The sequence below is a fragment of the Chitinophaga pollutisoli genome, from assembly GCF_038396755.1.
Lineage (GTDB): Bacteria > Bacteroidota > Bacteroidia > Chitinophagales > Chitinophagaceae > Chitinophaga > Chitinophaga pollutisoli.
In genome coordinates this window covers 5,558,736-5,674,078 of sequence record NZ_CP149822.1, presented here as the reverse complement: position 1 = coordinate 5,674,078, position 115,343 = coordinate 5,558,736, and the positions used below count along the sequence as shown (strand labels likewise).

Sequence of the window (115,343 nt, the reverse complement as noted above, 5' to 3'; positions counted from 1 at the left end):
ATCAGACCGGCGCCGCATGCATACAAAAAGCCGATCATGGACCGGCTTACAAAACTGCGATTCGATTTTTGTACCATAGTTGCCCAAAATAACTATTGTTTCGATCCCCGAAACCGAAATTCCACAGATGGTAAAGCGTGCCGGGTACCCTTGCCCTAACGCCCGGCTATATCGTTTTAGCATGAAAACGATTGCTATGCAGGAAATTGGGGCGGTTGGCGTGGCAAAACCCGGTAGCTAAACGGTTTTGCAAAGCATTCCGGCACTTAGTGTATTCCTTACATGAACGGAGGGAAAGCAGGGCGGGCGGTAAAACAATGGGCAGCGGCGGACGAGTACGGCGCGGGCGGATTTCGGATAGTGGATGGCTGGCAAATAGGCTGGCTAGCAGGGATGGTGCAGCCAGAACTTAGCCCGGATGCAGTAGGGATACAATAGGGATACCGTACTGGAACCGTACTAGCTGAGTAATTGAACGAATATCTTAGTTGCAGCGTTATCGGATACTAAAAAACCGGCAGGCATACGCCCGCCGGCCTGGATCTCTCCGCACACATGCCTGGGTGCAGATCGTTTACGCCCGTGCCAGCCGGGCAGCTTTTTGGAGGAAAACAAACAATACCGTTCCCGTCACGAATAAAAAGGTCTCCGTCATCAGCCACTGCGTCCCGAAATCGCCCAGGGGCCCCTCCATACCAAGGGTCATCAACCGCGACAACGCATAAAAACCCCACAACATCACCAGGAACAATACACCCTGCCGCTCGTCCCGGAATGCCCAGCGGCATAACATCACCACAATCGTCAACCCTACACCGCCATACACGCCGCGGATAGAACTGTACGAATCGGGGTTCGGCAATTTCACCTGCACCAGGTCCATTACCGCCTGCGGACTGGCAAATGCCATGAGGCTTACATACAACAGGCTGGCGGCGGAAAAGAGAATATAAATGCGGGAAAGGATGCGTAGTGTCTTTTGTTGTTTCATGTTTAGATCTGAATTTTGATTACCCCACAAAAATGCCCGTTCCGTCAAAATAAAATCTTGGCGGCTGCCAAGATTTTCCGGTTACCGCAGGCAGTGCGCTCCATCCCGTTAAAATTTCACCGGCAACGATTGCCTCCAAAGGCCCTGTTCCTCAAAAAAAGCCCATTACTGCCCTACCTGCACCCAATCCGCCCACATCAACATCGCCCGAGAACGAATATCATTGTTTTACATATGATTTATCGTAATTCAAACCATTCCCGGGAATGCATGTTATAACTGTAAAAAACAGCAAGTAAATGGCCCAAACCGTTGCAGAACAGATCGTTCAATTGTTACGCGCCGCGGGCGTGGAAAGGATTTACGCCGTTACCGGCGATAGCCTCAACCATCTCAACGACGCCATCCGCCGCGACGGCCATATTCAATGGATACACGTGCGCCACGAAGAAACCGCCGCCTACGCCGCTGGCGCCGAAGCACAGCTGACGGGCAAGATCGCCTGCTGCGCGGGGAGCTGCGGGCCCGGGCATGTGCATCTCATCAACGGCCTGTACGACGCCCACCGGTCCGGCGCGCCGGTGCTGGCCATCGCTTCAGCCATCCCTTCCCCCGAATTCGGCTCCGGCTTTTTCCAGGAAACGAACATCTACAAACTGTTCGACGATTGCAGCTACTATTGCGAAATGGCCACCACGCCAGCCCAAGCGCCGCGCATGTTGCAAATGGCCATGCAAACAGCCGTCAGCCGCAAAGGCGTAGCGGTGTTCGGATTGCCGGGTGATGTATCGGAAATGGATGCGGAAAAAGGCGCATCTTCCCACAACGTTTACCTCACCCAATCCGGCATCATCCCTTCCTCCGGCGAACTGGCCCAACTGGCTGAAACGCTCAACAAAAGCGAGAAGGTGACGATCTTTTGCGGCATCGGCGCCGCAGGCGCGCATCCGGAAATCATCGACCTCGCCAACGCCCTACAGGCACCTGTCGGTTATTCGTTCAGGGGCAAGATGGCCGTCCAACACAATAATCCTAACGAAGTGGGCATGACCGGCCTGCTGGGACTGCCCTCGGCCTATCATGCCATGCATCACGCCGATATGCTGCTGTTGCTGGGCACCGATTTCCCCTACACTCCTTTCCTTCCCGACGATACGCGTGTTGTCCAGATCGATGCGCAGGCCGAAAGGCTGGGAAGAAGGGCGGTGCTGCATCAGGGCCTGCACGGCACCATCCGCGAAACCCTTGCGGCGTTGCTTCCTCTCATCCAGCCCAAAACCAAAAACGAATTCCTGGAAAACGAACGGAAACTCTACGCGAAAGTGAATGACCGCCTGCAATCTTATGTTACAGATGCCGGCGGCGAAAATAAAATCCATCCCGAATTCGTGGCCGCCGCCATCGACCAGCTCGCCCCGCCCGACGCCGTTTTCACCGTAGACACCGGCATGACCTGCGTGTGGGCCGCACGTTACATCTCCTCCACCGGCAACCGAGCATTGCTGGGCTCATTCAACCACGGTTCCATGGCAAATGCGTTGCCGCAAGCCATCGGCGCAGCCTTATGCGCGCCAGAACGTGCCGTGGTAGCGCTTTGCGGCGACGGCGGCCTGTCAATGACCACCGGCGATCTCGCCACCATCGCGCAATACAAACTCCCCGTAAAAATCATTGTGTTCAATAACCGCTCGCTGGGCATGGTAAAACTGGAAATGGAAGTTGCAGGCCTGCCCGACTGGCAAACCGATATGCACAATCCGGATTTCGCGATGCTGGCGCAGGCGTACGGCCTTCCCGGCATCACCGTTTCGCAGCCCGACCGTGTGCGTGAAGCCCTCAGCCACGCACTCGGCCAGCCCGGTCCCGTGTTGCTGAACATCATGACGGACCCCAATGCGCTGGCCATGCCGCCGAAGATCAAACTGGCGCAAGTGCGCGGGATGGCGGCCTCCATGACGAAACTAATGCTGAACGGCGAATTTGAAGAAGTATGGGAAACCATTAAAAGCAACATCCGCCACGCAAAGGAACTACTTTGAAAACCCATTACACACGCCGGCTTTACCCCTGGCGCAAAAAAGAAAGCCTGTCCGCGGCTTGCGCCCGATGACAGTCCTCCCTCCTGTTATGCCTTTTGTTTTTTTACTGTCTTACATCGTAAACATGCGTTCCCGGGCCGGCGCTGACAGGCGTCCTGCCGGGGAGTTCCAACGTTGCGGAACTGTTTGGCGGGATAGTCATGGTGTATTGCACTGTGCGGCCTTTGCGCTTCCAGGATGAAATGATACGGCCTGCTGGCCCGTCGTGATGTGCTTCAAAATGATCGAGCCCTTTCACGAAATGCGGTTTCATGCGCACATGCCGGAAGCCTGGCTGCCGCTCGTCGGGGAAGATGCCACCCACTCCTTTGTAAAGCCAGGCGCCGATTTCACCGAACATGATATGGTTGAGGGAAATATCGCTTTTCGCATTGATGGGCCAGTTTTCATACAGCGTGGTTGCGCCATTCTTGATCCACCATCCCCAGCTCGGGTAATCTTCCTGGCTGGCGATCTTCCAGGCGGCGTCGGCGTAACCGTTTTCGCTCAGCGCGTTCAGAATGGCTTTGCTGCCGATAAGGCCAACATCCAGGTGAAAATTATCCGCCTCGACTCTTTTGTAAAGATTGGCGGCCACTTTCGCGCGAAGCGAATCCGGAACCAGGCCCCAATACAAAGCCACGCTCAGTTCCGTTTGAACGCCCTGGCCATAGATCGCGGTTTCGCGGTGCAAATATTTTTCGTTAAAAGCATTGCGGATGTAAGTTGCCAACGCCGCATACCGCTCCGCATCTTTCATTTTGCCCAGCATTTTCGCGGTTTTGGCGAGGATGTTGACATCCGTGTAATAAAACGCGGTGGATGTAAATGGAACGGGAGTTTGGGATTTCACGGGAATCCAGTCGCCGAGGCCCCAGGTTGTAATGCCGGAAGGCGATATCGAAGTGATATAGTCGACGTAGCGGCGCATCGCGTCGTAGGAGCGCGAAAGCAGCGTGGTGTCGCCATAGAAAAGGTAAATATTCCAGGGGATGATGGCGATGGTGCTCGTCCAATCCGGACCATTTCCCCATTCATATCCCCACCCGCCGGTTGGGATAATCGATGGGAAAACGCCATTGGGCTGCTGCTCGTCGAAATGATCGTTCAGCCATTTTTCGTACACGGTGATGCCGTCGAAATTATACAGCGCGGTTTCAATGGCCTGGTGCGCATCGCCCGTCCAGCCGTTCTTTTCACGTTGCGGGCAATCGGTCGGGTAGCCGAAAAGGTTGGACTGGTAGGAATTATTGGTGGCTTCCCAGATTTTATTCATCACGGGATTGGAAGTATGCACATAGCCTTTAGCTTCCACCAGGCTGTGCTGGAATAATCCCGTCAGGCTTTCTTTCTTCAGCTCCACCGGCACACTGCTTACCACTTCCACATACTGGAACCCTTTGTAATTGAAGCGCGGCATAAAAGTTTCCTCCCCTTTTCCGGAAAGGATGAAAATATCGGTCTGGAAAGGATCCTGGTCGCCGGTGGGCCGGTAATGCACATCGATATTGGATTGATCGGTGTGCCCGGCGGAATCCAGCCGTTCGGCGTGCCGGAGGCGCAACACTGCTCCGGCAGGACCATTCACCGTGAGCCTGCTGACGCCGGAAATGTTCTGTCCCAGGTCGTACAGATACCGTGTATCGCTAAACTTCCGGAAACCCTTCGCCGCCAGGGTATCGCCGTCCCCCACGGGCACCATTGCCTGGGCGGCTACGTTCATCGAAGGCGCCGCGCGCAGGAGCACGCTTTTCCATGTTTTGTCGTTGAAACCCGCATTGGCCCAGCCTTCCTGTTCCAGCCGCGCGTCGTAATGCTCCGCGGTATAAATGCTATTGAAGATGACAGGGCCCGTGTGGGTCTTCCAATCTTTACCCGTGGTAATCGTTTCCACGCGGCCGTCATCGTATGTGATGCGGACGTCCATGCAGAAAGCGGGACGCGCACGCCAGGGTGCTTTGTGAAAATCCCACACAGCGGTGGACTGGTGATTGTACCATCCATTCCCCAACATCACGCCCAACACATTTTCGCCGGACTGCAACTGCGGGGTGATATCCCAGGTTACGTAGAGGTTGCGCCGGTCGAAGCGGGTGTACATGGGATCGAGCCGGTGGTGGCCGATGCGCTGGCCGTTTATATACAACTCGTACAACCCGGCCGCGGCAATGTACGCCCTGGCGCTGCGGATCTTCCCCGAAGACAGGAATGCCTTGCGGAAGAGGGCGGCGGGCTTCAAATCCACGTCGTTCACGTCGCTGATCCAGGCGCCCTTCCAGTCGCGCCAGCTCATCATACCGGTTTCAAAACGCGCGGCCGCGCGGTCTGCCGGTTGATCCGCACGGATTACCTCCACTTCCCAGTCATACGCCGTAAAGGACGCCAGGGCCGGACCGGAATAGCGCACCAAAGCCGTGGGGCCAGGCAGCATGCCCGAAGTCCAAACGACCGATCCGTTCTTGCTGACCGTCACCCTGCACGACGATTGCTCCCCTGATTCCAGGCGCCAGGTAAAGCGGGGCCGGGCCGCATCGATCCCGATGGGGTTGGCGAGATGTTCGCACCGGAGCCCGGCGAGCTGGGCGCTGACTTGCTGTGCGGCGAGAAGGCCGAGCAGTAAAAAGAGGCGTTTCATGGTGCGTAATATAAAAAAACAACGGGTTTAACTGTCCCGGTGCGTCCTGCTCCGGCGGCCGCCACGAATTTTCGTGTCATGATATTTCGTGGCGGGCATCGGCATTTCGCGGGAAACGCGGTGGGACCACTTCGGCTTCCATCTCCCCAAACCCTTTACCGCATTCATTTTCGTTTGATTCCACTCAACTGGCACAACAATGGTTTGATATAGGGACAAAACCCAATCCCATGCAAATACAAGACATGCAGACGTTCCGCCTGCAAGCGTTGCCCGCCAGGACCGGGGGCGCTTCCAACGAAATCCAGCTGGTGCACCTGACGCAGGGCGCCTGCCTGCTCGACAATGGCGCTACATCTTCCGAGGGCCTTTACTTCATCCGCAGCGCCGCCTCCGGGCAGGGCGTGTTTTCCCGCGATGCCAAAGGGCATGCTTTCACTTTCACCCACGATTTCATCCATTACATCCCCCTCGTGTACGAACTTTGCCTGCTGGGCGCCGCAGGTAAACCCGTGCTGCGCGTGGAGAATGCGCAGCGCGGAGATACATTCGAGCTGCTGAACCTCATCCGTGCCGAATGGGAATCGGACAGGCCATACCGGCTCGATATGATCCGCGATTACCTTAAAATTCTCCTGCGCCAGATCGCGCGTTGCCTGCCCGCGCCGCGGACGGGTTATTCCGCCGACCGCAAAACGGGGCTCGTTCGGCAGTTCATTTCGCTGCTCGACCAGCAGTTTATCCTGCTGAAAAAAGTGACCGATTATGCGGGGCACCTGCATGTAACCGCCAACCATCTGAACACGACGGTTAAGGAGCTGACCGGCGTAACGGCAAGCGAGCATATCCGGCGGCGTATTTTGTCGGAAGCGCGTATGCTGGCCACGCACAAAGAGAACTATTCGATGAAGGAAATCGCGTACCATCTTGGATTTGAGGACAAATCGCACTTCTCGAAATACTTTAAGAACGCTTCAGGGAAGAATTTCACCAATTACAAGAAAGAGCTGTCGATGGAAGCCTGATTTGGCTTAAATTGCCGCATGCTCACTTTTCAACTGACCCCTGTCCCCGCACTTGTTACCGACAGGCTGATACTGCGCCAGGTGCAGCGCACGGACGCTGATGATATTTTGTATCTGCGCTCGCATCCCCAACTGATGCATTTCATCCCGCGGGTGCGGGCCGTCAACCGCGAAGACGCGATTACGCTGATCGACCGTTTCAATACCTTGTCGCAGGCCAACGAAGCGATCAACTGGGGGATAACATTGAAAGGGGAAGATAAAGTGATCGGGGTGATCGGCTATGTGAAGATGAATCCGGCCTATCATCGTGCAGAGGTGGGATATATGCTGCATGACGGGTATCATTGCAGGGGCATCACCAGTGAAGCCCTCGCCGCGGTATTGCGCCATGGATTCGAGGCGTACCGGCTGCATTCGGTGGAAGCGATCATCGACCCGGCGAATGTAGCGAGCGAAAAAGTGCTGGAGAAATCGGGGTTTGTGAAAGAAGGATTTTTCCGGGAAGCGGAGTATTGGGACGGCCGGTATCTCGACATTGCGGTGTATTCGTTGCTGACGCCTTTGCGCGACGGGCAGGATATCGGCAAATAATGTAATTTCGCTGACACATGAGCAGAACTTTTGCGATCGGCGATATCCATGGAGCCTACAGGGCCTTGCAACAGATGATCGAAAGAATACAGCCTACGGTCAATGACCGGCTGATTTTCCTGGGCGATTACGTTGACGGCTGGTCCGAATCCGCCGAAACCATCGCTTACCTGATGGAACTGGACCGCAGGTATACCTGCGTATTTCTTCGCGGCAACCACGACGCCTGGTGCGAATCCTGGCTGGGCGGGGAGCCACCGCTGGACCTCTGGTTGCAGCATGGTGGCAGGGCCACGGTGGCGAGTTACGAGAAGTTGTCGGCGGAAGCGCGCAAAGAACACCTCGCATTTTTCCACCGCATGCGGCAGTTTTATGTAGACGAGCATAACCGGCTTTACATCCATGCCGGTTTTGCATCGATGCATGGCCCCCAGTTCGAGCGTTACCAATATAACTACATGTGGGACCGCACGCTTTGGGAAATGGCCCTGGCGCTGGATCCCCGGCTCAAGCCCAACGACGCCCGCTATCCTAAGCGGCTGCGGCTGTACGATGAGATTTTCATCGGCCATACCCCTACCATCAATTACGGCGAGTTCGATCCCATGCATGCCGGCAACGTCTGGAACGTAGACACCGGCGCCGGCTTCAACGGCAAGCTCACCGCCCTCGATCTCCGGACGAAGGCGTTTATCCAGAGCGACACCGTTCAATACCTCTATCCCGGCGAAAAAGGGCGGAATACCTGATTTTTCGTAAATTTGCGGCCGCGATGGTCAAACTCGGACATATCACCCTGCCGGAATTCCCCCTGCTCCTGGCGCCCATGGAAGACGTGAGCGATCCCCCGTTCCGGGTGGTTTGCAAAGCCAACGGGGCAGATCTGCTGTATACGGAATTCATTTCCAGCGAAGGACTGGTTGGCGATTCGGCGAAATGCCGCCGCAAACTGGATATTTTCGATGAAGAGCGCCCCGCAGGCGTGCAGATCTTCGGGGGTGACGAAGGCCGTATGGCACAGGCGGCGCAGATCGTAGACCTCACACAGCCGGATTTCCTCGATATCAACTTCGGCTGCCCTGTAAAAGGGATCGTGTCGCAAGGCGCGGGATCGGGTGTTCTGAAGGATATTCAGCTGATGGAAAGGCTCACGACAGCCTGCGTTAAAGCCACCAGCCTTCCCGTTACGGTTAAAACCCGCCTGGGGTGGGACGATGACACCAAAAACATCGAAACCGTCGCCGAAATGCTGCAGGACGCCGGCATCAAAGCCCTCACCATCCACGGCCGCACCCGCTGCCAGATGTACAAAGGCGAAGCCGACTGGTCGCTCATCGCCAAAGTGAAAAACAATCCCCGCATCCAAATTCCCATCTTCGGCAACGGCGATATCGACAGCCCGCAGAAAGCGCTGGAATATAAAAACCGCTATGGTATCGACGGCATTATGATCGGCCGCGCCGCCATCGGTTATCCCTGGATTTTCCGCGAGATCCGCCATTTCCTGCAAACCGGCGAAGAGCTTGCCGCCCCCACCCTGGCCGAGCGCATCACCGTCTGCAAACAACATCTCGATAAATCGCTGCAATGGCGGGGCGGCCACGCCGGCATCTACTCCATGCGCCGCCATTACTTCACCTACCTCAAAGCGCTCCCCGGTATCAAGGAATACCGCAACAAACTCGTTACCCTCACCGATCCGGACGAAATCAAATCCGTGCTGGACGATATCCTCCGGGCGTATGAAGGCTTCGAGATGGAGAAAGCGCCCATCCAACTCATCAACTACCACGAAAATTGCCCGATTTAACCGCTATTTACAATCGGTTTTTGAATAAGGGGAAGGATCGAAGCGAAGACGGGAATCGTCTGTCGCGAAAATGGGTATGCCATTGGCGTCCGCACTGTCTGCCAGGGCTTCATAAAGCTGTTCACCCATCATCTTGAAAATCACCGGCCGGTCGCTGGTGGTGCCTTCGCTTTTGAAATGATAAGTGCCGCGGAAAATATTATCTGACAACGCGCCGCTTACCGTTCCGGAATTCTTGTCTTTTTCATGAAATTTATACTCCAATACGCCTTTCACGTCCGTATCATCCACTACTAACTGCAGCAGGAACGTGTCTTTGCCCGTCACTTTCTGGTAACAATGAGCACTGGCCTGGGTTTCGGCAGATTGCTCGCTGGAAGGGGAAGATTGACAGGCAAGTGCGATGTACGGGATCGTCATCAATAAGGCAGTTCGCATCAGAGAATATTTTTTTAAATCTACACAAAAAAAAGTGAACGCTGCTGACATAAGGTTGTCAAACCCCGGTTCCATCTTTGTATCATCAAACCAAAAAACCAAAAATCATGGCAACTATTCCCGCTTTGTTGAAAGAAATGGCCCGCGAGGCCGAAACCACCCGCAAAATGCTGGGCCGCATTCCGGCCGACAAGCTCGACTGGCGGCCCCATCCCAAAAGCATGGATATGCGCAGCCTGGCCACCCATATCGCGGAACTGCCTGCCTGGGCCAAAATGGCCGTGGAAACCGATGGGATCGACTTCGCCGCGATGGCATACACTCCGCCCGTGGTGAATTCCGCTCAGGACCTGCTGGATATCCACGAAAAATCGCTGAAAGAGGGTTATGAAAGCCTCGAAAAGGCCGACGAATCCACGTTCGGCCAGCCCTGGACCCTCCGCACCGGCGACCAGGTGCATGGCATGTCGCCCAAATCCGAGATCATCCGGATGTCGTATAACCAGATCGTGCATCACAGGGCGCAGCTGGGCGTTTACCTCCGTCTGCTGGATGTGCCCATCCCCGGCAGTTACGGGCCCAGCGCCGACGAACCTTCGATGTAACCAACGGCACATATGCAAAACGAAAAGGGAAGCGAAAACGCCTCCCTTTTTTTGCTTGCCTAAATTATCGTAAAGAAAGATTGAGAATACTACGGACGGTGGATCCATTTTTCGTTCAGGAAAAAGGTTCCGAAAGGCACGATGGATGCGGCCAATGCGATGGCGGTCTTCTTTAAGGACCACTGCATGGCTACTTTCAGCTCGATCACCAGTACCACATACAGAACAAATAACAGTCCGTGCGCCATACCCAGCTGCTTGTTGAGCCAGGGCTCATCGAAGAAATACTTCAGCGGCATGGAAATGAAGATAATAGCCAGGTAGGAAAGCCCTTCCAGCCACGCGATGATACGGAAACGTTTGATGGAGCGGGCGTATTGTTCGCCAGTCTGTTGTTTTTCCATGGCGCAAACCTACGGCGGAAACTGGTTCCGGAAAATGATTATCGTCAGTTTACCGGTAACCGGCCGCCTGGAGCGAGAACAATTCTTCGTACCGCCCTTTTTTGGCGAGCAGCTCTTCGTGCGTCCCGATTTCGAGCAGCTGCCCGCCTTCGAGCACCAAAATCCGGTCGGCCATGCGCACGGTGGAGAAGCGGTGCGAGATGAGTACGGCTGTTTTACCCCGGGTGAGGTCCGCAAAGCGTTGAAACACTTCATATTCTGCGCGCGCGTCCAGTGCGGCGGTAGGCTCGTCGAGGATGAGGAGCTGGGCGTTTTTCATGTATGCCCGCGCCAGTGCGATCTTCTGCCATTCCCCGCCCGAAAGGTCAACACCGTTGCTGAAGCGGCGGCCCAGCCTCTGGTCGAAACCGTTGGGAAGTCGGCCATACAGCAAATCCGCCATGCTCTTTTCCGCCGCCAGCTCGATCCTGGCCGTATTATCGATTTCAGCAATGTTTCCTACGGCGATGTTTTGGGAGAAAGTCATCTGGTAGCGCTGAAAATCCTGGAAAATGACGCCTACCTGCATACGCAGTTCGTTAAGATCGTATTCGCGGAGGTCGTGACCATCGAGCAGGATACGGCCTTCCGAGGGGTCGTAGAGGCGCGCCAGTAGTTTGACCAGCGTGGTTTTACCCGCGCCGTTCTCGCCTACTAAAGCCAGTTTTTCACCGGGATGCAGGGTAAAACTGAGGTGGCGGTTGGCCCAGCGGGTGGCGTTCAGGTATTTGAATCCCACATTTTCAAAAACGAAGCCCTCGCGGATAGGGTTCGGGAAAGGCCGCGCTTTGGAAGGCTGCGTGATCCTCGGCGAAATTTCGAAAAACTCGAAAAGATCGCGCAGGTAAATCGCCCCTTGTGTTACACTGGTGAACCGCATCAGCACGCTTTCCAGCAAACCACGCAACTGCCGGAACGACCCGCCGAGGAACGCCAGGTCGCCGATAGTCAGCTGGCCTTTGACCGTTTGCAGGATGATGATGACATACGCGGCATAGTACCCCGCGCTTCCCACCAGCGAAAACACCACCGCCCAGATATTGTAGCGGACGGACAAAGCTTTCTTGTCATGATAAAACTTATCCGCAAGCGTTTTGAAGCGCTCCACGAGATATTGGCTGAGGTTGAAAATCTTCACTTCTTTCACGGACTCATCGCTCGCGCCCAGGAAGCGGATATAATCCAGTTCGCGCCGGGCGGAGGTTTCGCCCCAGGCCAGGGCGTAGAAACGGTCGTTGAAATGGGTTTCGGAGAAGAAGGATGGCAGCACCGCCACCAGGAGTAACAGGATCAGCCAGGGGCTGAACGTTAGTAAACCCGCTGCCAGGAAGATCATCGTTACCACATCCTGCACCTGCGTGAGCACCTGGCTGAGCAGCTGCGTGCGGCCGGCGGTTTGCTGGCGCGCGCGTTCCAGTTTGTCGTAAAAGGTGGAATCTTCGAACTGGTCGAGGTCGAGCGTGGCGGCATGCTGCATGATGCGTACAGAAGTGTGGTTGGCGACCTGTTCGCCCAGGAGTCCGTCTACCAGCGAAATCGCCCTTCCCAAAGCCCCGGAAATCACGACCAGCGCAAATTCCGCAGCCACCAGCTCCCAAAGGTAAGTGTAACTCACCTCGCCCGATACCTGCGTCAGGCGGACCACCTCATCGATAATCAGTTTGCTGATGTACAGCAATCCCAACGGCGTGGCGGATTGCGCGGCTCTTAACAGGATGTTCCAGGTAGTCATCCACGGACTGGTCTGCCAAACCAGTCTGAAAAAAGCGGGCAGATTTTTCAATGCCGCCATCCGCTGCCTGAAGCTCACATCGGGCTCCCCGGGTTTTCTGCTGGGTCTTCTCATGCGGCACTGAAGTTACGCAATTTGGACTTTCCGTAAAAAACGAACATCCGCAGGCCTACCTGCGGATGTTCAGGTGATGGCGGCATTGAGTGGCAACGTGAGCTGGATGGAGGTCCCATCGGCAGAGGATTCCACGTCCATCGTCCCGCGGAACGCTTCTGCCCGCGATCGGAGGCCGAACATTCCGATGCCCGCGGTTTCGCCGGTGGTGGCGAATCCTTTCCCATCGTCTTCCACCGTTAACGAAAACATTTCTTCCCCGAAATTCAGCTGTACCAAAACGTGGGTGGCTTCGGCATGCTTGATGACGTTGGCGAGCAATTCCTGCAAGGTCCGGTAGATCATCAGTTGGAAATGCGCGTTGAAACGGCGGGGCTCGCCGTAGGAATGATATTCGATCTCCAGGGAATGATGGCGGCCGAGTTTTTCGCAATAGGCATGCGCAGCCACATCGAGGCCTTCTTCGAAAAGCAGCCGCGGCATGAGGTTGTGGGAAGTATCGCGGATTTCGGACACGGCGTCGTTGAGAAGGCTCAGGGTATTACGGTACGGCGCGGATTGGGAAAGCTCCCGGTACTGCGATTCCAGCGAAGCCAGGTATAGCTTCACGCCCGACAGGATGGAGCCCGCGCCGTCGTGGAGGTTCCGGGCAAGGCGGGCGCGCTCTTTCTCCTCCCCTTCCATCGACGCCTGCGCCATCGCCAGTTCAGCTTCCTTTTGAATCAGTTGCAATTGCTGGCGCTGCAGCTGCTGTTGCTGCCGGAAATGAAAATATATGCCGCCGGCGATCGCCAATACCAATAGCAAACCGCCGCCCAATGCTGCCAGCATGCCGCTTTTCTTCCGCAGCTCCAGGTCTTTTTTCGTGATTGCCAATTGTTGGTCTGCCAGCGATTTGTCCTTCTCCAACGTCCGGTATTTCGTTTCCAGTTCATTCACTTTGGTGGCTACGTCCGTCTTCTGTAAACTGTCGCGGTACCTGACATAATCGTCGAACGCTTCCATGGCGGCTGTTTTCTGGCCCAGTCGGATATTCACTTTCGTGAGCAACTGCGAATGCTGCATAAGGGTAGGCACATGCCCGATGCTTTTCAATGCAGGTGCGGCTTTCAGCAAATACTCCCTGGCCATGGCATGGTTACCGGATTCATAAAACGCCAGCCCGAAAGTTTCGTGCATGGAACTGACCAGCAGCGGCGGCAACGTAAACCCGCGGGCAATGCGCTCTGCTTCGTGCAGGTAAATCAATGCGGAATCGGCGTGCAGTTTCTTCGTGGCATACAGGTCCGCAATCCCGACGCGTGCATAAAAGCGCCCCAGCTGGTATTGCGCGAGGTCGCTGATCCGGATGGCTTCCCGGAACGATCTCGCGGCGTCGGAAGGCTGGTTGAGGCGGGTGTATTTGTCACCCATATTGATGAGCACTTTGATATGGTTGCCGGAATCGCGGCGTTGCACATACAAAACCTCCGCTTTCCGGAGATAATGCAGGCTTTTCTGCAACTGTTCCATCTGGCTGAAAATGATCGACAGCCCGTTGTATGCATGCGCCATGCTGACGGTATCCCCCGCCTCGCGGTAAGCTTCAATCCCATGGAAATATGCCTGGGCGGCGGTGTCGAGCCGGCCTGATTGCATCATGGTGTTCCCGATACCGGTCCAGGCTACGCCGGTGTAACGGTAGCTTTTTTCTTTCAGGAGATATTCCAGCGAGCGGCCGTATTCCACCAGGCCGGAATCCAAATGCCCTTTATGCGTAAGAACCTGTGCACGGGCGCAGATGAGCGTGCCGATGCGGCGGTTATTCTCCAGCCGACGGCTAATGGCGAGCGCTTTGTCGATGAGCGCCATGGCGGAATCATCGTCCAGCTCGTGGAGATCGGTGGCGTAGTCGAAAAGACGGTCGGCCAGCACAGTGTCTTCTTTGCCGTATTGCAACAGGGGCTTGTGTTTCCGGTGCACTTCCTCTATCGTTTGCGCGGCAGCGGTGAAGGCATTAAGGCTCAGCGCCATGGAAAAAGCGATGGCAAACAGTTTCCGGATATGGAAAAATCGGTGGTGCATGGTTCGTGGATGGCAATTAAATAATGAATATGTCTTAAGCGGATTGTGAAGTGATGATGGTGTCCGGAACGGGGAACCGGATATGAATGGAAGTTCCTTCGGCCGAGGAATCCACCTCCATGCTGCCATGGAACGCTTCTGCCCGGGTTTTGAGGCTATACAGGCCGATGCCGGCGCCTTCCTTCCCGGAAGCCATCCCCTTGCCGTCGTCTTCCACCGTCATGGCAAATTCCTCTTCCCCGAATTCCAGCTGCACGAGGGCGTGCGTGGCCTGGGCGTGTTTCATGACGTTGCCCATCAGTTCCTGCATCATACGGTAAACCGTCAACTCGAAACCGGGATCGTAGCGCGTGGGGCGCCCCACCGATTCGTAGGCGAACGCCACCGACTGGTTACGGCCCAGTTTCTCGCAATAGTCGGCCGCGGCGGTGTCCAGCCCTTCTTCGAAGAGCAGGCGAGGCATGAGGTTGTGGGAAGTGTCCCGGATTTCGGTAACGGCGTCGTTGAGCAGGCGCAGGGTGTCGTGATAGGAAGGTGAACCGGCGAGCTCGATGTATTGGTTTTCCAGCGACGCGAGGTAAAGCTTGACGCCGGATAAGATAGAGCCCGCCCCGTCGTGAAGGTTCCGGGCGATACGGGCGCGTTCTTTCTCCTCCCCTTCCATCGATGCCTGCCTCATCTTCAGTTCGGATTCCTTTTTCAACAGTAACATCCGTTGCAGCTGCAATTGCTGCCGCGTCCGGAAGCGGTAATACACACCGCCGCCGATAATCAACACCAGTAGCAAGCCCGCGCCCAGCAATGCTGTTTGCAGGTTTTTCTTGCGTATCTCCAGGTCTTTTTTCGTGATGGCGAGTTGCTGTTCGGCCAGCGCCTTGTCTTTTTCCAGCGTCCTGTATTTCGTTTCCAGTTCGTTCACTTTAGTAGCCATTTCTTTGCGCTGCAGGCTGTCGCGGAACTGGACGTAATTTTCCAGCGCTTGCAAAGCGCCTTTCTTATCGCCGCGGTGAATCTGGATTTTTGCCAGCTGCTGATTGAATTCCACCAACGATTCCATCAACCCCAATTCCTCGGAAATATCCAGCGCTTTCCGCGTGTACGTCAACGCCTGGTCGTATTCCCCTTTTGTATAATAGACGCGTGAAGACACGAAGTAGATATGTACTTTATCGAATGGCCCTATTTCAAATTTCTCGGCATATGCTTCTGCCTGCCGGAGCCAATACAGCGCGGAATCCAGTTTTTCGGGATAGCGCCCGTAATGCCCACCAAGGCATAGCCGCCCCATGCACTGGCCTTTCGCGTAGCCGGCATGGTCACTGAGGGCGATCACTTCACGGCAGGCCATGCCCGATTCATGATAGCGGTACAGGTAGCCATTGAAATTGGCGCGGTTGAGGATCATTTTCACCCAACTGGTGGTGTCTCCGCTCATGGCGAAATACTGTTCGCTTTTAAGGACATAATACAGACCTTTTTCGATCTGCGACATATTGGCGAAAGCGAGCGCCAGTCCATTGTATGGGTGCGCTTTCTGCAGGGAATCCCGCGCGGGGATCAAGTCTATCGCCGCGAACAATTCCGCCACCGCGGAATCGAACTTTGCCATGCGGATGTAATTGAACCCGATATAGGTTTGCATGCCCGCCATGGCGGAGCTGTCTTTCAGCTGTTTGAAAATCGCGAATGACGCGCGGCTGGCTTCCTGGCTTGCGCTGAAATTCCCCTGATACAAATAGTATTTGGCGAACACCTCCAACGCCCTTCCCTGCCCGGAAAGCGAGCCGGCCTTACGGCTGAGCGCCATGGCCTCTTCCGCGATTTTATAAGTCGAATCGTTGCTGTAATCGAATACCGCCATGGCGTAATTGATCAGGGCCGTGATTTTCGCGGTATCGCTTTTGGCGGACCCGACGATGGGCCGGTGTTGGCTGGAAAGCTGTTCCGCCTTTTGCGCCGCGGCGGTTTGCGAAAGGAAAAGCAGGATCAGCCCGAAAACGGTCCCGGTGATGTGAATGCGAAGTGGCATGGCTTGGAAATATGGAATGCTGCAAAACGGAATACGGGGAAACCCGCGCCGGGTGGCGACAGGCAATTGCTGCCAGCGGCTGAATGAAGAGAACATACGAAGCATAACTGGTGATCTAAACCGGTTCATAAATACGGCAGCAGGCAGCACACCAGTTTGCTTACCCAGGCCAATGAAGCTGCATGGCACACAGCGGTATTGCCCCGGAAAGGTTCCGGAATGCGCCCGACTGCTCAATAAATTACGAGGAATATGCTGCTAATATGCCCTCATGGCTGTTTTCAGTAGCGCTTACCGACTATTTCAGCAAGCCGCGCGATGAGGAATTGGGTAAATATACTCAATTTTTCTTGTGTGGGACGAAATTCAGGAAGCGAGGATGACTTTCACACCACGGTCCTGCAGCATTTGCACAGTGGCGGAATCTACCTGGTTGTCGGTAAGGATGTAATCCACCTGTTCCAGGCTGCAGATGCGGCCGATGCCGCGGCGGTCGAACTTGGAGCTGTCGGCCATTACAACGACGGTTTGGGCGAGGCCGATCATTTTCATGTTGAGGCTGGCTTCGGCGAGGTTGGTGATGGAAAGGCCGAACTCGGGATCGATGCCGTCGACACCGACGAACAGCACGCCGCAGGAGATATCGTCGAGCAGGCGTTCGGCGAAGGAGCCGGCTGCGGCGGAAGAGCTTTGGTGGATGAGGCCGCCGATCTGGAGCACGTCCACATTTGGTCGGTTGCAGAGTTCGAGGGCTACTTTGAGCGCGGGAGTGATGACGGTGATATGTTTGGACGGGTGGAGGATGCGGGCGAGTTCGAAGACGGTGGTACCAGAGCCGATGATGATGGAATCGTTATGGCCGATCAGTTCCATCGCAGCGCGGGCGATCTTCTTTTTTTCTTCCATCCGGATGAATTCTTTCTCGTTGATCGGGCGCTCGATGGCGTAGGGGTTTTGTGTGGAGCCGCCGCCTTTGGTGCGGAAGAGGAGTTTCTTTTCTTCAAGGAGTTTGAGGTCTTTGCGGATCGTCACGCCGGAAACCTGGAGCATTTCGCTCAGTTCCTGGATATCGACTTTCCCTTTTTCCTGCAGTTCCTGTAAAATGAGCTGGTGCCTTTCCGTGATATTCATAGCGTAGTGGCTTTCTTAATGTTAAATAACCTTTCATCAAATATACATTTCTCTATCGGAATTGTCCAACAACTGATTTTATTTTTATGTTAATGATTGATTTGCAATTCAAATGAAAAATATCTAAAAACTTAACTTTAATTTATTTTTGTTTAATTAAGTTTAATTTTTACTTTTAGGAAGTTTCAATTCCATTCCATTTTATTCCACGAAACCTGATACCATGACTTCTTTAGAAAAAGCAGGCATTCCCCGGCAACTGATCTGGGGCTACCTCGGCGTTATGATCTTTATGATGGGCGACGGCATCGAGCAGGGTTGGCTGAGCCCTTACCTGGTTGATCACGGGATGACCGTTCAGCAGTCCGCCACCCTTTTCACCGTTTACGGCATCACGATCGCGATTTCCGCCTGGTTTTCCGGCGTGCTGGCGGAGGGCTACGGCGTCCGCCGCACGATGGCGCTCGGCCTGCTCCTCTACTGCCTCGGCACCGTGGGTTTCGTGGGCTTCGGCATGCCGAAGCTCAACCAGCCTGTGATGCTCCTCACCTACGCGCTCCGCGGCTTCGGTTATCCTTTATTCGCCTATTCCTTCCTGGTTTGGATCGCGTACAGCAGTCCGCAGCGGCAACTCGGCCGCGCCGTGGGCTGGTTCTGGTTCGTATTTACCGGCGGCCTCAACGTACTGGGCGCATACTATTCCAGCTGGGCCATCACTAAATTCGGGCACCTCAATACCTTATGGACCTCACTTTTCTGGGCGCTCCTAGGCGCGGTGATGGCGCTGTTGCTGAACCGCAGCAAACCGGCGCGGCAGTCTGCCGGCGGATCCAAAGCGGAAGAACTCGTCAAGGGGCTGACGATCGTGAAGGAAGAACCGAAGGTTTTACTGGGCGGGATCGTCCGCATCATCAACACCACGGCGCAATTCGCTTTCCCCGTGTTCCTGCCCATGTACATGGCGCGTCACGGATTCGATACCACGGAATGGCTCACGATCTGGGGCACCATCTTCACGTCCAACATCATTTTCAACCTCATCTTCGGTTTCGTGGGCGACCATTTCGGATGGCGCAACACGATCATGTGGTTTGGCGGCATGGGCTGCGCACTGAGCACGCTCCTGTTTTATTACGCCCCGCAAATCTGGGAAGGCAGTTACTGGGCGGTGATGGCGGCCGGCATTCTCTGGGGCGCTTTACTGGCGGGGTATGTACCGTTGACGGCACTCGTGCCTTCACTCGTGAAAAAAGACAAAGGCGCAGCCATGGCCATTCTAAACCTCGGGGCAGGCCTCCCAGTATTCGTAGGGCCCGCCATCGTAGGGCTTTTCATTGGATCGGCCGGCGAAGAAGGCGTGATCTGGATTTTGGCGGGGCTTTACGTCATCAGCGCCATCATCACCCGTTTCATCACCCTTCCCAACAATGCCAAAACCCTCCATCAAACGCAACCTGCAGAAGCAATACAATCCATATAGCATGCGCATTTTAATTACAGCTCCTTACCATCAGCAAGGCATCCGGGAAATAGACCAGCTTTTCGGAGAATCGGTATACAAGTCGTGGAAACCCAACGGCCGCGCCTGGAACGAATCGGAATTGCTCGGACTCCTGGCGGAAACAAAAGCGGAAGCGCTCATTACCGAACACGACCACGTTACCGCCAAAGTGATCGAATCGTTCCCGCACCTGAAATTTATCGGCGTTTGCCGCGGAACGCCCAGCAATGTAGCGGTCGGCAAAGCCACGGCGCTCGGCATCCCCGTATTTTTCACGCCGGCCCGCAACGCGCAGGCCGTGGCGGAAATGTTCATATCCAACGTGATCATGCTCCTGCGTAATACCATACCGGCCATCGACTGGCTCAAAGGCCGCAACTGGCAAGCCGGCGCACACGATTCCTAACTTCATTTCAAAGGCAACGAACTGGCCGGAAGAACCGTGGGCATGGTGGGCTTCGGCGCCATCGGGCAGCTCATCGCCGGCATGATCCGCAACTATCCCTGCGATATCCGCTTCTTCGATCCATACATAACGGAATATGATCCCGCTTACACCAAATGTACGCTGGAAGAGCTTTTCAGCACCAGCGACGTCGTTTCCATCCACCTCCCGGTGACAGCGGAGACGAAAAACATGATCAACGCCCGCGTATTGACATTGATGAAAAAAGACGCCATTTTTGTAAATACAGCGCGCGCGGCCGTAGTGAACCGGGAAGATCTCCTCGCCGCCCTCGAATCGCGCGCGATCCGCGGCGCGGTGCTCGACGTGTTCGATAACGAGCCGCCCGACGAAACGGATTACCGGATCATCGACCAGCCGCACGTGATCGCCACACCGCATATCGCCGGCGCCACTTTTGAGGTGGAAGACCATCACGTGGCCATCATGAACAAAGCCCTTACCCAATGGTTCGCCAACGGAAACCGCCAGATACGCGAGCTGGCGAACCGTCAAATACTTTCAACAACCGTCAATGGCTAAACAAGACGCATACATCATCGCAGACATCGGCACCGGCAACGTGCGCGTAGCGATCGCAACACCTGGGGGACAAGTGCTCAGCGTTGCGCGGGAAGATATCCGGTACGAAAAGGACCCGCTTTACCCTGACGCCCTGCAATTCGACCCAAGCGCCCTCTGGCAGCAGATCCTCGGCCTCACCTCGCAAGCCCTTGCCGCCGCGCCCGGCGTGGAAATCCGCGCCATCACGGCCACCAGCCAGCGCGAAGGCATCGTACTGCTCGACGCGCAGGGCAATTCCCTTACCGGCCTTCCCAACATCGACCACCGCGGCCGCGAATGGGAATACATGCTGGCGGATAAAAGCCGCGTGTACCAACTAACCGGCCGTTACCCGACTTCCCTTTTCTCCGCTTTCAAACTTGTGGGCATCCGCGAAAGGAAACCGGAGATCTGGTCCCAAACCGCGTTGTTCCTCAGTATTTCCGACTGGGTGGAATATCAGTTTTCAGGCATCGCGAAGTACGAACATTCGCAGGCGTCCGAAACGCTGCTGTTCGACGTGGAGCGCCGGGAATGGAGCGATGAACTATGTACCGCCTTTGGCCTGGAGGCATCTCTTCTTCCTCCTTTGCGCACCTCCGCGTCCGTGCTGGGCGACGTAAAACCGGAAGTCGCGCGGGAACTGGGGATTTCGCAGCTGGCGATCGTTGTAACCGGCGGCGGCGACACGCAGCTGGCCATCAAGAGTACCCGCCCGGCGGTGGATGATATGGTAATCGTCTCCGGCACCACCACGCCCATCGTGAAGCTCACCGGCAATTACACACTGGATGCGGAAGAACGCACCTGGACGAGCCGCGACATCGTGCCGGAGCGCTTCGTATTCGAAGCCAACGCCGGCGTTACGGGATTAAATTATCAACGCCTGAAAGAAATATTCTATCCCAACGAAGGATACGACGTTATCGAAAAAGAGCTGGCGGAAAACCGGCACACCTTCTGCATGGCGAGCCTGGGCTCGTTGCTGGCGGATGAGGAAGTGTCACTCACGAAAGGCGGCTTCATCTTTCCCGCGCCCGTTTCGCACCTGCTCACGCGCGGCAGCTTCGTTTGGGCCACGATGGTAGACATCGCGTGCTCCATCGTCAAAAATTATAAAATCCTCGCGGAAGTGTCCGGCCACCAGCCCGATTACATCTGGGGCTGCGGGGGTGGTTTGCAAAGCCTGACGCTCCGCCAGCTCATCGCCAATCTGACGGGAAAGAAAGTGCAGATGCGCGCGGGGTTCCAGCAATCCTCGGCCGTAGGCGGCGCGCTGATCTGCAACGAAGCGCTGGGGATCGACGGACAGATGGAGAGCACCATCGAAACCGTACACCCGCAGGATGAAGCCCACTACGCCGCTATTTACGCGGACTGGGAGAAAACACGGGATTATTTCCGGAACATGAACTGAGACAAGCAATTAATGGAACATACTTTTATCGGGCTGGACGTAGGCACACAGGGCGCAAGAGCCATTCTCACCGATGAGCGCGGCCTTGTACTGGCTGCTTTCAGCGAGCCATTCCCACTGAGCGCCGCTTCGCGCGAAGAACAATCGCCGGACGAATGGTGGGCTGCCTGCGAGAAATTGCTCGCTTTGCTGCTCCGGCATCCCGAAGCAGCAAAGCTGCGCGCGATCGGCGTCACCAGCACATCCGGCACCGTGATCCCTGTGGACGCCGCCGGCCAGCCGCTCCATCCCGCCATCATGTATAGCGACGGCCGCCAGGCGGAAGAAGGGAAACGCTGCAAAGCCCTCGCGGAACAATTCCACCCCGAAGGCTACACGGCGTTCAATACCACGAGCGGATTGCCGAAAATGGTGTGGTTCGCGGAACATTACCCGGAAAAAGCCCGCCGGATACACAAATTCATCCACGCCGCCGATTTCATCACCGGCAAACTGACCGGCAACTTCGGCATTACCGATTTTACCAATGTGTTAAAATCCGGTTACGACGTAGCAAACGAACGGTGGCCGGAATATATTTGGGGTCATTTACCCCTGCGCCGCGAGTGGCTGCAGGGCGTAGTACCTTCCGGCGCGCCCGTGGGCGAAGTCACCCTCCGCCTGCCCGGCATGCCGCCGAACGTGGTGGCCACCGCCGGGATGACCGACGGCTGCGCTTCGCAGATTGCCTCCGGCGCGGTAACGCCCGGCGCCTGGAACACGACCATCGGCACCACGCTCGTCGTGAAAGGCGTGACACTGCAGCCCCTGCACGACCCGCTCGGGCGGCTGTACAACCACCGGCACCCGCAAGGTTATTGGATGCCGGGGGGCGCCAGCAATACCGGGGCCGACTGGATTTCGAAGCACTTCCCCGGCGACCCCGGCGCGCTCAACGAAGCCGCCGCCCCGTTGATACCCACCGGCAAATTGTACTGGCCGCTGGAGCAACAAGGTGAAAGGTTCCCGTTCGTAGCGCCGCAAGCCAAAGCTTTCCAGGCGCAGGGGCTCGATGGAGCGGAGAAATTTGCCGCCGGGATGGAAGGCGTAGCCTATATCGAAAAGATGGCGTATGAATTGATTGTACAGCTTTCCGGCGAAACCGTGAAAGCCGTGTACACCGCCGGCGGCGCCAGCAACAGCACGCTCTGGTTGAAAATCAGGGCATCCGTGCTGGGCGTGCCGGTACATAAAATGAAAGAAGTGAGCGGAGCCGTGGGCGCCGCCATCCTAGCCGCGTCGCAAACATATTACGGCAGCATCGCGGAAGCCGCCGCCGCCATGGCTCATATCGAAAATACCATGCAACCCGATCCGGCACTGGAGAAAGCCTATCAACATGGCTACCAGCAGTTCCGGGACAAACTGAAAGAAAAAGGATATGCTTAACGTTTATTTGCTCCGGCACGGACAAACCGCCTGGAACGCAGACAACAACCGGTATTGCGGCCGGACCGACATCGCGCTGACCGCCAAAGGCATCGCGCAGGCCGAAGCCGTGCGCCAGCAACTGAAAGGCATCACTTTCGATGGCGTTTATTCCTCTCCGTTGGAACGCGCTTTCATGACCGCCAACATCGCTTCAGGGGCTTATGTCAAAAAAGATGAAAGGCTGATTGAGGCCGACTTCGGGACCTGGGAACAGAAAACGAAAGAAGAATTCATCGCCGAGGCGCCGGAGCACTGGCACCACTGGATGGAAGACCCCTACTCCTTCCGCGCCGGCGGAACGGGCGAAAGCGGCCGGGAAATCGTGGAGCGGGTAGATTCCTTCTTCACCGACATCCACCGCAAACACCCTGCCGGCAACATTCTCGTAGCGGCGCACAACGGCGTCAACCGCCTGTTCCTCGCGTACAAACTCGGCATGCCGCTCCGGAACTACCGGATGCTCGTGCAGGAAAACGCTTCCGTCACTATGTTCACCCTGGACGCAGACGGCGCATTCACTTTACAACACCTCAATGCCAAATTCTGATAGCATGAAACGAATTCTCCTCGGCGGCGCGCTGCTCTGCGCCACCATCACCGGCTTCGCCCAATCGGGCACGCATGTGCTGAAAATCAAAAACGCAAAGCAGCTCCGGGAATTTTTCCGCTATACCGGGAATGACATTCCTTTCGTCAGCGGCCACCGCGGCGGGATTAACAAAGGCTTCCCGGAAAACAGCATCGAAGCCTTCGCCAACACGCTCCGCTTTACCCCTGCCACTTTCGAAATCGATCCGCGGCTTACGAAAGACAGTGCGATCGTGCTCATGCACGACGCCACCCTCAACCGCACCACCAACGGCACCGGAAAAGTAGGCGACTATACGCTCGCCGAGCTTAAAAAGCTCCGCCTTAAAGATTTGGAAGGCAACCTCACCGACTTTCGCATCCCCACGCTGGAAGAAGCCATCATCTGGGCGCGCGGCAAAACCGTGCTGATCCTCGACAAAAAAGACGTGCCCTTCGAAATGACGGCCGCCATCATCAAAAAACATAAAGCCGAGGGGCATGTCATGGTGACCGTACATACCGCCAAAGAAGCCAAATGGTATCATGAGCGCAATCCCGAAATCGTATTCGAAGCGTTCGTAAAAACGCAAAAGGCGCTGGAAGAATATGAACAGGAAAACATTCCCTGGTCGCATATTATGGCGTATGTAGGCCCGGATAACAAACCGGAACTGAAGCCGCTGTACGCCAATCTCAACAAGCGCGGTGTGATGTGCATGATTTCCGCCGCACCTACTTACGATAAACTGCCGGACGCCGCTGATCGCGCCAAAGCATACCGCGCGGTCATCGAAGACGGCGCCAGCCTCATCGAAGCCGATCGCTCGCTGGAAGCCGGCGCAGCCATCCGCCCGCTGGTACCGGCCAAAAGCCCTAAAAAGAAATTCTTCGTAACCCGTAAATAAGACGTGTATTTTTTAACCTGTAACGTATATCGCGCCGGTCCTTTCGTCAGGACCGGCTTTTTTATGCCCTGAGTGAACAATGCGTGTGTAAATTGGGTAAATTGAAGGAAATAAAACCACTGCCCCATGGCCATCATCATCCTCGTAATGATCACTTTGATAGCGATAGAACATTTGTATATCCTCTGGCTGGAAATGTTCGCCTGGACTACCAGGGCGCCTAAAGTATTCCGGCAGATCCCCAAAGAAATGTTCGAGCCCACAAAGGCGCTGGCAGCCAACCAGGGGTTGTATAACGGTTTCCTGGCGGCGGGCCTGATCTGGAGCCTCTGGATAGACAATCCGGCGTGGCAGCAGCATGTAGCGGTGTTCTTCCTGATTTGCGTAGCCGTAGCGGGTATTTACGGCGCACTGACCGCCACGAAGCGCATCTTCTTCCTGCAAGCCCTCCCCGCGCTCATTACTTTATTGCTAATCGCGTTGCTGTAAACCTGCGGTATTTTCGCGGTACTTTTTCCGGAACCAGTACATGGATAACGCGGTGCCCGCCAGGCCCGTGACGCCGGCGATTTTCACCAGGCCTGTATAAAAATCCAGCCAGTTCAATTCCAGCCGGAACACCGTTTTGGCCAGCATGACGCCCACACTGCCGAGGTAGCCGAAAGAATCGGCGATATAGATGAGAAAACCCACATTGCCCGTAAACCGGAAAGCGGCGATGAACCGGTCAAACAACAGGCTGTTGAAAGGAATATAGACCATGTACAAACCCAGTCCCGCCAGCAGCATCCAGGCGTACATCCCGAGCTGGCCCGCGGAAAAAAGCATGGCGCCGGTTAGCGCGAGCGCAAATCCCGCCAGCATGATCCATTGCGTAACGAAGAACGCCCTGAAATTATGCTGCAGCCAGCTCATGGCGGCGATCATAACGAGAATCACCAGCGATATCAGGCTTTCCGTGCCCGCGAAAACGCCCGGTTGGAAATGTTCCCCGGAAGCGCGCCACATATCCGCCATGAAGCTGTCGCGCACTTCGCGCAGGATGGTAACGAGGACATAAATGAGGACGAGTAAGGAGATCCCCGGCCAGAAGCGCACCAGCAGTCCGCGGCGTTCCGCCGCGCTCATCGGCAACCTTTCCATTCGCTGTTCCTTGTCGGCGGGACCGGGTGGAGGGATTTTTTCGAGCAGCAACACAAATACGATCAGTACCGGCATAAACACGCAACCCACCACAAACGGCATACCGTATTCGGTTATGCCCCATCCTTCCATCACCCATTGCGCTACGCTTTTAGCCAACCCGGATGCGAAAATGAAGCTCACCGCCAGCGCGGCGCTGATCATATCCGTCGTCCGCCGGCCTTCGATATACGAAAATACCACGCCCCAAAGCATCCCCAGCGGGAAGCCGTTCAGGAACAGGCACCACCAGTTGTACGGTGGCGGCACCAGCGCAAAGAGCGCCCAGGCCAGCCATGCGGCGCCCGTGAGCCCGAGAATCAGCCAGTGGCGGTTCTTCCGCTGCATGCCGGCGATGAAACGGATACCGTAGAACTTGCTCAGCATGTACCCAAATACCTGCGACACCACCAGCACGATTTTGTAATCCATGCCCCAAAGCGTATGCCCCGCGAAAGCCCCCACATTGAAAGCCTTGCGAAACGAAAAAATAGCGGTGTAGGCGCAAAAGGCGGTAACGGCCGCGAATGCCGCCACGCCCAGTTCCCGGCGGGTAAATTGCATGTACGGAATATACGCTGAATTCACTGAAAAGTAAATAGCGCCGGACATAACAAGGCCGCCCAATGCGGACGGCCCTGTTCTATTCATGTATGGTTCTGGATGAATATACCTTAATGCCCCAGCTTGATCACCTTCAACAGCTGGCGGATATTGGCCTGCGAAATTTCAATGTAATAAATGCCCGGCAGGTAATTGCTTCCCAGCGTAACAGACGAATTAGGCGCTTGTCCCTGGCGGGTTTCCACGAGCGCGCCCGCGCTGTTGTACACGCGGATACCAATCGGCAGCTGGCGCTGGCTCACCAGCATCAGCACAAACTGGTGGAACGTAGGATTGGGCAGCGCCGTAGCGGCCAGGCCCTGGCCATGTGTCCAGGTCTTGTTGCCCGGCACCAGCACGTAAGCCTTTTCCACACTGGAATTACCCGAAGTATCGGTGGCGGTCACCGTTATCGTGTAAACGCGCCCGTTGCCAAGCGGGTTTCTTTGCGCGCGGAGCTTCACGGTATTCGCATCCACCACCTGCCAATCCGCGTTTCCGTTATCCGGCTCGTTGCTGGTCACGGTTACTGTGCGCGTTACCGGACCACAGTCCGTTGCGGTATAGTTAAGCGCCACCGTCACCATCTTGTTGTTCGGCGTATTCAGCAAGCCCGGCGAAGGAATGACTTCCGTGAAAACGGGCGGCAGCGTGTCTTTCAAACCGATCGTCAGCATCGCGGTATCGGATTTTCCGCCGGCGTTGGTGGCGATGAAATACACGTTATCGTGATGCCGCACGCGGCTGCCCGGCACGGGATATTGCGTAACTACGACACCTTCCGGGTTGTCTACCGTTACCGAATCGCGGTAATCCGGCAAAGGAGCGCCACATTCCGCATCCCCGAAGAGCCACTGGTTGCCCGGCCCCTGGATCGTGGGCGCAAGGTTAGCCGCCAGGCCGGAACGCGGACTCTCGTTATGATACCGGTCGAGGGCCGTCACGGCGTAATAGTAAGTTACCCCCGGCAAGGCGGATGTATCCGTATAGCTGACGGAATCCACCGGTGTTACCGCCAGGAACTGGTCCATGGAACTGGTGTCGATCACGGGCGTGGTGGAGCGGTACACGGCAAACTGGCGCGCCCTGTTCAGCTGATCGCCGGGGTCGCCGTTGTGCCACCAGAACAATTGCACATCATCGCCGGCCTGCACGGCATTCAGCCCGAACGGCGCCGCCGGTGCGATGCTGTCGCGCCATTGCATCGCGGGCAGCAACGCCGGCTTCGCGTACATGAACAGCCGCAGCGAATCGCGGAAACCTTTGCGGGTATTGACGCGCATGCTGGTGGTATTGTACACCGACTGCCCGTACACGTTGGCATGGCTGCGGTTCATCCGGATCTGGCGCGGGATCTGGGTGGAATCTGTCCATCCCGCTCCGGCGGCCGCATCACCCATTTTGTAACCGGCGATACCGATGTAAATATGACGGCCGGCAGCCTGATTATTCCACCAGGGTACGATCACGCCGTAGTTAGCGCCCGGCTGCCCGATCCACCAATACACCTGCGGCATAATATAATCGACCCAACCTTCCCGCAGCCAGCGCTTCGTGTCGGCATACAGGGTGGTATAGTGTTCCAGCCCGCCGGTCGGCGAACCGATGTCGGGATTGGTACTGTTGCGGTAGATGCCGGAGGGGCTCACGCCGAATTTCACCCAGGGCTTGATGGTTTTGACACTGTCGTACACCCGCTGGATGAGCAGGTTCACGTTGTCGCGCCGCCAGTCGGCCTTCACGGTAAACCCGCGCGGATAATCGGCGAAAGTGGCCGAATCGTTGTAGGGCGCCGTTCCTGCGGGGGCGTTGGGGGGATAGAAATAGTCGTCGAAATGAATGCCATCCACGTCATAACGGTGCAGGATATCCGCAATCACGGCCGAGATGTGGTCGCGTACGGGCGGCAACCCGGGATCGAGGACGCGGAGGGTACCCTGGCTGAGGAGCCATTCGGGATGCGCCTTGGCCACATGCGAGGCGGCGAAGCCCGGGAGGTTGTTGGCATTGCCCACGGCGCGATAGGGATTGATCCAGGCGTGGAATTCCATGCCGCGTTTATGGCATTCCTCGATGGCGAAGGCCAAAGGGTCCCAGGGCGATGAAGGGGCGTTGCCCTGTGTGCCGGTGAGGTCGGCCGACCAGGGTTCCAGGGTGCTGGCGTACATCGCGTCGCACTGGCTGCGCACCTGTACGTACAGCGCGTTGAGGCCGGTGGCGCGGTGGTGGTCGGCGATGGCGATAAAGGCGGCCCTTTGCTGGGCGGGCGTGTGCGACCGGTTGGGCCAGTCGATATTGAGATAAGTGGCTACCCAGGCGCCGCGGAGTTCACGTTTCGGGGGCGACTGCGCCAGGGTGATGGCCGGGAAAAGGCTGCAAAGCAGCAGGATACGTAAAATTCCAGGCATTGGTAAGGGGTTTGGTTGATGTGATGAAACAGGCTTTCAGTGTATAAGAGCGTTTCATGAGCCGTAACCGTTACGCCTGCCTAAAAATAAAAGGCCGCCCCGGCAAGGGAGCGGCCGCTGCGGCGGTGAGCCTGCAGTGTTTGTGCTCAGTCTGTGATTTTTCACGCGACCTCAGGGCAACTGAGCCACTTTTCCTGCGAGGCCTGCGCTCGGGATATGGCCATTTGTAACCTCCCATATTGCTTCCTGGGCCACGGCAAGGCTATGCACGTCGGCCAGGGATTTACCTTCCAGCGTCATCAGCAACGCCTGCAGGTCGTAATTGCCGGACACGGGGCCGAAGCGGTAAGGCCCTTCGGGACCGGCCTTTGGAATGGACTGGTACAGTCCGAAAAGATCGAGGTGGAATCCGGCGGTGGCGCTGGCGGGTATGTTGAGCTCTACTGGGCGCGCCAGCAGCGCGTCGTTGGAATGGTCGTACCGGTTCTGGAACACGAGCCCGGCGGGCAGGGTTACCCTGACGGCGGCTGCGGTGTGGTTGCGGAGGCGGAAGCGCAGGCGCACGAGGCAGCCGTCGCCGAGGCGTTGTGCCTGGGGAGCCGCATCACAGGAGCAGGCCTGGGCGTTGTGGCCTTTCATGGAGCCGGCCGTCAGTGTGATGCCCGCGGGCAGCCGGAAGGTTTCGCCTTCTATGTGGAATGGCTTCGGGGCCGTACCTGTTGCGGGAGCCTGCGGGGCCGGGTGCTGCTTCGCCCGGGCGGAACGCTTGCCTGCGGCGGTTGCCAGCAGAATGAAAGGGATAATGGAAAGGAATAGCAGGGTTAACTTTTTCATGATCTTGTTTTTGTCGCCGCAAAGATAGACCACCCTCCCATCCCCCCTGCTACGCGAAACGGATACTTTCCTACGACAAACGGATTTCTTCCCATCACTCAGTTATTTTTTCTTTCAATACATTTTGAAAGTTCAAAACTTACTTATACATTTGATTCATCAAACACGGTCACCTATGAACACGACGGCTTACCTCGTTTACGGCTGCATCACAGGCCTGATCACCTTCCGGGTGGGATGGATCTTCTTCCGTAACGGCCGCGCTTTCATCCTCCACCTGTTGCAAGGCAATGCTACCCTCACGGACGCTATCAACCGCATCCTGCTCACCGGGTATTACCTCCTGAACCTCGGCTACGCCGCGCTCATGATCCGCAACTGGGAACGTGTCGACAACTGGACCGGCCTGCTGGCCAGCGTTTCGGAAATGACTGGGCGCATCGTGCTCACGCTCGCCATCATCCATTATTGCAACATGGCAGGCATTTACTTCTTCAGCAAAAAACATCATCCGATACCTCATTCCTAAATCCATTTCATCATGACCACCACTTATCACTTCCTCGCCTATCTCGTATACCTGCCCGCGGTGCTCGTTCTCACCTGGTTCGTGGCCCACACGCTTTTCCGCAACAGCCGCGTGTTCATGCTCGACATTTTCAACGGGAAAACGGACATCGCCCTGGCCACCAACAAATTATTCGAGACCGGTTTTTACCTCCTGAACCTGGGTTGCGCATTTTACATCATGACCATCACGCAGGAGGTGCCCGACCGGCAAACGATGCTCGAAGCCCTGAGCACCAAGCTGGGCGGCTTCTGCATCTACCTGGGCATCATGCTGTTCTTCAACCTGTACCTCTTCTTCCGCGGCCGCCGGATCAGTAAGCAACGGGCACGCCAGGCCCAGCTTTTAGCAAACCTGCGCCAAACGCCGCCCGCACCCTGACCAGCCTTTCATCCCTATTACCCGGCCGGAAGTCCGCCAGCAGCGGCTTCCGGCTTTAGCATGCGGCCAAAAGCGGAATTAGCGCGGATTTAATGGATGAATCGTGCCCGCAGTGCCGGATTTATCCTTATCTTTACATATTACCTATATTTAAAAAAGCATATATACATTGTATTTTCACGAATTTGATTTTGACGATGATCTGTTGGATGGTATAGATGCGATGGGCTATAAAACCGCTACACCGGTTCAGGAACAAGTTATCCCCGTCATTTTATCCGGCCGGGACCTGATCGCCTCCGCACAGACGGGCACCGGTAAAACGGCAGCCTTCCTGCTCCCCACCATTCAGAATATCCTCTCCCATACAAATGACGACCACCAGATCAATTGCATGATCATCGTTCCCACACGGGAACTTGCCGTGCAGATCGCCCAGGCGCTGGAAGGCATGTCGTATTTCACCAACATCAGCTCCATCGCCGTATACGGCGGGGGCGACGGCGCTTCTTTCGCCATCGAAAAGAAAGCCCTGTCCACCGGCGCCGATGTTGTCATCTGCACCCCCGGCCGCATGATCGCCCACCTCAATATGGGCTACGTGAAGCTGCAGGGCCTGAAGTACCTCATCCTCGACGAGGCCGACCGCATGCTCGACATGGGTTTCCACGACGATATCGAGAAGATCATCTCTTTCCTTCCCAAAGACCGCCAGACGCTCCTCTTTTCCGCCACCATGCCGGAAAAAATGCGCAAACTGGCGCTCAAAATCCTCCAGGATCCCATCCAGGTGAACATCGCCATCTCCAAACCGCCAGAACGCATCAAACAGGAAGCGTTTGTGGTGCATGAAGAACAGAAAGTCCCCCTGGTCAAGCATATCCTCAGCAGCCGCCCGACCGAAAGCGTCATCGTTTTCTGCTCCCGCAAGCAAAACGTGAAAACGCTCGCCGCCGTGCTGCGCCGTGGCAAATTCACCGTCGAGGAAATCCACTCGGACCTGGAACAGGACAAACGCGAGCAATCGCTCCTGAACTTCAAAAACGGCAAATCCAAAGTACTCGTGGCTACCGATATCCTCAGCCGCGGCATCGATATCGAAGACATCGACCTGGTGATCAACTACGACGTGCCCAACGACGGCGAGGATTACATCCACCGCATCGGCCGTACCGCCCGCGCCGCTACTGACGGTACCGCATACACGTTCATCAGTCCCAAGGAACAGGGCCGTTTTTCCCGCATCGAAGAGCTGCTGGGCAAACCGGTAGACAAAGCCACCGTGCCCCCTGAACTGGGGCCCGTACCCGAATACACCCCCAAAGTCCGCAGGCCGGGCGGCGGAGGCGGAAACGGTCGCGGAGGCAGCCACCATCGCGGCGGAAGCAGCGGAGGCGGACAAGGGAAGCCACGCAACGGTCAGAAACGAAGAAATAATAATAATCGTCCCAAACAACAAAAAAAGCCATAAGATCAAGTCTTATGGCTTTTTCTTTATTGTCTGATTTCCCCTCGTCTATTCAAATTTCAATTTCACGATCCGGTTGGCAGTACGGCTGTCGAACGTGTCGAAGTTGCCCACCAGGATCACCGCATTTTCTCCCGGAACATTCATCATTTCCATCACCGTACCGTCGTCGGACGCCGTTGCATAGCGCAGGCCGCCGATCGCGTTGTACGTTTGGTGAACAGACCCGTCCGGGTTCAGCGCGATGAAGTTATTGCGCGACAGATTGGCGAATTTCCGGAAAGTACCCGTAAGGAGGATAACACCGTTGGGCAGTACCCCGATCTGGTCGATCTTGGTACCATCGGGCCCCGCTCCTACGCTGAAACCGGGGTCCACCGCGCCATCGGGCAGCAGCCGGGTTACGCGGTTGGCCAGCTGGCCGTTGAACCGGCTGAAGCCGCCCGCCAGGATGATCTTCCCGTCTGTTTGCACGAACAGGTCGTAAATGAGCAGGTCCGCGCCGGAACCGGGCTGGAACGAATTATCCAGGGTACCGTCTGCATTGAGTCGCGCGATACGCGGCGCTGGCTGTCCTTTGTAAGTGGTGAAGTTCCCCGCGATAAGGATTTTACCATCGGGCAGCAGGTGCGATTTGTAAATACGCCCGTTCACCGTCGGCAACCCGCGATGTGCGTTCAGGTCGTAGTTCCAGGAGGTATCCAGCACGCCGTCGGGGTGCAGTTTGATGATATGCTGCACGAAAGTGGAATCCAGGTGCATGGAATCCACGCCGGCGGTGGATGTGAGGTTGAAGTCGGGTTTCACGTAATAACGGAAATCGCCCACCGCCAGGATCTTTTCGTCGGGCAGGATATGCAGGTTATTGATCACGCCGCGCACGCCGCCTGCCAGGGACGAAGTAATCCCCGTGTTCTGGGATGGCAGGATGATGATGCTGGAGTCCATCGTACCATTGAAGTTCAGCTTCGCGATGCTGTACACGTTTTGGGTACGCGCATAACGGTTGAAACTTCCCGCCACCAGGAATTTCTGCTCCTGCGGCAGGTAAATGGAACTGTACACATCGCCCTGGGGGCCGGTTTGCCAGCCATATTCCCAGTTATTATCGATCGTTCCGTTGGCGTTGATGCGGGCCATACGGTTTACCCCCCCGGCCTTTTTGGCATCGTCGTAGTCGTTGAACCGGCCGGAGATGACGTATTTACCATCATTAGCCGCGGTAATGTAGGTGATGAGGCCGTTGGCGCCGCGCTGGCTGTTAAACGTCGTATCTACCTGCAACTTTCCAAACACCCGGAAAAAAGGCCCGAAGTAGAACTCATCGCCTACTTTGGCGTTGATCGCGCCGGAGCTGGCCATTTCTGGGATTTTGATTTTAACCGCGGAGTCGGTGACTTCCAGGATCTCCGCCTTCTCGCCGTTAAACAGGATTTCGAGTTTGTCTTTATGTTTGAGGAATCCAGTCCCGCGCACCAGCACTTCGTCGTTCACGTATCCCTTTGCGGGGTTCACGGAATTTTCGGCGAAGATGATGGAGGCTTCCACGGGGTCGCCGTAAGGGTTTTTCCCGTCGCTGTCCACCGATTCCTTCGTACAGGCTGCAACGCCGGCGATCATCGCCAGCGCCAGCATTCCCTGGTATATTTTGCTTTTCATGAGTTACGTTATTCTTTGGTCCTTAAATAATCGAGTGCCACGCGCCTGAATTCGCCTCCGCGGAAGCCGAGGGTATGCAGGTAGTTAAGTGCGTGGACCACCCCGTTATGCGGCTGGATGTCGGAAGAAGCGACGCGGATGTTGCTGTTATTCCTGAAATCCGTCGGGTCAAACGTGACGTCGGTCAGGTAGAGTATCCTGGGGCCGATGGCTTCCACACCGCGATAGTTCGTGTATTCGAGACCTATATTCAGGATGTAACCGCTCAGCATCACATAGTTGATCCCGGGGAAAGCGCGGATATTCTCGCGGGCCACCCTGGGAAAGGATCCGGCCATACGTTTGCCGCGCAAAATGTACATGCTGATGAATTGCTTCCATACTTCAGGACCAATATCGTCCATCGTAACGGAATCTTCCTGCGCCGCGAAACGATGGGCGTTCACTTCATTCATCGCCGCTTTGATGGCGTCGTCGGTAAATGCGAAAAAAGTGATGGTATCGTTGGTGAACATGTCCTTCATTCCCGCCAGGTCGATAACATGCTTGACGCTGTCGAAGTACATGGTTTTTTCGGTGAGGTAATCGTAAATAGTGCCATTATAGACCGGGTTGGCCAGTCCGCCGTCTTTGTAATACTCCTTCTTGCAGGAGGTAAACAGCAGGCAAGCGGCGGCCAGGATCGGCAGGCAGGCGAGTGTCTTTTTCATACGCTTCATAATTGACGGGTTATTGTGCCCAATAGGCGGTTTGGGTGATCTTCGGATTTTTCCGCATGGCTGCGATGGGAATGGGCCAGGTCCAGGCGCCGCGGTCGAATTCATCCTGCGACAATGCGTTTTCGCATTGCGAGATGTCGGTCACGCGGCCGGTGCGCACCAGGTCGAACCAGCGGTGGCCTTCGCCCCAGAGTTCTCTCACCCTTTCGAGGAAAATAGCGTCTTTCAGCACCTGCCCGTCGATCCCTACAAATTCGCTGGCCTGCGCGCGGCGGCGCACTTCGTTCAGCAGTTCCCTGGCGCCGTCGCTGTCGCCCGTATTCGCCAACGCTTCCGCGCGGAGGAGCAACAGCCCGGAATAGCGGAAAACGATCATGTTGGCATCATACCGGCGGGCGATCGGGTCCGAAACGCTGGAATACTTCAGGAACATCTGCGATTGCGGATTCACGGAATTATACGGATCGTCGAACCACAGTGTGAAGCGGTTGTCGGATTCTCCGGGAGGATACAGGATGTCGAGGTATTCGCGTTTGATCGTGATTTCGCTGCCCAGGCCGCCGTATACGTTGGTGGCGGAAGCGATGATCGGCTGATGCAGCACCCATTGCGAAATGAAGTTGCCGGTGATGTTCCCGTAGTTCACGTCCATCGAAATTTCCCAGATACCCTCCTCCGAACGGCCTTTGAAAATGTTATCGATCAGCTCGTCTTCATACGGCAGCAGTTTATACACTTTCAGGTCCATCACTTCCTTGCAGGCCGCCGCAGCTTTGCGGTTCAGTTCTTCCGCCCGCGGTTTGTCGAACCCTGCCTGCCACATGTACATGTGCGCCATCAGGGTCAGCGCCGCGCCTTTGGTGGCGCGAACGGCGCGGAAAGTAGGGTCGTTGTAAACCACCGGCAGCGCGTCTGCCGCCTTGCGGAGGTCCACGATGCAGGAATCGAGAATGTCGACATGGCTGATCCTGGGTTTCATATCCAGCTCATAAGGCGAAAACTGGAACGGTACATTCCCGTAGTTCTGTACGAGGCAGTAGTACACATAGGAACGCACGAACCGTGCCTCCCCGATCAGCTGCGCCTTCTCGATGTCTCCGATCTGGCTGGCGTTCATCCCGCCGATGCGGGCTACGGCCAGGTTGGCGGCGGCAATGGACTTCCACCAGGTTTCCCAGTTCTCGCGCGGCACGTTGGCGCCGTCGGTCCCGGTAATTGCGGAACTACGGAGATCGTTCTGGGCGATCGCGCGGAAATTGTTCTTGTTCCAGAAATCGTAGTTCCCGGGGCGGAAGTCCGCAAAGTTATATTGAATGCATTTGGTATACTGATCGCGTAACTGCGAGTAAGCCGCATTCACGCCCATGCGGGCGTCGTTGGCGTTCCTCCAGTAATCCGCTCCCGTGAAACGGTCGTTGGGCTTCACGTCCAGGAAGTCTTTGCAGGAACTGAGTCCGGCTCCGGCCATCACTCCCGCTAAACAACATATTGATAACCACCTTTTCATATTCTGTTTTTTACTTCGTTAAAATTCGGCTGTAATACCCGCGGTATAAGTGCGCGCGTTCGGATAGCCATTGATATTGTCGCGGCCCAGCTGGCTCACGCTCTCGGGGTTCGGTCCGGAATAATTGGAGAAGATCGCCACGTTGAACGCCGTTGCATACGCGCGCAGCGAGCGCAGCTTCGCTCTCTTCATGAAATTGAAATCCCGGAACGTATACGCCAGCGTAATCTGGTTGATCTTGAAGTAAGAACCGTCTTCTTCCCACAACGACTGGTCGGCACGGAAAGGACGGATCTGCCCGTTCCTCCACACATAGTAAATGTTGGGGTACTTCGACTGATCACCGGGATTTTTCCAGTAATCGAGCAACTCCAGGTCATAGATATTGATACCGCCGCCGGGCTCGCCGGAATATTCGAGGTTGGCGGGCTGCGTCATTTTCATGAGGCGCGCCGTCATCGCCGTGTTCACGATGGTACGTTTGGCCAGGTATGATGCAAATACATTCAGCGAGAAGTTCTTGTAGCTCCAGGTTGAGCTTACACCACCCGTTACGAGGGGCTCCGGGTTGCCGGAAAGAATGTTGTCGTCGCGGTCGTCCAGGAAATAGTCACCGTTGATGTCGCGCCAAACGGGGTCGCCGGCCTGGAAGTAAGTAACGCCGTTGCCGCGGTTGGTTTTGTAGCGCACGCCGCGTACCGGATCCACCGGCACTTCGGTATCGTATTGGTAAATGCCGTTTGTCTGGAACACATAGTTGCTCATCGGGTTGCGGCCTACCTTGCGCGCCAGGTCGATGTAGAACGGCGCGCCGTCGTTGTAGCGCGACATTTGCATATCCCCGGGCAGCTTGGTGATCACGCTGCGGGCGATGGCGCCGTTTACCGTCACGCTCCACGAAAAGCCGCCGGCTTTAGTGGATACGAAAGGCCGGCCGGTGAGCACCATCTCATGACCATAGTTCACGATGGCGCCGCCGTTCACCTGGATCCTGCCGTAACCGGTTACGTCAGACAATACCTGGTCCTGGAGGATGTTGTAAGTTTCCTTGAAATAGGTATCGTAGTTGAGCGATACCCTTCCTTTGAACATGCTCGTTTCGAAACCGAAGTTGTACTGGTAAGCCTTTTCAGACTGCAGGTTCGGGTTCGGCATGATACCCCAGTCGGGACCGATTGCAGGCATGTTGTTGTAATCGGAATAGATGTTGTAGAAGCCGAGCGAGTTCACGCGGGTGGAAGCCGGACGGCTGTTGATCCCGTAAGAACCGCGGATAGAACCGTAGTCGATGAAGTTCAAATCCCTGAAAATCGACTCCTTGGTAAAGTTGTACCGCAAGCCGATGGAGGGGTTGATGGCATAACGGCTGGAAGTACCGGAATTGGAGTTACCGTCTGCCCGGTACGAGAGGTCGATATTGTATTTCGTGCGGAAGTTGTAGGAAAGCACCCCGGCGAAGGATAGCGCGTGATAGGTGGCGCTTTCGGAAGTGCCGTTCACGTTGTGGCCATCCGGATTATTCCAGGGGTTGCCCGGGTAAAAGCGGGGGCTGTAGCCGCGGGGCCCCCAGTAGAAGTCGCTCGGGCCGTTACGCATGTCGCGGATGTGGTCTTCCCGTTCCTTGATGTTCGCTTCCGTGAAAGCACTCAACAGCACGTTGTGGCCTTTTTCGGTATTCTCTCGGTTCGAGTTGAAGTTATACGCCAGGCCGTTGCGGGTGTTCAGTTCACCCCGGCGGGAAACGTACCCGTACACCATCGTCTGGTTGTTGTTGCTGAACGCCTGGTTGAAGCGGTCGCGGGTGTCGGTATAGTAATCGTAGGAAGTGGCGGACGTGAGGCGGAGGCCTTTGAACAGTTCATAATCCACGCTCAGGTAAGAGCGGATATTCACCGTGTTGTTATCATCCACGTTCTCGATATACGCCCTCAATTCCGGGAACTCCAGGAAGTGAGACGGGCCAGGCAGCAGGGAGCTGGTGAAAGCGTTGCCCGCGCCGTTGCCGGTGAGGCCGCCGCCATTGCCGCGCTGCTTCTGGCCAAGCGCCGCGAAAAGCTGGCCGCTGATGCGGAGGCGGTCGGTGGGCATGAGGTTCAGCTGCATGTTGGCGACGTACTTGTTAAAACCGGTGTTCTTGATGATACCCTGGTTCATCTGGTACGAGAGGTTCGCCTTGTAGTTCATCTTAGTGTTGCCACCGCTGATCTGCAGGTTGTTGTTGGAGTTGATGGTTCGCTGGTAGAAAAGTCCCTGCCAGTCGGTACTGTTATTGTAAAACCCGTTCAAACTGTCGGACAGGAACTGTGCATTCGCGAACTGTTGCTTCGCGAGGAAATCGTATTCGCTGTGGTTGAGGATCGTGTAGGTCCGGAAATCCCTTTCCAGATTGCCGCCTTGCACCGGCCGCAACTGCGGCGGGGTGTTGAGGAAGATGCTGTTGTTCAGGTTGATGATGGGAACGGCCGAGTTCCCACGGCGCGTCGTGATCACGATTACACCGTTGGCCCCGCGGGAACCGTACAGCGAAGCCGCCTGCGCATCCTTGAATACCTCGATCGATTCAATATCCTCCGGAGGCAGCAGCGAAAGCGGGCCGGTGGCCGCGCCGGGCTGAAGCATCGACTGATCGATACCGCCGTCATAATCCACCGGCACGTTGTCGATCACGAGCAGGGGATTGGAACTGGAAAGGAAAGCCTCATCGCCGCCGCCCGAAATGTTCAGCTGGGAAATACCGCGGATGTTGATGGAGCCGCCGAAACCCGGCGCGCCGCTGATATTCTGGATGTTCATCCCGGCTACTTTACCCTGCAGCAATTGCTCCAGGTTGGTTACCGGTACGTCCTGGATATCTTTTCTGTTGATCATCGACACCGCGCCTGTCACCGTTTCCTTGCTGCGCGTCTGGTAACCCACGATCACGGATTCCTTGAGGAATTTCTCCGCGGGCGACAACGACACGTTCAGTTCGGCTTTGCTGGCCTTGAGTACCCTGTCTTCGTACCCTATAAACCGGAACAACAGGTTTTTATTCAATTCAATGGTAACGGTAAAATTACCGTTGGGATCCGTCACGGCAAGACCTTTCTTCAGGTCTGCATCCACGATGCTCACGCCGGGAATCCCCGAATGCGACTGCGCATCCGTGACCCTCCCCTTGATCGTGATCTTCTGCTGCGCCAGGGCTACGCCACACGCAAAAAGCAGGAAGACCGTACAAAGCGCCACCGCTTTTGGGTATATAATTCGCATATCAGTTTCTTTTTTACTTGGTGTTTACGAAATCAGTCGTCTTCGAATTTGGGCGTCTGCCTGAATTTGACGGCAATGGTCCATTCCCCGGGCTCGAGGATGGCGAACTTCAGGGCTACAAAGCCCAGCTCCTGCCGGCCGAAGTTCACGCGCTTGAAATCGAAATAAACCGTAGCCATGTCCAGCCCGCCTGAAACATCCGTCAACACCGGGAAAGGGTTCGGAATGTCGTAGGTAACGATGGTGCTGTCGGTGTCGAACCGGCGGTTAAAACCAAATTCCACCTGCGTGTTGGCCATCGGGCTGTAATAGTACATGCTGTCCCAACGCTGTACGTCGAACACGGTCAGGGGGATAACGGAAGAGTCGCGGTTGAAGAACCGGAAAGAAACCGTATTGGCGGCGTTGCCGGTTTTCACGAAAAATACGTCCACACTGTCTTTGGGCAGTACGCGTTGCATATAGTCGCGCACGTTCCGCGTATCATGTGCCTTCACCACGCCACCGCTTGTCAGCGGCTTCTGGATGCCCGTGATATCGTCGTGGGTGTATGGCTCGAAGGGGTGCGGACGGCGCAGGTCGAGTATCAGGTTAGAGAACAGGCGCTCTCCGCCGTTGTTCTTCACCCGCACATCGAAGTAATACACACCGTATGGCACCGTGAGCGAATCCACGTTCCAAAAGATGATCTCCCCGGAATTCTCGCGGATATCGAGAATGGGACGTTTGGCGGTGAAAGTTTTGTCGTAGATCTCCTGGATAGACTTCTCGTTGCCGGAGTACCAGGTTTTCCATTGCCGCGTATCCACGAGTGCGCGGAGCTGGGGCGCGGGCGATTTATCGCCGCTGCGCACGTTTTCGATCGTGAACGTGAGCGGCTGGGTGGAATAATCGGCGTTGAACACGTTGATGAAAGCATTGTTCTCGCCAAGCGTGGCGACGAATGTTTCCGTCGTGTAGTTCATGTTATTGCTGAGGTGATCCTTTTCATCGGGAATCAAATTCTTGTAACAGCCTGAAACACCCGCCAGCAGGGCCAGCAGCGGTGCGGCAAAGAATAAGCGCCTCAGTTCTCGTGTTGTTCTCTTTTGCATTCGGACTGTTTTTATTGGGCGATGAATTTGATTTGATAGAGGTTGAAACCGGCATCGCCATTCACATACTTCAGAATGTGACGGCCGGCGGTCAGGTGTACCACAGGACCGTTAAAGTCCTTGTATGTGCCATAAGCGCCTGTAACGGGTACGGCTACCGTTCCGGTGATGTCCGTTCCATCCATCTCCAGGCGCAGCTTGCCGGCGGCGCCGGTGCCGCTGGTGCGGAATACGATCTGGTAATCGCCATCTTGTTTCACATCCACCGAATATGTGAGCCATTCGCCTTTTACACCGTGGCTGATCGCATAAGTGCCGGGCATTTCATTTACTTTCTCACAGTCGGGGCCTTCGAACACGCGGTGCTCCGCTTTGCCATTGGCTTTGTTACCTTCATCGGAATCGTAGTAGGATTCGTTCGGGAGCCCAAAGTCGAATTCCGTTGCGAAAATGTTGCCCGGAATGCTGTGTGGCTGGATGTTGTAGGGCACCCGGTCCATGGGTATGAAAGCAAACCTGCCGGCATTGTATCCGCCTGTTTCCAGGTAATGATAGATGGTTTTGGTACCCTCTGTCAGCTGGATATTATCAACCATCAGCGTTCTCCAGTTCTGATATCCGCCGGATTTCGGCACTACCATACTACCGGAAACATTCACATCATCCACTTCGATCCGCAGGCGGCCGTGGTCGTTCGGGGATGCCACCTTGCAATACAGGCGGTAGCGGCCGGCATAGTTCACCTGAACGGTAAACCGCAGCCACTCGCCGATGTTGGTGTAACCCGTGTTATACAAGCCTTCGCTGCAATTGTCCAGGTCCACGCCTTCGTCTTTCCGGAACGAAGATGTCCCTCTTGCCGCGATTTCGTTGTCGTGATAAGCAAGCCCTTCGCCGCCGTGGTCGTAATACCCCAGCTCGATGTGCCCGGGGATGGGCAGCGGGTTGGCGAAATAAGGCCGGCGAACAGGCGGGTAAGACATACGGGAGAAAGAAGAAAACCCGAAGATGTGCTTGGGCTCCAGCATGTGCACGATGCCGCTCGTGGTTTTGAGGTTGGCGGCTTCCGTCGTTGCCATCACCCAGTTTTTCATGATACGGCTTTCGTTCTTATCCGAAAACTGGATCACGGTAGACCCGCCGCCTTCGATGCCCGAAGCCGTGGTGATGATGGCCTTGCCGTTCATCTCATACCCGTAAGGCGTCACCAGGTTCATGCCATCTGCATAACGCAGCGTATCCAGGTCGTAACGGCCTTCGAGCATGTAGCGCGACAACAGCGTGTCCCAGATGCCGATGCGGATGCTGTCCACCGTCCAGTTGCCGGGATCGCCGCGCTTTTCACGCGTAAAATTGACGTCATACATCGCCGCCCTGATGGAAAAATCCTGCGGAACAAAGAAGGTCACATTGCCGGCTTTCAGCTTGTCAGCCAAACCGGTTTTGTCAAGCAGGTAAATAAGTGTATCGTACAAGCCGCCTTTGTTGGCGCTTTTGATAAAGTCGTAAGTCGACATGTTCACTTCCCGGACAGGCTGCATGTCGCGGTATTCGACATTCTTTTTCTCACAGGAAAAAGTAGCGGCCAGCATAGTGGCGGCGAGAAGCGGGATACTGAAGGAAAACTTTTTCATATGTCCGGTTTTTACTTCCAGTAATTGGTTTGGATGAGTTTGGGATTAAGGCTGAGCGCTGCGCGGGAAACAGGCCAGTAGATGGCGCCGTTGTCCACATCCGCCTGCGAGAGGCCGGTGAATTCAGGCACTTTGCCGAAGGTCACCAGGTCGTACCACAGCCATCCTTCGCCGATGAGCTCGCGGCGGCGTTCCTGGAAGATTTCATCCAGCAGCTGCTCTTCCGAAACAGTATTGAGCACCGGCGTGAGGTTGCGGTTGCCGCGGCGGTCGTTCAGCAGGGTGAGCGCGCCGGAGAAGTTACCCGTCCGCAGCTGGCATTCGGCCTGGAGCAGCAACAGTTCTTCGTAACGGAAAACCACGATGGCGGAATTGAAGAACCGCAGCGTGGGGTTCTTCACCGCGTCGTTCAGCATCTTGATCTTGTAGAACATGGGCTGCATGGAACCCATATCGGTGAAGAAGGTCGTCAGGCGAAGGTCTGAAGCCAGCGGGAAGATATTGAGGATACTGTCTTTCGTCACGTAGATCTCCGCTTCCTTCTTGGCTACGTCCGGCGCGCGGAGCGTCCAGTTTTCAATCTGCCCCGTCGTCGAAATCTCCGCGTGGTCGAAGTTCATATCCAGCTGGAAAATGTTTTCGTTCCTGCGGCCGCGGAATGTACCGGCGTTGCTTACCAGGTCGGTAACGCTTACGGTGCCGTAACCGGTTTTGCTGCCGTTGTCGCGGATCACCTGGATGGCGGCCAGCGCGCCTTCATAATCCTTCTGCCATGCCCGGATGTGCGCCTGCAGCGTGAACCCTGCGCCTTTGGTGGCCAGGATGCTGCGCCAGTGGCTGATGCCCTGACCGCGGTAGTTGCCGGTCTGCTCCGGATGGGTACCGTCGAACTGCCAGGGCAGTTTCGCGATGGCGTTCGTGGCTTCGTTGAAAGCGAATTCCAGCACTTCGTTCTGGGGCGTACGTGGAAGGGTGGCAAAATCGCCCTGGCCCACTTCGGTGATCAGAGGCACATCGCCCCAAACGCGCACCATGTAGAAATAAGTGAACGCGCGGATGTAACGCACCTGCGCGAGGTCCAGCTCCATTTCCGTTTTGGAATAACGCTCGTCCTGCGCCGGGATGCCCGGCAGCTTGGCGATGGCCAGGTTGCACTGGGCAATGGTGGCGTAGAACTTGCGCCAGTCGCGCCAGGTATCCATCGTCACATAGTTCGAGGTGAGCCTGTTGTCGCGCACGGCCTGGAGGTCGCCACGCTTGGTAATGGTGAATTGTCCGGCTCGCAGCTCACCGTGCGACCAGTACGCGTTTTCGTTGCACATGGCGGCGCGCAGCAGCCCGTAGCAGGCGAAGCTGCCTGCCCACGCGTCGTTCTTCGTCGCCCACATATTCTCCTCCGTCACAGCACGGGTGCTTTCGATGTCCAGCATGTTTTTGCAGGACGTCCAGCCGGCGGCCATCATTACAACGAGGCCGCCTATCCATATTTTTCGCATGAGATTGCTTTTTTGCATTAGAACTGTAAGTTGAAGCCCATCGTAAAGCTCTTGGGCTGCGCCCAGTTGTATCCGCCCTGGTCGTACCCGAAATAGCTGAATGCTTCGGGATCCCCGCCGCGGTAACGCGTCCAGGTCAGCAGGTTGTTGCCGGTAACATAAAGGCGCAGCATTTGCATCCCGCGGTCTTTCAGCCAGGCGCTGCGGAAGTTATAGGTGAAAGTCACCGAGCGCAGACGCACGTATGATGCATCTTCCAGGAAAAGCGTCTGGTTCGTCTGATAAGGGCTCACGGCGCTCCAGGGATTGTAGCGGGGAATGCGGTCGAGATCGCCTTCCGGCTCCGCCCAATAGAATACTTCCTTCACGGCGCCGATATCGTCCGCACCTTCCCGGTTCGCGAAATCGAAACGCGCGGCGAGGTTTTCATTGATCAGTTTGCGGCCGAAAGCATAGCTGAGCAGGAAGTTCAGCTCCAGGTTGCGGTAACGGATCGTGTTGGCCCATCCGCCCTGTACTTTCGGGTTGTGGGAGCCTTCCATGATGCGGTCGTTATCGTCGATCACGTTATCGCCGTTCTGGTCTACCCAATGCGGATCGCCGCCTTTCATGGCGATACCCTGGTAAGTCATGCCCGCGGGAACGTCCGCATCCGTGGCATAAATGCCTTCGTTTTGCAGCAGCCAGAAGCGGTCCACGGGTTTGCCCACCTCGAACCGGCGGTTGCCGAGCACCACGGATTGCTGCCCGCCGGGGAGCGCCATCAGCTGGCTGCGGTTGAAGGAAGCGTTCAATGCGGAAGACCATCCGAGGTCTTTCTGTTGGATAATATTCGCTTCCAACGTGAGCTCCACACCGGAATTGCGGATATCCATCCCGTTCTGCCACATGCCGGAATACCCGTATTCCTGGGTCACGGGCACTTTCAGCAGCATGTCGCGGTCGGTGCGGGCGTACACGTCCACCGAAGCGCGGACGCGGTCCTTCATGAAACCGAAATCCAGGCCGCCGTTGATCTGGTCGGTATAGGCCCAGCCGATGCCCGGGGCAACGTAGCCCAGTTCATATGCGGCGTTGAGCACGGGGTAAGCGTTGTAGGTCGACAGGTTGGGGGTTCCCTCCCATCCTACTTCCACGTTATATACCGGTCCTCCATTATAATAGTCGAGCGAGAAGAGCTTGCCCATGCGGCCCGCGCTGCCGCGGAGGCGCAAGGTGCTGAGGGTTTTGGAATCCTTCAGGAAGTTTTCTCTTGAAATGTTCCAGGAAGCCGTGGCGGTGGGGAACATCTTCCAGCGGTTCTCTTCAGTTACGTTGGAGCTGCCATCCTGCCGCAGGTACAGGCTTACGCTGTATTTGTCCTTATAATCGTACCCGATGTTCCCGTAAAAGCTGGCCAGCGCCGCGCGGATGCGGTCTTTGAAATTGGCCGTGAGGCGCAGGTTGTGCGAGCCGTTGTTGGGATCGCCGGGGCTACTGGGCTGATAAATCTTGATGTAATCGCTCTTGCCGCGGTAAGCCTTGCCGTACATGTAACGCCAGCGGTCCCACTGGTTATATTGCCCCGCGGTAACCACCAGGCGGTGATGCTTGCCGAGGTAGCGGTTGTATTCCACCGAATTATCCAGCGTCATGCGGGTTTGCAGGCCGTCGAAGTTGTTGGCGAAGTTGTTCCCGTCGTTCACCGTGCTCGGGATAAACAGGTCGCGGAAATTCTGGCCGTAATCGATGGAAAAACGGGAGTTGAATTTGAAGTGCCGGGAGAAGGTGTATGTCAGGTTGTTCAACACGCGTACATTGGTATTGCGGTTGCGGTCCACGCCTTCATCAAGATAATTGTAGTATTCGTCCAGCAGCGATTTGTTCGGGGACGGCGGACGGTCGAGGTTGAGGATGTAATCCTGGTCGCCCATCCGGTCGCGCAGCGACTGGTTGCGCTTGCGGTTGATCATGCCCGCGCTGAGGTAAGTGCTCCAGTCGAGGCGTTTCACCGGGGTGATGTTGATCCCGAAGTTCACGTTGTAGCGGCGCATGAGGGTATTGTCTTGCCCCTGGAGGGTCGACTGCCCTACGCCGAACCGGAAGCTGGCCAGGCGGGTGCCGCCGCTGACGCCGGCGTGCAGGCCAGACATGAACCCGTTGCGGTAATAAGCTTCATCCCAGTCCGCCGCTCCATAATATTGCTTGTTGGTGGAATCGGCGAGGTATGCCGGGAAGCTGCGGTATTGTTCCGCGGTGGCGTATTTGTCGTAGAACGGCAGGCGGAAGTCGCGCTCCCAGCGGCCGTTGATTACTTTGAGGGTAGGTTTGAGGGAAAGGCCCGCATAGCCGTTTACTTCCACGCGGAGCTCGCCGGTGCGGGGCCCGCGGGTGGAGATTTCGATGACCCCTGCGGAAGCGGCAGGACCGTATTTCGCGGTGGCGCCGGCGTCTTTGAGGACGGAAATGCTGCGGATATCGTTCACATCAATGAAAGCGAGGGGATCGATCTCGGAACCGATGCGGTTGAAATCGAAGCGCTGGATGTCGTACGCAAACGCGTGATCGTACTGGAGGGGCATGCCATCCACCACGTAAAGGGGTTGCGCGGCGAAGATGTCGCCGTTCTTCAGGAGCAGGCCGGAGGCGCCGCGGATGAAGAGGGCGTTGCGTTTGCCGGGTTCGGCGCTCGGAATGCGGACGTCCACTCCGGTGGCGCGGCCTGCCAGAACGGAGTTGATCCCGATATAGGGCAGTTTGCGCGCCTGATCGAGATCCGGGGATGAAGTGGCGCCCAGCTGGCGGAGCATCATTTCCGTATTCCGGATATAACCGGCAGAGTCGAGACTGGAAACCGGGAGTTGCTTGAGCCGCTCGGTGGCATCATTGGAGACGGACTTGGTGCTGTCCGACTTGCTGAAGACCTTTTTCTGAGCGGCGGCGCCGGTTCCCATCAGCAACAGCGCGAGCAGGAATGCCTGCTTTTTGCGGGTACATGGGTAGAAATATGTCATATGGAGCAATTGGTTTTTAAAATAGAATTCCCCTGCCCGCCTTTGCGAAGCAATGGCAGGATACGGCAAAGCAATGCCTGGACGGGCTGTTTGGCCGTCATGGGTAATGTATGCCGTCTAGGTTACTGATGATAGATACGAGTGGACCCTCTGGTGCGTACCGGTTAAACCCTCCGGCGTCTCCATCTCCGTAGTGGCAGGCGCGGGTTGGCGCGCATGCGTTGCTGATACATCCTCATTTCGATTTAGGTGCCGGCGGTAAACCGTTCAGGGGGTTATCCGAAGCTGCGGATCAATCTGGCCGCTGGAGTAAAAATGTGCATGTTTTAAACGTGGTTTGAATTATGAAGGGATAATCATCCAATCTTCCGGAAAACGATCTGCGCGATATACAAGTTGGAATGAAGATACATCGGCGAAATATTCCCGTCAAGCATGGAGGGCATTTTGCATACAAATTAAACATCAAATGTTAAAGTTTCTTAAAAATCTGGCAAAATCACATAACACTTGATCAGAATGACAGTTTAAAAGTATTTAAAAGTCTTTATTTTACCTGTATTTTCAGTATTATTTTAATGTTAACGAAAGATTTTTGAACAGGATGAAAGAATAGATAAATTTCACGTCCGTTTTTCAGTCGAAGGAAATCGATTTCATTTTGAAATTTAGTGGGAAAGAAAGAATCGTCAACCGCTGAACCACTATACAGCAAAGGATTTCCACGATTAAAGCATATAATGATCGCATATGAAAGTGGAAAATCGATAAGCGTTATAAATACACCCTACTCTTTGCTAAATCTTACCGGCGGCGGGTTACAGCGAAATCGTATTCATCAAAATAATACCAAGTTTATGCAATCGAGTACCATAAAAATTTTCCGCGGGCTTGTCCGGATTTATTGCGCTGCGGGCACTATATTGAAAAACAATGCAAGCCATGAAAAAATTTATGCTCCTCATCCGGGAAGATTTGTCGCGCCTCGCTGAAATGACCGAAGCCGAGCTTCAGGCCGATATCGCGGAAATGACCGCCTGGGCGGAAGAACTCGCCGCTAAAGGGCACCTCCTGTCCGGCGAACCACTCGAACCGGAAACCCGTTATGTGCGCAAAAATCACATCGCGTCCGACGGGCCTTTCGCCGAAGCCCGCGAATCCATCTCCGGCTACTTCCTTATCGAAGCCGAAGACCTCGACCATGCCGCCCGCATCGCCGCCAGCTGTCCGCCGCTCATGGAAAACAAAATCGCCATAGAAGTCCGACCTTTGATGATCTATGCCTGATGCGGCCGACATATCGCTAAACGCCCTCCTGCAGCGGCTCTACCGCCAATGCTTCGGGAAAATGACCGGTCACCTCCTGTTTATGGACGCCTCATTGACCCTGGCCGACGCGGAAGACATGGTGCAGGAGGCGTTCACATCCGCGGCGGCCACCTGGCCCCGCCAGCTCCCCGATCAGCCGGAAGCCTGGCTGTACGGGGCCGTGCGCAACATGAGCAGGCGGCGCCAGGCCCGGAAGCCGCCCGTCATCCCGCTTACCCACCTCCCCGCCGCCCCCGCGCCGGAAGCTCCTCCGGCCAATGGCGATCTCGAACTGCTCCGGCTCCTCTTCGCCTGCATGCATGCGAAATTCCCGCCCAAAGTGCAGCTCATCACCGCGCTGCGGTATGTTTTCAGCCTGCAGGTGCAACAGATCGGCGAGCTGCTCGGCATGGAGGCGGACAGCATTTCGAAAGTCCTGTACCGCCAACGCCAACAACTACGCGCGGGCGACATTGCCTTCCGGTCGGGTTTTGTGTGGTGGAGCGCCGAAAAAGTGCAGCTGGCCCTGAAAGCGTTGTATATCATTTTCACCGAAGGCTGGAAAATAATGGACGAGCCCCTCTGCGAAGACGCCCTCAGCCTCACCCGCGAAACCATCCGCCGGGCGCGCGTTTGCGTCCACGACGCCAAAGCCCTGTATGCGCTCATGCTCTTCCAGCTTTCGCGGTGGAACACACGCACCGGCCCTGCCGGCGAGCTGCTGGAGTTGGAGCACCAAAACCGCGCCGCCTGGAACCACGACATGATCCGCGTGGGCACCGGCTATCTCAAGCAAGCGGCGGCTACCAGCACCGAAAGCCCTTATCACTTCGAAGCGTCCATCGCGTACTTCCATGCCACGGCCCCTTCGTTCGCCGCCACGCCCTGGCTGCAGATCGCGGGATTGTACCGGCAGCTGGCGGCCCTGGCGCCTTCGCCTTTCGTTACACTCAATCATGCCATTGCATTGCATTTCGCGGGGCAAACGCGCGCCGCTTTGGAAATGCTCGCCCTGCTCGGAATGGACCCGTTCATGCAGCATCATCATTTGCTGCATGCCGCGCTGGCACGGATACACACCGATCTCGGCAACCCGCCTGCCGCACTGCTGCATTATCGCAAGGCTTTGCATGGCAAGCCAACGCCGGGCGAAGCTGCGTTTATCCGCACCCGCATTGCGGCGATCCTCGGTGCGAGCGCATAGGCGCGATGCTCCCGGCATTCCCCGAAACTTCCGCCTGATCGCTCATTACCGCAGCGATGGCATCCGCCAAAGCGGGAAAAAATCTTTTTTTCGCCGCTCTGATCCCCGGAAAAAACACGCGCCCCGCCTCTCATTTAATTGCGCCACTCCGCCAACGCACCGACATTTCGATATACGCGAGTAACCCCGGGCGCGCTCACGAATATGACACTCAAACGCGCCGTGCGCTTGATTCAAGTAAAAGTTGAGGCGCTCATAGCCTTTGCAGATCAGCGTTTTATACTAAATAAAGCCGAAAAACCAATACCCGCGCGGATTTTTATTTATTCACTGTGTCTAACATTTTTTTCTGTTGTGCCGCGGCCCATTATTTTTGCACCATGCAACGCTTCCAGCACCAATCCGTAGTTATCACAGGCGCCACGTCCGGCATCGGCAAGGCGCTCGCCCTCGCTTTCCTCCGTGCAGGCGCAAACGTATCTGTATGCGGCCGTAAGGAGGATACCCTCCGCGCCCTGCAGGCCGAAGCGCCCGCACTGCATGTTTTCAGGGCGGATGTGAGCCGCGAGGAGGATTGCCAGGCTTTTATCGAAAGCGTGCTGGAAAAGTTCGGGAAAATCGATGTGCTCATCAACAACGCAGGCATCAGCATGCGCGCCCTCTTCCGGGACGCTACGCCCGATGTGCTCAAAACGTTGATGGACATTAACTTCTGGGGCACGGTATATTGCACCAAATACGCCCTGCCGTCTATCCTCGCCCAAAAAGGCACCGTGGTAGGCGTGAGCAGCATCGCGGGGTACCGCGGATTGCCGGGCAGAACAGGCTATTCCGCCTCTAAGTTCGCCATGCAGGGGTTCCTCGAAGCACTGCGGACGGAAAATCTCCATACAGGCGTGAACGTGATGTGGGTATGCCCGGGATTTACCGCCTCCAATATCCGGAACACCGCGCTGGACAAAAGCGGCCACTCACAACAGGAAACCCCGCTGGACGAAGGCAGCCTCATGAGCGCAGACACCGTTGCCGCACACACGCTCAACGCTATCGCCAAACGAAAACGGACGCTGGTTTTGACATCGCAGGGAAAGCTCACCGTTTGGCTAAGCAAACTGCTCCCCGGACTGACGGACAAACTGGTCTTCAACCACTTCCGGAAAGAACCCGGTTCGCCCCTCTCCTGACGAGTCTGGCCCCGCTTTTGCACCATTTTACAATTATTCCTTTTTTTAATCATTGCACTGAAATAATGCCTTTCTTTGCAGGGACCAAACCCCCTGTTACAGAAAGAGCTTCGGTTGAACTCATTATGCCCATCGTTACGCTGACATCAGACATTGGATTGCAGGATTACCTGACAGGCGCTATAAAAGGCCTGCTGCTGCAACATTGTCCAAATGCCCAGGTCGTGGACATCTCGCACCACATCTCGCCCTTCAACCTGCCGCAGGCCACCTACATCTGCCGCAGCGCTTTCCGTTACTTCCCGGCAGATACATGCCACCTCGTGCTCAACAACCTGTTCGACCGCAAGACCGACTTCATCTTGCTGGCGCGCCACCAGGGGCAGTACATTTGTAGTGCAGACAACGGCCTGCTCACCATGATCGCCGGCGGCATGCCGGAAGAAGTGCACCGCATTTCCCTCGCTTCGCTGGAAACACGCAATACCCTCGGGATCGTGACCGTTATGGCCCAGTCCCTGGCCCGCCTCTTCGGCGGCGAAACGCCCGCGCAGATCGGAACACCGGCTACGGACATCGTTGTCAAGAACAACCTGCAACCGCTTACCGGGGAAGATTATATCGAAGGGCAGATCCTCCACATCGACAACTTCGAGAACGTGGTGGTCAACATCACACGCGAGCAATTCCATGCCCAGCGCAACGGGCGCCGCTTCGCCATCTTCTTCCGCCGCGACGAGATGATCACCCATCTCAGCGAAACCTACGCCGACGTGGCCGAGGGCCAGAAGCTCGCGCTCTTCAACGCCGCCGGATACCTGGAAATCGCCGTGAACAAGGGCAATGCCGCGGGGCTGTTTGGCCTGCAGGGCTTCAGAAGAGATCAGCTGCAGCAGGGGGCTTACCAACAACTGTCTTTCTACCAGACCGTCAGAATCCTCTTCGAATGATGATCCGAATCGTACAACTCACCTTCGCCGACGCGCATTGCGCCGCGTTCGAAGCCCTTTTCGAAACCCTCCGCAACGATATCCGCCATTTTCCCGGATGCTCCCATCTCGAACTCTGGAAAGACCGCTCCCGGCCCGGCGTTTATTGCACCTACAGCACCTGGTCCGACCCTGACGCCCTCGACGCCTATCGCCACTCCGACTTGTTTGCCAAAACATGGTCTACCATAAAACCGTGGTTCTCAGCTAAACCCGACGCCTGGAGCCTCGACCGCATCGCGTCCGCAAACTTGTGAATATGTTAAAATATTTATAAAAAGTTAAAACTGTACCGGCGGTTACCTTAATTGCTTAGATTTTCTATTTTTGTCGGAATTATCTAAAATCGACTTATGCATTTTAACAGGATTAATAACATTACAGGCTGGATCGTGTGTATTATCGCCTGTATTGTTTATTTAATGACTATGGAAGCCACGGGAAGCCTGTGGGATTGCGGCGAGTTCATTTCCGCGGCCTATAAAGTTCAGGTTCCCCACCCTCCCGGCGCACCCTTGTTCGTGCTGATCGGCAGGATCTTCACCTTGCCCTTCACGCCCGGAACCGCGGGCCTCGGCATCAATATCATGAGCGCCCTCTCCAGCGGATTCACCATCCTGTTCCTTTTCTGGACCATCACCCACTTCGCGCGCCGCATCTATACCCAGAACGGCGCGGAGCTGACCAACACCCAGCTCATCGTGGTAATGGGCGCCGGCGCCGTTGGTGCGCTGGCTTACACATTTTCCGATTCTTTCTGGTTCTCCGCCGTGGAAGGCGAAGTATACGCCATGTCCTCCCTCTTCACCGCCGTGGTTTTCTGGGCGATGCTGAAATGGGAACACGCGGCAGACACCGAAACCGGCGACCGCTGGATCGTGCTTATCGCTTACCTGATGGGGCTTTCCATCGGCGTCCACCTGCTCAACCTGCTGACCATCCCGGCCATGGTGCTGATCTGGTACTTCAAGAAAAGCAAGCAAATCTCCGGCTGGGGTGCTTTCTGGGCTTTCGTGATCGGCTGCCTCATCACCGGCGCCTTGCAGAAGTTCGTGATCCAGGATACCATTAAAGTAGCCGGCATGATGGACGTTTACTTCGTGAACTCCCTCAGCCTGCCCTTCTTCTCCGGTTTCACCTTCTACTTCATCGGCATCCTCGCGCTGCTGGTGATCGGTTACTTCAAACCGAAAGTCGGCATTTACGCCCCCCTCATCCTCATCGCCACCGTACTGCTCATTCCCGCCTTCCCCGAAGGTTCCAGCGGCGCGGCCCGGGTAGCCAGGATCGTTTTCGCCGTAGCCGTACTGGCCATTCCGTACCTCGTACAGGCTTTCGGTTCCAAAATCGACTACAACAAGCTGAAATATCCCGTTCAGCTCGTCAACTCCTGCATCTTCTTCCTTCTCATGGGTTACTCCACCTACATCACCACCATGATCCGCTCTTCGGCCAACCCGACGGTGGACATGTACAATGTAGACAACCCCGTATCCCTCGTGGGTTACCTCGGCCGCGAACAGTACGGCGACTTCCCGCTGATCTACGGCCAGGTGTTCACCGCCCGCCCTACGGAATACAAGGAAACCAATAACGTATACGCCCGTTCCGGCGACAAATACATCGTGGCCGGCAAAAAACAGGTGCCGGTTTACGCACCCGCCGATATGATGCTGTTCCCCCGCGTGTGGGACGCATCCAACGACCAGGGGCATGCCGATTACTACAAGGCGTTCCTCGGCCTGGCGGATGGCGAAAAACCATCCTTCGGCGACAACATCAAGTTCTTCCTCGGTTACCAGGTATGGCACATGTACATCCGCTACTTTGGATGGAACTTCATCGGTAAACAAAACGACACCCAGGGCTTCGGCAACCCGCGCGACGGCAACATGCTCTCCGGCATCACACCGCTGGACAACATCTTCCTCGGCGACCAATCCGCCATGCCCGACAGCCTCAAGAACAACAAAGCCCACAATACCTTCTTCTTCCTGCCTTTCCTCCTCGGCGTGATCGGATTCCTCTTCCATTACAGCCGCCACCGGAAAGACGCGCTGATCGCGGGGCTCCTGTTCTTCTTCACCGGCCTCGCCATCGTGCTTTACCTCAACCAGGCCGGCAACCAGCCGCGTGAACGTGACTACGCCTACGTAGGTTCCTTCTACGCCTTCGCCATCTGGATCGGCCTCGGCGTGATGAGCATCTTCACCTTCTTCGAAAAACGCAAACTGCCCGCCGCCGCGGTACTCGCCGTTGTGATCGGCCTCCTCGCCGCCCCCGTGCTCATGGCGCAGCAAGGCTGGGACGATCACGACCGTTCCAAAAAAGTAATCGCGCGCGACGTCGCCAAAGATTACCTCGAATCCTGCGCGCCCAACGCCATCCTCTTCACCGTGGGCGACAACGATACCTATCCGCTCTGGTATGCCCAGGAAGTGGAAGGCATCCGCACGGATATCCGCGTAATCAACCTGAGCCTGCTCGGCGTGGACTGGTACATCGACCAGGCCCGCAACGCCACCAACCAGAGCCCGGCCATTCCCATGACGCTCAAGCCTGAACAATACCGCGGCGAAAACCGCAACTACCTGATGTTCTACGACAACGGGAAAGTGCCGCAAGACCGCTTCTACAACCTGAAAGAAGTGATCGCGTTCCTCGGCGACGAAAGCCCCGGCGCCAAGGTTCCCCTGCAAACCGGTGAAAGCGTGAACTACCTGCCCACGCAGAAACTGTTCATCCCGGTAGACAAAGCAGCCGTGCTGGCCAACGGAACGGTTGACCCCGACGACAGCGTACGCATCGAAGCGCAGGTTCCCTTCCAGATCAGCAAACAAATGATCTTCAAGAACGACCTCGCCGTGTACGACATCATCGCCACCAACGAATGGAAACGCCCGATCTACTTCACTTCGCCGGTAGACCTAGGTTTCAACGACTTCCTGTCGGTTGAAGGCATGACCTACCGCCTGGTGCCCACCCGCCGCAACACGCCCGACCAGATGCTGCCCGGCCTGAACGACCAGGTAAACACCCGCCGCGCGTTCAACACCATCATGGACAAATTCCAGTATGGCAGCGTAAACGTACCGGGCGTCTACTTCGACGAGCCCAACCGCCGCATGCTCCAAACCCTCCGCAACGCCCACACCAAAGTGGCCGTAGCGCTGGTAAATGAAGGCAAGAAAGATAAAGCCCTCACGATCCTCGACCGTCAGGACACTATGTTCCTCCCCGGCAATATGCCTTACGCGATGACCTCGCCCGGCAATATGCACAACCTCTGGAGCATGGAAATCGTGTACGCCTATTATATGGCAGGCAACGCGAAGAAGGCCCAGGACATCTCCAGCCAGATCATCAAAGACCTGGATCAGCAAATGCGCTACTACCGCGCCCTGCCAGCTTCCAAGTTCACCAACGACCTGCAGGACGACGCCCGCCGCGCTGAACAGTTCAAATCCATGCTGCAGCAATGGCAGCAACAGTTCGGGGCCGACAGCGCCAAACAAATCGAGGGCGGCCAGCAATTCGGCAATCCCCCGCTCCCGCCGCGGATTCGCAACAAGGCAAATAGCTATTTACCCACATAAAAAAGCCGGTTGACATATCGTCAACCGGCTTTTTTATGTGCATGCCGTTTCAGATTAATTCATTTCATCAGCTGCCACCGGGCTGCCATTAACCCTGCGCACGCGGGCAGCAAGTCGTTCAAAAAGTTGAAGGAAAAGAAGCGTTCTATTGGGTAAGGGCATTAAAAAACGCCGGACACATTGCCCGGCGTTCCTGAAACTAACTGAAAATCTTATAATTTCTCGATCATTGCGCGAACGTTTCTCACGCCTTCGGCGATCTCGGGCCAGTTGCGCTCCCAGTGGTATTCATACTCGGCGCTGAAAACGCCTTTGAAGTTTTGCTTCTTCAGTTCCGCCAGCACGCCTTCTACATTGCACACGCCCGTTCCCCAGGGAACATCGTGGCCTTTGGGGCTTTTCTCATGAAGATCTTTAATGTGCAGGCTGAACACTTTGCCGTTCAGCTTCTGAAGGCATTCCACCGGGTCGAGGCCGGAACGCACCCAATGGCCGATGTCCGCGCAGGCGCCCATGTACTTGCTGCGGCCGTTGATAGCGCTCAGTACACTGTCGGGATGCCAGTAGTGGCTCGGTTTGGGGTGGTCGTGGATCGCTACCTTGATTTTGTATTCGTCGGCCAGGCGGCTCACCACGTCCAGGTCCTTTACTTTCGGTTCCGAGGTGATGATCTGGATGCCCATCGCTTTGGCGAATTCGAACATCTGTTTCCACTCTTCCTCACCGTTCGGCGAAACAACGCCGAATGCCACGAGGGTTTTCTTTTTCTGTTTGAAAAGGTCTTTCACCTGCTGGCGTTTGGCCGCATCCATTTTGAAATCCATTTTTCCTTCGATGCCGCCGCCGATGGTTTGTCCGTTGTAGCACTCCACATATTGAAGTTTGGCGGAATCCAGCCTATCGAGGGCTTCGGAAAGGGTAAAAAGCCTGAATGAATACGCCTGGGCGCCGAGCTTCCAGCCGAGTTTGGCTTCCTTCTTCTGTGCCAGGGCCGGCTGGGCGAACAACGCTGCGGCAACTCCCAGCGCCACCAGCGATTTGCGAATTGAGATCATAGACGTGTATTTTAAAATGACCGTTATATGCGTACAAAGTACACGGTATGATCCAGATTTACAAGCGGTTGCGGACAAACGGTTGTATTTCGCCATATGATACCGTCATGACAAACGATTGCGTGTCCTGATTTTCCGTAATTTAGTTGACTATGAGAGGGTTTATATTTACCCGTTTTAACCCGTCAGACGATGGGCAGCCATCCTTCGAGAAGCTGCTGGACGTATTCACCCAGCTGCTGACGTACACCAGCGGCGACGTTTCCGAGGCGCTGCAATGGATGACCGAGCTCGACAAGGAATTCCAGATCACCAGCGAGGAATACGGGCTGGGGGATTTCATACAGGATCTGAAAGACAAGGGTTATATCCGGGACAATGAAGAAGAAGGGACGATCTCCATCACTGCCAAAACGGAGCAAACGATCCGCAAGCGGGCGCTGGAAGAGATTTTCGGGAAACTGAAAAAATCCCGCATCGGGGACCACAATATCCGCAAATCGGGGCAGGGCGACGAACAGAATGCCGAAACACGGCCTTACGCCTTCGGCGACGCGCTCGAACAAATCGATATGACGGCTTCCATCCGTAACGCCCAGATCAATCATGGCATAGAGGTGTTTTCCATGCAGCAGGACGACCTGGAGATCCGGGAAACGGATTTCAAGACACAGACGTCCACCGTGCTCATGATCGACATTTCGCATTCCATGATCCTGTACGGGGAAGACAGGATCACGCCGGCCAAGAAAGTAGCCATGGCACTGAGCGAGCTCATCACCACGCGGTACCCGAAAGACACGCTGGACATTATCGTTTTCGGTAACGACGCCTGGCAGATCGAGATCAAAGACCTGCCCTACCTCCAGGTGGGCCCGTTCCACACCAATACGGTGGCGGGGCTGGAACTGGCGATGGACATCCTGCGGCGCAGGCGCAATCCCAACAAGCAGATCTTCATGATCACCGACGGGAAGCCGACCTGCCTCAAACAGGGGAAACAATATTATAAAAACAGCTTCGGGCTCGACAGGAAGATCCTCAACAGGACCCTCAACCTCGCGGCCCAATGTAAAAAGCTGAAGATTCCCATCACCACATTCATGGTAGCCACGGACCCCTGGCTGCAGCAATTCGTCAACGAATTCACGGAAACCAATAACGGTAAAGCATTTTTTTCCGGGACCGACAACCTGGGACAGTTCCTGTTCCACGATTTCGAAAACGGAAAAAGGAAAAAGTTATAACGACATGGAAAAAATTAAAACGCTCGGAGCGCTGAAGAAAAGCGGACATATTTATAAATCCGTTAAAGAAGAGATCAGACAGAACCTTATCGCCCGGCTCAAAGCCAAAGAAAGCACCTTCCCCGGCATTATCGGGTACGACGATACCGTGATCCCCGACACCGAAAGAGCCCTGCTTTCCCGCCACAATATCCTGTTCCTGGGCTTGCGCGGCCAGGCTAAAACACGCATGGCGCGGCAGATGATCGACCTGCTCGACGAATTCGTGCCCATCGTGGCCGGATCGGAAGTCAACGACCACCCTTACGAGCCGCTTTCCCGCTACGCCCGCGACCTGGTTGCCAAAATGGGCGACGATACGCCCATCGAATGGCTGCCCCGCGAAGCGCGGTACGGCGAAAAACTCGCCACGCCCGACGTATCGGTAGCCGATCTCATCGGCGACGTGGACCCTATCAAGGCGGCGAACGAAAAACTGAGTTATGCCGACGAGCGCGTGATCCATTTCGGGATTATTCCGCGATCGAACCGGGGCATCTTCGTCATCAACGAACTGCCCGACCTGCAGGCGCGCATCCAGGTGGCGCTGTTCAACATCCTCCAGGAAGGCGATATACAGATCCGGGGGTTCAAGGTGCGGATGCCGCTTGATATCCTTTTCGTGTTCACCGCCAACCCGGAAGATTACACCAACCGTGGGTCCATCGTAACGCCGTTGAAAGACCGCATCGAGAGCCAGATCATCACCCACTACCCGAAAACACTGGAAAACAGCCTGCTGATCACCGAACAGGAAGCCGCCGTGCATGCCGAACAGCAGGAGAAAGTAACGATGCCCGACCTCATCAAGCGCCTCATCGAACAGGTGGCTTTTGAAGCCAGGGCGAGTGAATATGTGGACAAGAAAAGCGGGGTTTCCGCCCGTTTGACCATCGCCGCCTTCGAAAACGCCGTGAGCGCGGCGGAAAGGCGGACTTTCCTCCACGGCGAGCCCTCCACCTATGTGCGCGTCAGCGACCTGCAGGGCATCGTGCCGGCCATTACCGGCAAGATCGAGCTGGTGTATGAAGGCGAACAGGAAGGGCCGCTGCAGGTGGCGCTAAACCTGCTCGACAAAAGCCTGCGCACCCTCTTCGCCCAATACTTCCCCAACCCGGAAACTTTCAAAAAACGCAAGGCCGGCGTGCAGGACCTCAATCCCTACCGCCCCGTCATCCAGTGGTTTGATGCGGGCAACGCATTGCAGCTCATGCAGGACGCCTCGGACAAAGAATATGAAACCACGCTGCGGAAAGTAACGGGCCTGCCGGAGCTGGTGGAACAACGCTTCCCGCAAGCCAACCGGCCCGAGCAACTGCTCCTGATGGAAATGGTGCTCCACGGCCTGGCGGCGCATTCGCTGCTCAGCAAAAAGTCGCTGGAGAATGCCACGCGGTTCTCGGACCTGCTGGGCACCATGATGAATTTCAGCACTTCGGAAGATCCGGAAGACGACGAAGAACTATAACGGGAATTTTTTATCTTGTCTGATAAATCGATTATTACTTCCACGTCAAAACATGAAAACATGCACAGAAGGAACTTCCTGTTCAACACTTCCGCGTACCTGGCGGGGTCTGCCCTGCTGCCGTCTTCCCTTCGCGCCCTTTCGCCGAGCGATAAAGTAAACATCGCCGTGATCGGTGTGAACGGAATGGGCTGGAGCAACCTGAACGCCCTCCTCAAACACCCTGAGACCAATTGCGTTGCGTTGTGCGACGTAGATGAAAACGTGCTGAACAGGCGCGCCGGCGAGCTGGAGAAAAAAACCGGCAAGAAGCCCGCCCTGTATGGCGATTACCGCAAGCTGCTGGAAAACAAGGATATCGACGCCGTAGTGATCGGTACGCCCGACCATTGGCATTGCCTGCAGATGACCGACGCCGTATCCGCCGGGAAAGACGTATACGTGGAAAAGCCCATCGGCAATTCCATCGCCGAATGCCGCGCCATGGTGAACGCCCAGGAAAGAACCGGGCGCGTAGTGCAGGTGGGGCAATGGCAACGCAGTATGAACCACTTCAACGACGCCATCGCTTACGTACATTCCGGCCAGCTCGGCAAAGTGAGGCTGGTGAAAGTATGGGCGTATATGGGTTGGATGAAACCGGTGGCCATGGCCGATAACGCCAAACCGCCGGCCGGTGTGGATTATAAAACCTGGCTGGGGCCGGCGCAGATGCGCGATTTCAACGCCAACCGCTTCCACTTCAATTTCCGTTGGTTCTGGGATTACGCCGGCGGGCTGATGACCGACTGGGGCGTGCACCTCATCGATTATGCACTGTACGGGATGAAGGCTTCCAATCCCAAAAGCATCGTAGCCGCGGGCGGCAAATTCGCGTACCCGGACGATGCCGCCGAAACGCCCGATACCCTCACCGCACTTTATGAATTCGACGGGTTCAACATGCAGTGGGAACACGCCACCGGCATCAACGGCGGTCCTTACGGCCGCGACCACGGCATCGCCTTCATCGGCAACAACGGCACCCTGGTGCTCGACCGTGGCGGATGGGAAGTGATCGCGGAAAAAGACAAGATGGAAAACATCGCCCGCAAAAAAGCCAACGACAACGGCCTCGACAAGCATACCAAAAACTGGCTGGAAGTGATCAAATCCCGCAAGCTCGACGATCTCCATTGCGACATCCGCACCGGCGCCAACGTGGCCATCAACGCGCAGATGGGCAACATCGCCTTCCGGACGGGAGAAAGGATTTATTTCCGTCCTTACGAAGGCAAATTCGACAACAAAAAAGCTAACGCGTTTATCACGCCCGAATATCATAATAATTACAAACTTCCCAAATAACCGACATGCAACGGATCACGAAACTCTTTCTCTGCGCAGCATTCGCCGCGCCCGCTTTACACGCTTCCGCACAGGAGGCCAAGCCGCAAGACACAGAAGTGTGGGAACCGCAGCCCGTTAAAGTAACGCCCGGCACCGGTACCAGCGCGCCCTCCGACGCGATCGTGCTGTTCGACGGCAAAAACCTCGACAACTGGGTGTCCGAAAAAGGCGGCGCCGCCCCCTGGACTATCAAAGACGGCGCCATGACCGTGGCGCCCGGCAAAGGCGGCATCAAAACCAAAGCTTCTTTCGGCGACTTCCAGCTGCATATCGAATGGCGCTCCCCTTCCGTAGTGAAAGGCGAAGGCCAGGGCCGCGGCAACAGCGGTATTTTCCTGCAGGAACAATACGAACTGCAGGTGCTCGACAACTATAACAACAAGACCTACGCCAACGGACAGGCAGGCAGTCTTTATAAGCAAGGCATTCCCCTCGTGAACGCCTGCCGCCAGCCCGGCGAATGGCAGGTATACGACGTGATCTACACCGCGCCCCGCTTTAAAGGCGACGGCACCGTGGAATCGCCCGCCCGTGTCACCGTGATCCACAATGGTGTGCTGGTGCAGAACAATTATGAACTGCTCGGCAAAACCCTCTACATCGGCAAACCATTTTACGAAAAGCACGGCGAATTGCCACTTGCTTTGCAGGACCATGGCGACCTGGTGAGCTTCCGGAATATCTGGCTGCGCAAACTCTGATCCGCCGTCCCAAATTTTCAGGGCCCGATGCACCGTGCATCGGGCTTTTTTTATATGTTTACAACCACACAAACCACCCACTGTTGCAAAACCAGGTTGTTGATATCAGTGATAAGCTACAGGAAGTTGCCCGGGGGAACGAAACCGCCTTCCGCGACCTTTTCCTTCAATATGCCGACCATCTGTATGCCTATATCTGGCAACTGACGAAGTCGCGCGAGCTGGCGGAGGAAGTGGTGCAGGATATTTTCCTCCAGATATGGATCAGCCGCGAGGCACTGGCTGAAGTCCGGAATTTCCGTAATTACCTGTTCGTCATCGCCCGGAACCATGCCCTTAACGCCATGAAAAAGATGATGCGGGAAAGGAAGCGCGCGATGGAATGGGAACTGGCCCGGGGGAAGAAGATACGCCCCCGCCCCGCGAGCCCGACCTCGACATCGTGGAAGAAGCCATCCGGCAGCTGCCCGCCCAGCAGCAGAAAGCCTGGCTCCTGAGCAGGCGGCAAGGGAAGAAATACCAGGAAATCGCCCAGGAAATGGAACTTTCCCGCGAAACGGTCAAAAAATACATCCAGTACGCCACGCAATCGATCGTCAGGTATGTGACCAGCCGCATTTCAACTTTGCTGGCGATCTGCATCCTTCAATCTTTCTGAAAAAAATTGTGAAAATTATTCCCGGCCGGTAGCCCCTTTTTATTTTTACCGTTGTCCCTATTATAACCACTATGCAAAAAGATCCCTCCACAATGCAGGAATTACTGGACCGCTGGATGAGCGGCCAGGCCAGCGAGGCCGAGAAAGAAGCGTTTCTCGATCTGCTCGACAGGCAGGGCGTGGATTCCCTTTCCCCCACCTGCGCGACGCCTGGGAGAACCTGCAGCCCCGCGAGGCGATGAGCGAAGCTGCCAAAGCCGCCATCATGGACCGGATCCTTTTTCATCACCAACAAGAACCAACTCCCGTGCGCAGGATGCGCTGGTGGTATGCAGCCGCCGCCGTACTGGCGCTGGCCATCGCCATCCCCTACGGCTGGAAGCTGTGGAAGGGCAAACAACCCGCCGGAACCACCGCCAGCATCACGCACGACGTAGCCCCCGGCAAGGAAGGCGCCATCCTCACCCTCGGCAACGGCGAGGAAATCGTGCTCGACTCCCTCGGCAACGGCCTCGTTGCCAGCCAGCAAGGCACCCGCATCACCCTGCAAAACGGCAGCCTCGCCTACGATGACGCCGCCGCAAAAGATATCACCTTCAATACCATGACCACGCCCCGCGGCCGCAAGTTCCAGCTGGTACTGCCCGATGGCACGAAGGTCTGGATGAACGCCGGTTCCACCCTCCGCTACCCGACCGCCTTCACCGGCGCGGAACGCCGCGTGGAAATGTCTGGCGAAGCCTATTTCATCGTCGCCAAAGACGCGAAGCATCCCTTCTTTGTAAACGTACAGGGTAAAACCGATGTGCAGGCGCTTGGCACCGAATTCAATATCAACGCCTATGCGGACGAGCAACACATCCAGGCCACGCTCCTGGAAGGTTCGGTACGTGTTCGCAACGGCGGCGCCTCGCGGGTGCTCACGCCCGGCCAGCAGGCGCGCATCGCGCAGGCAGACGGAGCCATGACCATCGTGCAACCCGATCTCGACCAGGTAACCGCCTGGAAAGCAGGGTATTTCAAATTCGAAGGCGCGCCGCTGCGCGAAGTAATGCGTCAACTGGCCAGATGGTACGACATCGATATCATCTACGAAGGCAACGTGCCCGACCAGATCTTCGAAGGCGAACTGCCGCAGTCGCTCCAGCTGTCGCAGGTAATCAGGATATTAACCAAAGTCAACATAAAATTCAGGATCGAAGAGAACAAACGGCTCATTGTATTGCCGTAAACAGTGTAACAGTAGCAATTTGTAACAGCAACCAAAAACAGAAAAATATTGCCATGTTAATACGCTCAAAAAGTCACCGGCGACGACGGTGATGGGAAAGTATTATCCTGCAGGAACGAAAAAAGGGAAGTGTTCGTACCACTTCCCTTTGGAAAAGTTCAGGAGGATAACATAATGCCCGTTGGAACAAGCTTCTTATTTACTCCACCTTAAACCTTTACAAAAGTATGAATTTTTGGACTTTTTGTAAGCATGCCTTCTGTTGCCTGAAATGGGAGGCAGACCAAAATCTCTGCAAGGCGGAGCCCGGTTCCGGGAGGTACCGGAGCAGCCGCTTCACCACAATCGTGAATACGATGAAACTAACCGCCGCTTTCCTTTTTGCCGTGTGCATGCACGTAAGCGCGAAAAGCCTGTCGCAAACCATCACATTCTCCGGCCGGGACGTACCGCTGTCGAAGGTTTTTGCTGCCGTGAAGAAGCAAACGGGATTCGTTTTCTTCTATAACAAGAGCCTCGTGCGCGATGGTTCCACCATTAACATCAACGCCACCAACCAACCGCTGGAATCGTTTCTGAAAGAAGCGCTCCGCGGGCAGTTCCTCGAATATTCGATCGAAGACAAGGTGATCGTGATCACGCGCAAGCCCGTGGAAATCCTGCCCGATATGCCGCCGCCCATCAATATTTCCGGCCGCATCACCGACGACCGCGGGGTGCCGCTGCCCGGGGTTTCCATCAAGGTGAAAGGCACCGGCCGCGGCGCCACCACCAATTCCGACGGCGTGTACAGCATTTCCAACATCCCCGACGACGCACACCTCGTCATCTCCTACATCGGCTTCGAAACGCGGGAGATCGCCGTGCAGGGCAAAACTACGGTAGACCTGCAGCTGGTGCCCGCCAGTAAAGACATCGAGGGTGTAACTGTCGTGGGATATTCGTCTAAGAACGTCAAATACCTGTCCAGCGCCGTGAGCACCGTTTCGCGGGAGAAGCTGCGCGACGTGACGAGCAACAATCTGTCCAGCCTCCTCCAGGGCAAAGCGCCCGGCGTGGTGGTGAGCTCCGGTTCCGGCGATCCCGCCGCCGGCAACAGCATCACCATTCGCGGACAGGGCACCCTGGCCGGCAGCCCCAACCCGCTCATCGTGGTCGACGGCAATATCGGCGGATCGTTCAACCCCACCGACGTAGAGTCCGTCACGATTCTGAAAGACGCCGCCGCTACGGGGCTCTACGGTTCCCGCGCCGCCAACGGGGTGATCATCGTTACCACCCGCCAGGGCAAAGCCGGCAAAACCCGCATCGAATTCAACACCGTAGCCGGTTTCAACAAAGCAGACTTCGGGAAATTCGAACTGATGGACAGCCGCGAGCTGTACGATTACCAGAAAACGTTCACCACCCGGTCAGACACCGTGCTCAATACCAATACCGACTGGCTGGACGTCGCCTTCCGCCGCGCCATGACGCAGAGCTATACCCTCTCCGCTTCCGGCGGCAGTGAAAAAACGCAGTTCTATACCGCGGGCACGTACTTCAAAGAAGAAGGCACCCTGCTCACCAACAGCAAATCCGCCTATAACTTCCGCGCCAACATCACCCATAAACTGACCGATAAAATCAAGATGGCCGTACTGCTCAACGGCAGTTACGAAAAAGCCAATAACCACCACAGCAGCACGTTGTACGGCGCATATACCAACCTGCCGTGGGATAAGCCCTACAACGCCGACGGATCTCCCCGCTTCGGCGCAGGCACCGGCTGGCTGGGGCGCGAACAGCATAACTTCATTTATTCGCTGCAGTATAACCAGTCGTTCAACCGCGCCATGACCTTTAACGGCGACCTGAACCTGGATTATGCCATCACCAGGCACCTGACCTTCAGCACCTACAACCGCGTCAACCTCTACAACTTCAAGTCCACCGAGTACTGGGACCAGCGGTCGAAGGAAGGGACCGCGGACAAGGGGTACCTCGCGCACGACATCCGTTACAGCAATACGCTGCTGAGCTCCAACCGCCTGCGGTACGAAAACCATTGGGGCGATCATAACCTGTCGGTACTCGGCGTAGGCGAAGCGGAGAAATACTATTACGACAACAACGGCATCGTGGGCCGCGGGCTGCCCGCGGGAATGACCGCCATGAGCACGGCTACGGAAGCCAAATCCACGCCCACCGGAGGGCGGGATGAGTACAGCTTCCAGAAGTGGCTGGTACAGGGTGATTACAACTGGGATAACCGGTATTTCTTCCTGGCTTCCTTCGTGCGCGACATCAGTTCCAAGTTCGGGAACAACAACCCCGGCGGTAACTTTTACCAGTTGGGCGGTTCCTGGATTTTGAGCAACGAGAATTTCCTTGCGGGGAACAATACATTCACCTTCCTGAAAGTGCGCCTCAGCCATGGTACCGTGGGCAATCCTCCCCTCCAGAACTACCAGGCGCTCGGGTTATACCAGTACGACCAAACGGCCTCCTATGCGGGATTGAACGGTTCTTTCCCCTTCCAGAAAGCTAATCCCGACCTCACATGGGAAAAGATCCGTGTGAACAACTTCGGCATCGAGCTGGGATTGTTTAAAAGGATCGACCTGAATGTGGACCTGTACGACAAACAGGCCAAATCCCTCCTGATGCTGCGCCCGCTGCCGCTTACAACGGGTTATGCCAACATCATGGAAAACATCGGGTCGATGCGCAACCGCGGGTTGGAGATCAACCTGACGACCAAGAACCTCGTGGGGGAATTCAAATGGGAAACCAGCCTGAACTTCGCACTTAACCGCAATAAGGTAACGAAGCTGAACGGGAACGATAAGTTCGCCAACCCCGGCACCAACCAGCCCGTGGGCCTCAACGAGGATATGGACAAATGGTACATGCGCATCTGGGCCGGCGTAGACCCTGCCAACGGAGATCCGCTATGGGAAAGGATCGTAACCGACGCCGACGGCAAAACCTACCTGACTTACACCAACAGCTACAACGCCGCCACGCTGCAATATACGGGCACATCCTCCGCCCCCAAATTCACCGGCGGCATGCTGAATTCGTTCAGCTACAAAGGTTTTTACCTGAACGCGTTCTTCAACTTCATGTACGGCAACCAGGTATTCAACAGCTCGCGCCAGTTCTTTGATTCCGACGGTATCTACGACAGCTACAACCAGATGGTGCTGGCGGAAGGCTGGAGCCGCTGGAGCAAGCCCGGCGACGTGGCCACCCATCCCAAACCCTTGCTGGGCGGCAACAAAGCGTCTAACGAACCTTCGTCGCGCTTCCTGGAAGACGGCAGCTACATCCGCCTGCGCAACGTGCAGATCGGGTACGATGTGCCGCAGGCCTTCCTGCAAAGGCTCAGGATCGGCAGTGCGCGCATCTTCCTGAGCGGCGACAACCTCTGGACCGGCACCAAATTCTCCGGTATGGACCCCGAAGTATCCTTCGTGAATGCAAACGGCTTCACCAAAGGCGTTTCCGGGACCAAATACCCCATCAGCAAGAAAGTATTACTGGGCGTTAACATCGGATTTTAAAAATGAGAACAATGAAATCAACATACCGCTTCCTGTTCCTCGCCGGCGCGCTCGCACTGTCGATGGCTACAGCCTGCAAAAAACCTTCGAGCCGTCGACCGCCAAAAACGAAGACGACGCGCTCAAAAACGAGGCAGACGTAAAATCCGCCACCATCGGCACTTACGCCGTGCTTAAAAATGCGGATTATGTGCGCTCCATCCACTTCCTCACCGAATACCAGGGCGATAACATCGCGCAGGCGCAGACGTCGTCCGACGCGCTGTCTAACGCCTACCGCTACACGCACCTGGTCGACATGTCGCATGTCAACAACGTATGGAAGCAATCTTACGGAGTGGTGAATGCCGCCAACAAAGTGATCGCCTTCACGCCCGACGGCGCTTCGGCCGGTATGCGGCAGCTGAAGGGGGAAAACCTCTATCTCCGCGCCATGATCTACTTCAACCTGGTACGCATTTTCGGCCGGCCGTATACCCAGGGCAACGGTTCCGGCGAAGCGGTGCCCCTCGTTACCGAAGCCACTACCACCGAGCAGCCTTCCCGCAATTCGGTGAAAGAGATCTATGACCAGGTGGTGGCCGACCTGCTGAAAGCAGCGGAGCTCATGAGCGAGAACAAAAACAACAACTTCGCGTCGAAAGAAGTGGCGCGGGCGCTCCTGGCCCGCGTGTACCTCTATATGGGCAACAACGACAAGGCCATCGAATTCGCCAACCTCGTCATCAATTCCGGGCGTTACAACCTGCTCGACAGCGAGGCGTACAAGACGTATTTCCGGAGCGTGCCGGAAGACAACCGCGAGACCATCTTCTGCATCCGCCATACCAAAGCCGAGAACCGCGACTTCAGCGCCATCGGTTCCATGTATTTCAGCGAGGGCGGGCAAGGGCAGACCGGCTGGGGCGAAATTTACGCTTCCGCGGAATACATGGCCCTGCTGGACCAGCATCCCGGCGACCTGCGGCACGCCTTCATTTCCCCGTACACCAACGCCGGCACGGTGCTTTCCTGGCCTTATACCGCGCCGGTGGCGGATATCCGGATGAATACGCGCCTCAACCCGAATACGCCCATGTATTACATCAACAAGTACAATTACCAGGAAGGACTGGTGAACCTCAGTTCGCCCGTGTACATGCGCCTGGCGGAGATGTACCTGATCCGCGCGGAGGCGAACGCCAAACTGGGCGGCGCCAAATTGCAGCTGGCGGTTGATGACCTGAACGTGCTTCGTCAGCGCGCGGGCCTCACCGGAACGGGGCTGCACACGCTCGCGTCGCTGGCCGCCGCCGGCAAATCCGTGATGGACGCGGTGCTGGAAGAACGCCGCCTCGAACTGGCATTCGAAGGGCACAGGGCCTACGACCTTTTCAGGAACAACCGCGCGCTGGAAAGGAATTACCCCGGCACGCATTCCCTGAACAACACGCCCAGCACCAACATCACGCAAACCATCCTGCCCTCCGACAACCGGGTGATCTTCTTCATCCCCAACCGCGAGCGCCTGGTGAACCCGAACCTCACCCAAAATCCGTAACGCATGCAAAAGAACCACCTTTATCTATATCTCCTGGCTTGCTGCATCGCCGCCGCCTGCGGCAAGGCCGACGCCGTTTTCTTTGAAGACAAGTCGACCGTGATGAAAGCCGACCGCACCGGTTGGAGCGCTACCGCTTCCAGCCAGGAAACCACCTGCGAAACCGCCACGGCGGACCTCGTGCTCGACGGCAAAACCGCGACATACTGGAGCTCACAGGGCTGCCCTACGGTACTCCCCTACCCACATTCCATCACGCTGGACATGAAAAAAGCCATCAACCTGGTTTCCGTCGAAATCATCGCGCGGCAGAACGATGCCAACGGGATGACGAAATTCAAGATGGAAGGCAGCAACGATAGCAATACCTGGACCGTTTTGCGCGACAACCTCGCATTTGTGCCCACCACGCGCACGGCCCAGAGTTATCCCGTGCCATCGTCGGCCACCTGGCGCTACCTGCGGGTTACCGCGCTGGAAGGGCCCATTCAGAAAGCGTTTCTTTCCGAAATCGAAGTGTATACGACTAAATAACAATCATATCTGCCAACGGTAGATGCTACTCTCAACCCCGGAAGCCCGTGCGCGAATGCGCATGGGCTTCATTTTTGTACGCATTCAAATGCTTACATTCATTCCGTTGCGAGCATTATAATATTTTGAAATATAAAAGCATATCGTAATAACCAGACAACCATTTGCCACTTGCTGCGTTGATTACTGGGACTGCCAAGGTGAAATCGTATTATTCCGAAAGGATTTTTTCGGAATGTCTTAGCAGGGACTTAGTAGAGATACAGTACTGACACCGTACTAACACTGTATTGAAACCGTACCAGTGAGTCCGAAACAACGCAAATGCAGTGCAGTAGCGGTATAATGACAAATGTAACATCTATGGTGCATGTTTGCAGGGCGCGTGCAATAAGGCTAAATTAACTGCTTCGGCATCCGGTGGGGCGTGGGAAATGTGGAAAAAGAAAAACCCGCCATGAAGGCGGGTTTTAGAAGATTTTCAGAGGTACCGAGCGGATTCGAACCGCTGTACGAGGTTTTGCAGACCTCTGCCTAGCCACTCGGCCACGGTACCTTTTTTTGTGCCATCCGTTTTTGATGGACTGCAAAAGTAGCAAATTTTAGATATTTGCCAAATCTGATTACAAGATATTTCTTTACGGATAAAAAAATACTGACGTATGTCTACAGGAATCGCCGCATCAGAACTGATTCTCAACGCCCGCGGGGCCGTTTACCATCTGGACGTAAGACCGGAAGAAATCGCGCATACCATCATCACCGTCGGTGATCCGGAACGCGTGCAAAACGTGAGCAAACACTTCGACCGGATTGAAGGTAAATACCAGCACCGCGAATTTGTGACACATACGGGTTTTGTGGGGAATACGCGGATCTCCGTGGTGTCTACCGGCATCGGGACCGACAATATCGATATCGTGCTCAACGAGCTGGATGCCCTGGTGAACATCGATTTTGCGACAAGACAGGTGAAAGAAGAGCTGGTGAGCCTGCGCATCGTACGGCTGGGCACCTCCGGCTCCCTGCAGGAAAATATCCCGGTGGATGCTTTTGTGGCATCGTCGCACGCGATCGGGCTGGATAATTTGCTGCCGTATTACACCTGGCACAATACGCCCGAAGAGCTTCAGCTCCTGGAAGCCTTCCGCGGGCAGGTGCGCCTCCAGCCCCATGCGGCCAGGCCTTACCTCTTTGAAGCCGCGCCCGAACTGCTGGAGCGCTTCGGCGAAGGGTTCCATACAGGCATCACCGTTACCTGTCCGGGTTTCTATGCCCCGCAGGGCCGCCTGCTCAGGGGCGCCCTCTCCCACCCGCAGCTGATCGACCAGCTGGGCGCCTTCAGCTTCGAAAACCGCCATATCACCAATTTTGAAATGGAAACTTCCGGGATCTACGGCCTGGGGCGCGTGCTGGGGCACCGCTGCCTGTCGCTCAGCGCCATCGTGGCCAACCGCGTCCGGGGAGAATTCAGCGCGGATGGCAACGCAGCCGTGGAAAAACTTATCGCCACGGCGCTGCCGGTCATCGCCGCTTGATCCAATGCCAGTATTGTGTAACTTTGCACCATCATGCAGATTCATTTCTATAAATACCAGGGTACAGGGAACGATTTCGTGATCCTCGACAACCGTAACGGCGCTTATTCCGGGCTTACCTCCGAACAGATCGAACACCTCTGCGACCGCCGCTTCGGTATCGGGGCCGACGGGCTGATGATGCTCGAAAACCAGGACGGGTACGACTTCCGGATGAAGTATTACAACGCCGACGGACGTGAAGGCAGCATGTGCGGCAACGGCGGCCGGTGCCTCACGGCCTTTGCCCGCCATATGGGCATCACCGGCGAAACCCTGCGGTTTATCGCGACAGACGGCGAGCATGACGCCAAATTCAGGGACAACGGCTGGGTGGAGCTCAAAATGAAAGACGTGGACCAGGTAGAAAACGGCGGTTCCTTCTTCTACCTCAACACCGGCTCCCCGCACTACGTTCAATTCGTGACCGATATCCAGGAAGTGGACGTGTATGAAGACGGCCGGGCCGTCCGCTACAACGACCGCTTCGCCGCCGTAGGCACCAACGTGAACTTTGTACAGGAAATCGATAAAGGCATTTTCGTGCGCACTTACGAGCGCGGCGTGGAAGACGAAACGTATTCCTGCGGCACCGGCGTTACCGCGGCCGCCCTCACAGCCGCTCCCGGGGAAGCCGGCGAGTACGCCATCCCCGTCGAAACCCTGGGCGGGCACCTGGAAGTCCGCTTCCTCCGCACCGGCGAGCAGCAATACGAGGACATCTGGCTCTGCGGCCCCGCCACGCCTGTATTTGAAGGAAATATTAAAATTTAGCCCCCCGGCTTTTGGTACATTAATTCCATTACCTTTGCGCCCGGATGATCCAGTACTTTATAAATATCGATGCCCGTACGGTTGAAATCAAGGAGCCGGACAACGGCGCCTGGGTGAATATCACCCCGCCGCTCAAGCAGTCCGAATTCGAACAACTGTCGGAAAGCCTCGATATCCCGCTGGACTTTTTGACCGATTCGCTCGACATCGACGAAAAAAGCCGTTTCGAACTGGAAGACAATGTAAAGCTCATCGTCATCAAAACCCCGACGGAAAACAATTCCATCAACGAAAGCGATGCCTATTACATTACCATCCCCATCGTGATCATCCTCACCCACAACCAGATCGTGACGGTGAATTCATTCGACAACGCGGCCATCAAAAAATTCCTCAACACCTTCCACAACCGCCATCCCGAAAAGCGGAACATGATGGTTTTGAAGATTTTCGAGAAAGTGGTGATGAACTTCCTCGATTACCTCAAGGAAATCAACCAGCGCCGCAACCTGCTCGAACAAAAATTGTACGATTCCAACCGGAACGAGGAGCTGCTCTACCTCATGCGGATCCAGAAATCCCTCGTATACTTCGTTACCGCCCTGCGCAGCAACGAACTGCTGCTTATGAAGCTGGAACGCACCAATTTCATGGGCCTCAACGAAGACGAAAAGGAGTTTCTCCACGACCTGATCGTCGACACTTCCCAGGCGCTGGAAATGGCCAATATCTACACCAACATCCTCTCCAGCACCATGGATGCCTTCGCCAGCATCATTTCCAACAACCTCAACTTCGTGATGAAACGCCTCACGTCCATCACGATCGTGCTTACCCTTCCCGTTCTCGTGGCCAGCATCTACGGCATGAACGTAGACATTCCCTACGCGCATTCCCCCTTCAGTTTCTACATACCGGTCACCATCGCGATCGTAACCGCGGTAGTGATGAGCTGGTATTTCATGAAGAAAAAGTGGTTCTAATATTTCGCTTTGACGAGATCCGCCAGCACCTTGTCGATCGGCAGGGAAACCGTTGCTGAGGAAAAGTCTTCCCAATCCACCCATCTTAACCCTTCCACCTGGCTTGCCCCCTCCGGGATCTCAAACCCGAACGGCCTTTCCAGCAAAGGCGCCACGAAGGGCGAAACGGCCTTCAGCAAATAATAAATGGAGATGATCTGGTTCACGTTATCGAAAGCGGAGATCTGGAAAAAGTCGGTGGTATAGATATGCTCAACCACTTCCACATCCTGGTTCACCTCTTCCTTCCATTCCCTTACAATGCATTCCAGCGTGCCTTCCCCGAATTCTAGGCCGCCGCCGGGGAATTTGGTGTAATAACCACCGCGGATGTACTCGTCGCTCACGAGCACCTGTTTCTTTTCGTTGAATAAAATGCCGTACACACGGACTGTAAACTGAGACATGTGATAGTAGTATGATTAGCGGTTCATGGCCGCCCGCTTCATTTCCGCCGCCAGATCGTGCCCCAGGTACCGTTCGATGATACCGTGGACCCAATAAATGACCGGCGTGAGCACGATGGCGACCGTGAATTTATAGATGTAATTGATGATGCAGACGCTGATAACCAACCCCAGCGGCCAGGCTTGCCCTTTTTGACCGGTGAGGATGGGGAACAGGTGGAAGGCGCAGAACAGCACCACGAACGAATCGATGAGCTGGGAAACAAGCGTCGAGCCGGTGGCGCGGAGCCAGATCTTGCCTTCGCCGGTCATTTTCTTGATTTTATGGAAAGTGAACACATCCACCAGCTGCCCCAGCAAAAAGGCCGTGAGCGAGGCGATAATGATCATGGAGCCCTGCCCCAGGATCTGCCCGTAAGCCGCATCCATATCCGGGACGCCGGCTTCCGCCTTGCTGGTGACGAAGAATGCGGCCGGTTCGAGGCGGATGGCGATGTAGAAAACGATAAACGCGAAAGCAATCAGGGCAGCGGTGAGGTACGACAGGAAACGGACACCTTTCACCCCGAAATACTCGTTGATGATATCGGTCATGATAAACACAACGGGCCATAACAGCACGCCGGCGGTCATATTGAAGCTGTAGGCGTCACCGAAGATCATGATGTTCACGGGGCTCATGCCGAAGGTGCCTTCCAGGGAGAATATCTTGACCCCGATAATTTCGGCGATGAGGGCGTTGGCCACGAAAATGCCGGCCAGTATGATGAATACCCGGGTAGGTTTATCTTTTAAAATATTGGTAATCATATAGGTGATGCGAGTTGGATGAGCAAGATAAGCACATTCAGCACAAAAATATATGGATGGATGTCTGCAAAACGCACCTTTTTCAACAGTAGCATTACCACGGCGATGAGGACGGTGAGGATGTTGAGCGGGGCTGCCACGAGCCAGCCGAGGATGGTGACGTGTTTGGTGAGGAAGCTCCAGGCCTCGGGATCGCCCATCATCCGGACGAAGTACCCGAGCAGAAAGCAGATATTACAGATAAAGCTCAATTTTATGAGAAAGCGGACGAGCCTCATATTGAAATTTCGGATAAAATACAGTTATTTTGGATTCTTTTAAAAACTAAACCGGAAAAACCCGATGCAACAAAACTGGCAAAAAGGCCTTCTGAAACATGTGTATGCCATCCTGATCTTCCTGGGATTAGCTTTCCTGTTCTGCTCACCTGTGTTGAACGACATGGAACTGCGGCAGACGGATAACGTATCCTGGAAAGGCATGTCGCAGGAAGCGCGCGCTTACCACGACAGTACGGGTATCCAACCCATCTGGACCAACGCCATGTTCGGCGGTATGCCTACCTACCAGATTTATATGGCGCAGGATAACTACACGTATAATCTGCACACGATCCTGACTTTGGGTTTGCCGAAGCCGGTGAATTTTTATTTCCTCGCGATGATCGGGTTTTACTTCCTGCTATGCGTGATGCACTTTCGCTGGTGGGTGGCGGTATTGGGCGCCATTGCCTTCGGGTTTGGTTCCTATAACGCAATGATCATTGCGGCGGGGCACGACACAAAAATGTTCACCATCGCGTATATGGCGCCCCTGCTCGCGGGCATCCTCCTCGCCTACCGCGGTAAATATTTCATCGGCGGGATCATCACCTGCATCACGCTGTGCCTCATGATCACGTCAGGCCACTACCAGATGGTATATTATATGCTGCTGGTTTGCCTTTGCATAGGTGTCGCCTATCTCGTTCACGCCATCCGCAACAAGGAGCTCCCGCGCTTCGCCAAAGCCACGGGCACGCTGGTGGCCTTCGGTATATTGTCCGTGCTCCCGAGCACTGTTACCCTTTGGACCACCACCGAATTCGCGCAATACACCATGCGCGGCGGCCACAGCGAGCTAACGCCGGAAGCGGGCACCGAAAGCGATAAAACGAAAGGCGGTCTCGATAAATCCTACGCTTTCAACTGGAGCGAAGGCATCCTGGAAACGCTCACCATCGTGGCGCCCAACCTGTACGGCGGCCCTTCTACCGGCCCGCTGCCCGGTAACGGCGAAATGCACAAGCAACTCCTGAATATGGGGGTACCCCAGGCGCAGGCCGACCAGCTCGTGCAGCAGATGCCCCGGTACTGGGGCAGCCAGCCCATGACCGACGGCGGTGTGTACTGGGGCGCTATCATCCTGTTCTTCTTCGTGCTCGCACTGTTTACAGTGAAGGATTTCAACCGCGGCTGGATCATCGCCGCCTGCGTGATCGGCGTAGTACTGGCGTGGGGCAGCAACCTTTCCTTCATCAACTATTTCCTGTTCGACCACTTACCTTACTACAATAAATTCCGTGCACCCGCGCAAGCGCTCGTCATCCCCCAATTGCTGGTACCCTTCTTCGCATGCTGGGGCCTCAACCAGCTGATCACCGACGCGCAGGACAAAGCCCTGGCGATGAAGAACCTGAAAAAAGCGCTCTATGTTACCGGCGGCCTCGCGCTGCTGCTCGTCATCGCTTCTTTCGGCATGCTTTCGTTCACGCATAAAGACGATTTCGCGTACCAGTTCTTCAGCCAGTTCGTGGGCGGCAACCAGGAAATGCTCGACCAGCTGGTCAACGCCCTGAAATCCGACCGCGCCTCCCTCTTGCGGGTCGATGCCTTCCGGAGCCTCTTCTTCATCGTGGCGGCCTTCGCCCTTGGCTGGGCCTGGCTGAAAGGCAAACTGGCGGCAACGCCGGTACTGGCCATCCTCGCAGGCCTCGTTGCCCTCGATCAGATCTGGATCTCCAACCGCTATCTCGGCAAAGAGCATTACGTGACGCCCACCGAATACAGCGCCATCTTCGCACCGTCTCCGGTAGACGTTGAGATCCGTAAAGATCCCGATCCTTACTACCGCGTACTCAACACCACCCGCTTCGAAGACGCCATCAGCTCGTACCACCACAAGAGCGTGGGCGGCTACAGCCCCGTGAAACTCGCCCGTTACCAGGACCTCATCCAGCATCAGCTGTCCAAAGGCAACCAGGGCGTGCTAAACATGCTCAATACGAAATACATCATCTTCCAGAACCAGCAGGGACAGCTGTCGTACCAGCAAAACCCCGGCGCCCTTGGCAACGCCTGGTTCGTCGACAGCCTGGTGTGGGCTAAAAATGCGGACGATGAGATGAAAGCGCTGGACAGCCTGCCCTTCGAACATGCGGCAGTAGTAGACGAGCGCTTCCGCGCCGCGCTCAACGGTTTCACGCCCGGGAGAGATTCCTCCAGCCAGATCCGGCTTACCAGGTACGGCCTCAACGAGCTGCAATACAAAAGCAACAACAGCCGGGCCGGCCTCGCTGTGTTCTCCGATATCTATTATCCAGCAGGCTGGAAACTGTTCATCGACGGCCAGGAAGCGGAGATCATCCGCGCCAATTACCTCCTGCGCGCAGCGAAGATCCCCGCCGGCCAGCACGACATCGTGATGAAATTCGAGCCGCGTTCCTACTATCTCGGCAACAAGATCACCGGCATCTCGTCCATCGGCATGCTGGTGCTCCTCGCGCTGGCGATCGCTTTCGAGATCATGCGGCAGCGGAAGGCCAACGCCGCCAAAGCACAATAAGATAGTATTACAAATAACAACGGCCCGGTAGTTGAAAAACTGCCGGGCCGTTGCGCTTTCAAGCCATATTTTTATCAATACCACAGGCGCGCTTCCGTTTTGCGGAGGTATGCGCGGGCGGAAGGTCCGATGGGCGTTCGTTTTTCCTTTTTGGGAATGGCGAAGATGGACGACCAGCCGCTGGCCCAGGCTTTCCAGTTCCATTTGGTTTTCTGCAAAAACTCCAGCGACCACATTGCCGCCGTCGTATAGTAGCAATATTTGGGAAGATAACGGTAAGCTACCTTCGCCTTGTTCACCCAGAGCATCCGCATCTTCTCCGCATGCGGCGTGCGGCCCAGCGGCGATTCGTTGTGCATTACCACGATATCCGACAAATATGCGATGCTGTAACCTTTATCCATCACGCGGTACGACAGGTCGTACTCCTCCATCCCGTAGAAAAAATCTTCAGGGTACAGCCCGGCTTTATCGTACGCTTCCTTCAGGATGGCATGCCCGCAGCCGATGAAATACGGCGCAAGGAAATACGGTTTGCTGCGGTACTTTTCGAATTGCTTGTGCGGGAAGGCGTTGACCTGCATTTGCCCCGTGCTGGCGTAGAGCACCTTGAAGCAAAGGATCCCCGCCTGGTTGTCGCGCAGGTACGATCCCGCGAAGGCATCGGTGATGGATTGGAGCGCCGTGGCATCGCGGAACCAGGCGTCGTCGTCGATCGTGACGAGGACGGGCGCTTTGGCCAGGGATATGCCGAGATTGCGGCCCCTGGCTACGCCGAGGTTTTCCGGCGAGTCCACGTAGCGGAAATAAGGACGTTCGGCCATGAAGGCCTTCACTTCGCTGTAATCCGCCGTGGACGCGTTATTGATGACGATCACCTCTTCCAGCAACGCATCCGCGTTTTGTTGCGCGGCCAGGTTGCGGACGAGCATTCCGAGGTCGTCAGGACGGTTATAAGTGATGATGATGACGGATAATGGCTTCATATCAATTCTGCAAAAGGCTGCGGTAAGCGGCAGCAAACGCTTCCAGGCTGAAATGTTCGCGGGCGTATGCTATGTTGCGTTCACGCATGGCGGTCAATGTTTCGGGCGTAGCTTCGCGGAGCCATTTCGCGCCTTCCGAAACGATGCCCGCTTCCGGCTGGCCGTGTTTTATCAGCCATCCGTTTACGCCATGCTGCACATGATACGGAATATCTCCCACATCGGTCGATAATACGGCCAGCCCGCGCGCCATCGCTTCCATGATCACCATGGGGAAGCCCTCGCGCGTGGAAGTGATCGTGATGATGCGGTGTTCGCGGTAGATGCGGTCGATCAGCGCCGCGTCCGACTGTTCGCCGTAGAACGTGCAATGCACCTGCACCGCGGCAGGAATAGCATTTTTCAGCGGCCCCAGCATACCGGCCCGCATGCCCGCCTCATGGGCGATGGCAGCCACCAGCCAGGGGCGCTTTTCCTCCGTTCCCCGGCCCACATACAGCAGCGTGGCCGCTTCCGGCAAGGGCGAGGTATCGGATGGGATGGGAATGCCGTTCATGATCAGGCGGATGCGTTCCCCCAAAGCCGCCGGGATGGCGTATTGGCGGTAGAGCTCCAGGTGCTGGCGGATGCTGTCGCGGCTGATCATCACCGTGGTTTCGTAAAACGGGATGAAAGGAATGCGGATGTAGGAAAAACTGCAAAAGGAATGGATCAGCTCGATCTGGCGGACTTCCGCCGGTACATGCGGCGACAGCTTATAGGCGAAATTGCATTGCCCGTTGAATACCACCGGCGCCCTTCGCTGCCGGCGGATGTAACCGGCCACGATCCCGCGCCAGATGAGGTTGTTCCAGTACATGAATTTATTATCGGTATACCGGGAGATGTCGCGGATTACTATGTTGGGCGCCCTGAAATCGTTCAGCAGCGCGCTGCCCTGGGATTTTTTGGTGAAGAAGACGATGATCTTCTTTTCCGGGAACAGCTGCGTGATCTGCGCATGTACTTTCTCGGCTCCGCCAACGTGGTAAAAGGGGAAGAACAGGAACAGGTCGAACTCTCTTTGCAGGGGGCGCAGCTTCGCGATCAGCCTGCCCAGGAGGGCAAACGGAAAGATGGCGATGGCTTCCAGGCGCCGTTTCAGCAGGAGGAGTTTATACATGCGCGTTGCGTTGTTTGATGGATTTACCGAAAGCGACCATGGCATCGCGGCACATGCCGGCCAGCACCCGGAAATCGAATCCGTTCCATTTCCTTTCCCGGATGCGCCCCGCCAGGTAGCGGCGCTTGCAATGGAAGTGGCGCAGGAAAATATTGTTCTTTTTGATGACAGACACGGTCACCGAGCCAGTATGCACGCGGTACAACAGCAAAGGCTGGGGCAATTTCACGATCACCTTATCATCGCCTGCGAGGCGCAGCCAGAGGTCGTAATCCTCGATATGTTGCTGGGAAGCGCGGTAAGGATACTGCCGGAAAATCTCCGTTCTCCCCATCACGCCCGGATGCGCGATGCAGTTGAAATGCGGCAGCGCCTGCCGGATCTGTTCGTTGGAGACGCAGGCGCGGTCTTCGGGCCAGATGCCCGTTTCTTTCCCGTTTTCGTCGATAAAGATGATAAAACATCCTACCACCGCCACTTCCGGACGATCGTTCAGCAATGCCGCCTGCTGTTCGAAACGGAGTGGCAGGCACACATCGTCGGCATCGATGCGGGCGATGTATTTCCCCCGAGCCTCCGCGATGCCGCGGTTCAGGCTGGCGATGAAGCCCTGGTTGGATTGCGGGAGATATCGGATGCGGGGATCGGTGAAAGAGAGGATGGTAGCCTCGCTGTCGTCCGTGGAACCGTCGTTGATAACGAGCAGTTCAAAATCTTCCAGCGTTTGCGCCAACAGCGCTTCCAGCGTTTGCCGCAGGAAGGGGCCGCCGTTGTATACGGGTAATATGACGGATATGAGCGGTGCTTTTTCCATGTGGTTATATTCTGTCCCAGTCTGCTGGTATTAAATCATCGGCATGCAATCCCTCCGCCACAAACCACTGTTTCGGCGCGGTGACCCGCTTGCCTTCGTACCGGTTCAGCCACGCGGCCCACCAACTGTAACTGCTGTTGGCGATCACCTGGTGGCGGCAGCTGCTCATGAGGAAAAGGTCCTCGTATTGCGTACTGCTGAGAGAGCCGCTGAGGATTTCATAAGCGATCCCCTGCGGCAGGTTGTCTTTCACCCATGCCGGATCATTGGTAAATATATAAAATGTGGCGCCGGGATAGCGTTCCGCCGCTTTCTGGTAATATTCGGGCGCGCAGATACCGTGGTAATTGGCCGCGGAAGTGCTGGTATAATCTCCCCGGCGGAAGTGCATTGCCACGCTGTTGCTGCTGCGCAGCGCCTCCGCTTTCCCGCGGATTTCCGGGCTAAAATCGGTCGTAAATGCGAAATCTTCCCGAATCTGGTCTTTCGCCGGTTCGAAATATTTCCAGCTTTGCCAGTATCCTTTGAGGTAAATGGGCGGGCGGAGGGAAAAGAACGCGGGATCGAAATGGAAATGCTTTTCGCGGTAAACGTTGCGCATGGAAGCGGGCGCCAGGCGATTGAACATCTTTTGCAGGACACCCGGCCGGGGGATCAGCGCTTCCCCGGCGATGGAAGCGGTAATATGGAATCCGCCAAGTCCGTACATCGCGGCCTGACCGGGTTCATAACTATCCTTGTCGAGGAACAGCGGAACGTCGTGTTGCCATGCCAGCGTGCGGCCGGCTGCGTATTGGAACATCTGGTTGCCCAGCCCTCCTTTTAATTGAACAAGGATCAAGAATTACCGGTTTAAGGAGCAAAAATATCTATTTTTGCGGGTATCTATATGGGAATTATAAGAAGCCAAAGCATCCGGTCCGTCGTTATCACCTACCTGGGTTTCGCCATCGGGGCGCTCAATACATACCTGTTCATGTCTTTCGTGCCGGCCGAGATCTACGGCCTCACGCGCCTCATGTCCAGCACCGCTTTGGTTTTCTATTCCATCGCCTCCATGGGCACCGCTACCCTGCTGAACAAATTCTATCCGTATTACCGCGACCATCTGCCCTTCGGCAAGCGCGACCTGTTCGGCATCGTGCTTACCACCAGCGTGATCGGATTCGCGTTGGTAACGCTCGGCACGATATTATTCCATGACGTGGTGGTACAGAAATATTCCGCCAACTCCCAGGTGTTCGTGGAGCATTTCTACCTGCTCTACCCGTTCACGTTCTTCCTCATGCTGTTCACGCTGTTCGAGAACTTCAGCTACAACCATTTCAAAACCATTTTCCCCATCTTCCTCAAAGAAGTGGGCATCCGCGTCATTACCACGCTGCTGATCCTGTTGCTGATCGTACATTTCCTCACCGACATACAATTTATCTGGGTTTTCTCTTTCATCTACGCGGCCGTGTTCATTGCGCTGGTGCTGTATCTGAAAAGGGCGGATTCGCTGCATTTCTCGTTCCGCATCAGCAAGGTGACCCGCAAGCTGTCGGACAAGATGATATCCTTCAACGTCCTCATTTTCGGCGGCAGCGTATTCGGCGTACTGGCGCAGAACATCGACGCGCTGGTGGTGGGGAGCACCAAGGGCCTCGCGGCCACGGGTGTACTGGAATCCAGCACCTATGTGAGCAACGCCATCGCCGTTCCGCAGCGCAGCCTCATCGCCATCGCCATTCCCATCCTGGCGAAAGCGTGGAAAGACAAGGATTATACCGCCATCCAAAGCATGTACCGGCGTTCATCGCTTACCTTGCTCATTTTTTCCATGTTTTTGTTCATGATGGTATGGCTGAACTTGGATTCCGCTTTTGAAATCCTCCACATCCCCGAGCTGTACCTCGAAGGGCGCTATATCATTCTTTTTCTTGGCCTGAGCAAGGTGCTCGACCTGGGTACCGGCGTGAACGAACAGATCATCGGCACGTCCAACATGTGGCGCTTCCAGTTCTATTCCACGCTGGTATTGCTGGTAGCCAGCATCCCGATGAATATCTGGCTGATCAAATTACTGGGAATCACCGGCTCGGGCGTGGCCGCGCTGATAACGGCGGTGATTTACAATTCACTTCGATACGTCTTCCTCTATTACCGATTCAACATGCAGCCCTTCTCCCTCAAAACCCTGTATGTGGTATTGCTGGCGATAGCGGGCTGGTACATCTGCCAGTACCTCATCACCACGGAAAATCCGTGGCTGCGTGGGATACTGCGCACCAGCATCTTCTGCGCCATCTATCTTTTCCCCATCATTTATTTCCGCATGTCGCAGGACGTTACGGAAACCTGGCGCAAAGGCCTGGCCATGATGCGGGGTTTCATCAAACGGAAATAATCAGCTGAACCAATTGCGTACGCGGCGCAGGATGCGCTGCGTGATCCCCGGGCGGGGATGCAGATCGGTATGTTGCCGCAGGGCGGCATTGCCTCCCAGGCGGTTTTTGTCGCGGATGAGGATGACCGGCTCAAAGGGCAGGTCTTTACGCTCTTCCGGGAAAATATAACCGGGCGGAAGCACCCTGGGATGGCGCTCCGCGATGTAGCGGTTAAGGTGCGATTCGTCGTGCCACGCGGCGATGATGCCCCTGTCCAGATCAGACTGCACATTTTGTTTCAGCTCCTGAATCAACGCCAGGAAAGCCGCGGCCGTGCCGCCATTTACGCCGCCCTGCACGTAGATTTTCCGCAAAGCAGGCGGCATGTAGGCTTTGGAGCGCTTATCTTTTTTCTCGTAAGGGAAATTTTTTACCGGCTGCCCGTGGAAACCGGGACTGCTGACAACCGTCAGCCCTTCGTGCTCCGGCCCCGGCAAAAACTCCTCCGCGGTGATGGTCCGCAGGAATTGCGCGTTGGCGTTGAAGAAGAAGATATAGTCGAAGGCCCGCAGTTGTGTTTCCACGCGGGAGAAGATATGAAACCGCATCAGCGTGGCGTAGGGCCATGCCAGCCATTCCTGTTCGATGACATGCACGCGGGGATGGTTGTTGTGCGGGAGGTCCGTGGCGTCAGTGAATACGAAATACTCCTTTTCCGCGCCGGGGATGAAATACTGTTCGCTGCTGGTGAAGAATTCGTCCCAGAACACGGTGTATTTGCCGGTACAGATGTAGAGCAGGGCTATTTTCATTCCGCAGGTTTTAGGGCCACGAGACCGCAGTAGGGAGAATGGAAAGCGCCATCGGGCAGGGATTTCAGCAGTGGGATGAGTTTATAGGCGACCTGCAGCCCTGCTTTCTGCAAAGCGTTTCGGCCCTGCGGGTCATGCCAGAAGTCGTATTTCCCGAAGCAGCCAGCATAAGGCACTTTATATCCAAAGGCCTGTAATTGTTCGGCCCACAATGCGGGTTGCATGGAGGGAATGTAATGCCTGGCCAGGTTTTCCGGATCGAGGTTGCTGCGCAGGAAGTGCTGCAGCCCGCCCCGGAAATTGGGCGTAGTGAGCAACAGGAGTCCGCCGGGCTTCAGTATCCTATGATGCAGCGCGATGATCTCAGAGAAATTGCGGAAATGCTCGATGAACCCGAAGGAACAAACTACGTCGTACCGGTCTTCGGTATTGGCGGCATACGCCAGCACGTCGCCCCTTTCGAGCCGCCCGGTGGCGATGCCCAGGCTTTGCAGCCAGCCACTGAACCCTTCGTCCATATTCGGCACCAGGTCCATCCCGTTTACTTCCAGGCCCTTTTTTCCCAGGTGCGCCATATACCTGCCGGGGAAACAGCCGAATTCGAACATCCGGCCGCCTTTTGGCAGCAGATGGGCGTATTGGTCGAGCCACTTCGTGATATTGTCTTCGGCGATAAAGTACTGAAAATTACTGTAGGAAGCATCCCAGTATTGCTGGTTCACCAGGTCCATTAGAATAGTTTAATCCTGCTAAGCTATAAAAAAATCAGTTGATCCTCCCTGCCCCGGCGTAATATCTCACCCAGTAGGGCTCTCGCAGGTCGCTGATCATGACGCCGCTGCTGGAAGAAGCGTGCACGAAGCGGTCGTTGTCGAGGTATACGCCCACGTGGGAAATGCGCTTTTTCCGGTTGATGGCGAAGAATACGAGATCGCCATATTTGAGGTCCGCCCGTTTACCCAGGCGGCTCACCTGGTTGAACAGCTGCACGGAATTGCCTGCCAGGGAGATCTGGAACACGGCGGACATGAAAGTATTCACGAAATTGGAGCAATCGATGCCGTCTTTGGAGCTGCCGCCCATGCGGTAAGGCACGCCGTACCATTCTTCGATGAAGTTGAAAAGTTTTTCGTTCACCACGTTTTCGACGGGGAGATCGAGCAGCTGGGCGTATTTGAACTGCCACCAGCGGGCTTCTTCGATACCGTTGACGTGCCCCGGCGTTTCGCGGAGGCGGGTGCCGCGGGTTTTGGAAGTGTGCTCGGAAACGCGGGGCGCACGGGATGTGGAAATACCGTCGATAAAGGTGATCTCCTGCTGCCCGGCGGGCGCGGCGGCGGCGGATGACTGCGGCTGCTTCTTCAGCATGGCGCAGCTTCCCAGCAACAGGGCGCTCAACGGCAACATCATATATATCCTTTTTCCCATTCTTCTCAACATTCCGGCGTTTTTTTAAAATTGGCTGCAATATAAAAAAATCCGATTTTTGCCCTTTGGCAATCGCTGAAAAATCACCTCAAGACCGAACCGACGATGAAGTTTTCACACCTGCACGTGCATACGCAGTTTTCGCTGCTGGACGGAGCCGCCGACATCAAAGGGCTCTATAAAAAAGCGATGGGCGACAACCAGCCCGCGCTCGCCATCACCGACCACGGTAACATGTTCGGGGCTTTCCAGTTCGTGGCGGAAGCCTATAATCACCGGCTGAACCCCGAAGACCCAAAAGATAAACGCCTGAAAGTGAAGCCTATTGTGGGCTGCGAATTTTATCTCGTGGAGAACCGGCACAAACGCCAGTTCACCCGCGAAGAAAAAGACATCCGCTACCACCAGGTGCTCCTCGCCAAAGACGACGAAGGCTACCGCAATCTCATCAAACTCTGCTCCCTCGGATACATGGAAGGCCTTTACGGCAAATATCCCCGTATCGATAAGGAGCTCATCCTCCAGTACCACAAAGGCCTCATCGCCACCACCTGTTGCCTCGGCGCCTCCGTGCCCAAAACCATCCTCAAAAAAGGAGAAGAAGAAGGCGAAAAAGAATTTAAATGGTGGCTGGATATCTTCGGGGAAGACTTCTACGTGGAAATGCAACGCCACGGCATCCCCGAACAGGAAAAAGTGAACGAAGTGCTCGTGCGCTTCGCGCAGAAATACAACGTGAAAATCATCGCCTCCAACGACTCCCATTACGTGGACCAGGCCGATGCCAACGCGCACGACATCCTCCTCTGCATCAACACCGGCGAAAAGAAAAGCACCCCGTCGATGAAAGAATTTTCGGACGACGACGTGATGGTGAAAAACAAACGCTTCGCCTTCTATAACGACCAGTTCTATTTCAAGTCCACCGACGAGATGTCGAAACTGTTCGCCGATCTCCCCATGGCGATCGACAATACCAACGAGATCGTGGATAAGGTGCAGCTGCTGGACCTGAAGCGCGACATCCTCCTGCCGAACTTCCCCATTCCCAAAGAGTTCTTCACGCAGGACCAGTACCTGCGGCACCTCACGTATGAGGGCGCGCGCAAACGGTATGCGGAAATCACGGCGGAAGTGGAGGAAAGGCTCAATTTCGAGCTGGATGTAATTGAGAAGATGGGATTTGCCGGTTACTTCCTCATCGTGTCCGACTTCATCTCCGCCGGGCGCGAATTAGGCGTATTCATCGGCCCGGGCCGCGGTTCCGCCGCGGGATCAGCGGTAGCATATTGCGTCGGCATCACGAATATCGACCCCATCAAGTACGACCTCCTGTTCGAAAGGTTCCTCAACCCCGAGCGTAAGAGCATGCCCGATATCGATACGGACTTCGACGACGAGGGCCGCCAGCGCGTGATCGATTACGTGGTAGACAAATACGGCAAGCAGCAGGTGGCGCAGATCATCACCTACGGTACCATGGCGGCGAAAATGTCGATCAAGGACGTGGCGCGCGTGATGGACCTGCCCCTGCAGGATTCCAACGCCCTGGCCAAGCTCGTGCCCGACAAACCGGGCATCCAGCTGTCGAGGATCTTCAACGCCCCGCTGGACGGGGACAAGAGCCTGCAAGACAAGGAAGGGCTCGGGCCGGAAGACATCGAGAACGTGAAGAAGCTGCGCGAGCTGATCAAAGGCGAAGACCTCCAGGGCGAAGTGCTCCGCGAGGCCTGCGTGCTGGAAGGTTCCGTGCGGAATACGGGCATTCACGCGGCGGGGATCATCATCGCCCCGAAAGACCTTTCGGAGCTGATACCCGTGACTACCGCCAAGGATTCCGACCTGCTCGTGACCCAGTTCGAGGGCAACGTGATCGAGAGCGCCGGCGTTATCAAGATGGACTTCCTGGGCCTGAAAACCCTCACCATCATCAAAGGCGCGCTGGAGATGATCAAAAAGAACCACGGCATCGATATCATCATCGACAACATACCGCTCGACGACCAGAAGACCTTCGAACTGTATCAGCGTGCCGAAACCAACGCCACGTTCCAGTTTGAAAGTCCGGGCATGCAAAAATACCTGCGCGAGCTGAAGCCCGACAAATTCGCGGATCTCATTGCGATGAACGCCTTGTACCGTCCGGGCCCGCTCGAGTACATCCCCCTGTTCATCCGCCGTAAGCACGGGCTGGAGCCGGTAACGTACGACGTGCCGGTGATGGAGGAATACCTCGCGGAAACCTACGGGATCAACGTATACCAGGAACAGGTAATGCTCCTGAGCCAGAAGATGGCGAACTTCTCCAAAGGCGACGCGGACATCCTGCGTAAGGCGATGGGTAAGAAGCAGAAAGCCGTGCTCGACAAAATGAAGGCCCAGTTCATGGAAGGCTGCAAGCAGAACGGGCACGACCTGAAGATGTGCGATAAAGTATGGACCGACTGGGAGGCGTTCGCATCCTACGCGTTCAACAAGTCGCACTCCACCTGCTACGCCTTCGTGGCGTACCAGACTGCCTACCTGAAAGCCCACTACCCTGCCGAGTACATGGCTTCCGTGCTGAACAACGCCAGCAACCTGGAGAAGATCACCTTTTTCATGGAAGAATGTAAGCGCATGGGGCTGGATGTATTGCCGCCCGATGTGAACGAATCGTTCAAAGGTTTTGCGGTGAACCGGAAAGGCCAGGTGCGCTTCGGCCTGGCGGGCCTCAAGGGCGTGGGCGAGGCTGCTATTGAAAACATCATCGAAGAACGGGAAAGGAACGGCGCATACACCACCATGTTCGATATGATCAAGCGCGTGAACCAACGCGCGGTGAACCGGAAATCGCTGGAGGCGCTGGCGATGTCGGGGGCGCTGGATTGCTTCCCCGAACTGCACCGGGCGCAGTATTTCCATAAACCGGACGGGGATACCACCACCGGATTGGAAAAAATCGTGAAGTTCGGGCAACAGGTGTCTGCCGAAAGCTCTACTTCGGGAGGGCTTTTTGGCGATACGTTGATGGCGGAGATCGTGCCGCCGAAGATTCCGCCATGCGATCCCTGGCCGCTGACCATCAAACTGAACAATGAACGCGAAGTGACAGGGATTTATATTTCCGGCCACCCGCTCGACGATTACAAGTTCGAGCTGAAACATTACCATATGAGCCCCCTGTCAGCCGTTACAGAGTATCAAAACCAGATCAGCGGCGCGTCAGACAACAATAAAGGGAAGGCGAAAGATTTCCGCATGGCGGTGTACGTAAGCGGCGCCATCGAGCGCATCTCCCGCAACAATAAGCAGTTCGGCATCATGACGCTGGAAGACTATTCCGGCAAGTTCGAATTCGCGCTCTGGAGCGAGGATTTCCTCAAATTCACCCATTATTTCAAACAGGGCCTTTGCCTGTATGTCAACGGCGGATTCAAGCCCAGGCGCTTCAACGAGAACGAATACGAGTTCAAGATCAACAGCATGCAACTGCTGCAGGAAGTGAAAAGGAACCAGACCCGGAAAATCGGGATCGTAACCATGCCGCAATTCATCAAGCCGGAAATGATCGATTTCCTGGCCGACAATGTGTCACGCAATCCCGGCAAAAGCGAGATCTATTTCCAACTGGTAGACCGCGACGAGAATCTTTCCGTTCGGATGCACACCTTCAATAAACACGTGGAAATGAATGACGAATTGGCACTTTGGCTGGATTCCCAACCCGATCTGGATGTTTGGATAGATATTGCCAATAAGTAGGTAGATAAAACCTATATCGGGTGATGCCAAAAATGCAGTAGTTTTACATCGGATTGGTTTTTGCGTGTACATCACCTGTAAATCAAACCACCAATCATTAAATTATACACTTTTAAATCTATACAAAATGGCTTTAGAATTCACAGATGCGAACTTCCAATCCAACGTACTTGAGTCAGATAAACTGACTGTGGTTGACTTCTGGGCAGAATGGTGCGGTCCCTGCCGCGCGATCGGTCCGGTTATCGAGGAGCTCGCCAAAGACTACGATGGCAAAGTGAACATCGGTAAAGTGAATGTGGACAACAACCCGCAGGTTTCCATGAACTACGGTATCACCAGCATTCCTGCCATCCTGTTCATTAAAAACGGCCAGGTAGTAGACAAACAAGTGGGCGCCGCCCCCAAATCCGTTCTGGAAAAGAAAATTCAGGCAAACCTCTAATCCGGTTTGAACATATTGAAAAAGCCGTCCCGATTCCCGGGACGGCTTTTTTTATGCAATCATCTGCTGTTGCAGCATGTTAATATCGTGTAAGGTTTTCCCGGCAAAACGCAGCATCCCTCCAATGATCCTTCACTCAACCTTCAGTCATCCTTCAATCAAACACCCTCAAACCCTTGCCACCACTGAACAAGCTTGGAGGATCACTGAAGGATGTCAGTAGGATGTCAGCAGGAAAAGCCCGCATGTCACCCTGTAAAATCTACATAATCCACTCATTTTCAATATCATTTCAAATTAATGTCCGTAACTATGCGTTTGCCGGATTTTCACCCAGTTTTTGCACCAGTTTGCCATTTCGGGCCTTTCAACTGATACTATTTTACCTAATCAGATCGAATGTTCCTTTCTTATCAAACAACTCCATCTTCCCGTCCGCCTGCCAGAACCCGAATTTGATGATATAGACGTAAGTGCCCATAGGCGCAGGCTTGCCGTTGACATTGCCATCCCAGCCCCGCCGGTGGTCGTTGGTCGTGAAAACGAGATTCCCGGAGCGGTTGTAGACCTGCATGCTAAACGCCATCACCGCCTTGGACTTCGGCCGGAAGAAATCGTTCATCCCGTCGTTATTCGGTGAAAAAGCATTGGGCATTTCCAGCATGGAAGAATAGTCGATCATCACCCGCACCGTGTCGGCAGACACACAATTGGCGCCCGTCAGCGTGCGCACGATGTATTGCGTAGGCGCTACCGGCCGCACCACCGTTTCGGGACAGGTGGGGCAGCGGATACCCCCCACGTCGATCGGGCTCCAGATATAATCCGCGGCATTATCCGCCCGGATCACGAACGCATCGCCAATCGCCACTACGGTATCCGGCGTAAGGATATTCATCCGCGACATACTCAGGTTGCCGACGTAAATATTAGCGGAACGCTGGCAGCCGTTGGCATCCATCACATTGGCGGTATACATCCCAACGCCCAGCCCGTCCACTTCCGGCCTGGCAATCACATTCCCGTTCCAGGTAACGCTGTACGGCGACACACCGCCCTGCGGAGAAAGCCGTACCCAGCCATTACCGCGGTTGCAGGTATCCTGGTAAACGTCGTATGGCATGAGCAAGGCAGTTGGCTGCGTGAGCACCACTTCCTGGCTGTCGAGGCAATAAGCGTTCCTGATATAGACTTTGTAAGTACCGGCCGTGAGGCTGTTAAACGACGGACCGTTGCCAAAGGGGCCGGTCCCCAGCGCAAACTGAATCGGCGTAGTTCCCAGGCTCACCTGCGCCAAAATAGCACCGTTGCTGCCGCCGAAGCAGGTAGGATTCGTACCGGTGGCGCTGGTCGTCAGCGTGCGGAGCAGATCCCGCGCGATGGCGAAGCTGTACGTGCCTGTGCAGCCATATTGATCTTCGATGTTTACGGTGTAATTCCCGGCGTTCAGGTCGCTGAAATTTCCCAACGCAACTTTGGGCGCGCTGTTGAGCGAGAAGGTATAGGGGCTGTTCCCGCCTGTAACCGTTAACGCGGCGCTGCCCCTTTCATGGTTGCAATCGATCTGCTGGATGTTGCCGGTGACGTTAATCTCATCCGCTATCGCTACCAATATTTCGTCCGATACCGTGCAGCCGCCGTTGAAAACTTCCACCCCGTATGTATTGGTGGTGGTGATGGTCAGTTGCGACCTGTCTGCCCCCGGGATGTAAACACGGGGTCCGGTGCCGACGGTATACCATTGGTAACGCAGGCGCGGCCCGGTGATCGAGCCTTTTAGCACGGGCTGGCCGTTGCAGATAACGATGTTGTTATTGCCCAGCTCCAATGCGGGCGCCGTTACGGCCACTACCCGCCGGCAGTAAAATCTTTCGCTGGGAGTATTGGCGTCGGTAACGAGATTGATGTAATAGGTTCCGGCCGCGGGAATAGTAAAGGCAGGCGGGGTTTGCCCGCTGAATGCAGGCGCTACCGGGGTGGCGCACCCGTCCATCGTCAGCACCGACGTACTGGAACCCGCCGGATCGCCGTTGGCGACGATCGCACGGATGCTCGCGCCGTCCCGGTAAATTTTGGAAATGCCGGACGGATGGTTAACGGCGCCGCCAAGATTTCCGTAAGTAACCGCAGTTACCGCTCCGGTTACGCCGCCGGCGAAATTCAGGCGAACGATGGCGTCGTTATTATAGCTCGCCACCAGCACGAAGGTCTGTTCGCAATCCTGGTACAAGGCGATATCCCGCGCGCCATCGATCATCCCGGAGAAATTGCCCAGGTTGGTGGCGGTCGGGAAGTTGGACAGGGAAGTGCCGAAATCGAGCAGGTGGATGCCGTTGGCAGCTGCTACAAACGCGTACCAGTTGGCGCCTTCGCGGAAGACTTTTATTCCTTCCGGGCTTACGATCGAGCCGGGCGTGCCGGTGGCGGTCATCGCAGGCGCTGCGGAAAAATCCCATCCGAATTCGGCCATCACCAGGGCGTTGCCGCCCTTGCCGAGGATGAATCCGAAATTGCGGCCGTTATCGTTCACGATGGCGAGATCGGTGCAATTGTCGAGCAGGGTGCCCACATTCCCCCAGTCCACACCCGTAGCGGCGGGAAAATCGCTCCAGCCGTTGGGGAAATCGATCCGGACCATCTTACCCGGCGTGACACCGTCCCCGCTCACGATCACCAGGTGTTTTCCGCTGGCATCTTCCACGGCCTGAATGCCCGAGGAGTTGCCGGCCAGGATGGCGCCCAGGTGCGAAACCGTCGACAAGACGGGGATATTGGCCAGGCTGCTGCCGTAATCCAGGCGCACGAGGCGCTGGGTGGCGGCATTCGTCATGAATGCGAAGAATTGCCCGCCTTCCCGGACGATGACGCTGTGTTCCGGAGCTTGCACAAAACCCGCGGGGTTGCCGTGGTTGACAGCCGTGGGGGGCTGGAAGGAATTACCAGAGCAGAAGTTCCATTGCCAGGTGCTGACGCCGGTAGATGATTCGGTAATGGTGACGGGGGAGCCGACACATACGGTGTCGCGCACCGAAAAGCTGGCAGTTTGGGCATGCAGGGATGGACAGAGCACCAAACAAATAAGGTATAGGTATAAGCGCATTCTTGGAGCGGTTCAAAATGATTCTGCGCCGGGAAGATATTAAATTTTTTGCTATTTTATTAGAGATTTATTTACTTTCCTTATTTTGCCGGGTGTATCACCTCTTGTCTTGACCTTATCTTATTATCATACCGCATGTTACATTGGGAGAATATTGCCCGGGGTACGCTGGGCATGACGTTTCTCGTGCTCGTTTGTTACCTCCTGAGCAACAACCGGCGCGCCATTAACTGGAAATTGGTAGTGATGGGCATTTGTGCCCAGATCCTGTTTGCTATGGGGGTGCTGGACACGCGCGTTGGCGGACAGCCGGTGTTCTGGCTCCTCTTCGGCGGGGCGGTGGCGGTATTTACCGTTCGGCGGGTGATGCGCAAGTCGAAAGAAGGGTTTGGGCTGACGGGCGACCCTTTGGCCTGGTTGCTGGCTTTGGCGGCATTGGCGGGCTTTTTCTTCGGTATCGTGCTCAGCCCTTCGTACCAGCTGCCGGCGGTAGCTTTTGCCGCGGGGTTGATCCCGATCTTCCTCATGGCGAGTTTTTTACCGGGGAGGAACGTCGAATTGGTGAAATGGACCGTACTGGCGGCATGTCTGCTGCTGACGGTTTCCGTGTACTTCCAATGGTGCCCGCCCGACGTGTTCAGGCGCTCGCTGAGCACCGTTTCGAGCGCGTTTGTAGATCTCATCAATATCAGTCATAAGGGAACAGACTTTATGTTCCAGGGATTGGCGGACCCCTCGGGCGCGTGGGGCTATATTTTCGCCGTACAGGTCCTTCCCAATATCATTTTCTTCGCCGCGCTTTCCTCCATCCTATACTACCTCGGCATCCTGCAAAAAATCGTGTACGTTTTCGCGTACCTGCTGAACAAGATGCGGATTTCCGGGGCGGAAAGCCTTTCCACCGCCGCCAATATCTTCCTGGGCCAAACGGAAGCGCCCCTCATGATCAGGCCTTACCTCGACAAAATGACGCGCTCCGAGATCATGTGCATCATGGTGGGCGGGTTCGCTAATACGGCCGGCAGCGTGATGGCCGCTTATGTGGGGATGCTCGGCGGCGCCGATGAAGCAGCCAAGGAATACTTCGCGCTCCACATGCTCAGCCAGAGCATCATGAGCGCGCCCGCCGCCATCGTTTGCGCCAAACTGCTCTTCCCCGAAACACAGGACCACCTCATCCAGAAAGACCTCCGGATCCCGAAGGAAAAACTGGGCGATAATTTCCTCGACGCCATCTCCCTCGGCACCACCGACGGCCTCAAGCTCGCCGTCAACGTGGGCGCCATGCTTATCGTATTCACCGCCATGATGTATGTCGTGAATGCCATGCTGGGCTGGGTGGGCGAGCAAACTAACCTCAACGCGCAGATCGCCGTGATGAGCGGCGGGCGGTATACGGCGCTTTCGTTAGACATGATGTTGGGCTACCTCTTCTCCCCCGTTGCCTGGCTCATCGGTGTGGCTACGACGGATATCCTGGCGGTGGGGCAACTGCTCGGCATAAAAACCGTGCTGAACGAATTCCTCGCTTACCAGTCGCTTACGAAAATGAAGGAAACCAACGTGATACAAGACCCGAAATCTTTGCTCATCGCCACTTACGCGCTATGCGGCTTCGCCAACTTCGCGTCTATCGGCATCCAGATCGGCGGGATCAGCCAGCTGGCGCCGAACCAGCGGAAGAACCTCACCGAACTGGGGCTCAAGGCGCTGATCGGCGGCACCATCGCCTGCCTGATGTGCGGATGTATCGCGGGTGCGCTCAGCTAATATCCCACGGAACGGAAAACCATGCGGCAGGCAGGGCGTTTGGCCGGGAAAATCCTCCTTTTTGCAGGATTCCCCTCCAAATAACGTTTTACCTGTTTACATTTACACCATCATATCACTATCACCTATTTTAACCATTTTCGCTTGCGTATTTTCCTACTGACCGCACTGCTGGCCCTATCAGCCGCCGCATTCGCACAACGCAAATGCGGAACGGACATTGCCCTCCAGAGCAAGCTCAGGTTACAACCGCACCTCCAGGATAAACTCCGGGCCCTTGAGCAATCGCTCGTCCGCAAAAAACGCGAACCCGGCCAATTCAGGGCTTTCAACCGCGTTACCATCCCCGTTGTAGTACATATCGTGCTCCCCGATCCTTCCGTGGTTACCGACGAGCAGGTGCTCGGCCAGCTGGCCACCCTCAACCTCGACTTCCTCGCGCAAAATGCCGATCTTTCACAAGTGCCCCAGGTCTGGCAAAACCTTTCCGGCAACCCGGAGATCCAATTCTGCCTCGCGGCCCGGACGCCGGACGGCGAACCTACCAACGGCATCACGCGCACCGTTTCCGACCGCACCTTCCCGATCACCCGCGCCGGCTTCGAAGTAAAATTCGCCACTTCCGGCGGGGCCAACGCCTGGGATTCGGATAAATACCTCAACATCTGGGTGTGCGAATTGCGGGACAACTACCTGGGCGTGGCCACCTTCCCGCAGCTGTACGAACCTGAGGAACAGGGCGTTGTCGTGCATTACCGGGCTTTCGGCAACAGCGGCTCCGCACGCCCGCCGTTCAACCAGGGCCGCACGCTCACCCATGAACTGGGCCATTTCTTTTACCTGTACCACATCTGGGGAAACACCGATAACAATACCTGTACAGACGACGACAATGTGGAGGATACGCCGCTGCAGGGCACACAGAATTATGATTGTCCGTCGGGCGTGCTGACCGACAATTGCACGCCCGCTGCGCCGGGCATTATGTACATGAACTACATGGATTACGTGAACGACGGCTGCATGCACTTCTTCACCGCCGGGCAAACGGAGCGCATGCGCACCGCACTGGAAACGCAGCGTGGCTCCCTCATGCAATCCGATGGTTGCCAGCCGGTGCAGCTATTCGACAACGACGCCTCAGTGACGGCGGTGCTTCGGCCCGTGGGGTACCTCTGCACGCCGGCGCACACGCCGCAGGTGGTACTGAAGAACCGGGGGATCCTGCCGCTGACCAGCGCCGTAATCCGCTATACGCTCGGCAATGCGGCGCCGGTGAGCATCAACTGGACCGGCAACCTGGCCTCCATGGCGCAGACGACGGTGGAATTACCGCCGGTTAACGTACCAGTAGGCGATATGACATTGAAAGCTTATACGGATCTGCCCAACGGCGTGGCCGATCAGCAACCCGGCAACGATACGGCCGCCGTGGGATTGACCTACGCCGATCCTTTGGGGTATCCGCTGGCGGAGGGTTTCGAAGGAGATGTATTCCCGCCGGGAGGCTTTACGATTGCCAACCCCGACCGCGGCGTCACCTGGATCAAAAGTAATTACGGTAACGGCAGCGCGCATGCAGCGGTAATCCGCAACTTCTTTTACGGCACCAACCACGCCACCGACGACCTCCTCGGCCCAGAGATGACCGCTCCCGGCAGCGATTCGGTGCGGCTCGTGTTTGATCTCGCCGCGGCCACCACCACGGCCATCGGCGCTGCGGGCAATTACTGGGATACGCTGGAAGTGTTCGTAACGTTCGATTGCGGGCAAACGATCGTGCCCACAGGGTATAAGAAATGGGGGGAAACGCTCGTCACCCGCCGGATCCCGACGACGGTCGAGTTTTATCCCGCCGCGGGCGAATGGCGGAGGGATACGGTGGAGCTGACGCACCTGGTTAAAGGGCGGACTTTCCGCGTGGTGTTCCGCAACGTAAGTAACTGGGAAAACAACGTGTATCTCGACAATATCCGGCTGGAAACGAGGCCGGTGCACCCGGACCTGGCCGGCAAGGGGATGCTCATCTGGCCGAATGCGTTCCGGGACCGGTTTTTCGTGGAGTTTTTGCAGTGGCCGGAAGACCTGAAGGGCATCTCGGTGTATGACGCCGCAGGGCGCGAAGTGTACCGTCGGGAAGCGCTCCGGCGGAGCGGTAACAGGGTGACAATCGATTTGGTAAATGCCCCAAATGGTGTTTACTTTGTAAAGTTATTCTATAGCCGACAGGTGAGAACTTATAAAATAGTGAAAGCAAAATGACGACGAACACAGGACCGAAACCGGGGCTTGCCGCCCTCCTTGCCGCACCCACGCTCGACACGCAGCTGAAGGCCATTGCAGACAAGGTGCTGGCGCAGGAAAGGATTTCGCAGGAAGAAGGCATCGTGCTGTTTGAAAAGGGAGATATCGGATTGCTGGGCGCACTGGCCAACCACGTTCGCGAAAGGATGCACGGGAACAAGACGTACTTCAACCGTAACTTTCATATCGAGCCTACCAACGTCTGTGTTTTTACCTGCAGATTCTGCTCCTATTCCAAATTATACAAAAACCGTGAAGAAGGCTGGGAACTGAGCATTGATGAAATGCTCGACATCGTGAAGAAATACGATGGCCAGCCCGTGACCGAAGTCCACATCGTGGGCGGCGTGCATCCCAAGATGCAGATGGAATTCTTCATGGACCTTATGCGTAAGATCAAGGCCCACAGGCCCGATTTGCATATCAAGGGTTTCACGGCCGTGGAACTGGATTACATGTTCCGCAAAGCCAAAGTAAGCACCGAAGAAGGCATGCGCCTCATGCACGAAGCGGGGCTGCAGAGCTTGCCCGGCGGCGGCGCAGAAATCTTCCACCCGGACATCCGTGCGCAAATTTGCCACGATAAGGTAGACGGGGAAGGATGGCTCGCCATCCACAAAGCCGCGCACAATACCGGTATGGTCACCAACGCCACCATGCTGTACGGTCACGTCGAGCAATACTGGCACAGGGTGGATCATATGGAGAAACTCCGCCAGCTGCAGGACGAAACCCACGGCTTCAATACGTTCATCCCCCTGAAATTCCGCAATGGCGACAACGAAATGGCGCATGTACCGGAATCTTCCATCGTGGAAGACCTGAAAATGTACGCCGTTGCCCGCCTGTATATGGACAACTTCCCCCACCTGAAGGCTTACTGGCCCATGCTTGGCCGCAGCACCGCACAGCTGACGCTTTCTTTCGGCGTGAACGACCTCGACGGCACCATCGACGATACCACGAAAATCTACTCCATGGCGGGCGCCGAGGAACAAAAGCCTTCCATGAGTACCGCCGAACTGGCTATGCTCATCCGCCAGGCGGGCAGAGCCCCTGTGGAGCGCGACACCGTGTACAACGAGATCCGGGATTACTCCAACGCGGAGTTCAGCGACGAAGAATTGGCAAATTGAATGAACTGTTAATATTTCCGGAAGAGGAAAGGCTTTGCTTTTCCTCTTTTGCTTTTTTACTAACTTCAATCCTCTAAAATCCGTAAAATGAAGCAACTCAACCTGGTACTGGCCCTCACCGGCGCATTGTACCTGGCCGCCTGCCAGCCGAAAGGCGGGCAAGAAGGCAATAACGCCGCCGCTACTGACAATACCACACCCTCCGCCGCCACCACGCCGGCGGCCGACGGACCGGTATTCACGAAAGAAGGCGTGCTTTCCTTCATCAGCAAGGCGAAAGGCGATACCATCAGGACCATCGATATCGAACTGGCGCAAACCGACGAAGAAAGAGCCGAAGGCCTCATGCACCGCAAATCCATGGAAGACACGCAGGGCATGTTGTTCATTTTCGACTTCGCGTCTGAACAATCGTTCTGGATGAAGAATACCTACATTTCGCTCGATATCATGTATGTAGATGCGAACATGGAAATCGTTTCCATCCGCAAATACACCACACCGCTCAGCGAAGACGGCGTTCCATCCCTGAAACCTGCGCAGTATGTCGTGGAAACCATTGCCGGGTTCGCCGACAAATACCACGTACAGGTGGGCGATAAAATCGCCTTCACCAAGCTGAAATAATTACACAAGCCCGCGCTTGTAAGCTTCCTTGATCAGCCCTGCGGCGTTTTTTACCTGTAGCTTCTGAATGATGTTGAAACGATGGGTATCGACGGTCCGCAGGCTGACAAACAGCTTGTCCGCGATCTCGCGGCTGCTGTATTCCCGGGCGATAAGTTCCAGGATTTCCGTTTCCCTCCGCGTCAGCACATCTTTCTTCCGCAGCCTTTTCTTGTGTTGGAAGAGATCTTCCAGCAGCATGGTCTTCACTTTCGCATCGATGTACTGCTTTCCTTCAAACACCGATTCCACGGCCAGCAACAGGCCATCTTCGTCCATGCTTTTCAATAGGTAGCCGGCGGCGCCGGCGCGCATCACCTGCTTCACCTGCACCGCTTCCTGGGTAACGGACATGCCGACGATCCGGCAATCGGGGAAATCCCTGCGCAGCAGTTTGCATAATCCCGAAACGTTCTGGTCGGGCATGTGGAGATCCAGCAGGAGAACGTCAACGGAGGAGCGGCTCATTTCCGGCGGGAGGTCGCGCCAGTCGGTGAGCGAAAACACGGTTTCGATATGCGAATGCGGAGAAAGCATGGCCGCGATTCCCTTGCCGATCACCGGGTGGGCATCGGCAATTCCCAACCTGATCTTCATCATTAAAATGGCGTTTTGAGGTCTGATTACAATATTAATCACCATCCCTTGAAAATCTATGCTTTAGCGGGGTCGTATCACATGGTTATGTGGTAGGGATTATACGTAGAAGTCGCGTTCCCTTAAATTACGCGTTGCTGCGTATGCCTTAGCAGAGCCCGGAAGATAATTTTGCTGCAAACCTCTCTCCTCATTATGAAGCGTCAACACACCGCACTCATCACCGGCGCCAATGCCGGTATCGGCCTCGCCCTTTCCGCCAAACTCCTCGGCCAGGGCTACCGCGTTATCGGTACATCCCGCTCCGGGTACATCGATGCGCTCAGCCATCCGCAATTCTATTGCCTCCCGCTCGACGTCCGCGACCCATCGAGCATCGAAGCATGCAAACAAGCCCTCGCGCGCATGGCCACTTCCATCGATCTGCTTATCAACAACGCCGGCGTGGCCGACGATGTTTTCCAAACCGTTCCGGACCGGCCTTCCTTCGAAAATACCTTCTCCACCAACGTCACCGGCCTGGTATTTTTCACCGAAGCCGTGATCGGGCTCGTGCCCCCGGGCGGGCAGATCATCAATATTTCCACCGACATGTCGCTGCTCACGGAAATCGCCGTCAACGGCCCGGCCTACCGCATGTCGAAAGGCGCGGTGAACATCTACACCAAAATGCTGGCGCAACGTTTAGCAGACAAACAGGTAACGGTAACGGCGGTACACCCGGGCTGGGTGCGCACCAAACTGGGCGGCGATCAGGCGCCAATGCTGCCGGAAGCCTCCGCAGCGGGTATACTCGATATCATTTTCGCGCAAAAAAACAGCGGGGAATTCCGGAATGTGGCTACCGGAAAGCATTTCGTGTTGTAAGGGAATCACTTCAGCTCTTCCATCGTAAACGACTTCTGGCGGCCTTTGTATTGCTTGCGAACGGCCTGCACCTCCCTTTCCGTCACCTTTTCGGCTTTGTTGCTCCAGGCGTTTCGGATAAAGCTCATCAGCTGCGCGATGTCGCTGTCAGAGAATTCGTCGTTGCTTGCAATGCCCGGCATATCACCGTTGATTTCGGGCGATTTGTAGAGTTTGCCGTTCACCTGCACCGGGCCCGTTAATCCGTACAGCACGATGGCGATGAGGCGTTCTTTTTTGCCCGTCACCAGTTCGGAATGGTTGAGCGGCGGCGCGAGCGATTGGATGCCTTCTCCATCCGCGCCATGGCAGGTTTGACAGATGGTTTTGAAGAGCAGGTTGCCGCGGGGATATTCTTTGATAAGGGCTTCGTCGAGCCGTGCTTTGCGATGGTTGGAAATATCGACCAGCACCTTTTCGAGCCGGCGGCGCACCACCAGGTTCGTGTCCGGGTTCCATTGCGTGATGGCCGTCAGCAGTGCTTGTTCTTTGTTATGCGCATTGCCGATCACGGCGTCGGCCACGATTTTGCTATCCGGGAATCGTTGCCAGATGGCAGCCAGGAGGGTTTGCGCGCCCGGCGCGTCGGATTTCGCGAAGGCGGGCAGGATGTATGCGACCGCGGGAGCCGTTTGCGCCGATGTTGCCGCCACCGCCAATCTGGCGCGCAATTGCGCCGCATTCGTTTTGTTGAGGATGGAAGGCAATACGGACAATGCCTGCCGGCACAGCGCCGCATCGCTGGTATCGAGTAGCGGCAGCAGATCCGCGGCGGTGATGGCATGCAGGCCTTCCAGCGCCCACATGGCATGGATGCGCCCGATGCCGGGTTGCCCGAGACGGGCCCGGAGCTGTGGAACAACCGCTTGTTGCTGAGCGTCGACAAGCATTTGCTGGGCTTTGTCGCGGATCCAGCCGTTTTGATGATCCAATGCGGCGATCAGTGACGCGGGATCTGCTTTCAGCTGGAAGGCAACCGGTTTCGCACCGGTAGGGAAAATACGGTAGATGCGGCCGCAGTTCAGCGGGTCGCTCAGTTCGCGCATGCCGATTTCCTTTTTCAGGTAAGGCGTGAGATACGTTTTATGCTGGATGATGCCGCGATACATGTCCAGGATATACAGCGCGCCATCAGGCCCCAGGCTGAGGTTGACGGGGCGGAAGCGCTCGTCGGTGCTGGCGAGGAATTCGCGGCCGGCATAGGCTTGTTTGCCCCGTACGAAATAACCGCTGTCGCGCAGCACGTTGCGTTTGATGAGGTTGGCGGAAGGCTCCGCCACAAAGGCGTTGCCGTTGAATCCTTCTCCGAATAACGGATCGCGGTAAATCACCGGTCCGCAGGCCGCGGTGAAGTTCACGAGGCGAAGGCTGTCGTCGAGCACGCCTTTCATGTACCCGCGGTTCACGCCCGGCGTGGGGCGGATGGGGTACGTTCGGTTATCGGGGACAATATTTTCATCGAACCCTTCTACGCGGCGCTGGTTGGGATTATGGCTGCCGAGGCCCGGGGAGAAGTAATCGCCGAGCAGGTTTTCGGAGTTGTTGTTATAGTAAAGCCGGCCCTGGTCGTCTTGCGTGATGCCCCATTGCCCGCGGAAGTGGGTGTCTTCCTTTTTCCATTTTCCTTTTTCGAAACGATAGCGTTTGGACGATTTGGCGGAGTAGATCCAGTTGTCCATGGCGCGGAGGAGACCGTTGGGCTGGTGTTCCACGTTGCCGCCTTCGGTGTAGCCGGAATCGACGAGGGTTTTGCGGCCGGGTTTATCGTTGATGATTTCGACGAACCACAGGCGCGGGGGCTCAGCTACGAGCAGACCATTATTAATGATGGCAAGGGCGCGGGGGAGCACGAGCGAGTCGAGGAAAACGGTGCGGGTATCGGCGGTACCGTCGCCGTTGGTGTCTTCGAGGATAACGATCTTCCCGTTAGGCGCGTCTTCCCCGGTGCCCGCGGTATCGGGCATGTAGCCGGTCATCTCCGCCACCCACATGCGGCCGCGATGGTCGAACGTCATGGCGACGGGCACGATGACCTGGGGCTCTGCCGCTACTACCTGGGCCGTAAACCCGTTTTCGAGCCGGAACGTTTCAAGCGATTGTTGTGCCGTAAGCACGGGGCTTTCCGCGAACGCAGCGCGCATGGCGAGCGAGTCCGCTTTGCCGGGTTTGCCCGCTTGCTGGCAGGCCGATATGCCCGAAAGGGCAAGAAATCCGCAGAAATATGTCCAAATCCTGGTGTTAAAGCCTGCCGTCATGCGTGGAAATCGATTGTAATTAGCCGAAAATATACAAATCCTTGTCCGATAGTCAAAAAATTGCGGAGGCTAAAATACGGCGTGAAGGGGCAAAAACGATGTAAATAGGGATCAGCGGCCGGAATCATCCATCAGAAAAACCGGCGGCGGAACACGTCCCGGATATGGGAATAGCCGTTCATCAGGCTGCCGATCACGAACAGGTCCTTCAGGTTGTTCCGCACGGTACTGCGCATGATCCGCACCACCACATCCTTCTCCACCTCCCCTTTCTCCTTCACCTTCCCCAACAGGTTTACCGCGACGAGCGCCAGCAACGCGCCGATCAGGAAAAGGAAATTCCAGTCCTGCAGTTCAATGATATGCAGGGATTTGGTCCAACGGGGCCCGCCCCATTCCGCGTCCACCTTCAGATGGCGGCCGGTGAAGTAATCGGCCAGTAAACCGCCGGCCAGCGGCGCCAGGGCGGAAAAGATCGCGGTAACGATGTTCTTGGCGGAGAGATAGATGATCGCGTCGGCCGTAGGCGCGAGTTTCAGGCCGATATTCGTTAAGCTGAGATTGATCCCCGCGTTCGATAATCCCATCATGATATGAATGACGGACAGCAACAACAGGTTCGGCCACATAAAACTCCAGATCCCCACAAAGCACCAGGCGAGCAGGCAAATAATGTAGATTGGCGCTCCGATGGCGATGATGGTCTTGTTGCTGTACCGGTCCGCGAATTTCCCCCAAATACGGATCGTGAGGATGCTGCTCACCTGGCTCAGGATCGTAAATCCGATGATGTACGACAGCGGCAGGTTCATGCTTTTCATCATAAACACATTAAAGAACGGCATCGCGATGTTGACCGCAAACACCCAGGCGGAGTTGAAAACCAGCAACCGCCTGAAGTTGGCGTCGCGCAACGGGCGGCGGAGCATCACGAACAGATTTTCCCGCGGCATGATCTTCTTCGGCTCCGGCGTAGCCGCCAGCATCGCAGAACCAATTATGCCCGATGTACCCGCCAGCACAAACATCGCCCCGTAACTCTGCAGCTCCCATTCCGGATGATTGTCTTTCACAAAATCGAGCCCCAACGCCAGCAACAGGCTCAAGACCACGTTTAGCGTCTGCATAAACGCGCTGCGCCGCCCGAAGAAAGCGCCCAGCCGGTTGTCGGGGATCAGGTCTTTCATCCAGGAATTCCAACTGGCGCCCGCGATGGCGCCCGATAAGTAGTAGAAGAAAAGTACCGGGATCAGTAATTCAAGCGAAAGAAAACCGGGGAATAATATCGGCACCAGCCCCACCAGGATGAGCGGAAACCGCGCCAGCAAAGAACAATAAACTGTAATGGCGCGCCGGTTATTGAATTGCCGCACGAGCCAGACGGATATCAGCTGGAATACGTTCACCATCGTCGGCAAAGCGGCGATCAGCCCCAATTGCAGGTTATTCGCATCCATCAGGATGGCCATGGCGATGATGAAGGCCCCACCCGTCAGCGTCGTCATCGCTTCCGAAAACAACCCGTCCCATACTACCCGCTTCAGGCCTTTGTCTGCTTCCTGTACCGTCAATTCGTCTTTCGGCTGTAAGTTCATGTACCCGGTTTGGGGTTGCTGCACAATCTTTGTGCCGGATACTGCTGTTTAACGGGCTGATAATAAACGGCAACAGGCGCCCCGGGAAGAGGCGCCTGTTGTTTATCAAAAGTAATGCTTTATTAATTGAGGCTGCGGAAGTCTACAGGCACCAGTTTGCTCACGCCGGGCTCCTGCATGGTAACGCCGTAGATCACGTCTACCGCGGCCATCGTTTGCTTGTTGTGCGTTACAATGATGAACTGCGAGTTGTCGGAGAACTTGCGGATCATGTTGGTGAATTTGCCAACGTTGGCGTCATCGAGCGGCGCGTCCACCTCATCAAGGATACAGAACGGCGCTGGCTTGATGAGGTAAATGGCGAACAGAAGCGCCGTGGCGGTCAGGGTCTTCTCTCCTCCCGACAACTGCGTGATCGCGGCGGGACGTTTCCCTTTCGGCTTGGCGATGATCTCGATGCCGGTATCCGCCAGGTTGGTGGGGTCGTTCAGGATCATGTCACATTGGTCTTCTTCGGTAAACAACGCCTTGAACACGCGGATGAAGTTCTCCTTCACCTGGTTGAACGTGTCGAGGAACTTCTGGTTGGCCGTAGACTCCACTTCCTGGATGGTCGCCATCAGCGATTCCTTGGCGCTCACCAGGTCGTTCTTCTGCTCGAGGATGAACTCGTAGCGCTTCTTCATTTCCGTATACGCCTCGATGGCCGTGGGGTTGATCTCGCCCATGTTCTCCAGCCGTTTCTTCAGCCTTTCGGCGTTGGCTTGCAGGTCTTCTACAGATTGCGTGCCGGTGCGGTCTTCGTCGAGGATTTCGTCGAGGTTGACTTTAAACTCCACGCTCAGGCGCTCCTTCATGGAAGCGAGCTGGAGCTTCAGTTCGTTCACCTTATCCTTGATCTGGTTGAGCTGCTGGTCGAGCAGGTCGCGCGTTTTCTGCTTGGAGCGTAGAATGCTTTCCAGTTCCTGGAGGTGGTTACGGAAATTATAGTATTCCTGGTCTTTTTCGTTAACGGCTTTTTCTTCTTCTTCGCGGCGGCGGAACAGTTCCACCAGGCCGTCTTCCGAAGTGCTGAGGCGGTCTTCCGCGGCGGCGATGTTGCCGGCGGTGTCTTCCAGCTGTTTGCGGTTGCTTTCGATCTGCGTGTGCAGGTCGGTGAGCTGTTTGCGCTTGAATTCCAGTTCCTGTTTGAGGGCCTGCACCTTGCTTTGCTGGCGTGTGTGCTGGAGGTTCTGGTTATTGAACTGGACGTTCGCCTGGTTGAATTGCTGCTCGGCTTCCTGGCTGGCTTTTTCTGCGGCGGCGATATTGTCCTGCAGGCTGTGGACGCGGTCGTTCAGTCCATCCAGCTCTTCGCGGACGGAAGAAATCGACTGTTCGTTGGACGCGAGGGAGGCTTCCATTTCAGCGAGGCGCTTATTGCCCGTTTCGATGAGGTGATGGAAGTTTTCGATGCGGTTTTGGAGGCCGAACAATTGGTTGTTGAGTTGATTCACGCGCTCGCGGGCGGCGTTGATCTTGTTTTCGTTCAGCTGGCTGTTATAACCGAGCACTTCATCGTGCTTGGCCTGGAGCTGTGCCTTGAGGCTGCCGACGGTGGTCTCCAGGTCGCGGATCTCGGCGTCGAGCTTTTCGAGGTTCTTGGCGCGGCCGAGTTTCTTGCCTTCAAACAAACCAACGGAACCGCCGTTCATGCTGTACTTCCCGCGGTGCATGCGGCCCGACTTCTCGGTGATGAGCACGTCCTGCTCGGGCAGCTCGCTGAAGTTGATCGCGGTGAGGTCTTCGGCTACGAATACTTTCGCCAGCAGGTAATTACCCAGTCCTTTGTATTTCTCTTCGATCTCCACCACTTCCAGCGCGGGAATGGTGCCGGGAGGCGTGAAGAGGCCACCGGCCTGGTGGTTGAACTGGTCGAGGATGAAGAAGTTGGCCTTGCCCTTCTTGTTGCCGTCGAGCAGGCGGATGGCCTGAACGGCTTCTTCGGCGTTGTTCACCACGTAATAGTTCAGATACGGCTCCAGCAGGTTTTCTATGCAGGTGCGGTAATCTTCCTTACAAAAGAATATATCGGAAAGGATGGGCGCTTTGTTATTCCATTCGTTGTTCTTTTTGAGGAACTTGATGGATTCGGGATAGCCTTCCAGGCTGTCGACCAGCGATTTGAGCAGGTCGTATTCGTTCTTTTTGGAATCGAGTTTCCGGTTTTCGTCGACCAGCTTGTCGCGCAGCCCTTCGATTTCGCCTTGCGTAGCGAGGATCTTGCCTTTTGTCTCTTCCTGGAACGCGATCATGTCTTCCAGTTCTTCTTTGGAAGTCTGGAGGTTGTCCTGCAGTGTGGTTTTTTCTTCTTCCAGCTGCTGGATCTGTACTTCGCGGTTCGCCTTTTCTTCCTGGAGCTGCTGGATGCCGCGCTGCAGGTTCTGGACGGAGGTATCTGCCACCGCTACTTTCTTTTCCGCTTCGAACTGCTGGCGTTGCCATTGTTGCTGGTCGCGGCGGAGGTTTTCGAGGTGGAGTTTTTTCTCGGAGAAGTGATCTTTTTTCTCGTCCACCATTTCCTGGAGGGTTTCCAGCTCGTCCTGCATGGATTCGAATACTTCGGCCTCGTCGGTCACCTGCGTTTCGGTGAAGGAGATGGATTCGGTGAGCCCGTTGAGCTGTCCTTCCGCGTTGCTGAGGAAATCGGTGATGCCTTTTTCCCTTTCGCGGAGGTAGGTTAGTTGCTGGGAGGCGAGGTTTTTATCGTTTTCCTTCGTCCGGATGGTGGATACGAGTTCGTTGAAGGAGCGTTGCAGGACCTGGAGCTCGCGTTCTTTGGCCACGAAATGGAGCTTGTCCTGTTCCACGGCGGCTTCGTCGGTGGAGATTTCGGCTTCGATGGCGAATTTCCGGTCGGTTTCCTGCTGCTGTTGCTCGGTGAGGTCGCGGAAGGTGATGTTGAAGCCTTCGAGGGCGGCTTTGGCGAGCTCGATGCTGGCTTCTTTATAGTCCTTTTTGATCTCGTAATAGCGTTCGGCTTTGCGGGCCTGGCTTTCGAGGGTCTTGAGGTTGTTGTTGATTTCGAAGAGGAGGTCTTCGATCCTGTTGAGGTCGCCTTCGGTGGCGTCCAGTTTGGATTTGGCCTCTTTCTTACGGGTTTTGTAGATGGAGATGCCGGCGGCTTGCTCCAGCATGCGGCGGCGGGAGTTTTCCTTGTCCTTAATGATATCGTCTACCATCCCCAGCTCGATGATGGCGTAGGAGTCGGTGGACACGCCGGTGTCGAGGAAGAGGTTATGGATATCTTTGAGGCGGCAGGCTACGTCGTTGAGGCGGTATTCGGAGTCGCCGTTTTTGTAGAATTTGCGGGTGATCGTAACCGTGGTGAATTCGGTGGGCAGTACGTTCTTGTTGTTCTCGAAGGTCAGGCTCACTTCGGCCATGCCGCTGGCGGAACGGGTACGGGAGCCGTTGAAGACGAGGCCGGACTGGTTTTCTGAACGGAGGTTGGAGATCTTGTGTTCGCCGATCACCCAGCGGATGGAGTCGATGATATTACTCTTTCCGCAGCCGTTTGGGCCGATAACACCAGTCACGCCTTCGTCGAAATGCAGAACGGTTTTATCCGCAAAACTTTTGAAACCCTTGATCTCTAATGTTTTTAAACGCACATTTGTCGGATTACGAATTACGAAAGATGGTGCAGTAGCCCCCTGGAACCGGGTTCCCGAAACATTCCTGCGCCATGAATTGGCCGCCAAAGATAATCGAATTCCGCTGATTACAGCACGAAGGGGTTGCCAGCCGTGGCGGCGGTTTTCAGATATGGCAAACCGGGGCTTCGATCACACTTCAGTAAGTTAATCGCAAACCCGATAATGTGGATAAGGAATTTATACACACCTGGGGATAATTTATACACCCGAATTGTAAACAATATCTACTATCTTACTGAAAACGAACAAAATACACTCATAAAACGAAGAGAGCCCGGCATGCCCGTTTACCGGGGCGGATGCCGGCTTTATTCGTAATTTTGCCCGCAATGCAAGAACGTTGGATCAAAGAAACGAAAGCCTTTATTTTCAGTTACCATTTCAGCAACGGACTGCGCACTACGCTGAGCGTGGTGGTTCCTTCCCTTATTTTCGGCCTGAGCGGTCATCTGGCCACGGGTATCGCCATATCGATGGGCGCTTTGTGCACGGCGCTCGCCGATGTGCCGGGGACTATCATCCATAAGCGCAACGGCCTCATTATCAGCACTATCCTCATCTTCCTGACGGCCCTGGGCACGGGGCTCCTCCTGCCCTATACCCTTCCCCTCACCATCTGGGTGGGCCTTTGCAGCTTTTTTTACAGTATGCTGCTTATCTACGGCAACCGCGGCGGCAACATCGGCGTAGGGGGCCTGCTCGTCATGGTCTCCGTTATGGCGGAAAACCTCACCTGGCAACAGGCCATCCACGTTTCCCTGTACACCCTCAGCGGATCCATCTGGTACGCCCTCCTCGCCCTGCTCCTCTGGCAGATCCGTCCGTACCTCACCGTGCAGCAAACGCTCGGCGACTGCATCCAGCAGACCGCGAAGTATCTCCGCCTGCGAGCCGACTTCTACCGCCCCGAAAAAGATATTACCACTACTTACCGGGACGTACTCGCCCAGCAGGTGATCGTCAACGAAAAAATGGAAGCCGTGCGCGAGTTGCTACTCAAAATGCGGTCGGCCCAGCAAGGCACGACCTCCATTTCCAAGAGCATGGTGCTCATTTTCCTCGACCTGGTCGACATGCACGAGCAGTTCATGGCCTCCCAGATCGACTATACTTCCCTCCAAAAGCAATTCGCCGGCACCCGGGTAATCGGGCAGCTACAACATACGATCGTCCAGTATGCCGATGAACTCGACAATATCGGCATCGCCGTGTCGGCGGGGCTACGCTCCTTCCCGCAGGTCAACCTGAAACTGGAACTGGAAAAAGCCCGCCGCGCGTTCAAAGCCTACCAGGCCTCACTGCCCACGCTCCGTGAACGGGCGGACCTCATCCCCTTCGATGGTATTTTCGACAACCTGGAGCACATCGCCCAGCGGCTCTACAACCTCCACCGCCTTACCCGCCTCGAAAGAGCCAAGGAAGCGTCGTTCGACCACCAGCTGGAATTGGCCAAGTTTACCACGCGGCAGCGGTACGACGTCGAAACTTTCCGCAACAACCTGACTTTCAATTCCCACATCTTCCGCCACGCCTTACGGACCGCGCTGGCGATGATGACGGGCTTTTTGCTGGGGTACCTGTTACACCTGAGCAAAACCTATTGGATCCTGCTGACCATCATGGTGATCATGAAACCCGGTTTCAGCCTCACCAAAACCCGGAGCTTCCAGCGGATCATCGGCACGCTGATCGGCGCGTTCTGTGCGGCGGGCATCCTCTGGCTCACGAAAAACGACGCGGTCATCTTTTCGATCATGCTCATTTGCATCCTTGGCGCCTACAGCTTCCAGACGTACCATTACGTGACCAGCGTGGTGTTCATGACGCCATTCATCGTATTCCTCCTGCATTTCCTCCACCCGGCGGATTTCGAAAACGTGACCCAGCGCGTGCTGGATACCGTGATCGGCGGCGGGATCGCCTTCCTTTTCAATTATATCTTCTGGCCCAGCTGGGAATACCGCTTCCTGCCCGATTACATGATTAAAACTATGGAAGCCAACCGGCAATATTTGCAGGAAGTGACGAACCTCTACACCGGCCGGCCTTTCAGCCTGATCGCGTATAAACTGGCGCGCAAAGATGTGCACGTGACCACCGCCAACCTCACTTCCGCCTTCCAGCGGATGCTGTCGGAGCCCAAAAGCAAGCAAAAACACGGCTCGCAGCTGTATCACTTCGTAGTATTAAGCCATTCGCTGTCGAGCCATATCGCGCAGCTATCGGGGTATGCCTTGCAGCACCGGTTGCAATACCAGCGCCCGGAATACAAGGATATCCTATTGTTTCTCAATACGTTGATGGACCAGGTAGCGCAATATGTGAATTCGGGCAACTGGGGGAATGATCCCGCCGTGCCTTCCGCCTTCCATTCGTTGGAAGACCGCCTCACGCAGCTCATTACCGTGCGGCAGGAACAGATCAATCAAGGCCAGGGGCAAACGGGGGAGCGCGCGGAAATGCTGGAGATCAAGCACGTGCGCGACCAGCTCCAGGCGTTGTATACCGTCCTGAAAGACATGAAAAAGGCCGCGATACACGCGGCCGAGATTACAGATTAATGTTTTAGGAAAGCTCCGTTACGATGATGAACTGATCCGTGAGGGGGATGCAGAACTGCAGGATGTGGTCGAAGAACGCCGGCCCGTATTCCGCATAGTACGGCAGGAAGTTTTCCTTCCGCTCCTGCAGTGAGTTGCCGGGGAAGAGGCGGTCTTTCACCGTTTGGATCTGCTCCGTTTGCCAGGCGAACTTTTTCTTCTCCGCCCGCAGGAATTTATGCTCCATTTTACCGATGGATTTAATCGCCCGGGAGCGTTCGGCGTTCACGCTTGCGATGAGCGTGACATCTATCTCTTTCGCTTTTACTTCCAGTTCGTTGAACAGCTTTTCCACGGCCGCGTACTCGTCGCGCAGCACGAGGCTGGCGTTCGTATGCGCGTGCACGAATTTGCTCAGGAGCAGGCCCGTGTCTTCGAATAGCGCGTCGGGGCTGAGGCCAAGCTTGCCCAGGCGCATATGCTCCTCGCGGCGCACCCACAGGAAAGAGTTGCGCAACAGGATCGCGGGATAGGGAACTTTATGGTATTGGAAAAGATCTTTCAGCTCTAACCAGTACGCCACCTCGCCGCCGCCGCCGATAAAAGCGATGTTGGGCAGGATGGTTTCCTGCAGGATGCCGCGTAAGATTACATTGGGACTGAAACGTTCCGGATGCGCCTCCAGTTCGTTCAGCAATTCGTCGCGCGTAAAGGACAATGCTGTGTGTAGAACTTTCCACAATTCCCCATCCATGACAATCCTTTCACGCTTGTTATCGATCAGGTAAAAAAGATTTATTTCCCTGGGCGTGGCCTGTACTTTGAAATGGGCTGACAGTTTGTCGATCGTTTTGGATACGACTTTCTCGGAACTTTGCTCCAGCAGCTCGTCTTTCATCACGGGAATAAGCTGCCGTTTGAAGTTCGGATGGTCGGGGATCAGTACCACGAGTCCATAACAGCCGAACAGGTCATTGACGAGGCTGAGGGTCGCCTGCTGGATGTCGGGCTGTTCGAGGTAGGCTTTTCGGAGCATTTCCAGGATTTGCGGGGCATGCGGGAGGTAGCCGATGCTGTCGCCGATCTTGTTGATCATATCTTCCAGCCCTTCCGTGCGCATGCGCCCTACGGCGCCGGTCTGGTCTGTTTGCCAGGTGAGTTTTTTCCCGTCGAGGAAGATGGAGCCCAGCTCATCAAGGTCGGCGTCTTCGCTGCCCATATAATAAACGGGAACGAAGTGCTTGCCGGGGTACTGGCGGGCGAGGTCCTGCGTGAGCTTGATGGTTTGCAGGATTTTATAAACGAAGTATAAATAACCGGTAAATATATTGGGTTGATGCGCAGTACAGACGGTGAAAGTATTGGTGGCCTGCAGGAGCCCGATATTGGCGCGGACTTCTTCCCGGATCTCCAGGTGCGCGTATTGCTGATAGAGGGTTTCCGCCAGGATGTCGCGCCGGAGAGGCTGCCCCTCCTTCACTTTCATGGCCATATCGAAGTCCGGCGCCACAGGGTTGTAGGCGTAGAAATCCCGCAGCGGCGGCTGTCCGGATAGGAAATTGGCGATGATGGGACTGAAATAACCTGTCTCTGCAATCGGTATCGTATGGAAAGCTATGCCTGGATTGATATGTTGGATCACTGATTCTTCATTTTGAGGACACGAATTTACGTCAATTACGCTTTACGAATCTACACATTTCCCAACTGCCATTTCTGCCACTTATCACAAATGCCAAACACGCTACACATTGTGGCACAACAATCTGGCGCTGAATTTGTAAAATCTATGTTAACCCAGACAGGAATTCTACACATAGCATTTAAAAAATCAATTATCTTATGAAGATTGCATATATAGCCTCGTATTACCCCCGTGAGTGCGGAATCGCGACATTTACAGAACATCTGATCAAGGCCATGCAGTGCCAGGATGCGGCGCCCGAAGTTTGCGTCATTGCCATGAACGACGAAGGACAGGTATATGAATATCCTCCGGAAGTCACATTTACCGTGCGGCAGCAGCATATGCAGGATTATCTCGACGCAGCGGATTGGGTCAATGAAAACCAGGTTGATATGGTGGTGGTGCAGCATGAATTCGGCATTTTCGGCGGCGAAAGCGGGATTTTCCTGCTGCCGTTTCTGAACAGGCTGAAGGTGCCCTTCGTTACAACTTTCCATACGGTGTTGAAAGAGCCTTCGTTCCTGCAGAAGAGCATTGTCCGCGAAATATCGCGGCAGGCGTCACGCGTGATCGTGATGAGCCGGCTGGCGATTTCGTTTTTGGAAGATATATATGCAGTTCCTTCCGACAAGATTTCCCTCATCCCCCATGGTGTTCCCGATTTCGAGAAGCTGTCGATCAGCGCCGATGTGGTACCTGCAGCACTGCGCGACCGCAAGGTGATTTTCACCTTCGGGCTCCTGAGCCGCAACAAGGGTATCGAGACGGTAATCAATGCATTGCCGCAGGTAATTGAGCGGCATCCGGATGTGGTGTATGTGGTGGCGGGTAAAACGCACCCGGCCGTGTTGCGGGGTTCGGGGGAAGAATATCGCCAGAGCCTGCAACAACTTGTGGAGAACCTGGGGATCGCCGGCCACGTGCATTTCCTCGATTCGTTCCTGTCAGAAAACGATCTTTTCGCCTGGCTCACCCGCAGCCAGATATATGTTACGCCTTACCTCAGTGAAGCGCAGATTACCAGCGGCACCCTAACATACGCCCTGGGCGCAGGCGCCGCCGTGCTGTCTACGCCTTACTGGTACGCCAGTGAGTTGCTGGCCAACGGCCGCGGGAAGCTGTTCGGCTTCGGGCAACACGAAACCCTCGGGCAGATGATCCTCTCCCTGTTCGACGAGCCCGCCAAACTGGAAACCCTCCGTGAAAACGCCCTCTCCTACGGCCGCGAGCTGCAATGGAGCAGGATGGGCGGCCGGTACCTCCAGCTGGCCGGAAAAATCCTCAGTACTCCCCGCGCCGCAACAATGGCCGGGCCCCTCCCCGATTCCTCCGCGCTCCCGCCCCTCAACCTTACCCATATCCGCAGGCTGACCGACGATACCGGTATCGTACAGCACGCCAAATACGGCATTCCCAACCTGAAAGAAGGATATTGTGTCGACGATAACGCCCGTGCGCTCATGATGACGCTCATGGCCCAGCAATACCGCAAAGGGAAGGAAGGGCCGGAATTGCTCCCTATCTACCTCAGCTTTATCCATTATATGCAAACGCCCGACGGCAATTTCCGCAACTTCCTCAGCTTCAGCCGCCAGTACCTCGACGAGGTAGGCTCCGAGGATTCGTTCGGCCGCACCGTCTGGGCCCTGGGATATCTCATCCGTTTCGCCCCCAACAACTCCTACCGCGAATTCGCCTACGAACTGTACCACCGCTCCATCCAGCACTTCGACGCGCTGGCGCACCTGCGCGGACGGGCGAACAGTGTCATAGGCGTTTGCCACTATATTCTGCAACATCCTGCCGATGAAGGAATGGTCCATATCCTCGAACGGCTGGTGCAACCGCTGATCGACGCCTGGGAACGCAATTCCACGAGCGACTGGCGCTGGTTTGAGAAATCGATGACGTACGATAACGGCATCCTTCCCCTTGCCTTGCTCCACGCCGCGGAAGCAACCGGCAACGAAAAATGGCGGGCCATTGCATTGGACAGCCTATCCTTCCTGGAAAACCTCACCATGGCACATGGTTATTTTTCGCCCGTGGGCAACAACGGATGGCATTGCGAAGGCGGCGCCTGTCCCCTGTTCGACCAGCAGGCGATCGAAACCATGGCCATGGTACTTATGTATCAGCAGGCCCATACGCTCACCGGCGATACCGATTATTTGCGTAAAATGTACACCTGTTACCAGTGGTTCCTCGGCGAAAACGTGCTCCGCATCCCATTGTACGACCACGAAACCCACGGCTGCTGCGATGGCTTGTCCGCCGCGGGGCTTAACCGGAACCAGGGCGCCGAATCCACGCTCGCGTATTTTATTTCACATTTAGCCGTTTTACAAAGCTGCGAAGCAATCCCAAAACCGGAAAAAAACGTTCGTACTACTATTATCACTACAAACACCACAAACGTTATCAGTAAAATCGGTTAACACAAATGAAAATCGCGATCCTTTCTCCCGTGGCCTGGCGCACGCCCCCGTGCATTACGGACCCTGGGAACAGATTGCGTCCAACGTCACGGAAGGACTTGTCCGCCGTGGCCTGGACGTAACCCTGTTTGCCACCGCCAATTCCATTACCAACGCAAAACTCAAAGCAGTTTGCGAAAAAGGTTATGAAGAAGATTACAGTCTCGACGCCAAAGTCCAGGAATGTATGCATATCAGCATGCTGATGGAAGAGGCAGACAAGTTTGACATCATCCACAATCATTTCGACTTCCACCCGCTCACCTACAGCCGGCTGATCCCCCCGCCGATGGTGACCACGATCCACGGGTTTTCGTCGGAAAAGATCGTCCCGGTATTTGAGTTGTACAACGACATCGGGCATTACGTGGCCATCAGTGATTCCAACCGGCATCCGGACCTGCAATACGCGGCCACGGTGTACAACGGCATTAACCCGGAGCATTTCGATTTCAAGGAAACCCCGGGTGATTATCTCTTGTTTTTCGGCCGGATCCATCCGCACAAGGGTACGCACGACGCCATCGCCATTGCGCAGCGGACGGGCATGCGGCTCATCATTGCGGGGATCATCCAGCACAAGGAGTATTTTAAGGAGCAGGTGGAACCGCATATCGACGGCGACCGCATCCAGTACGTGGGGCCCGCCGGGCCGGAAGAGCGCCGGCGCCTTCTGGGAAATGCCTTCGCGCTGTTGCATTGCATTCACTTCGATGAGCCTTTCGGCATGAGTGTGGCGGAATCCATGATGTGCGGCACCCCCGTGATCGCATACAACAGGGGGTCCATGCCCGAGCTTATCCGCGCGGGCGAAACGGGGTTCCTCGTGCGGGATGTGGACGAAGCCGCGGCTTCCGTGGCAGACATCACTTCCCTCGACAGGCGGCAATGCCGCCAGTGGGCGGAGTCACGGTTTAGTGTAGACAGAATGGTGGATGATTACATCCAGGTGTACAAGCAGGTGTTGGAAAAAACGCCCCCGTATGAACCGAGGGCGCGTATGTAATAAGTTATCCTTCTTTTACTCTTTGCAGGAGATCTTTCAGATGAACGGTCGCGAAGGTGGACGCGTAATCCGATAATCCATACGGTATCAGCAGCTCCTCGTTGTGAATGAGGGCGCCGCAGCTGTAAAGGACGTTGGGCACGTACCCTTCGCGTTCGTCTTTATTGGGAATTATGAGCGGTTCGCGGAGGCGGCCGATCTCGATTTTGGGATCCTCCAGGTCGAGCAGCGTTGCTCCGAGGCAATACGTGCGCATGGGCCCCACGCCGTGGGTGATCACAAGCCAGCCTTCCGCCGTTTCTATCGGCGATCCGCAATTCCCGATCTGGACGAATTCCCAGGGGTATTTCGGGGTTTGCAGGATCTCGGGGTTCTCCCAGATATTGATTTTGTCGGAATACATGATGTAATTGTTGATGCCGTCGATGCGCGACATCATCGCATACTTCCCTTTGATCTTCCGCGGAAACAGCGCCAGGTTCTTGTTCTGCGCGCCTTCGCCGTACAGCGGCATGATCTTGAAATGATAAAAATCCCGTGTTTGCAACAGCTTCGGCTGGATGGTGATGCCGTCGAACGCGGTGTAGGTGGCGTAATACGTAACGCCACTCTTGTCACCCGTGTATTTCACGAACCGCGCGTCTTCTATACCCCTGCTTTCCGCGTCTGAATACGGAAAAATCACCCGGTCCGAGATATCGGTATCCAACGAAAAATTGATTTCATAATAACTGTCTGCCAGCCACAGCAGCCTTTCCAGCCCGCGTTTCAGCAGGTGATCCACCTGGTAGCGCTGTTGCATTTCGCGGATGACCTTCTTCAATCCCACATAATCGAATGTATCGGGCAGCGAGCCGGCCACTTCGCGGAGCACGGAATCGGGCAGGCTGATGGAAACGGCATTCTGGAAAAAAATCTGTTTGTGGTAGATGGTGTTGCGGATGATATCCGGTTCGTCCACATAATTCCCCGCCGGGATGATGGTCACGTTGTTCTCACGGTCCACAATCGCCTGCCGGAACACGATGGACGAAACGTGCCCCTCGCCTACGGCCCTGAAGCTCAGCACCACGCGTTTCTCTCCTTCTTCCAGGTTGCTCTGGTCGGGGTCTTCGACGATGGAAGGATTGAAAAACGCGGCCGATTCGATGGAAAACTCATTGGTGAAATAGGAACCGATGAGCAGTTTCCGCTTCATGGGAATTTTATCGAAATCCAGGCCCAGCGCCTGGATGAGGGGCTTCACCTTTTCGGCGTGCCTTTCGAATATCCGGGTAATATTCCGGTGGCGGCGCGAAAACTCGCGAAGCAGCGGAATGACCGACCGCTCCACATCATCGTCCGACATCTCGGTGACTTTCAGAATTATCCCCTTCGCCCGGGCGTCTCCGTTAAAGAAGAACCGGGCCACCACGCGTTTGAGGTCCGGTGTGATTTTGGCCTTTTGCCTTTCTATGGGTATGCGCATATGCCTGTTTTTTTAAGCCTTGCGCCCGGCGGATCAACATTGGAAGCCGTCGGGCAGCACCGCTCCTTTCTTCACAACAACGATGCCATCCTTTACCGTATACTTCTCGAAATCACCGTCTTCGAGATGCTTCCCGCCATTGATCCGCACGTCGTTGCCGATGCAGGCGTTCTTGTCGATAATGGCATTGTTGATATAACAGCGGTCGCCAATACCGATGGGCGGGCGGCCTGCCGCCTTCGCCTGGTTGATCTCGTCCAGCGTCTGGTATTTATCGTTCCCCATCAGGTAGGCATTGCTGATGGTGGTACCTTTCCCGATGCGGGTACGGATGCCCACCACGCAGCGCTCCAGGCGGCTGGCGTTGATGATGCAGCCGTCGGCGATCACCGTTTTCTCCAGCGTAGTCCCCGAAATCTTGGCGGGCGGCAACATGCGCGCGCGGGAGAAGATCGTTTTGGCGTCGTCGAAAAGATTGAACTGGGGGATGTCGTCCGTCAGTTCAAGATTCGCTTCGAAAAAGGATGAGATATTCCCGATATCGGTCCAGTAACCTTCATATTGATAACTCAGCACCTTACGCTCGCCGATGGAATTAGGGATGATTTCCTTCCCGAAATCGGTAGCGTCCGGCTGGTTGTGCAGCAAGTCGTACAATAACCCTTTATTGAAAATGTAAATCCCCATCGACGCGAGGTAATTCCGCCCGGCGCGCTCCATGTCAGGACCGGTATCGGAGGTCCAGTCGGGCAGCAGCTCTTTTTTGGGTTTTTCGATGAAGGAGGTAATGAAATTTTCCTCATCGGTTTTGAGGATGCCGAATTCCGTGGCTTCCCTTGCGTGTACGGGAATGGTGGCGATGGAAATATCGGCGCCTTTTTCGATGTGATTGCGGATCATCTCCCGGAAATCCAT

86 protein-coding genes, 1 tRNA gene and 2 pseudogenes (2 of these 89 cut by a window edge) are annotated in these 115,343 nt (G+C 55.7%); 49 read left to right on the top strand and 40 right to left on the bottom strand.

The genetic code is table 11. The features are described from left to right. Nucleotides 1-38: the 5' portion of a family 16 glycoside hydrolase gene (locus tag WJU16_RS24150; RefSeq protein WP_341835918.1), read on the bottom strand. The gene continues 454 nt to the left of window position 1, outside the view; 38 of the gene's 492 nt are visible here — the first part of the coding sequence; it begins with the start codon at nucleotides 36-38; its stop codon lies beyond the left edge, outside the window. 536 nt (nucleotides 39-574) lie between these two features. Beyond that, nucleotides 575-991, bottom strand: a complete 417-nt coding sequence (locus WJU16_RS24145) for a DUF4345 domain-containing protein (protein WP_341835917.1) — start codon at nucleotides 989-991, stop codon at nucleotides 575-577. 299 nt (nucleotides 992-1,290) lie between these two features. On the opposite strand from WJU16_RS24145, the gene WJU16_RS24140 reads away from it, so the two are divergent. Next, nucleotides 1,291-3,030 carry a thiamine pyrophosphate-dependent enzyme gene (locus WJU16_RS24140; RefSeq protein WP_341835916.1) on the top strand — a complete coding sequence of 580 codons (1,740 nt, stop codon included), beginning with the start codon at nucleotides 1,291-1,293 and terminating at the stop codon, nucleotides 3,028-3,030. Nucleotides 3,031-3,133: 103 nt separating this feature from the next. Here the strand turns inward: WJU16_RS24140 and WJU16_RS24135 are convergent, their stop codons facing one another. Next, nucleotides 3,134-5,704: a family 78 glycoside hydrolase catalytic domain gene (locus WJU16_RS24135; RefSeq protein ID WP_341835915.1), complete on the bottom strand. Its 2,571-nt coding sequence runs from the start codon at nucleotides 5,702-5,704 to the stop codon at nucleotides 3,134-3,136. A gap of 230 nt (nucleotides 5,705-5,934) precedes the next feature. Here WJU16_RS24135 and WJU16_RS24130 point away from each other — a divergent pair, with 230 nt between their 5' ends. The 4 genes from WJU16_RS24130 to dusB are packed head-to-tail and all read left to right on the top strand — an operon-like array spanning nucleotide 5,935 to nucleotide 9,133. Further along, complete coding sequence (locus tag WJU16_RS24130; RefSeq protein ID WP_341835914.1) at nucleotides 5,935-6,729, top strand: helix-turn-helix domain-containing protein; 795 nt, start codon at nucleotides 5,935-5,937, stop codon at nucleotides 6,727-6,729. 18 nt (nucleotides 6,730-6,747) lie between these two features. Next, nucleotides 6,748-7,323, top strand: coding sequence for a GNAT family N-acetyltransferase (locus WJU16_RS24125; RefSeq protein WP_341835913.1), 576 nt, complete (start codon nucleotides 6,748-6,750; stop codon nucleotides 7,321-7,323). A gap of 17 nt (nucleotides 7,324-7,340) precedes the next feature. Then, nucleotides 7,341-8,072, top strand: a complete 732-nt coding sequence (locus tag WJU16_RS24120; protein ID WP_341835912.1) for a metallophosphoesterase family protein — start codon at nucleotides 7,341-7,343, stop codon at nucleotides 8,070-8,072. Nucleotides 8,073-8,095: 23 nt separating this feature from the next. After that, entirely contained in the window at nucleotides 8,096-9,133 is a 1,038-nt protein-coding gene (gene dusB / locus WJU16_RS24115; protein ID WP_341835911.1) for a tRNA dihydrouridine synthase DusB, read from the top strand. A gap of 3 nt (nucleotides 9,134-9,136) precedes the next feature. Here the strand turns inward: dusB and WJU16_RS24110 are convergent, their stop codons facing one another. Then, on the bottom strand, nucleotides 9,137-9,571 hold the full coding sequence (locus WJU16_RS24110) for a hypothetical protein (protein WP_341835910.1): 435 nt from the start codon (nucleotides 9,569-9,571) through the stop codon (nucleotides 9,137-9,139). Nucleotides 9,572-9,678: 107 nt separating this feature from the next. Here WJU16_RS24110 and WJU16_RS24105 point away from each other — a divergent pair, with 107 nt between their 5' ends. Further along, nucleotides 9,679-10,176, top strand: coding sequence for a DinB family protein (locus WJU16_RS24105; RefSeq protein ID WP_341835909.1), 498 nt, complete (start codon nucleotides 9,679-9,681; stop codon nucleotides 10,174-10,176). An 89-nt stretch (nucleotides 10,177-10,265) separates the two neighbouring features. On the opposite strand, the gene WJU16_RS24100 is transcribed toward WJU16_RS24105, so the two are convergent. The 5 genes from WJU16_RS24100 to WJU16_RS24080 all read right to left on the bottom strand — a co-directional run bounded on the left by WJU16_RS24100 (nucleotide 10,266) and on the right by WJU16_RS24080 (nucleotide 17,689). Then, nucleotides 10,266-10,580 (bottom strand): DUF3817 domain-containing protein, encoded by a 315-nt coding sequence (locus tag WJU16_RS24100; RefSeq protein WP_341835908.1) that lies wholly within the window; start codon nucleotides 10,578-10,580, stop codon nucleotides 10,266-10,268. Nucleotides 10,581-10,629: 49 nt separating this feature from the next. Then, the gene (locus WJU16_RS24095) at nucleotides 10,630-12,465 is read right to left on the bottom strand and encodes an ABC transporter ATP-binding protein (RefSeq protein WP_341835907.1); all 1,836 of its coding nucleotides are present in this window, start codon (nucleotides 12,463-12,465) and stop codon (nucleotides 10,630-10,632) included. Nucleotides 12,466-12,534: 69 nt separating this feature from the next. After that, nucleotides 12,535-14,529, bottom strand: coding sequence for an ATP-binding protein (locus WJU16_RS24090; protein ID WP_341835906.1), 1,995 nt, complete (start codon nucleotides 14,527-14,529; stop codon nucleotides 12,535-12,537). A gap of 34 nt (nucleotides 14,530-14,563) precedes the next feature. After that, nucleotides 14,564-16,558, bottom strand: coding sequence for an ATP-binding protein (locus tag WJU16_RS24085; protein ID WP_341835905.1), 1,995 nt, complete (start codon nucleotides 16,556-16,558; stop codon nucleotides 14,564-14,566). 366 nt (nucleotides 16,559-16,924) lie between these two features. Beyond that, nucleotides 16,925-17,689, bottom strand: coding sequence for a DeoR/GlpR family DNA-binding transcription regulator (locus WJU16_RS24080; RefSeq protein WP_298713495.1), 765 nt, complete (start codon nucleotides 17,687-17,689; stop codon nucleotides 16,925-16,927). Nucleotides 17,690-17,912: 223 nt separating this feature from the next. On the opposite strand from WJU16_RS24080, the gene WJU16_RS24075 reads away from it, so the two are divergent. The 8 genes and pseudogenes from WJU16_RS24075 to WJU16_RS24040 all read left to right on the top strand — a co-directional run bounded on the left by WJU16_RS24075 (nucleotide 17,913) and on the right by WJU16_RS24040 (nucleotide 25,050). Then, nucleotides 17,913-19,169, top strand: coding sequence for an MFS transporter (locus tag WJU16_RS24075; protein ID WP_341835904.1), 1,257 nt, complete (start codon nucleotides 17,913-17,915; stop codon nucleotides 19,167-19,169). Between the two features lies 1 nt (nucleotide 19,170). Further along, the gene (locus WJU16_RS24070; RefSeq protein WP_341835903.1) at nucleotides 19,171-19,596 is read left to right on the top strand and encodes a hypothetical protein; all 426 of its coding nucleotides are present in this window, start codon (nucleotides 19,171-19,173) and stop codon (nucleotides 19,594-19,596) included. Between the two features lie 18 nt (nucleotides 19,597-19,614). Further along, nucleotides 19,615-20,178, top strand: a pseudogene (locus WJU16_RS24065) (NAD(P)-dependent oxidoreductase); the annotation flags it as partial. Next, nucleotides 20,171-21,616 carry an FGGY family carbohydrate kinase gene (locus WJU16_RS24060; RefSeq protein WP_341835902.1) on the top strand — a complete coding sequence of 482 codons (1,446 nt, stop codon included), beginning with the start codon at nucleotides 20,171-20,173 and terminating at the stop codon, nucleotides 21,614-21,616. The pseudogene WJU16_RS24065 and the gene WJU16_RS24060, both read left to right, overlap by 8 nt. 12 nt (nucleotides 21,617-21,628) lie before the next feature. After that, on the top strand, nucleotides 21,629-23,044 hold the full coding sequence (locus WJU16_RS24055; protein ID WP_341835901.1) for an FGGY-family carbohydrate kinase: 1,416 nt from the start codon (nucleotides 21,629-21,631) through the stop codon (nucleotides 23,042-23,044). After that, the gene (locus WJU16_RS24050; RefSeq protein WP_341835900.1) at nucleotides 23,037-23,633 is read left to right on the top strand and encodes a histidine phosphatase family protein; all 597 of its coding nucleotides are present in this window, start codon (nucleotides 23,037-23,039) and stop codon (nucleotides 23,631-23,633) included. The genes WJU16_RS24055 and WJU16_RS24050 overlap by 8 nt, the downstream gene beginning before the upstream one ends. Nucleotides 23,634-23,637: 4 nt before the next feature. Beyond that, on the top strand, nucleotides 23,638-24,561 hold the full coding sequence (locus WJU16_RS24045; RefSeq protein ID WP_341835899.1) for a glycerophosphodiester phosphodiesterase family protein: 924 nt from the start codon (nucleotides 23,638-23,640) through the stop codon (nucleotides 24,559-24,561). Nucleotides 24,562-24,687: 126 nt separating this feature from the next. Further along, nucleotides 24,688-25,050 carry a DUF1304 domain-containing protein gene (locus WJU16_RS24040; RefSeq protein ID WP_341835898.1) on the top strand — a complete coding sequence of 121 codons (363 nt, stop codon included), beginning with the start codon at nucleotides 24,688-24,690 and terminating at the stop codon, nucleotides 25,048-25,050. On the opposite strand, the gene WJU16_RS24035 is transcribed toward WJU16_RS24040, so the two are convergent. From WJU16_RS24035 to WJU16_RS24025, 3 genes are all read right to left on the bottom strand, one after another. Continuing rightward, complete coding sequence (locus tag WJU16_RS24035; protein ID WP_341835897.1) at nucleotides 25,033-26,307, bottom strand: DUF5690 family protein; 1,275 nt, start codon at nucleotides 26,305-26,307, stop codon at nucleotides 25,033-25,035. The two genes, WJU16_RS24040 and WJU16_RS24035, sit on opposite strands and share 18 nt — an antisense overlap. A gap of 110 nt (nucleotides 26,308-26,417) precedes the next feature. After that, nucleotides 26,418-28,754 carry a family 10 glycosylhydrolase gene (locus tag WJU16_RS24030; protein ID WP_341835896.1) on the bottom strand — a complete coding sequence of 779 codons (2,337 nt, stop codon included), beginning with the start codon at nucleotides 28,752-28,754 and terminating at the stop codon, nucleotides 26,418-26,420. A gap of 171 nt (nucleotides 28,755-28,925) precedes the next feature. Further along, complete coding sequence (locus WJU16_RS24025; RefSeq protein ID WP_341835895.1) at nucleotides 28,926-29,588, bottom strand: hypothetical protein; 663 nt, start codon at nucleotides 29,586-29,588, stop codon at nucleotides 28,926-28,928. 175 nt (nucleotides 29,589-29,763) lie between these two features. Between WJU16_RS24025 and WJU16_RS24020 the strand changes: the two genes are divergently transcribed. The 3 genes from WJU16_RS24020 (at nucleotide 29,764) to WJU16_RS24010 (ending at nucleotide 32,008) form a co-directional block, all read left to right on the top strand. Then, on the top strand, nucleotides 29,764-30,117 hold the full coding sequence (locus tag WJU16_RS24020; RefSeq protein WP_341835894.1) for a hypothetical protein: 354 nt from the start codon (nucleotides 29,764-29,766) through the stop codon (nucleotides 30,115-30,117). A 12-nt stretch (nucleotides 30,118-30,129) separates the two neighbouring features. Continuing rightward, on the top strand, nucleotides 30,130-30,537 hold the full coding sequence (locus tag WJU16_RS24015; RefSeq protein ID WP_341835893.1) for a hypothetical protein: 408 nt from the start codon (nucleotides 30,130-30,132) through the stop codon (nucleotides 30,535-30,537). A gap of 169 nt (nucleotides 30,538-30,706) precedes the next feature. Further along, nucleotides 30,707-32,008, top strand: coding sequence for a DEAD/DEAH box helicase (locus tag WJU16_RS24010; RefSeq protein WP_341835892.1), 1,302 nt, complete (start codon nucleotides 30,707-30,709; stop codon nucleotides 32,006-32,008). A 45-nt stretch (nucleotides 32,009-32,053) separates the two neighbouring features. On the opposite strand, the gene WJU16_RS24005 is transcribed toward WJU16_RS24010, so the two are convergent. The 8 genes from WJU16_RS24005 to WJU16_RS23970 are packed head-to-tail and all read right to left on the bottom strand — an operon-like array spanning nucleotide 32,054 to nucleotide 46,359. Beyond that, nucleotides 32,054-33,664 (bottom strand): IPT/TIG domain-containing protein, encoded by a 1,611-nt coding sequence (locus WJU16_RS24005; RefSeq protein ID WP_341835891.1) that lies wholly within the window; start codon nucleotides 33,662-33,664, stop codon nucleotides 32,054-32,056. An 8-nt stretch (nucleotides 33,665-33,672) separates the two neighbouring features. Beyond that, entirely contained in the window at nucleotides 33,673-34,374 is a 702-nt protein-coding gene (locus WJU16_RS24000; protein ID WP_341835890.1) for a hypothetical protein, read from the bottom strand. Between the two features lie 19 nt (nucleotides 34,375-34,393). Then, nucleotides 34,394-35,851: a RagB/SusD family nutrient uptake outer membrane protein gene (locus tag WJU16_RS23995; RefSeq protein WP_341835889.1), complete on the bottom strand. Its 1,458-nt coding sequence runs from the start codon at nucleotides 35,849-35,851 to the stop codon at nucleotides 34,394-34,396. 57 nt (nucleotides 35,852-35,908) lie between these two features. After that, nucleotides 35,909-39,142 (bottom strand): SusC/RagA family TonB-linked outer membrane protein, encoded by a 3,234-nt coding sequence (locus tag WJU16_RS23990; protein WP_341835888.1) that lies wholly within the window; start codon nucleotides 39,140-39,142, stop codon nucleotides 35,909-35,911. A 32-nt stretch (nucleotides 39,143-39,174) separates the two neighbouring features. Then, a complete protein-coding gene (locus WJU16_RS23985; RefSeq protein WP_341835887.1) occupies nucleotides 39,175-40,236 on the bottom strand; it encodes a DUF5007 domain-containing protein in 1,062 nt (353 codons plus the stop codon). Between the two features lie 11 nt (nucleotides 40,237-40,247). Further along, nucleotides 40,248-41,870, bottom strand: a complete 1,623-nt coding sequence (locus WJU16_RS23980; RefSeq protein ID WP_341835886.1) for a carbohydrate-binding protein — start codon at nucleotides 41,868-41,870, stop codon at nucleotides 40,248-40,250. Between the two features lie 11 nt (nucleotides 41,871-41,881). Continuing rightward, nucleotides 41,882-43,366, bottom strand: coding sequence for a RagB/SusD family nutrient uptake outer membrane protein (locus WJU16_RS23975; protein ID WP_341835885.1), 1,485 nt, complete (start codon nucleotides 43,364-43,366; stop codon nucleotides 41,882-41,884). Nucleotides 43,367-43,383: 17 nt separating this feature from the next. After that, nucleotides 43,384-46,359: a SusC/RagA family TonB-linked outer membrane protein gene (locus tag WJU16_RS23970; RefSeq protein WP_341835884.1), complete on the bottom strand. Its 2,976-nt coding sequence runs from the start codon at nucleotides 46,357-46,359 to the stop codon at nucleotides 43,384-43,386. Between the two features lie 942 nt (nucleotides 46,360-47,301). Between WJU16_RS23970 and WJU16_RS23965 the strand changes: the two genes are divergently transcribed. The 6 genes from WJU16_RS23965 (at nucleotide 47,302) to WJU16_RS23940 (ending at nucleotide 54,640) form a co-directional block, all read left to right on the top strand. Further along, nucleotides 47,302-47,646, top strand: coding sequence for a YciI family protein (locus WJU16_RS23965; protein WP_341835883.1), 345 nt, complete (start codon nucleotides 47,302-47,304; stop codon nucleotides 47,644-47,646). Then, a complete protein-coding gene (locus WJU16_RS23960; RefSeq protein WP_341835882.1) occupies nucleotides 47,639-48,871 on the top strand; it encodes a DUF6596 domain-containing protein in 1,233 nt (410 codons plus the stop codon). The genes WJU16_RS23965 and WJU16_RS23960 overlap by 8 nt, the downstream gene beginning before the upstream one ends. Before the next feature lie 380 nt (nucleotides 48,872-49,251). Beyond that, nucleotides 49,252-50,055: an SDR family oxidoreductase gene (locus tag WJU16_RS23955; RefSeq protein WP_341835881.1), complete on the top strand. Its 804-nt coding sequence runs from the start codon at nucleotides 49,252-49,254 to the stop codon at nucleotides 50,053-50,055. A 125-nt stretch (nucleotides 50,056-50,180) separates the two neighbouring features. Continuing rightward, entirely contained in the window at nucleotides 50,181-51,005 is an 825-nt protein-coding gene (locus tag WJU16_RS23950) for an SAM-dependent chlorinase/fluorinase (RefSeq protein ID WP_341835880.1), read from the top strand. Beyond that, nucleotides 51,002-51,301 (top strand): antibiotic biosynthesis monooxygenase family protein, encoded by a 300-nt coding sequence (locus tag WJU16_RS23945; RefSeq protein ID WP_341835879.1) that lies wholly within the window; start codon nucleotides 51,002-51,004, stop codon nucleotides 51,299-51,301. The genes WJU16_RS23950 and WJU16_RS23945 overlap by 4 nt, the downstream gene beginning before the upstream one ends. Nucleotides 51,302-51,472: 171 nt before the next feature. Next, nucleotides 51,473-54,640 (top strand): protein O-mannosyl-transferase family, encoded by a 3,168-nt coding sequence (locus WJU16_RS23940; RefSeq protein ID WP_341835878.1) that lies wholly within the window; start codon nucleotides 51,473-51,475, stop codon nucleotides 54,638-54,640. A gap of 212 nt (nucleotides 54,641-54,852) precedes the next feature. Here the strand turns inward: WJU16_RS23940 and WJU16_RS23935 are convergent, their stop codons facing one another. Continuing rightward, nucleotides 54,853-55,695 (bottom strand): sugar phosphate isomerase/epimerase, encoded by an 843-nt coding sequence (locus WJU16_RS23935; RefSeq protein ID WP_341835877.1) that lies wholly within the window; start codon nucleotides 55,693-55,695, stop codon nucleotides 54,853-54,855. 152 nt (nucleotides 55,696-55,847) lie between these two features. On the opposite strand from WJU16_RS23935, the gene WJU16_RS23930 reads away from it, so the two are divergent. The 11 genes from WJU16_RS23930 (at nucleotide 55,848) to WJU16_RS23880 (ending at nucleotide 68,050) form a co-directional block, all read left to right on the top strand. Next, complete coding sequence (locus WJU16_RS23930; RefSeq protein WP_298715767.1) at nucleotides 55,848-56,942, top strand: VWA domain-containing protein; 1,095 nt, start codon at nucleotides 55,848-55,850, stop codon at nucleotides 56,940-56,942. 4 nt (nucleotides 56,943-56,946) lie between these two features. Next, nucleotides 56,947-58,449 (top strand): sigma 54-interacting transcriptional regulator, encoded by a 1,503-nt coding sequence (locus WJU16_RS23925; protein WP_341835876.1) that lies wholly within the window; start codon nucleotides 56,947-56,949, stop codon nucleotides 58,447-58,449. Between the two features lie 60 nt (nucleotides 58,450-58,509). After that, nucleotides 58,510-59,796, top strand: coding sequence for a Gfo/Idh/MocA family oxidoreductase (locus WJU16_RS23920; RefSeq protein ID WP_341835875.1), 1,287 nt, complete (start codon nucleotides 58,510-58,512; stop codon nucleotides 59,794-59,796). A 5-nt stretch (nucleotides 59,797-59,801) separates the two neighbouring features. Then, nucleotides 59,802-60,539: a DUF1080 domain-containing protein gene (locus tag WJU16_RS23915; RefSeq protein WP_341835874.1), complete on the top strand. Its 738-nt coding sequence runs from the start codon at nucleotides 59,802-59,804 to the stop codon at nucleotides 60,537-60,539. A gap of 83 nt (nucleotides 60,540-60,622) precedes the next feature. Continuing rightward, the gene (locus tag WJU16_RS23910) at nucleotides 60,623-61,036 is read left to right on the top strand and encodes a sigma factor (RefSeq protein WP_341835873.1); all 414 of its coding nucleotides are present in this window, start codon (nucleotides 60,623-60,625) and stop codon (nucleotides 61,034-61,036) included. Continuing rightward, nucleotides 60,982-61,197, top strand: a complete 216-nt coding sequence (locus WJU16_RS23905; protein WP_341835872.1) for a sigma factor-like helix-turn-helix DNA-binding protein — start codon at nucleotides 60,982-60,984, stop codon at nucleotides 61,195-61,197. Before WJU16_RS23910 ends, WJU16_RS23905 begins: the two co-directional genes overlap by 55 nt. 71 nt (nucleotides 61,198-61,268) lie before the next feature. Further along, the gene (locus WJU16_RS23900; RefSeq protein ID WP_341835871.1) at nucleotides 61,269-61,439 is read left to right on the top strand and encodes a hypothetical protein; all 171 of its coding nucleotides are present in this window, start codon (nucleotides 61,269-61,271) and stop codon (nucleotides 61,437-61,439) included. Between the two features lie 23 nt (nucleotides 61,440-61,462). Further along, on the top strand, nucleotides 61,463-62,428 hold the full coding sequence (locus WJU16_RS23895) for a FecR domain-containing protein (RefSeq protein WP_341835870.1): 966 nt from the start codon (nucleotides 61,463-61,465) through the stop codon (nucleotides 62,426-62,428). Between the two features lie 227 nt (nucleotides 62,429-62,655). Then, nucleotides 62,656-65,976 carry a SusC/RagA family TonB-linked outer membrane protein gene (locus tag WJU16_RS23890; RefSeq protein WP_341835869.1) on the top strand — a complete coding sequence of 1,107 codons (3,321 nt, stop codon included), beginning with the start codon at nucleotides 62,656-62,658 and terminating at the stop codon, nucleotides 65,974-65,976. Continuing rightward, nucleotides 65,891-67,516, top strand: coding sequence for a RagB/SusD family nutrient uptake outer membrane protein (locus WJU16_RS23885; protein ID WP_341835868.1), 1,626 nt, complete (start codon nucleotides 65,891-65,893; stop codon nucleotides 67,514-67,516). The genes WJU16_RS23890 and WJU16_RS23885 overlap by 86 nt, the downstream gene beginning before the upstream one ends. A gap of 3 nt (nucleotides 67,517-67,519) precedes the next feature. Next, nucleotides 67,520-68,050: a discoidin domain-containing protein gene (locus tag WJU16_RS23880; protein ID WP_341835867.1), complete on the top strand. Its 531-nt coding sequence runs from the start codon at nucleotides 67,520-67,522 to the stop codon at nucleotides 68,048-68,050. Nucleotides 68,051-68,535: 485 nt separating this feature from the next. Here WJU16_RS23880 and WJU16_RS23875 read toward each other — a convergent pair. Then, nucleotides 68,536-68,606: transfer RNA gene (locus WJU16_RS23875), tRNA-Cys, on the bottom strand. A gap of 106 nt (nucleotides 68,607-68,712) precedes the next feature. Between WJU16_RS23875 and WJU16_RS23870 the strand changes: the two genes are divergently transcribed. From WJU16_RS23870 to WJU16_RS23860, 3 genes are read left to right on the top strand one after another with little or no spacing between them, the layout of a single operon-like run. Beyond that, entirely contained in the window at nucleotides 68,713-69,588 is an 876-nt protein-coding gene (locus tag WJU16_RS23870; protein WP_341835866.1) for a nucleoside phosphorylase, read from the top strand. A gap of 33 nt (nucleotides 69,589-69,621) precedes the next feature. Then, nucleotides 69,622-70,401, top strand: coding sequence for a diaminopimelate epimerase (dapF, locus tag WJU16_RS23865; RefSeq protein WP_341835865.1), 780 nt, complete (start codon nucleotides 69,622-69,624; stop codon nucleotides 70,399-70,401). Nucleotides 70,402-70,445: 44 nt separating this feature from the next. Then, the gene (locus WJU16_RS23860) at nucleotides 70,446-71,384 is read left to right on the top strand and encodes a magnesium transporter CorA family protein (protein WP_341835864.1); all 939 of its coding nucleotides are present in this window, start codon (nucleotides 70,446-70,448) and stop codon (nucleotides 71,382-71,384) included. On the opposite strand, the gene WJU16_RS23855 is transcribed toward WJU16_RS23860, so the two are convergent. Genes WJU16_RS23855 through WJU16_RS23845 form a run of 3 tightly spaced genes read right to left on the bottom strand, consistent with a single transcriptional unit; the run spans nucleotide 71,381 to nucleotide 72,891 of the window. Then, nucleotides 71,381-71,830, bottom strand: a complete 450-nt coding sequence (locus WJU16_RS23855) for an NUDIX domain-containing protein (protein WP_341835863.1) — start codon at nucleotides 71,828-71,830, stop codon at nucleotides 71,381-71,383. The genes WJU16_RS23860 and WJU16_RS23855 overlap by 4 nt on opposite strands. Nucleotides 71,831-71,845: 15 nt before the next feature. Beyond that, nucleotides 71,846-72,640 carry a queuosine precursor transporter gene (locus WJU16_RS23850; protein WP_341835862.1) on the bottom strand — a complete coding sequence of 265 codons (795 nt, stop codon included), beginning with the start codon at nucleotides 72,638-72,640 and terminating at the stop codon, nucleotides 71,846-71,848. Further along, entirely contained in the window at nucleotides 72,637-72,891 is a 255-nt protein-coding gene (locus WJU16_RS23845) for a hypothetical protein (RefSeq protein ID WP_341835861.1), read from the bottom strand. The genes WJU16_RS23850 and WJU16_RS23845 overlap by 4 nt, the downstream gene beginning before the upstream one ends. A gap of 91 nt (nucleotides 72,892-72,982) precedes the next feature. Between WJU16_RS23845 and WJU16_RS23840 the strand changes: the two genes are divergently transcribed. Next, nucleotides 72,983-75,463, top strand: a complete 2,481-nt coding sequence (locus WJU16_RS23840; protein WP_341835860.1) for a YfhO family protein — start codon at nucleotides 72,983-72,985, stop codon at nucleotides 75,461-75,463. Between the two features lie 74 nt (nucleotides 75,464-75,537). Here the strand turns inward: WJU16_RS23840 and WJU16_RS23835 are convergent, their stop codons facing one another. From WJU16_RS23835 to WJU16_RS23820, 4 genes are read right to left on the bottom strand one after another with little or no spacing between them, the layout of a single operon-like run. Further along, on the bottom strand, nucleotides 75,538-76,449 hold the full coding sequence (locus tag WJU16_RS23835) for a glycosyltransferase (protein ID WP_341835859.1): 912 nt from the start codon (nucleotides 76,447-76,449) through the stop codon (nucleotides 75,538-75,540). A gap of 1 nt (nucleotide 76,450) precedes the next feature. Continuing rightward, the gene (locus tag WJU16_RS23830) at nucleotides 76,451-77,611 is read right to left on the bottom strand and encodes a glycosyltransferase family 4 protein (RefSeq protein WP_341835858.1); all 1,161 of its coding nucleotides are present in this window, start codon (nucleotides 77,609-77,611) and stop codon (nucleotides 76,451-76,453) included. Next, nucleotides 77,604-78,425: a glycosyltransferase gene (locus tag WJU16_RS23825; protein WP_341835857.1), complete on the bottom strand. Its 822-nt coding sequence runs from the start codon at nucleotides 78,423-78,425 to the stop codon at nucleotides 77,604-77,606. The genes WJU16_RS23830 and WJU16_RS23825 overlap by 8 nt, the downstream gene beginning before the upstream one ends. Nucleotides 78,426-78,429: 4 nt before the next feature. Then, nucleotides 78,430-79,266 (bottom strand): alpha-1,2-fucosyltransferase, encoded by an 837-nt coding sequence (locus WJU16_RS23820; protein ID WP_341835856.1) that lies wholly within the window; start codon nucleotides 79,264-79,266, stop codon nucleotides 78,430-78,432. A gap of 48 nt (nucleotides 79,267-79,314) precedes the next feature. Here WJU16_RS23820 and WJU16_RS23815 point away from each other — a divergent pair, with 48 nt between their 5' ends. After that, nucleotides 79,315-80,814: a polysaccharide biosynthesis C-terminal domain-containing protein gene (locus WJU16_RS23815; RefSeq protein ID WP_341835855.1), complete on the top strand. Its 1,500-nt coding sequence runs from the start codon at nucleotides 79,315-79,317 to the stop codon at nucleotides 80,812-80,814. Here WJU16_RS23815 and WJU16_RS23810 read toward each other — a convergent pair whose 3' ends face one another. The 3 genes from WJU16_RS23810 to WJU16_RS23800 are packed head-to-tail and all read right to left on the bottom strand — an operon-like array spanning nucleotide 80,815 to nucleotide 83,046. Then, nucleotides 80,815-81,606, bottom strand: a complete 792-nt coding sequence (locus tag WJU16_RS23810) for a family 6 glucosyltransferase (protein WP_341835854.1) — start codon at nucleotides 81,604-81,606, stop codon at nucleotides 80,815-80,817. After that, a complete protein-coding gene (locus tag WJU16_RS23805) occupies nucleotides 81,603-82,337 on the bottom strand; it encodes a class I SAM-dependent methyltransferase (protein ID WP_341835853.1) in 735 nt (244 codons plus the stop codon). Before WJU16_RS23805 ends, WJU16_RS23810 begins: the two co-directional genes overlap by 4 nt. Nucleotides 82,338-82,371: 34 nt before the next feature. After that, nucleotides 82,372-83,046, bottom strand: a complete 675-nt coding sequence (locus WJU16_RS23800) for an NlpC/P60 family protein (RefSeq protein ID WP_341835852.1) — start codon at nucleotides 83,044-83,046, stop codon at nucleotides 82,372-82,374. Nucleotides 83,047-83,139: 93 nt separating this feature from the next. On the opposite strand from WJU16_RS23800, the gene dnaE reads away from it, so the two are divergent. Beyond that, nucleotides 83,140-86,778 (top strand): DNA polymerase III subunit alpha, encoded by a 3,639-nt coding sequence (dnaE, locus tag WJU16_RS23795; RefSeq protein WP_341835851.1) that lies wholly within the window; start codon nucleotides 83,140-83,142, stop codon nucleotides 86,776-86,778. A 127-nt stretch (nucleotides 86,779-86,905) separates the two neighbouring features. Continuing rightward, complete coding sequence (gene trxA, locus WJU16_RS23790; protein ID WP_298709642.1) at nucleotides 86,906-87,223, top strand: thioredoxin; 318 nt, start codon at nucleotides 86,906-86,908, stop codon at nucleotides 87,221-87,223. A gap of 382 nt (nucleotides 87,224-87,605) precedes the next feature. Here trxA and WJU16_RS23785 read toward each other — a convergent pair whose 3' ends face one another. After that, nucleotides 87,606-90,293, bottom strand: a complete 2,688-nt coding sequence (locus WJU16_RS23785) for a gliding motility-associated C-terminal domain-containing protein (RefSeq protein ID WP_341838690.1) — start codon at nucleotides 90,291-90,293, stop codon at nucleotides 87,606-87,608. Between the two features lie 165 nt (nucleotides 90,294-90,458). Between WJU16_RS23785 and WJU16_RS23780 the strand changes: the two genes are divergently transcribed. The 4 genes from WJU16_RS23780 to WJU16_RS23765 all read left to right on the top strand — a co-directional run bounded on the left by WJU16_RS23780 (nucleotide 90,459) and on the right by WJU16_RS23765 (nucleotide 96,160). Then, on the top strand, nucleotides 90,459-92,093 hold the full coding sequence (locus tag WJU16_RS23780; protein WP_341835850.1) for a nucleoside transporter C-terminal domain-containing protein: 1,635 nt from the start codon (nucleotides 90,459-90,461) through the stop codon (nucleotides 92,091-92,093). Between the two features lie 144 nt (nucleotides 92,094-92,237). Beyond that, nucleotides 92,238-94,355, top strand: coding sequence for a M43 family zinc metalloprotease (locus WJU16_RS23775; protein WP_341835849.1), 2,118 nt, complete (start codon nucleotides 92,238-92,240; stop codon nucleotides 94,353-94,355). After that, nucleotides 94,352-95,533: an aminofutalosine synthase MqnE gene (gene mqnE, locus WJU16_RS23770; protein ID WP_341835848.1), complete on the top strand. Its 1,182-nt coding sequence runs from the start codon at nucleotides 94,352-94,354 to the stop codon at nucleotides 95,531-95,533. The genes WJU16_RS23775 and mqnE overlap by 4 nt, the downstream gene beginning before the upstream one ends. Nucleotides 95,534-95,620: 87 nt before the next feature. After that, nucleotides 95,621-96,160 carry a DUF192 domain-containing protein gene (locus WJU16_RS23765; protein ID WP_341835847.1) on the top strand — a complete coding sequence of 180 codons (540 nt, stop codon included), beginning with the start codon at nucleotides 95,621-95,623 and terminating at the stop codon, nucleotides 96,158-96,160. On the opposite strand, the gene WJU16_RS23760 is transcribed toward WJU16_RS23765, so the two are convergent. Continuing rightward, nucleotides 96,161-96,799 carry a response regulator transcription factor gene (locus WJU16_RS23760; RefSeq protein ID WP_341835846.1) on the bottom strand — a complete coding sequence of 213 codons (639 nt, stop codon included), beginning with the start codon at nucleotides 96,797-96,799 and terminating at the stop codon, nucleotides 96,161-96,163. Nucleotides 96,800-96,991: 192 nt separating this feature from the next. Here WJU16_RS23760 and WJU16_RS23755 point away from each other — a divergent pair, with 192 nt between their 5' ends. Further along, the gene (locus tag WJU16_RS23755; protein WP_341835845.1) at nucleotides 96,992-97,663 is read left to right on the top strand and encodes an SDR family NAD(P)-dependent oxidoreductase; all 672 of its coding nucleotides are present in this window, start codon (nucleotides 96,992-96,994) and stop codon (nucleotides 97,661-97,663) included. 74 nt (nucleotides 97,664-97,737) lie between these two features. Here the strand turns inward: WJU16_RS23755 and WJU16_RS26200 are convergent. The 3 genes and pseudogenes from WJU16_RS26200 to smc all read right to left on the bottom strand — a co-directional run. Further along, nucleotides 97,738-98,508, bottom strand: a pseudogene (locus WJU16_RS26200) (c-type cytochrome); the annotation flags it as partial. Between the two features lie 1,580 nt (nucleotides 98,509-100,088). Then, nucleotides 100,089-101,552 (bottom strand): MFS transporter, encoded by a 1,464-nt coding sequence (locus WJU16_RS23745; protein ID WP_341835843.1) that lies wholly within the window; start codon nucleotides 101,550-101,552, stop codon nucleotides 100,089-100,091. A gap of 122 nt (nucleotides 101,553-101,674) precedes the next feature. Then, entirely contained in the window at nucleotides 101,675-105,205 is a 3,531-nt protein-coding gene (gene smc, locus WJU16_RS23740) for a chromosome segregation protein SMC (RefSeq protein WP_341835842.1), read from the bottom strand. A 374-nt stretch (nucleotides 105,206-105,579) separates the two neighbouring features. On the opposite strand from smc, the gene WJU16_RS23735 reads away from it, so the two are divergent. Then, on the top strand, nucleotides 105,580-107,811 hold the full coding sequence (locus WJU16_RS23735) for an FUSC family membrane protein (protein WP_341835841.1): 2,232 nt from the start codon (nucleotides 105,580-105,582) through the stop codon (nucleotides 107,809-107,811). 4 nt (nucleotides 107,812-107,815) lie between these two features. Here the strand turns inward: WJU16_RS23735 and bshC are convergent, their stop codons facing one another. Continuing rightward, nucleotides 107,816-109,432 (bottom strand): bacillithiol biosynthesis cysteine-adding enzyme BshC, encoded by a 1,617-nt coding sequence (gene bshC / locus WJU16_RS23730; RefSeq protein ID WP_341835840.1) that lies wholly within the window; start codon nucleotides 109,430-109,432, stop codon nucleotides 107,816-107,818. A 200-nt stretch (nucleotides 109,433-109,632) separates the two neighbouring features. On the opposite strand from bshC, the gene WJU16_RS23725 reads away from it, so the two are divergent. Both WJU16_RS23725 and WJU16_RS23720 read left to right on the top strand, forming a co-directional pair. Beyond that, complete coding sequence (locus WJU16_RS23725; RefSeq protein WP_341835839.1) at nucleotides 109,633-111,915, top strand: glycosyltransferase; 2,283 nt, start codon at nucleotides 109,633-109,635, stop codon at nucleotides 111,913-111,915. Between the two features lie 49 nt (nucleotides 111,916-111,964). After that, nucleotides 111,965-112,960 carry a glycosyltransferase family 4 protein gene (locus WJU16_RS23720; RefSeq protein ID WP_341835838.1) on the top strand — a complete coding sequence of 332 codons (996 nt, stop codon included), beginning with the start codon at nucleotides 111,965-111,967 and terminating at the stop codon, nucleotides 112,958-112,960. A gap of 4 nt (nucleotides 112,961-112,964) precedes the next feature. On the opposite strand, the gene WJU16_RS23715 is transcribed toward WJU16_RS23720, so the two are convergent. Both WJU16_RS23715 and WJU16_RS23710 read right to left on the bottom strand, forming a co-directional pair. Continuing rightward, complete coding sequence (locus WJU16_RS23715) at nucleotides 112,965-114,428, bottom strand: glycoside hydrolase family 130 protein (RefSeq protein ID WP_341835837.1); 1,464 nt, start codon at nucleotides 114,426-114,428, stop codon at nucleotides 112,965-112,967. Nucleotides 114,429-114,461: 33 nt separating this feature from the next. Continuing rightward, nucleotides 114,462-115,343, bottom strand: partial view of a glucose-1-phosphate adenylyltransferase gene (locus WJU16_RS23710; RefSeq protein WP_341835836.1) — the 3' portion only. The gene runs 390 nt beyond the window's last position; the window shows 882 of its 1,272 coding nt (coding positions 391-1,272); the start codon falls outside the window, past its right edge — the gene reads right to left on this strand; its stop codon occupies nucleotides 114,462-114,464.

Excerpts from the sequence above, each read along its gene's own strand:
- WJU16_RS24050 (WP_341835900.1), top strand. The coding sequence starts at position 23,037 with ATGCTTAACGTTTATTTGCTCCGGCACGGACAAACCGCCTGGAACGCA.
- WJU16_RS23800 (WP_341835852.1), bottom strand. The coding sequence starts at position 83,046 with ATGTTGAGAAGAATGGGAAAAAGGATATATATGATGTTGCCGTTGAGC.
- dnaE (WP_341835851.1), top strand. The coding sequence starts at position 83,140 with ATGAAGTTTTCACACCTGCACGTGCATACGCAGTTTTCGCTGCTGGAC.
- WJU16_RS23900 (WP_341835871.1), top strand. The coding sequence starts at position 61,269 with ATGCAAAAAGATCCCTCCACAATGCAGGAATTACTGGACCGCTGGATG.
- WJU16_RS23860 (WP_341835864.1), top strand. The coding sequence starts at position 70,446 with ATGATCCAGTACTTTATAAATATCGATGCCCGTACGGTTGAAATCAAG.
- WJU16_RS24120 (WP_341835912.1), top strand. The coding sequence starts at position 7,341 with ATGAGCAGAACTTTTGCGATCGGCGATATCCATGGAGCCTACAGGGCC.
- WJU16_RS23895 (WP_341835870.1), top strand. The coding sequence starts at position 61,463 with ATGGACCGGATCCTTTTTCATCACCAACAAGAACCAACTCCCGTGCGC.
- WJU16_RS23780 (WP_341835850.1), top strand. The coding sequence starts at position 90,459 with ATGTTACATTGGGAGAATATTGCCCGGGGTACGCTGGGCATGACGTTT.
- WJU16_RS23975 (WP_341835885.1), bottom strand. The coding sequence starts at position 43,366 with ATGCGAAAAATATGGATAGGCGGCCTCGTTGTAATGATGGCCGCCGGC.
- WJU16_RS24090 (WP_341835906.1), bottom strand. The coding sequence starts at position 14,529 with ATGCACCACCGATTTTTCCATATCCGGAAACTGTTTGCCATCGCTTTT.
- WJU16_RS23870 (WP_341835866.1), top strand. The coding sequence starts at position 68,713 with ATGTCTACAGGAATCGCCGCATCAGAACTGATTCTCAACGCCCGCGGG.
- WJU16_RS24080 (WP_298713495.1), bottom strand. The coding sequence starts at position 17,689 with ATGAATATCACGGAAAGGCACCAGCTCATTTTACAGGAACTGCAGGAA.
- WJU16_RS23745 (WP_341835843.1), bottom strand. The coding sequence starts at position 101,552 with ATGAACTTACAGCCGAAAGACGAATTGACGGTACAGGAAGCAGACAAA.
- WJU16_RS23960 (WP_341835882.1), top strand. The coding sequence starts at position 47,639 with ATGCCTGATGCGGCCGACATATCGCTAAACGCCCTCCTGCAGCGGCTC.
- WJU16_RS24075 (WP_341835904.1), top strand. The coding sequence starts at position 17,913 with ATGACTTCTTTAGAAAAAGCAGGCATTCCCCGGCAACTGATCTGGGGC.
- WJU16_RS23970 (WP_341835884.1), bottom strand. The coding sequence starts at position 46,359 with ATGACATATTTCTACCCATGTACCCGCAAAAAGCAGGCATTCCTGCTC.
- WJU16_RS24015 (WP_341835893.1), top strand. The coding sequence starts at position 30,130 with ATGACCACCACTTATCACTTCCTCGCCTATCTCGTATACCTGCCCGCG.
- WJU16_RS23930 (WP_298715767.1), top strand. The coding sequence starts at position 55,848 with ATGAGAGGGTTTATATTTACCCGTTTTAACCCGTCAGACGATGGGCAG.
- WJU16_RS24130 (WP_341835914.1), top strand. The coding sequence starts at position 5,935 with ATGCAAATACAAGACATGCAGACGTTCCGCCTGCAAGCGTTGCCCGCC.
- WJU16_RS23955 (WP_341835881.1), top strand. The coding sequence starts at position 49,252 with ATGCAACGCTTCCAGCACCAATCCGTAGTTATCACAGGCGCCACGTCC.
- WJU16_RS23925 (WP_341835876.1), top strand. The coding sequence starts at position 56,947 with ATGGAAAAAATTAAAACGCTCGGAGCGCTGAAGAAAAGCGGACATATT.
- dusB (WP_341835911.1), top strand. The coding sequence starts at position 8,096 with ATGGTCAAACTCGGACATATCACCCTGCCGGAATTCCCCCTGCTCCTG.
- WJU16_RS24025 (WP_341835895.1), bottom strand. The coding sequence starts at position 29,588 with ATGAAAAAGTTAACCCTGCTATTCCTTTCCATTATCCCTTTCATTCTG.
- WJU16_RS23990 (WP_341835888.1), bottom strand. The coding sequence starts at position 39,142 with ATGCGAATTATATACCCAAAAGCGGTGGCGCTTTGTACGGTCTTCCTG.
- WJU16_RS23885 (WP_341835868.1), top strand. The coding sequence starts at position 65,891 with ATGCAAACGGCTTCACCAAAGGCGTTTCCGGGACCAAATACCCCATCA.
- WJU16_RS23840 (WP_341835860.1), top strand. The coding sequence starts at position 72,983 with ATGCAACAAAACTGGCAAAAAGGCCTTCTGAAACATGTGTATGCCATC.
- mqnE (WP_341835848.1), top strand. The coding sequence starts at position 94,352 with ATGACGACGAACACAGGACCGAAACCGGGGCTTGCCGCCCTCCTTGCC.
- WJU16_RS23965 (WP_341835883.1), top strand. The coding sequence starts at position 47,302 with ATGAAAAAATTTATGCTCCTCATCCGGGAAGATTTGTCGCGCCTCGCT.
- WJU16_RS23850 (WP_341835862.1), bottom strand. The coding sequence starts at position 72,640 with ATGATTACCAATATTTTAAAAGATAAACCTACCCGGGTATTCATCATA.
- WJU16_RS23880 (WP_341835867.1), top strand. The coding sequence starts at position 67,520 with ATGCAAAAGAACCACCTTTATCTATATCTCCTGGCTTGCTGCATCGCC.
- WJU16_RS24145 (WP_341835917.1), bottom strand. The coding sequence starts at position 991 with ATGAAACAACAAAAGACACTACGCATCCTTTCCCGCATTTATATTCTC.
- WJU16_RS23835 (WP_341835859.1), bottom strand. The coding sequence starts at position 76,449 with ATGAAGCCATTATCCGTCATCATCATCACTTATAACCGTCCTGACGAC.
- WJU16_RS23810 (WP_341835854.1), bottom strand. The coding sequence starts at position 81,606 with ATGAAAATAGCCCTGCTCTACATCTGTACCGGCAAATACACCGTGTTC.
- WJU16_RS24035 (WP_341835897.1), bottom strand. The coding sequence starts at position 26,307 with ATGCAATTTACCCGCCGGGAACTGGGCGTGGCGGCATTCGCGGCCGTT.
- WJU16_RS23755 (WP_341835845.1), top strand. The coding sequence starts at position 96,992 with ATGAAGCGTCAACACACCGCACTCATCACCGGCGCCAATGCCGGTATC.
- WJU16_RS24005 (WP_341835891.1), bottom strand. The coding sequence starts at position 33,664 with ATGAAAAGCAAAATATACCAGGGAATGCTGGCGCTGGCGATGATCGCC.
- WJU16_RS23940 (WP_341835878.1), top strand. The coding sequence starts at position 51,473 with ATGGAAGCCACGGGAAGCCTGTGGGATTGCGGCGAGTTCATTTCCGCG.
- WJU16_RS23735 (WP_341835841.1), top strand. The coding sequence starts at position 105,580 with ATGCAAGAACGTTGGATCAAAGAAACGAAAGCCTTTATTTTCAGTTAC.
- WJU16_RS24055 (WP_341835901.1), top strand. The coding sequence starts at position 21,629 with ATGGAACATACTTTTATCGGGCTGGACGTAGGCACACAGGGCGCAAGA.
- WJU16_RS24125 (WP_341835913.1), top strand. The coding sequence starts at position 6,748 with ATGCTCACTTTTCAACTGACCCCTGTCCCCGCACTTGTTACCGACAGG.
- WJU16_RS23890 (WP_341835869.1), top strand. The coding sequence starts at position 62,656 with ATGAATTTTTGGACTTTTTGTAAGCATGCCTTCTGTTGCCTGAAATGG.
- WJU16_RS23765 (WP_341835847.1), top strand. The coding sequence starts at position 95,621 with ATGAAGCAACTCAACCTGGTACTGGCCCTCACCGGCGCATTGTACCTG.
- WJU16_RS24110 (WP_341835910.1), bottom strand. The coding sequence starts at position 9,571 with ATGCGAACTGCCTTATTGATGACGATCCCGTACATCGCACTTGCCTGT.
- WJU16_RS23935 (WP_341835877.1), bottom strand. The coding sequence starts at position 55,695 with ATGATCTCAATTCGCAAATCGCTGGTGGCGCTGGGAGTTGCCGCAGCG.
- WJU16_RS23920 (WP_341835875.1), top strand. The coding sequence starts at position 58,510 with ATGCACAGAAGGAACTTCCTGTTCAACACTTCCGCGTACCTGGCGGGG.
- WJU16_RS23950 (WP_341835880.1), top strand. The coding sequence starts at position 50,181 with ATGCCCATCGTTACGCTGACATCAGACATTGGATTGCAGGATTACCTG.
- WJU16_RS24135 (WP_341835915.1), bottom strand. The coding sequence starts at position 5,704 with ATGAAACGCCTCTTTTTACTGCTCGGCCTTCTCGCCGCACAGCAAGTC.
- WJU16_RS23945 (WP_341835879.1), top strand. The coding sequence starts at position 51,002 with ATGATGATCCGAATCGTACAACTCACCTTCGCCGACGCGCATTGCGCC.
- WJU16_RS23995 (WP_341835889.1), bottom strand. The coding sequence starts at position 35,851 with ATGGCCGGAGCCGGACTCAGTTCCTGCAAAGACTTCCTGGACGTGAAG.
- WJU16_RS23725 (WP_341835839.1), top strand. The coding sequence starts at position 109,633 with ATGAAGATTGCATATATAGCCTCGTATTACCCCCGTGAGTGCGGAATC.
- WJU16_RS23715 (WP_341835837.1), bottom strand. The coding sequence starts at position 114,428 with ATGCGCATACCCATAGAAAGGCAAAAGGCCAAAATCACACCGGACCTC.
- WJU16_RS23760 (WP_341835846.1), bottom strand. The coding sequence starts at position 96,799 with ATGATGAAGATCAGGTTGGGAATTGCCGATGCCCACCCGGTGATCGGC.
- WJU16_RS23985 (WP_341835887.1), bottom strand. The coding sequence starts at position 40,236 with ATGCAAAAGAGAACAACACGAGAACTGAGGCGCTTATTCTTTGCCGCA.
- WJU16_RS24140 (WP_341835916.1), top strand. The coding sequence starts at position 1,291 with ATGGCCCAAACCGTTGCAGAACAGATCGTTCAATTGTTACGCGCCGCG.
- WJU16_RS23915 (WP_341835874.1), top strand. The coding sequence starts at position 59,802 with ATGCAACGGATCACGAAACTCTTTCTCTGCGCAGCATTCGCCGCGCCC.
- WJU16_RS24040 (WP_341835898.1), top strand. The coding sequence starts at position 24,688 with ATGGCCATCATCATCCTCGTAATGATCACTTTGATAGCGATAGAACAT.
- WJU16_RS24020 (WP_341835894.1), top strand. The coding sequence starts at position 29,764 with ATGAACACGACGGCTTACCTCGTTTACGGCTGCATCACAGGCCTGATC.
- WJU16_RS24060 (WP_341835902.1), top strand. The coding sequence starts at position 20,171 with ATGGCTAAACAAGACGCATACATCATCGCAGACATCGGCACCGGCAAC.
- WJU16_RS24095 (WP_341835907.1), bottom strand. The coding sequence starts at position 12,465 with ATGAGAAGACCCAGCAGAAAACCCGGGGAGCCCGATGTGAGCTTCAGG.
- WJU16_RS24045 (WP_341835899.1), top strand. The coding sequence starts at position 23,638 with ATGAAACGAATTCTCCTCGGCGGCGCGCTGCTCTGCGCCACCATCACC.
- WJU16_RS23805 (WP_341835853.1), bottom strand. The coding sequence starts at position 82,337 with ATGGACCTGGTGAACCAGCAATACTGGGATGCTTCCTACAGTAATTTT.
- trxA (WP_298709642.1), top strand. The coding sequence starts at position 86,906 with ATGGCTTTAGAATTCACAGATGCGAACTTCCAATCCAACGTACTTGAG.
- WJU16_RS24105 (WP_341835909.1), top strand. The coding sequence starts at position 9,679 with ATGGCAACTATTCCCGCTTTGTTGAAAGAAATGGCCCGCGAGGCCGAA.
- WJU16_RS24085 (WP_341835905.1), bottom strand. The coding sequence starts at position 16,558 with ATGCCACTTCGCATTCACATCACCGGGACCGTTTTCGGGCTGATCCTG.
- WJU16_RS23980 (WP_341835886.1), bottom strand. The coding sequence starts at position 41,870 with ATGAAAAAGTTTTCCTTCAGTATCCCGCTTCTCGCCGCCACTATGCTG.
- WJU16_RS23830 (WP_341835858.1), bottom strand. The coding sequence starts at position 77,611 with ATGTATAAACTCCTCCTGCTGAAACGGCGCCTGGAAGCCATCGCCATC.
- WJU16_RS24100 (WP_341835908.1), bottom strand. The coding sequence starts at position 10,580 with ATGGAAAAACAACAGACTGGCGAACAATACGCCCGCTCCATCAAACGT.
- dapF (WP_341835865.1), top strand. The coding sequence starts at position 69,622 with ATGCAGATTCATTTCTATAAATACCAGGGTACAGGGAACGATTTCGTG.
- WJU16_RS24000 (WP_341835890.1), bottom strand. The coding sequence starts at position 34,374 with ATGAAAAAGACACTCGCCTGCCTGCCGATCCTGGCCGCCGCTTGCCTG.
- WJU16_RS23815 (WP_341835855.1), top strand. The coding sequence starts at position 79,315 with ATGGGAATTATAAGAAGCCAAAGCATCCGGTCCGTCGTTATCACCTAC.
- WJU16_RS24030 (WP_341835896.1), bottom strand. The coding sequence starts at position 28,754 with ATGCCTGGAATTTTACGTATCCTGCTGCTTTGCAGCCTTTTCCCGGCC.
- WJU16_RS24070 (WP_341835903.1), top strand. The coding sequence starts at position 19,171 with ATGCGCATTTTAATTACAGCTCCTTACCATCAGCAAGGCATCCGGGAA.
- WJU16_RS23825 (WP_341835857.1), bottom strand. The coding sequence starts at position 78,425 with ATGGAAAAAGCACCGCTCATATCCGTCATATTACCCGTATACAACGGC.
- WJU16_RS23855 (WP_341835863.1), bottom strand. The coding sequence starts at position 71,830 with ATGTCTCAGTTTACAGTCCGTGTGTACGGCATTTTATTCAACGAAAAG.